Below are 115,343 nucleotides of genomic sequence, written 5' to 3'. Positions count from 1 at the left end.
ATAAGGCCGCCGTCCTGACTGTCGGTCATGACATTGGACAGGTCATTATAACGAATGACATTATTGCGGGTGAACAGAAACGAAGCATGATTTTCCCAAGTTACGTGCATTCCCCATAGCTCCTGCGGCATCCGCTGGAAGCGAAGCCCCTTCATCGATATCCCGTACCGAGGCATGTTAGTTATCCGGTTATGGGCAATCTCGTTATCCCCGCTCTGATAAAGCACAATTCCGCTGCCGTGCCCGACAAGCTCGCCGCCATCCGCGATGATATTGTCAGCTATAAGATGTCCTCTGTTCCGGTAAGCGGCCAAGCAATTCCGAAAAGCCCCTTCTCCCGGCGCATAGCCGGAAGCATAAATGCCGGTATGTCCTACCCGCTCGATTCGGTTGCGAAGCAGCCGTACGCCTTCAACGCTGCGGTCGAGATAGACGCCGCATGTACCCGAGTTCCGGATAACGCAGTCCGAAATCTCGATTCCGTGGGCATTACGCATGTAGATAATGCCGTTCCGATTCTCATCCGGCTCCGCATTGTCCATGCCCGGCTCTTCCCGCATCATTCGGAAATCCTCCGCAAAGTCCGTGCAGGCAAACGTCAGTCCCGAGAACGTGAGCCCGGATACCCGCTCCGCATCGCGATCTCCTTGAATATGCAGAATCCGGCCGATAGCCGGGGCAACCACCCGCTCATGCAGCGGCGATCCGTTTCGCGGCCGGTAATACAGCACGCCTGCCGCCTCATCCAGATGGAACTGGCCCGGCTCTCGCAGAAAGGCGAGCGAGCCCTGCAAGTAATAGCGGGAGCCTTCCCCGATCTCCCAGCAGCTAGGCCGCTTAAACAAAATCTTGCCCTCTTTCTTACCGGCCACCGGAATGGTCTCCGCGAACCAGTTCGCTTCGCCGCCGCCCGGCCATACATAAATCTGCAAGCCCTCCGCACCGCTGCTATGATACGGGAATTCCGGAAAGTCCGCTTCCTTATAGCCAATGCCGGCTCGTCCGTCTTCCTCCAGCGGAAGCGAGCGGTAATAACCGGATGCCGGCATTCTTGCTTTCGGTATGCGGGCCCCATCGGCATACAGCGTATGAAACCGCATCCCCTTCGGCACCTCCGTGGTCCATACTCCGTTCCCTGCATCCTTCCATTCGGACAGGACCCTTCCGCCGATAAGCTCCGCTGTTTGCCCCTCCGCATTCCGGTATGTAACGGGGCAGCGTTCCCCGCCCGCATCACCGATTCCGAAAACGAGAGGCTCATCAAGCATGTAGGTTCCTTCACCCACAATAACGGTTATTCCGCCGGCTGCCCCTTTTTTCAGCCTAGAACGAACGGCCGTCTGTGCCTCCCGAATACACCGGAACGGCTTCTCCTTGGTCCCGTCCCCATGCTCCTTGCCCAGTGCGCTGACATATATTCGAAGCATCCTCCCACCGCCTTTTGCCTGTTCTTTGACTTCACACTGCCATAGCTGCCGCTATACTGTAAACTGCACAAAATGCTAAAAAGCGTACCATATGCGGTTCTCTGCTTTCTAAGGTGATTCCGGCCAAAATAACCCTTGCGCTACGGTTTGGCAGCGTTTACAACTATACATATAGAGACTACATGCCGGATAAAGGGCGGGATACTCATGAAAGCGTACGGCTACTTTACCTCGAAGAAATACTTCAAGCGCGTGTTGTTTTCCATCATGCTGACTATGGCCCTAATTCTTACCGGCCTGTCCGCGGCCAATACGTACCTGCTGGAGCGGTCCGTCAAGCAGGTCCAGGAGGACGCGAACCTCAAGGTACTGACCCAGACCCAATACAACCTCTCTTATATGAACGAAATAATCGTTCACCTGTCTACCTTCGCGTTCCGCGATAACGCCTTGATTCCGCTCATGTTCAGCAACAACCTGCCCAAAATGGACTATATCCGCGGCTATCAGCAAATGTACAACATGCTGGAAAGCTCCTCGTTCCTGCATTCGATGGCTGTCTATAACGCTTCAACCCGGGAGCTGTACGGCTCCTCCAGCGATTTTCTGGTGGATGGCGGCACGACAAAAAGCAGCATCCTCGACTGGCTGCTTCATTCCTCGGAAGGCGCTTTGCCAGCATCCCGGCTAATCCCGTTCAGCTTCCAGCATTCCAACAAGATTGATGCCTTTGCGTTTATCGTCACGGATACGTATGGGCCGTTTACCCCAAGTCAGTCGGCCATTATATTGTTCATTAAACCGGATTGGGTATTCGACAGCCTAAGCAAGCTGAACGGCGTAAGCAGCGGGGGCAGCGGCGAGATTCTGATCCGGACCTCCGACGGTCAAATGTTCGACAGCGGGCGCTCCGGGCAGACTTTGCTTCTTGACCAGACAAGTATCGGCAAGCTGATAGAGGCTCCCGAAGCGGGGACCGGGACGGCGAAGGACTCCGGCTTCGTTATCGGCAATTCCGGCGGGCAAAAGGTGATGATCACGTACCTGCACGGCATCGGCGACTGGACGATCCTGTACATTCAGCCTTACAAGGAGATCATGAAGGCCGTCTCGGATATGCGGACCCGGAATTTCGCGCTGACCGGCGCTTTTATTCTGCTTTCCATCGCAATCTCCGTCTGGCTGAGCTACAAGCTGTACGGTCCGATCGAAGCGATGCTGAAGCGGATTCTTCCGCATATGAGACATATGGCCCCGGATTCAAGCAAACGCAACGAATTGGATGCCATGGGCGATCTGTATGAACAGCTCTCCGGACAGCTGCAGGAGATCAGCTCGGAGCAGATCGTGCGCAAATATTATATCCGCAAGTTTTTGACCGATAACCGAAGCCTCTCGGAGCTGGATATGAGGCAGCTGATCAGGAAGCATGAGCTGCAGGTTGCGCCAAGCGGTCCGTATATGGCCTGCACGCTCCGGTTCGACCGGTACGACGAGTACGACCGGAGGACATCGTCGGCCATGAAGAAGCTGCACAGCTTTGCGGTTGTGAACATCGCGAAGGAAGCGCTGTCGCGGACTTTCCGCTGCGAGATGATCGATATGCAGGAGGATCATTTCGCCATCCTGCTGTCCGGCAGGGAAGAGCCGCTGGATCCGGTATCCGTCAAATCCGCGATCGCCGATGTCCAGCAGATTCTGGAGCGCTATTACAACCTTTCCCTCACCTGCGGAATCGGCGAAGCCGTTACCCAGCTCTCCCAGCTGTCCGCATGCTATTACCAATCCTATCAGCTTAGCCAGTACAGTATTCTGATGGGCTACAAAGCGATTATAGAATGGCAGGATATACGTACGAATCTCGAAAACAAGCAGAAATCCCTGCCTGACGACGTGGAGAAAAAGCTGTCCGAGGCCATCAAGAAGGGGAAGCTGACCGAAGCCGGCAGCGAGCTGGAACGGGCTTTCGCCTTGCTGGCCGCGCTGCAGCTGGAGGATATGAGAAGGGCGATCGCCGATATGGCCTGGATGATCAAAAACGCGGCAGCCGAGATTACGAGCAACCGCATTACCCAGCTGTCCGTCGACATCGAGCGTATCCCGCTCCTGCCGCAGGATTACTACACGCTGGATGAGCTTCATCTTGCCTTCCTGTCCCTCTGCACCGCGATATGCGAGGAAGCGAAGCCTTCCAGCATGGAACGCAATGAGATGATTATCGAAACCGTGAAGGAATTGATCTGGCAAAAATACAGCGACTACAACTTGAGCCAGCAGTCCATCGCCTCAACGGTCAAATTAAGCTCCGCTTATGTCGGCAAGCTGTTCAAGGACAGCTGCGGAATTACGATTACGGAGTATCTCAACGATGTCCGCCTGCGCCGGGCGCAGGAGCTTCTGCTCAAGGAGGACAGCACCATTACCGAGATTATGGAGAAGGTCGGTTACGGCAACCAGAGCTATTTTTTCCGCTTATTCAAAAGCAAGTTCGGCACGACGCCGAAGGAATTCCGCATTAAAAAATCGATCTCTTGAAAGCTAAGCCGCCTGCTTCCCTCCAAGGAAGCAGGCGGCTTTCTCATGCCGCAAGCGGTATAAAACAGTAATTCGCAATAAGTACAGCCCGCTTTTACAGTTATTCAAACAATGAACTCTATCCTCCCCTGTTCGGGTCATGGCATGCTGGATTCATCAAAGATTGGAGGAGATGCACTTGCCTAACATCCCGCCTGCCGGTCTGCCAAGCACGGAGGAGCAGCCGGCAGCCCCCGCGCCCGTTAAACGCAAAAGCTGGCTTGCCAAAGAGCTCTGGCATATCCGGCGTAACCGCGAGCTGATCCTGCTTGCCCTCCCAGGCGTCTTATTCAAGTTGGTCATTGCCTATTTGCCTATGGTCGGGCTGATCCTGGCCTTCAAATACTTCCGGTATGACCAAGGCATATTCGGCAGCAAATGGGTCGGCTTCGACAATTTCGAGTTTTTGTTCAAAGCGCAGGATGCCTTCCGCATTATCCGCAATACGCTGCTGTACAACTTTACGTACATCCTTCTCACGATGGCGGTCTCGCTCTTGATGGCCCTTCTTCTGAACGAGCTGACCAGCAAGCTGATCAAGGTGTACCAGACGACCTTGTTCCTTCCTTATTTCATTTCCATGGTGCTGGTCGGCTATATCGGCAACGCCTTTCTCGACTTCCAGAACGGGTATCTGAACACGATCCTTGAATTCTTCGGCATGAAGGGCCATAACTGGTACCTCGAGACAACGCCTTGGATCTTTATCCTTCCGCTTGTCGCCCTTTGGAAGGGAGTCGGCTTCTCGACGCTCGTCTACTTCGCCGGCATTACGGGAATCAGCACCGATTATTATGAAGCCGCCCGGCTGGACGGAGCTTCCCGCGTGCAGATGATGACCCGGATTACGCTGCCGCTTCTGAAGCCGCTCGTTATCATTTTGTTTATTTTAGGTCTCGGCAATATTTTCAGAGGAGATTTCGGACTGCATTACTTTGTTCCGAATAACGTCGGGCCTAATTTCCCTACCACGGACATTATCGATACCTACGTCTACCGCGCCTTGACGAAGCTTGGGGATATCAACTCCGCGGCTGCAGTCGGCTTCCTGCAATCCGTCGTTGGGCTTGTGACCGTCGTAACCGCTAACCTGATCGTCCGCCGCATTGACAAAGACAATGCGCTTTTCTGACCGAGGAGGCCTGTCTGCCCATGAAAATCAAATTCGCCGATATCGTCATTAACCTGTATTTCCTGATTGTTTGTCTGCTTATCGCCATGCCTTTCGTGCTCGTTATCGCGATCTCGTTCAGCTCGGAGAACAGCCTGCACCAGTTCGGCTATCAATTCCTGCCCAAGGAATGGAGCCTTGAGGCTTACCGGATTGTGTTCGAGAAGCCGGAGCCTCTGATCCGAGGCTATGGCGTTACGATTGCGATTACCGTCATCGGCACCGTGCTGTCGCTCTTCATGACCGCCTTAATGGCGTATCCGATCTCGCGCAGCGACTTCCGCTATCAGCGTCCGCTTACGTTCTACGTCTTCTTCACGATGCTGTTCAACGGCGGTTTGATTCCGTTCTACATCCTGATGACGCAATATTTGCATCTGAAAAACACGCTGGCCGCCCTGATCATTCCCGCCGTAATGAGCCCGTTCAACATCATGATTATGAAGGGCTTCCTCGATAAAATCTCGAGGGAAATCATCGAATCCGCCAAGGTGGACGGGGCAAAAGAATACCGGATCTTCTTCACCATCATCCTGCCGCTCTCCACGCCGGCGCTCGCAACTCTAGGCTTGTTCATCGCTTTCGGATACTGGAATGAATGGTTCAACGCCTTGCTCTTCATTGACAACGACAAATACGTCCCGCTCCAGCTGCTGCTCGTCCGGATCTTGTCGCAAGCGGAGTTCCTGGCGAACTCGCCGATGGCCGAGGTGGCGGATAAGCTGAAATTCGCGCAGTTCCCGACATTAACCGTACGGATGGCAATGGCGATCGTGGCCAGCGGACCGATGCTGGTGATCTTCCCCTTTTTCCAGAAGTATTTCGTCAAAGGGCTAACGGTTGGTTCTTTGAAGGGTTAAGCGCGGAGATTGTTAAGCTATAGCCTGCTTATTCTTTTTGGGAGGTGATCCGCACTCTTTTGCGCGGCTTAGCAGGTCTGCTTCACGAAGTGTAGTAATACTAAAACAGGAACGATAATTGGAGGGTTTTCGGTGAACAACAACAAAAAAAGATTGTTCGCAACGCTGCTGTCCGTCATCTTATTGTTTGGCATTCTCGCAGCCTGTTCCAGCAACAATAACGGCAATAATAACGCAACTTCAACGCCTTCGGCGGAGCCTTCAACCGCGGCCAGCGATACGCCATCCGAGTCGACGGAGCCGGCTCTGGACCCGGTTAAGCTTACCTTCCTTTACCCGGTTGCTGCCGACCCCGGCCCGGACCAAAAGCTTGTAAACGACGAGATCAACAAATACCTGAAGGAAAAGATCAACGCCACCGTCGACCTGAAGCCGCTCACCTTCGACGAATACGAGCCTAAGCTGAACGCGATGCTCGCGGCGAACGAGAATTTCGACATTGCCTGGAGCTCCAAGGGCTGGCTCGGCAACTATCAGCCTTATATCGACCGCGGCGCTTATCATGAGATTACGGACGAGATGATTGCCAAATATGCTCCCGAAGCCCGCGCGAATATCCCGGATAAATTCTGGCCCGATATGCTTGCCGCCGACGGCAAGGTTTACGGCTTCCCGATCTATCAAGTGGCGGCGAAGCAGAAGAGCTTGATTATCCAGAAACGTTTTATCGACAAATACAACCTTGACGTCTCCAGCATCCATACCTACAGCGATATCGAGCCGTTCCTGCAAACCTTGAAAGAAAACGAGCCTGACGTCGTGCCGCTTGGTCTGGCGCAGAACTCCAGAGGCATGTATATCGACCCAACGGTTGCGGGCACGGATGGTTCCCCTGTTTACTATAAAAAAGATGATCCTGCTTACACGCTGTCGACATTCCTGAATACGGCCAATGACCGTCTTCCTTACTTCCAAAAGCTGCATGAATGGTACGAGAAGGGCTATATCAACCAGGATGCCCCCGTCCTCCAGAACATTAACGATCTGAAGGCGAAAGGGCACGTTGCGGTATCGATCGAGTTCACTTCGAAGCCGGGCGGCGAGATTGGCGAGAAAGCGATCAACGGCGGCAACGATGTCGTTTATGTACCGATCTCCGACAGCTATTTCACGGGGATCGCAAGCGCGATGCACGTCATCAACAAAAACTCGAAAAACCCGGAACGCGCCCTTATGCTCATCAACTTGCTGAATACGGATAAATACCTGTATAACCTCATTTGCAACGGAATTGAAGGCAAGCATTACAAAAAGGTCGACGACCAGTATATCGAGCCAATCGAAGGCTCCGGTTATGCACCTAACGGCGACTGGGTATTCGGCAACCAGTTTAATGCTTACCTGAAGCCGGGCATGGCGGCCGATACATGGCAGAAGACGATCGAGCTGAACGACAACGCCGTCGTTCTGGCGAGCAGCGGCTTCACGGTGAATGAGGAGAATTTCAAAGCGGAGGTTGCCAACATCAACGCGGTGAAGAACGAATACGAAACCGCGCTGGAGACCGGCGCCGTTGATCCAAACAAAGTGCTGCCGGAATATATCTCGAAGCTGAAGGCTTCCGGCGCAGAGAAGGTAGACGCGGAAGTGCAGAAGCAGTGGGATGCCTTCCTTGCGCAAAAAGGCTTGAAATAAGCGAAAAGCAGTCCCTCGGCGAATGCCGGGGGGCTGCTTTTTAAGGTCAGGCGGGCTGCCCGGTGCTGCATTGCAAGGTAGAACTCATTTAGCTGCGAAAGTGCACTTAACAGCTACGCTGAAGCGCCATGCTTCCGAAGAAGGCTCGCCACGTTCTCGTGCCCCTGCTGAACCGCAAGCGACAATGGCGTATCCCCGCCATCCGCTGAAGCATTCGCATCCGCACCATGCTCCATTAACAGGCGGATCATCTCCAGATTGTCGTCATGGAAAGCCGCGGAGTGCAGGCAGGTATGGCCGTTGCTGTCCAGGATCGTGGTGTCTGCGCCTTTTGCGAGGAGCAGCTTAATGACTTCCAGGCTCCGTTCCCCGGCAATCGCCGCATGCAGGGCCGTATTGGAAGGGATAAACGAAATGCGGGAATGGGAGACGGCATTTACGTCCGCGCCTAGCTCCAGCAATACCCGCACAACCTCCGCGCTGCCAAAATGCGCGGCATAACCAAGCGGCGTAAGGCCGTCCTCATTCTCGGCATTGGCCAGCTGCGGATGCGCTTCGACGAGTTCTTTCGCTTTGGTTGCGTCGCCGCTTTGAGCCGCTTGGAACAAATCCTTTATGTAAGATTGCAACTCCATTCGTATAACCTCCAATCGGAAGATAGCAAGCTTGTTTGATCTTCTCGTTAGGACCTTCCATTTCCTGCCTTGCAATTAAAAAAGCCGGCCACCTAAGTGACCGGCTTTTTTCAAGCCTTAGGCATACCGGGCAATTGCCTGCTGGTAGACGTCCTTCGGACGGAGCCCGATATATTTATCGACCGGCTCGCCGTTATGGAAAACGATGACGGTTGGCATCGACATCACGCCAAACTCGGAAGCAATTTCCGGCGATTCGTCACAGTCCACTTGAAGGATGGAGACGCGCTCCCCTTCCTCCTGCTGAAGCTCATCCAGGATCGGCAGCAGCACCTTGCACGGCGGGCACCATGCTGCCCCGAACTCCACCAACGTCGCTCCGCTTGCGCGAACAGCCTCATGAAACGACTGCCCGTCTATTTTTCTAACGCTCATCTTCATTCCTCCGTTTCCTTCTGATCTTCCAGAATCGACGCTATGCGGTCTTCCAGATTGCGTTTAATGCTGCTCAGGAGCTGAATCTGCGTCTCGATCTCCTCCAGCTTCTCGCGGTAGATCGGGAGCACCTCCTTGCAGAACGCCTCCTTGTTCTTCAAGACGCAGTGCAGGAAACCGGCGATTTGCTCCGTCGATAAGCCAAGCTGAAGATACAGCTGAATCGTCCGCACCTGCTCCTCGGCAAGCGGCGAATATTCCCGGTATCCGTTCTCCAGCCGAATGGGAGTAAGCAGTCCCTGCTCCTCATAATAACGAAGCGACCGCAGACTAACTCCCGTACGGGTCGCAAGCTCTCCGATTTTCATCCCTAACGCCTCCTGCATCGTCGATTCGAACCCATTATATACCCTCACATTAATGTGAAGGTCAAGGTAAAACGGCTAAAACCCTTCCTTGACCGGAAGGGTTAAATTTCTATTATTGCTGGCGGTACACCTGCGGGGTAACGCCGGTCATTTTCAGGAAAGCGCGGTGAAATTGGCTCGTGCTCGAGAAGCCGAGATCCGCGCTGATCCGTCCGATCGTGGCGCCCGAACGGCGCAGTCTGTTCATGGCCTCCGTAATGCGCAGCCTTAGCAAATATTGATAAGGCGTTGTACCGGTTGCTTCACGGAAGGATCGGATGAAATGATACCGGCTTTGAAGCGCGATTCCGGCAAGCTCCTCGATATTAATCGTATGGTCGTAGCAGTCATGGAGATAGGTCAAGGCCCGCCTAATATGCGGATCGTTAATGCCCGGCGGCAGCAGCTCCTTCTGGCCAAGCTTCAGCATGCCGCCCAGATAGGCGACCACATCCTGCTCCACCTCCTGCACCCCAATCGGATCGGCCAAGGCCTGCCCTTCAATCAGCGCCATCATCCATTGACGGAACCGGCCTATCATGTCTCCGGTATGAAATTCCTGCCGGATGTCCTGTCCCGCTCCCGCCATAAAATGCGGCTGAAGGGACTCCATCCCGCCGTTTCCGCGTTCGCGAACTTTTATAATAATGACGGAAGATTGCTCGCCCAGATAAAAATGATGCTCGGTCCCCGGCGGCTGGAGCAGCCCGTTGCCTTGCTTCAGGCCATAGCTCCGCTCTTCCTGCGTAAAATGAACCGTGCCTTTGATCGGAAGCGTGACCTGCATCCAGTCCTCATGCTTATGGGGAACATTCTTGAAGTTATGGCTTCCTTGCCACAGCTCAATCCAGTTGGTCTCTACTTTCGTCTCCATGTCTCTTCACCTGCCACCATTATAGCAAAAGTTGCTCCATTTGCAGCACTTTTCGCAACGACCGTTTTCCGCCTTCCCCGCTATACTGAAAAAAATGAAAAGGGGGAACCGTTCCATGAATACGACCGCTGCTTTACAGGCGCAGCGCAACCCGGCGATCTGGATGCTGTTTGGCGTCAGCTTCGCCCATTTGCTGAATGATGCAATGCAGACCGCCGTGCCTTCAGCCTTTCCGCTGTTTCAATCCGAGATGCATCTGAGCTTCACCAAAATCGGCTGGGTAGCCTTTATGCTCAACATTACCGCATCCCTGCTCCAGCCGTTTATCGGCTATGTGTCCGACCGCAGGCCCATGCCGTTCCTGCTGCCGCTTGGCATGCTCTTCTCGCTCGCCGGCGTAATTGGCTTCGCTTATGCGGACAGCTTCTGGATGCTGCTTGTCTCTTCCGCCCTCATCGGGGTGGGCTCGTCCGTCCTGCACCCGGAATCTTCCCGGGTAGCCCGGATGGCTGCCTCCGGCGGGAAAGGGATGGCGCAATCGGTATTCCAGGTAGGCGGCAATACCGGCCAGGCGCTGGCGCCGCTGCTTGTTGCCTTTTTGTTAATGCCGCATGGCCAAAAAGGCTTCTTGTGGTTTACGATTTTTGCCGCTATAGGCATCGTTATTCAACAGATTATCAGCCGCTGGTATGCCGGTCAGCTAACCGCTGCCGCATCGATCAAAAAGGCGGCTAGCCGGATGCTGGATCGGCAATCGCCGCATTCCACCATGTTCGTGGCTGGCACGATGGCGCTCCTCATTATCCTGCTGTTCTCCAAGTTTGTTTATATAGCGGGCATGACCGGCTATTATTCGTTCTATTTCATCGATCATTACGGGTTGTCGTTCTCTCGCGCGCAAATCTGCTTGTTCGCTCTGCAATTCGCGGGTATGGTAGGCACGCTGCTAGGCGGACCGCTTGCCGACAAGTTCGGCCGCAAGACGATGATCTGGATCTCCATCGCCGGAACGGCGCCGTTCTCGCTGCTGCTCCCTTATGCAAGCCCGGCTGTCGCTCTCGTCCTGTGCTGCGCGATTGGCCTGATTCTGATGTCCGGCTTCTCCGTCATTATCGTCTATGCGCAGGAGCTGATGCCTCGGCATATCGGCACCGTATCCGGCTTGTTCTTCGGGCTCGCGTTTGGCATGGGCGGACTGGGCTCCGTTCTGCTCGGCTGGCTGACCGATGTGAAGGACGTCGCTTTTACCATCGAGCTGTGCTCCTTCCTCCCGCTGCTTGGACTTTGCGCGTTCCTGCTGCCGAAGGACTCGAAGCTGATGGGCAAGGCGTAGGCGGGGGGTTACGCCAAGTTGATAGTTCCTTGACGAATAAGACCCTGGCGGGTCTTATTTGGTCTATTACCACTCAACTTAGATGCTTTAAGACCCCTACAGGGTCTTAAAGCATGCTTTTGCACACCACTGACGCCACTTTTCGTGCACTGTACAATAAAATAAGACCCTGTCGGGGTCTTATTCGCTGCATATTCACTCTACTTAAGCCCGATAAGACCCCAGCAGGGTCTTATCGCACTGCTCTATGTTCAGTCCTCCAGGGTTCCACCGCGTTAAGGTCCCTTAGGGACCTTAACCACACAAATTGGCGCACCACTCACCACTTTAAGGTCCCTCAAGGACCTTAAAAACTGGAAATAGCCCTTAGTTTGCCGCCTTTCGCCATGCTTTTGCAGCTTTAAGGTCCCTTAGGGACCTTAACCCGACAAATCGCAGCTGCGTTCTGAATGTTAAGGCCCCTGAGGGGCCTTAATCTCCTTTATCCAACTCCAAAATCACTTATGTATCGTAACCTTTGTCCCCGTAGGCACCTCATTATATAACCACTCTACATCGTCGTTCAGCATGCGGATGCAGCCCGCGCTGGCGTTAGTGCCGATTGACGAAGGAGCATTGGTCCCGTGTATGCCGTACTTCGTTCCTTGCGTATTCGGGACGCTTAATCCCAGCCATCGGCTGCCCAGCGGGTTCTTCGGATCGCCGCCGGGAATTCCTTTGGCGGAGTACCAAGGGTTCTCGATTTTCGTTAGAATCTCGAAGGTTCCCGTCGGCGTCAAACCCGCTTTTTTCCCGCTGGCGATATCGAAGGTCTTCTTGACCGTCCCGCCTGACTTGACGTACAGCTTGTTCTTAGTAATATCGATATCTATGGACAGCTTGGCCGAAGCGGCCGCAGCAGCCGTGCTGCCGGACTTTGCCGCCGCCATATAATACGGATTTGGGATCGCAGCTCTTGGCCCGCTTGAATCAGACTTGCGGACGTGTCTACTCCGTTCGTCTGGGCAACCGCCTTTTGATAGTCCTGCGATTCGAAATATTTCACAGACAGGCTGTACAGGGTATCGCCTTTTACAACATGATGCCTGCCTTCTCCCGACGGCAGCGGAATGCGAAGCGTCATCCCGATTTGCAGCTCGGTGTTGGGATCGGTGATCCCGTTGTACGTCATTAACGTATCCATATAATAGCCGCGGTTAAAATAGCTTTTGGCAATGGCGAATAAAGTATCTCCCGGCTGTACCTCGTAGTAGTCGAGGACAAGAGGGCTTTTCAGCTTGATCACTGTACCGGCTTTCAGCGAGGCTTTTGAATTCAAACCGTTTACTTTCGCTACTTGCTCGTAATCGCCTGTAAGATAATATTTTTTCGAGATGCCAAACCACGTATCCCCCGGCTTAACGGTGTAAGGCACGGTAATTCCTGAAGCCTTTTCCGCTTCCGCCCCCATATTACCGGGATAGCTGACCAATGCCATCATAACCATAATCATACAAAGGACCCACTTCAACAACCTGCTCAACGATGATCACACCTTCTGAAGAAATAATTGCGGCTCATCTGATTCGCTGTCATTCGGCGGGATTCCTTTTTATTCGGCACCCTTCGGCAAGAATTGGTTCGCACGTAGCAAACAAACGCAAGAAAAAACCGCTCCAGCGGGTTCTTCCAGAACTATCTTTTCCCTATGTACCTAATACACGAAAGGATTCAAGCACTAGTCTTTATTTCATCCCCCAGCCAACTATGCCCAGCATGACGGTTCGAATCGGCTCCATTCCCATGTTGATAAGCGCTACCGTTGTCCCGACGGCTACACTCCGCCAATTGAGCACATAGCCCACCGCGATAACGGTGCTCCAGGTCAGCAGAACCAGGTATACGGCAAAATCCTTGTACCATTTCTTGCGGATAAGCGGCTTTCCACCTGCAACCAACGACACGATGTACGCCAGTACGATCACAATTGCGACGTATAACATAACTTACTTCTCCTTCTTATTCGTCAAGTAATCAAAAGATTTGTTGCTTAATCCCATCCGAGCCATGCGGAACTTGACCTTCGGCTCCAGCGGAGCCTGCTTAAACACCTCGTCCCAATTCTTGCTCCATGCCTTCCACTGCTTCGGATATTTGCGGTGGGTTTTCTCCGCCGCTCCGAATATGTCCGTATTTAACTGCTGGCCCTTCTTCCACGCCTCTTGCAGCAGAGAGCTAACCTGCGCTTGCCCTCCCTGTTCCAGCGACTGGATGATGCCGGGTTTGTATAAGTCTTGTGCGCAAGTGGATTCCATTAGCGATCCGGTAACGTCGACCTCCGCCGTAAACGTGAGCTGATTGTTCTTCAGCTTCGGAATAACCTTCGTGGAAGACTTCAAAATTTGAATGGTGTCATAGCCTTTCTTCCCCTTATCGTCTTCGCAAGGAACAACCACATAGGATTGCTTCACGCTGTCCCGCAAATAGGATGCGCCTAGCGATTCCTTCCGGCTCATCCAGCCGATCATTTTGTCATCCTTCATCACGGCGAGACGCCCAAGCTTAAGCTTGGAAGGAATAGAGGTGCTTCCGAACGACTCCAAGGAAGACGTATCCTTCGTTCCGGATACGAAAATCTCGGGAACAACGGCGCTCTTCGCATCCCCGGTCACTTCCATGGCCAGCTGATAGACCGGAATATTCGGCAATATGGAGGTGTTTTTCATCTCGGATAAAATAATCTCCTTCATACCCGCCCCCGAGATCGCCTGCAGCTGCATGAACTGCTCCAGAATCCGGCGCGCCGTGCCCGGGGTTGCAAGCACGCTTACGGTCTCCCTCGTGCCCGAATTGCGGAAATACACGTCGATCAGCTCGTTTATGCCGTGCTGCAGCGCTTTTTCCCCAATTACGACAACGCGGTTATGCGCGAAAAACAGCTTGCGCGGGCTTTCCGAATAGCTGTGCATAATCGCATCCCGGATGGTTTTGCCTTTCGTCGAATAGACAATGATTGGCGACTTTGGACCGCTGCCTCCCGATCCCCCCATAACCGACGAGATTGCGGCAGGAATAACGACCTGGTAAGAAACAATCCAGCTGCTTCCGTCCCAATCGATGCCCGTTGCCGATGTGATGGCCACTTCGTTCAGCTCGATCCGGTTCCAGCAGCCGGTTGTCATAGTCGCAAACAGAAGAAGCAACACAGCACAGCAGATAGACTTAATCCGTAGTCTCATGGCTTCTGCATACCTCCTTGCCGCTTTCGTCTCCCACTCGTTACGAGAAGTCCCAACGCAATGAGAATAGGCAATACAATATTCATAATGAGCAGCACCGGCATATTGACCATGGTTGCCATAAAGCTGCTTTCCATATTTTGCGGCCACTCGCCTGCCGACGTTACTATGGCAAGAACGCTGAGCCCGATCACCGCATGGCGCTCGCTGCGCAAACGAAGAGAATGAAAGATGCAATGAACGGAGGCAAACAGGAACATCGCTAGTTTGACATACATAGTGAGGAACCAGACCGACACGGTAAAAACCTCGATACGCTCCAGAAATTCACCAACCTCGACGATGGCCATTACGTTAACGAAAGCGTAGGACATCAGCGGGACAAGCTGCTGCCCGAAAATGGTCAAGGCCAGCAATATGATAATCACAAGCTGCGCGGAACCAAGGAGAGTACCGATTACGCTTGCCTTCATGCCGGATGCCGGATTTTTCATATACGGGCTTATGAGGAGCAGAATGGCAACCTCGGACATAAGACCAACGGGCGGAAAAGAAGCGATTGCCATTCTTATCATGCTTGTATCAAACACCGGAATTAACCTTTCGAAGCCAATATCGGTATAAAGAACGAAGACAGAGACAGGAATGACAATCAGAATCATAATAAGCACTATAAAAGCCGAACGCGCAATTGCCTCGATTCCCTGCAGGACAATAAAAGCCGTAACGATCACCATCATGATCGTCAGCATAAACAGCGGGGTGGAATCAAGCACGATATCGGATACAAAATCGGCAAACGCCCGGACAATGACGCAAAAGGTGTTGAAATAATAAATACCGATCAGCAAGCCGACAGCCATGCCAATCGGTCTTCCGAAGCTGCTCTCCATCCATTCCACAAACAGCTGTCCTTTATTGGCTTTGCAGATCATCGCGATTCCCAGAGCCATGATCATGCCGGCTATAGCCGCTATGATGCCTGAAATCCAAGCATCATGGTGAGCAATCGAGACCATTACGCTCGGTATGGCCAATACCAGCGTAGGCGTAATGGCACTTTGAATTAAGGCAACGGTCTGCAGGGTCGATATAGCCGGTTTCATGATTCTAGGCTCCTTCCTGATCAGGGCGGGGCTTCTGCCCCGCGCCTTCCCTTATTGTGTTGCTATCATCAGCGATATTAACAGGGCGTTTGCGCATCGCCCACCATGGCACGCGAATCAGAACATCCTTCAAATTAGACGGAACAAAAGGCGAAAAAGGCATCATATACGGCTTGCCGAATGAGCGCAGCCCGCATAAATGAGCAAGCAGAATCATAAGCCCCGACATAATGCCGAACAACCCGAAGGTCCCCGCCAGAATCATGAGAACAAAACGAATCAGCCTGGCGGCAATGCCCATGTTGACGGCCGGAATAACAAAGCTCGCAATAGCCGTAAAGGATACGACGATAACCATGGCAGCCGATATAATCCCCGCCTGCACGGCTGCCTGACCAAGCACGAGTGCTCCAACAATCGAGATGGCGGGTCCGATAACCCGGGGCATCCGGACGCCCGCTTCCCTTAAAATCTCGAAGGTAATCTCCATCAGGAACGCTTCGAGCAAGGCCGGGAACGGTATTCCTTCACGCTGGGCCGCCAGACTGATCAGCAGCGAGGTCGGCAGCATTTCCTGGTGGAAGGTCGTGATGGCAATGTAGAGCGACGGCAGCAGCATCGAGATAAAGAAGGAGCCCATCCGTATGATACGCAGAAAGGTCGCAATATCGTAACGCTGGTAGTAATCCTCGCTCGATTGAAAGAACTTGGCAAAGGTGACCGGCGCAATCAGGACAAACGGCGTTCCGGACACCATAATTAATACCTGGCCCTCCAGCAAAGCGGCGCTTGCGGCATCCGGACGCTCGGTATTCTGAAGCATCGGGAAAGGCGTAAACGCCCGATCCTGAATGAATTCCTCGACATAGCCGCTTTCCAGCACGCCGTCGATATCGATCTTATCTAACCGGCGGTGAACCTCCTTAACGATTTCCTCCTCCGCGAGTCCCTCCATATAGACAACCGCGACATTGGTTCTCGTCTGACGCCCGATCATTTTGTATTCAAACCGGATGTCGGGGGACTTGATAATTCTTCGGATCAGCGAAGTGTTGGTCCGAAGGTTTTCGGTAAAGCCTTCCTTCGGCCCCCGAATAACCGTCTGGGTGCTTGGCTCCTCTACCGCGCGGGTTTTGCCTCCGGTTGTATCCATGACAATCGCCCGCAGGCTGCCGTCCACCACAAGAATCGTACTTCCCTCAAGTATGCTGTAGCCTGCTTGTTCAATCGTGCTGACTTCGCTAAGCTTGCCAATTGCGATGGACCGCTCGGTCAAATGATGATAAAGGCTGGACTCCTTGCCTCCCTCCTGGTCCGTATGCGGATTATTGGCATCATCCAGTAGACTTAGCAGCAGCGTATTAATCGTTGTCCCTTCCACAATGCCGTCAATATAGAGAATCGCATACCGTGTATTGTCGAAAGATCGATGCTGAAACGTACGGCATACGACATCCTCTCCCCCGCCCAGGAAACGGTGCAGACGCTCAATATTGATATCCATATCCGGAAGCAGCACTTGCTCCAGCTGCTTGTCTTGCCCGGACGAAGAGGTCTGCTTGCCTGACTTAGATGAAGTCTTATCAATTAGCATGGTTGCTGTCCTCGCTAGATGGCTGGTTTTGACGCTTGCTGCGCGAGCGGACTCCGGATCGGAGAAGCATCACGATCAGCAGCAGGAGCGGAATGTACATTTGAAAGATGGGAAAATGATATTTGATATTTTGCTCGAAGCCGACGTTAACCTGGTGCATGTAGCTCTTAAACCAGAACGAGCCGAAAAATATGCCAATCCCGACCGGAATGGCCGCAATTCGAAGCGAAATGCGAAGCAAGTAGGCTAGGGCAAGCGATGCGCCAAGATAATAAGCCGTCAGCTTCACATATACCGCGGTGAAGAACAAAAGCGCGACAAACGGATCAAACCGCTCAAATACATCCCCGATCGTAACAAAGGTTGTGGCTTGCAGAAGCGGTACCGTACTCCATCCGGCTAACGAGCCTAGGCTCGCGATAATGATTACATTCATGACCGTAATAAACGCTCCGGCGAACAAATAACTCTTCATGGTTACCCGCATTACCTGGCCGAAGCTGCTTTTGTCGATATAGCGCCAGAACATGAGAAATAGCACCATTTCGCCAAAAGGAAAGGAGATAATCTCCGGAATAGCGGCGTCCCAGACCGGTTTGAAGCCCTTTTCCAGCATCGGAAGAAGTCTAGCCAGATCAATAGTTCCTGTCATGATCAGCAGAAGATAGATTAAGATGTAAATCAAAATCAAAATCGGGAGCAGCACTTCTGCCATCCGAAAGAAAACTCCGGGCCCGCCCATGACGGCATAACCGCCGATGATGCAAATGATGAGCATGATGACGGACAGCGGCGTATCCGAAAGCAAAAACATAATCGACAGATCCGCGAATTCGCGGACGTTGCGGGTGCATTTGTAACAGAAGTAAACGACATAGATGAGTCCAAAAACAAAGCCGATCACTTTGCCGAAATACAGCTTGAATATTTCGATCAGGTTTCGGTCAGGCTCAAGCCTTTGAATCTGCAGCGTCACAAGGCTGATAACGACGAAGCCTGCCAGCACGCCAACGGCAACCGACATCCACGCATCCCGCTCCGCCGTGCCGCCAAGCAGAAATAAAGAGGAGCTTCCGATTAAAAACAGAATGACCATTGTAGCCAGCTGTCTTAACGTCACCATGACGAATCCCCTCCCTTTAGCGATGTGCCCAAATTTGCATTTCTTATCATGCCCGGCGGAATGGAAAATAATTCAGAATGAGGTAGTTGAGACCGATGTGAGAAATAGAAAAAGCTGTCCGGGGTGGACAGCTTTTTTGAATGTACGGCATGTCAAAAAATGAGCTACAGCTTTGCAATGGCACGCGCGAGTATCTTTTCTTTTTTCCTTCTTGTCAGCTCCAGGGGGTTGAATCGCAAGGCGAAGGGGTTAACCTTTGCCTCCTTACCCGTACCGGCAATTGCATGAACTACGTTCTGGAGACTAGCAAACGCGCTCCCTGATTCCCGCAGCAGCAATGTTTGAAGATCGCTCAACAGCTCCTGTTGGTTCACATCCTTAAACTGCAGCCGCCCATTCGTTCTCAGAATCTGCGATTCGTAATAATCATAATGGTCAATGATTTCCCATCCTAACCAAATTTTCCGCAGTCTTTCAAGCAAGTTAGGAACATCATCAGCATGCCAAAGCTCCAGCCTTTTCCCTGGAATATCAATATGGTAGCCAGCGGAGGGAAAATGGTCGGACCATTCGCTAAATTGCAGATGTTCATATCCAACGTCTTTATTAATGGAATTGATAAGATCCGGTCCAATGAATAGAGGCTCCGTCTGTCCGTAAACCGGAAATATAAGCATCTCGTCTTGAGAGAAGGTTACGCTCACTAAAGTATCCGCCCAGCTTTTCTCTTCAAGAGGTTCAGAAAGCCTGCTATCCGTTTTGCCATCCATTCCGTTAACCGGTGTGCTGCTGACTATCTTTTCCTTCGGATACCCTACATAAGCAGCAAGATCCATGATGCCGTTAAAAGCCCATTGGATCTCCCAGCCGTCCCAAACCTTCTCCATCAGTTTTAAAAAAAGACGCCGAAGAGGTATGCCGTAACGCAAATCCTCTCCGCCGTAAAAAACAAGCTTTTTCTGCTTCTTATCGAAAACTACCCCACCCTCGGCCCATACCTCGTCGAGCCACTCGGAATTATCCACTGCGACCTGCTTTTTTATAAATTTGCGTGCATGACGCGCTCCCCAGAACAAGTCCTCAGGCATTGTTATTGCATTCCAGTGGCTGTAATACAATTCATAAGAATCGCCTTTAACAATAAGGAGATTGGCCCTATGTCCCAACGATACCCACTCCGATCTAGCGAATTTCTACTTCCGCTCGACAACCTCCGCAAGCGGATCCTTCGGCGGTATGCGGTTATGCTTGCGGAAAGCGTAGACCCGGATCGCGATAATCTTGATTATCGCGTAGACGGGAACGACGATAATCATGCCGAAAGCGCCGATAATGGAGCTTGCGCCAATTACGAGCAGCATAACGGTGAACGGATGAACGTTCATTTGCTTGCCGATGATCCGCGGTCCGATCAGGTTCGCTTCGATCTGGTTGGAAACGATAAGCACAACGCCAACCAGAAGCACCGTCATCGGAGATACGGTAAGCGCTACAACAGCCGTCGGAATAAAAGCGATCAACGGTCCGATATAAGGAATGAAATTCGTAATGGCGGCGATTAAGCCAAGCAATAACGGATAAGGCATATCGATCAGCAGGTAACCGACAAAGGTCAATACGCCGATAAGGAGCGACGTAAGCACCTTGCTCAGGATAAACGAACCGATCGACGCATCGATCTCCTTAAGCGCCCCGCTTGCTTCCTTGTGAAAACGTTCCGGCAGCATCCGCAGGATATGGCCGGGCAGCTTGTCTCCCTCGCTGAGCAAGTAATAGATCATAAACGGAACGAGACCAAGCAGGAAGAAGAAGTTCATAATCACGTTAAAAATGCCGCGTACGCTGCCGATGACGGAATTAAGCAATTCATCCAGCGATCCGGTCAGCTTGTTCGTCAGATTTTCCGTGGAAAGAGCATCCTTTTGTCCGATTTCCTTCAGCCATTCATGCTGCTGCATGGACTCCAGCCATGTCTGAACGGAAGCGACGATCTGCGGAAAGTTGTTCACCAAATTAATGGACTGGTCCCGGATTGGAGGCCAGATCATCCAGAAGAACAAATAGCAGATGCCGATTGCGCCTATGTAAACGATCAGAATAGAGAGCACCTTCGGAAGCTTCATAGAGAGCAGCCTTACAAACGGCCGGAACAAATAATAGAACATGCCTGAGATCAAGAGCGGTACGAACAGCGCGGCCAGCACCTTCCCGATCGGATCAAAAACGAAATCGACTTTGGACGCCAGAAAGGCGATCAACAACACGACGATAATGCCATACCCTATGCGAAACCACTTGCCTTGCGGCATACGGACAAAACTCCTTTTAACGATATTTTTTGCCTATTCCTAGAATTAACGCAAAACTAGCGAAAATAAACATAGGGACATCATTATTTCTCCCAAATTCGCCGAATGCTAGGTTTATCCCACGACGGGAAGGTTAGCAGAAAAACATCCGGATTGGACATAACCTCCCATTCGTCGAATCCGATCCTGCTGTCAAAATGCTTGAGCAGCAGGGAAATTAAATTGCCATGCGAGACGATAACGATGTTTTTCTTGCCGCTGCCCAGAGCTTCCGTAACGACGCTTACCGCTCGGCTCATTGCCGCGTTGCTGGACTCCCCGCCCTCGTAAAGTAAATCCATATCCTCGTAGGCTAATCGCAGCATCTCCCGCCAATCCGCATGATTGGTGCCGGACAGGACTCTTTCCGTTAACCGAACATCCGTAACGATATCTGCGGCGAGTCTATCAGCCAATGGGGTAATGCTGCGATAAGCCCTTTCAAACGGACTTGATAGAATGACATCCACTTCCTTACCGGCGAAAAAATCCGCCAGCTCCTCGGCCTGCTGCAAGCCTATCTCCGTTAAAGGAGCATCCGGCTCCTGCCCGGCAGCTTTGCAATGACGCACGATATAGATCCTTGTCACTCGTTTACCTCCCATACGCCGTGCCGTTAAACATTCGCTAGGATGTGTTGCTAAAATTATACAATAAAGATCCAATATGAATATAGTAGGCTAACCCGAAGCTATTATTTCAGCCAGCATATACTGGGCGAACTCAATAAGCTGTTCACCATCCCGTTCCGGCGAATTTCCCTGCTGCCCGATGTATTCATCCAGGCAGGCTCTTAGCAAGGGACGGTATTTGCTCGGCAATACCCGCAGTCCCCATTCCCCGCCCTCTAGCTTGGAGGACACCTTGCCTTCCCGCAAATAGAACAAAACCCGGCATAAATTTAAGGAATAATACACCGGTAAATCGGTAATCTCTTTGGAAGCTTCGCTTATATCGCCAAGAATAGTCTGAATGTAATAAATGCTCTCAACCGGCTTGAACAGCTCCGGGATCGGTACGCCCCATAAGGTCTTGCCCCTGTAATAAATAACGGTAAAATGCGCCGCTATATCCGGGTCTTCGAATCCTCCGCATAGATAACCGGGCTCTGACCGATACCGCTCCCGATGATACTGCGAGTAATGGTATTCAAATGGCGTGGGGTACGCAAACTCCCTTGCATAAGACTCCAATATTATGCTCAGCTCTATCCCATTGCCGCCGGGCAAGCCCTGATCCAGAAGCAAAACGTGCCTCGTTATCTGCTTCAGCTCTTCCTTGGACAACTTATCCTTCACGACAACGATGAGATCGATATCGCTTTTCTCCGGGTTATAACAGCCCATGGCTAACGAACCGTGCAAATAGATACCTGCTAAATTGTCCGATAATACCGACCTGAAGGTGCTCACCGCTTGTTGCAAAAAAGCACCGGTATTCGTCATGTCCCCCTTCAAATTTACGCCCTCCCCCGTTTTCCATTTTCTCTCCCCATTATTAGCCAAAATAAAATTCTATGTCTACGGCCGAATGAGCAAACTACAATATTCGGACATACTTCCTTCAAGATTAAGACAGTCCATCAGCCTTTTATTTTTATTCAGCTAAACTTATAAAAACCCGTTGGATAATGGATTATTTGTGATATAATCTCCATAGTTTTTTACCAATAAAGCTTTTACACTAACACAGAAATCGGTGATCACATGTTTCAATTCAAGTGGCTTTGGCACAATCTGAAGGGTGATCGGGCAAGGTACATTATCGCCCTATGCCTGTCAGTCATTGGCTCATCGCTCACGATCATTAACCCGTACATTGGTCAACGCATTGTCGACACCTTCATCGCAAGCGACAATGCCGTAAAAAATCTGACCGATGAACGATCCCTGCTGATCGGCTTATGCTTTGGGATGATCGGCTTCTCCCTGCTGCGCACGGGGCTTGCTTACTTCACTACCCTGCTCTACGAACGCGCATCGCAGAACATGCTGTTCCGCGTAAGGATTTACTTGTACAACAAAATTCAAGGTCAAGACATGCAATACTATGACCGCAACCGTACCGGGGATTTGATGACCAAGATGACGGGCGATCTCGAGATGGTGCGCCACTCGCTCGCATGGATTATCAAGACGATTATCGAGTCTCTTACGATCTTTTTGGCAGCGGTCGCCTACTTCTTCTTTATCGACGTCTCGCTTACGTTATGGCTGCTTATCCTGTCGCCGCCAATTCTAATCGTCGCTTTTATCTTCGCCAGACGCGTACGCCCGATGTATGTGGATCTCCGGGAGCGCCTGTCGCAGCTGAATACAACAACCCAGGAAAATATCGCGGGCAACCGGGTCGTCAAGGCCTTCGCGCGCGAGGAGTTCGAGATTCGGAAGTTTACCGAGAAGAACGTCAATTACTCGACGGCCAACAAGAAGGCCGCGTTGGTCTGGCTTGATTATTTCCCTTATCTGGAGACCTTGTCCCAGGCCTTTAACGTCATTCTTATGATTGCGGGCGGTCTGCTCGTGATGGACGGACGGATTACCTTTGGCGAGTTTTCCGCGTTCTCCGCGCTTATCTGGGGTCTATCCAACCCGATGCGCAACATCGGCATTATTATTAACGATATCCAGCGGTTTTTCGCCAGCCTTAGCAAAATCATCGATGTGTACTATGCACAGCCTCAAATCGTCAATGAGCACAAGCCGGTTGTGAAGCACCGCTATAAGGGCAGCATCGAATTCGACAACGTCAGCTTCAAATACGACAGTGCTACGGTACTCGAAAATATCAGCTTTAAAATTGAGCCGGGTGAAACCGTTGCCATCATGGGCGCCACGGGCTCCGGCAAAACAACGCTGATCAACATGATTCCGCGTTTCTATGATGTCACGAAGGGCCGCGTTCTCGTGGACGGCAAGGATGTCCGCAAGCTGGAGCTTGACGAGCTCCGCGGCAATATCGGGGTAGCGACGCAGGACGTCCTGCTCTTCTCCGACACGATTGACGGCAATATCGCTTACGGCAATCCGGATATGCCGGAGGAGGACGTGGCGAAGTTCGCCAAGCTTGCCGCTGCCCATGACTTTATCCGCAAAATGCCGGAAGGCTACGATACGGTCGTAGGCGAACGCGGGGTGGGTCTGTCGGGCGGTCAAAAGCAGCGGATCGCTTTGGCCCGCGCGATGGCCGTGCAGCCTCCGATTCTGATTCTGGACGATACGACCTCGGCCGTCGACAACGAGACGGAGGAGCATATTCAGCGGAGTCTGAAGGAGCTTGAATTCTCCTGCACCAAAATCATTATCGCGCAGCGCGTATCGACAACGGCGCAAGCCGACCGGATCCTCATTCTGGAGAACGGCCGGGTTATCGAAGAAGGCACTCACGCCGAGCTTCTCGCAAGGCGCGGGTATTATTACGGAGTATTTATGCTGCAGAACGAAGGCATCGAGAGAGAGGTGACGGCTCATGGCAAGGAATAAATTCGACATCGACGAGAATCTGGAGTCGCCCTTTAATATCAAGCACTTCAAGCGTGCTCTCGTCTACATCAAGCGCCAGAAGAAACCGATGATTATCGCTTTCGTGCTGAGCGCCCTGTCGGCGGGTATCGCACTCTCCGCGCCTCTGATCATGCAGCACGTGGTTGACGTGACCATTCCCGCCAAGGATAAAGGCGGGCTTGTCTGGCTGTCGTTGTTAATGCTCGGGACCATTGTGGTCAGCGTTATTCTGGCAACGATCCGCTCCCGCATTATGACACGCGTCGGGCAGGATATTATCTTCGATATCCGCTCCGATCTGTTCAAGCACCTGCAGGAGCTGCCGTTCCAATATTACGACGACCGCCCGCAAGGCAAAATTCTGATCCGCGTTGTCAACTACGTCAACTCGGTATCCGATGTTTTATCCAACGGTATCATCAACTTGATTCTGGAGATTCTCAACCTGATCTTTATCGCGGCGTTCATGTTCGCGGTTGACGCCAGATTGTCTCTTCTTATTATAGGCGGTCTGCCGATCTTCATCGGCATCATGCTGCTGATCAAGACGAAGCAGCGCCGGGCATGGCAAGCGGTATCCAATAAGAGCTCCAATATGAACGCTTATCTTCAGGAGAGCATTAGCGGCATTCGCGTTACGCAAATCTTCACCCGGGAAAAACATAACGAGGGCACGTTCACCCGCTTATCGGAAAACTATCGCAGCGTGTGGATGAGAGCGATGTACTTCAACTTCCTTGTGCCGTTCTCAGTCGATAACCTGACGACGCTCGTAACGACGTCCATTTATTTCGTGGGTCTCTTGGCGCTAAGCCCGGCCGAAGTCACCTTTGGCGTTATTCTGGCGATGAGCAGCTACGCGGCGCGTTTCTGGCAGCCGATACTTAATATTTCCAACCTGTACAACAGCTTTATCAACGCCGTTGCTTATCTGGAACGGATCTTCGAGACGCTTGACGAACCGGTAACGGTCAGCGATGTGCCTAACGCGCGCGAGCTGCCGGCTATCAAAGGCCGGGTCACCTTCGACGATGTGACCTTCGCTTACGACCCGGGCGTCAACGTGCTTCAGAACCTGAAGTTTGATGTGAAGGCCGGCGAGAGCATCGCGCTTGTAGGCCCTACAGGCGCCGGTAAAACAACCGTCGTTAACCTGATCTCTCGTTTCTACAATGTTACCGAGGGCCGGATTCTAATCGACGGTCACGACATTGCGGAAGTGACGCTGAAGTCGCTGCGCAGCCAGATGGGCATTATGCTTCAGGACAGCTTTATCTTCTCCGGCACGATTATGGACAATATCCGCTACGGCAAGCTGGACGCGACGGAAGAAGAGATTATTGCCGCAGCCAAGACCGTATGCGCCGACGATTTCATCCGCGAGTTCGAGCATGGCTATATGACCGAGGTAAACGAACGAGGCTCGAAGCTATCCCAAGGCCAACGCCAGCTGATCTCGTTCGCCCGCACGCTGCTCGCGAATCCGCGCATCCTGATTCTCGACGAAGCTACTTCGTCGATTGATGCCCAGACCGAGCGCCTGCTGCAGAAGGGTCTGAACGAATTGCTGAAGGGACGGACCTCGTTTATTATCGCGCACCGTCTGTCCACGGTGAAGAACTGCGACCGGATTATGTACGTAGCCGACAAAGGCATCGCCGAAGCCGGCTCGCATGGCGAGCTGATGGCCCAGCGCGGCCGTTACTACAAGCTGTACACGGCTCAGAAGATGGAAGCCATGTAACCAAACGCAAGCAAGGCCCCCGATCGATGGATCGGGGGCCTTTTCTATTAAGCTTATCGCGAAAGCTTGACGACAAGCTTTTTCGCCGATTCGGTTTCGACCGTAATTTTGTAACGTTCCTTGATTGCCTTATATTCAATGCTGCCGTTCTCCGGGGAGGTTACGGTTTTCTCCCATACGGTCTCGTTATCATGGCTGACCTTGAGGATAAACGTCCCCTCCTCCGAAGACGCCTCATACGGGATATTTACCGGACCCGCATCCGCAACGGAGAAATCGTCCACCGTGTAAGTGCCCTTCAGCGAGCCGATCTTCAAGCTCAGCTTGCCGTTGATCTCGGTTTTTACGGTTGAGACGGCAAAGCTGGTTTGATCGGCATATTTGGACACGACATTAATGACAACAACCGTGACAATGAACAAGGCTAAAAAGATCAGAAATCTGAATCTGAGTTTGGACTTACCGATTCTCAAAAACATAACCCCCCGGAATTATTGTCCATCGGACAATAATTCGCCAGGGGGCTTTCAATCCCTCTTCTTGCCGTTATTTTGCCGATACCGTCCCATCCTTGTTGACCTTCACGTTGAATGAAATCTTACTCAGCTTCGAATACGTCGTTTCGTTATAAGCCTGATCCCGCAGAATCGGTCTTGTATTTTCGATTTTTACCGGCGTAATTTTACTGCTCACCTTGTCCCCGTCGAACGTCAGAGTAGCAATCATGGAGTCGTACGCTTTGTTTGAACGCTGCGTTGGGGTAAAGACAAAGTTGCCGAGGGAATAGTAGATCGGCTTGCCCTTGTACGTTTCAATCCCCTGCAGGCAATGACTATGGCTGCCGATTACGGCATCTACCCCCGCGTCGATAAAGGCTTTCGCATACGTTCTCGCATAATCCTCTGGGTAATCCTGGTATTCATTATTCCAGTGAATATAGATAACCGTTATGTCCGAATATTTAACCGCGTTCTTAACGTAACGCATCATCGTGTCAAAATCGTAACCCGAGGCGATCCCCGCCTTGTTATCCCCTGCGTACCAGCTTGGACCCGAGAGCACCCGGCTTATGCCAACGATCGCTACCTTCTTCCCGTTGACCTTCTTGGAGTAGGCGGTAAACGCCTCGTCGATATTGCTTCCAGCCCCGGTGTGGCCAAGCTTGTATTCGTCCAGGTAGTCCAGCGTATCGCTCAGAGCTTCCACCCCGTAGTCGAGCGTATGGTTATTCGCAACGGAAACTCCGTCTATTCCGGAGTTAACGATCGCTTGCAGCGTTTTGGGCGCGGAACGGAAGGTGTACGTTTTGATCGCCTTTTGCCCGCGCGTCGAGATCGGAGTCTCCAGATTGGCGAAGCTGATGTCGGAGCCGGATAACAGGCTGCGTACCTTCTCAAACGGATAATTCACGCCATACTTATCCATGTTCGCCGCAACCTTCCCGTCCAGTAGAATATCCCCCGCAAAGCTGATCTCAATCGGCTTGTCCTCTTTGGCAGCAGGCTTTGCCGGAGCTGAAGCAGCAGAAGAGGCTATTGCCGTCACACGGCCCGCCGCCTCCAGATTAAAGCCCAGAAAAAGAAGCAAAGCCATTACGTATTTAAGCACCGTCATTCGCATCGTACCTCCATGGAATCTATGTATCTTCCAGCCAAGACTACTAATGTGTATGCCGTAAGGAAGAAATAGATTACTAGATGAGAAGGCTTTTCTTTCTTTCAATCTTTTGATACAGTAAGAAAAATAACGTTGTATGCGACTGGCGAAAACAGTGGAATGGACCACGAGGGAGCATACAGCTTGAACGTTCCGTTCGCCTGGGAAAAGTATCTGAGGATAGAGACTCGCGTTTTTTCGCGAGCCTTCCGCGGGTGCTTTTTTTCGTTCACGAACAAAAAGGCATGGAGGGATTGGAATGACGAAGCTTTTGAAAGCGAAGGAAGCGGCAGATCAGGTATACGAAGAAATCCGAACGAAGGTCAAGGAGTGGGAGCAGCTTGGGGTCCAGCCTCATATGGCAACCATTTTGGTTGAAGGAGACCCCGCATCGGCCTATTATGCCGGGGCTAAGCAAAGAATTGCCGAGAAGCTTGGCGTCGCTTTTACGCTGCACTCCTTCACGGCAGAGGTTGCGGAAGAAGAGATCCTTCAGCTTGTTAATCGGCTGAACCATGATCCATCCGTACATGGCATTATGCTGGAGCTCCCCCTGCCCCGGCATCTGTCGGCAAGCGCGATCGAGAAGGCGATCTCCCCGTTGAAAGACGTGGATGGGGTTACGCCCGACAATAAGCTTGCAACGGTAACGGGGCATACCGGTCTCTATCCGGCGACTCCGCAATCCTGCATTCGGCTTCTGAAACATCACGGTTATACGCTTGAAGGCAAGAATGTAACGCTCGTGGGACGCGGTCAGACCGTTGGACTCCCGCTGTTCCATATGCTTCAACGCGAGAACGCCACCGTCACCGTCTGCCATTCGCGTACACCGGACGTCGCTTCTCATCTGGGCCATGCCGAGATCGCCTTTGTTGCCGTTGGCCGTCCAAATGTCGTTACGCAAGATATGGTTCATCCCGATCTGGTTATTATCGATGCGGGAATTAATGAAACGCCGGAGGGTAAAATAGTCGGCGATGCAGCAGCCGGCGTCCAAGCAAGCGCAGCGGCGGTATCCCCTGTACCGGGCGGAGTCGGAACATTAACAACGGCTATCCTGTACGAGAATCTGATGAAGGCGATTGACCTTCAGCTTGGGGAGGTAAAGTAGATGACAACAACGATTACATGGGATGATTCCATCCGTTCTTTTCTGCGACAAGCCGGCAGCTCCAATCCTACCCCGGGCGGAGGAAGCGTAGCCGCACTAATTGCCGCGCTTGGAGCTTCAATGACTTCCATGGTCGGAAACCTGACTCAAGGCGAGAAATTCGCCGATATTCAATCCACCATTAGTGAAGTCATAGAGAAGATGCGCCGTTTAACGGCAGAATGCGAAGAGCTGCTGCAGGCGGATATCGCTTCTTTTAATGGATACATGGATGCGCTAAAGCTCCCTAAGAGCTCCGACGAAGAGAAACGGATACGTACAAATGCGCTTCACGAAGCTGCCATTCAGGCGATTGATGTTCCTCTTCGTCTCATGCAGGTGTGCCGGGAAGGTCTTGTGTTCACCCATCGCATTGCGGAGTCTTCTAACAAAAACGTCATCTCTGATCTGGGGATCGGCGCGATCCTGTTCGAAGCCGCCGCGCAATCCGCATTACTGACAATCGAGATCAATCTAGCCTCCTTAAAGGACGCGGAACGGAAACAGCATTATTCGGACACGCTGACGTCGCTAATGAGCGAGATCCAGGATCTTAAAAACAAGTCCCTGCAAGTAACCCGCAACCGCATCCTAAATTAATTTGCAGTACGTTGGATTCTCTCCAATACAATCTGGCTAAAATAGAGGCTCCGGGTGCCACGAATCGTTCTACTTCGCTGTGCACAAAGAACAACAGTGTAGCCAACAATAGCGAGGTTAAAAGCGGATCCCCTTTCAGCGACACCTTGTTAGGCTCCGCAAATTGCGAATAACGAATGTAAGTTGTCCCGGATGCCGATTGCCGGCTGGGATCGGGTTTATCTGCGGGCCGTCATCGAAGGGGAGGCGTTGCGCTTTTATGACTCCCCCGGACGGCGAGGAATGGACGTAGGCCGGTCCTGTATTAGATGCCAGCAAATGCTCGGACGAACATTCCAAATTCGGCCACTTCAACGGTGCCTTCGTTGGCGTCTGCTGCCAGGATTCCTGCCGAAAACGGAAATACGCGGATTTTGATTATTTCGAGTAAAGAAAACCGGATACGGAGTAGAGAGTTTAGAGATAAAGAAGAAGACGCGCAGGAGGTCCTGGCGTCTTCTTCTATTTTTTAATTAGACGGCTTGCCCTTTTTCCCGCTAGACTTTAAGACTACGTCGTAATCGTAAGGCACGCTGCTCACGCTGCCTTCGGGCGCGGCATACGTCGTCATCATAATGATACGGTCGTATTTGGAGCTATGAAGCATATCGGCAAGCTCGACGCGGCTCGACTCCGACATGTTGATCAGATCCGGCACCCGGATGACTTTCACCTGGTTGCCTCGTTCTTTATCCTTCTGCTTGTCGTAGTTCTTCATGAGGCCGATAAACTCTACCTGATAATTCACGTATTGGCCGATCGTCTGCTCCAAGCTCTTGAAGCCGGAGGTGTCGGACATCGGATCGATCACCGCTCCGTTCAAACGAAGATTGGATAAGTACCAGCCCGCTTCATTAAAGCCCCAGTCCGTCAGGTACCGGAACCCAAGCAGCACCTTCTTCCCGGCATAAGCGGACAAATCAAAGGTCTCCGTCTTCCAGCCTTCCGAGCTGCCCGTGAAGCCGGGCAGATTCGCTGCCGTCTTCGGATAACCTCCTTCGACCAGATCGCTGCGCGTATCCTCGTTCGAGAGCGACGTCCAGCTCTTTCCTCCATCCTCGGATACTTGCACAACGCCGAAATCCCATTGCTCTTCGATATTATAGCTCGTATCAAAGCTGAGTTCAGGCTTGGACTGGCCTGTCAAATCCAGCTCCTTGATCAGGAAGTTGTCTGCCTGATCGCCTTGATTGCTCCAAAGGACCGTTCCTTTGTCTGGATCCTGAACAGGCGTCCAGTTCGTGCGCAGGAAGTCAAGTCCCTGGAAGTACAGGTGATCAATTTTCGAATCGGGCTTGAGGACCTTAAAGTCTGTTCCCCATGCAGGCGTAATATTATCCGTCTTAACCGAGGTTGCAAAATCGGGAGCCAGATCAATGGAATTAAACTTGTAGGTGGAAGAGTCCCCTTTATAACCGCTGTCTAGCACAACGGCCGTCATGTAGTCGGCATATAAGTCTGCGAACGACTTATTAATCCCCGCCTCGGCCAGCGCGGCTTCAACACCGCTAATGCCGGCGTTAGGGTTATGGAACAGGGTTCGAATAAAGGACTCCCCGTAATGATCGTAGAGATACAGCTGGAACAGATAAGCGTTACCGTAATCTGCAAGAATCTGGAGATCGGTCTGGTCGCCCCATAAGGTAAGGGAGTTGCGGAGATTGGACAAAAACTCGCTCACATGGTCCGTGGAATGACCGTAGCCCACCATGTATTGGGCAAAGTCGGACAAGCCTTCATTAATGAAGCTTTCTTCCGCCGGATCGGTATCCCGGTGCAGCAAATGCTGAAACTCATGAGCGAACACGCCTTCATACAGATAAGGCTTAGCCGCGGTAGGCCCTGTCCTGTTCAGCCAATCCAGGCTGTCAATCGTCATTACGTTGCGATCGGCAAAATCGCTGATCGTAGGAGAAAAGTAACCCGCGATATAGCTCGGATAATTCGGATCATAGTAGCTTTGATCCTTGATATTATCGATTAGAATAACAACGCGGCCGCTGTCATCCTTGTACAAGCCGTTATACCCGTCTTCCCCTTTGCGTTCAGCCGGCGGTGCAAAGTATTCGATTTCTTTCGGATAAATACGCGTTTCGAATTCGTTCAGCAAGTATTGTACCTGCTCGTCCGTAATTTGAACGGAGCCGTTTCGCGGATCGCCATCCGGGAATCGGAGGTTGTTCGCTACCCACACCTCGCCGCTTTTCCCGACGGCCCGAAGAGTAAAGTTCGTTAAATAATATTGACCGTTCACATCGTTGTTCGTCAGCCATGGTTTGACGGTACCCACATCCGCTTCCGTCAAGCCGGCCGCCTCTGACGACAAGCCCGCATCCTCCGAAGCCGCACTTCCCGTCAAATCCAGCCGTCCCTCGGCTTCGACGCTTTCCAGCGTGTCTGCCCTAAGCTTGGCGCCTACGTCCAGCACGCTGGGATTTGCGTTGTAGCTTGTCTGCTTCGTTGGCGCCGCCGTTGCCGCTGACGGCGTCAGAAGGCCTCCGACCAAAATTAATGACGATATCAGACCAAAAAAATTGCGTTTCGCCACATCCATTCCTCCTTAAAAGAATGATCACACAAATAGCCCGGATTAGCCTGATTGTGAGGATTCTTTAGTCGTAAGCATGAGCTTACCGATAGTGCCAGCCGCATGAAGGCTATGTCAACTATCATAACAAGGAGGAAAATAAACGAAAGTGCCGCTGCTACCATACGTGTCCATGTCAGGAAGACTTGTGCCGCATAACTATCGCCCTAGCTCTTGTCAAATTCGGTCGGTTCCTATCCCATTAATGTTTCATAGAGCCAGCTATAAGATATTCTTCCGCTAATCTCATGCTTTCCGGGGTGGATATCCCAGCCCAGCCGCTCTGCCGCTTCCCATTCGTTATAGATCTCCCGCAATGCCTCGATGGCGTTCCTCGTATATTTTACCGGAAAGATCGGATCATGCTCTCCCGATTCCACGAACAAGGCTCTTGGCGCAAGCAGCCCGGCCAGCTCCGGCTGCTCTGCCTCAAGCAATAGGCCCGGCATGTAATTGTCTATGCAATGGTGCATGGACAGAATGCTGCCCTGAAACGTATTAACCCAGCCGCATAATACCGTCGCTCTCACCCGCTCGTCCAATGCCGAGGTATACGCGCCGATCAAGCTGCCACCCGAAAATCCGAACACGCCAAGCCTTTCATTGTCTACATCCTCGCGTGTCTGCAAATAATCAAGCGCCCGGATCGCTTCGTATACTCTCATGCCGGCCAGCGTTCTTCCATACATAAGCAGCTGTGAGGACAAATCGACGCAGGAGCTGCCTGAAGGGTTGGCTTGCGAATCCCGTGCCAGCCGCCGGGCGCCAAAGCCCATGATTTCGGGAATCGCTACGATCATTCCCCGGAGTGCCAGTTGAACCGCAAAGCGGTTATAAATACCCGGATCGTCCAGCGCGCGGCCTTGCTCATCCAGCCCAACCGCATCCCTCATGCCATTGCCATGGCCATGACAGGCAAGCACGGCGGGCATTGGGCCTGCCGTGTCCTTCGGAATAAGCACCCAGACCGGCACCTGGACCGATTGCATCGTAGAGTAAGCAACCCTCTCCAGGAAATAATCGCCATAGTCGGTTCGGTCTATCAATCTGGCGTTAAGAGGATAGTTGCGATCCGGGAATTCGCCCAGCGCCTGCTTCAGCTTGCTCAGCAGGTTATGGCGTCTCTCCGCCAACGGAGCTTCGATTTCCTTCATGCGTCTTTCCCTTTCCGCTTGCTCGTACAGCTGCTGCAGCATGGCATCCACTGTCCAATCCATTACCTCAACCGCTCCTCCCATTATAAAGAAAACCTCTGGGTTTATTATAAAGGAACAACATTAGTCGAGAAACTCCAATCCCGTATTTCTCAAATCGATGCGGAACGTATAGCTGATCTCCGCATGCTTGAACATTTCCGGCCATTTCTCGTACTCCGACGGCTGAAGGCGGCTGCGGAAACGATTGCCAAAGCCAAAAATATCGGCTCCTAACCGCTGCGTTTTTTCAAACATCGATTTGGCAAGAGTGTTCAGATCCGTTTCCAGCTCGGCAACAACTTCGGTTGAATTCTGCTTCCGGGAACGGGAGCTGTCGATGAGCGTTGTGACAAGCGAGCAGTCAATTCGAATAATCGGCTTCCCATCCTTCAGGTCTGTCCTTACGCGGGTATGGTTATGTACAATTCGGACATCCGATTTGCTCATCAGTTCAACCTCGGAATCGTGAAACCGATGTGTGAAAATTTCATACAAAAGCGATTCATCCTTGTTTAATTCCCCAACGATCTTGTCTTTGACAAAAATCGCATTGCCTGCAAGGACGAACGAATTCTGCTTCCCTTCGGTTAATAAAGGGATCAGATTAGCATGAAAGGGATTGTATAATTTAGAGTAAACATCCCACAGCATCACTTTGTTTTTTCTCGGAATGCCTCCCGCGTAAGTCTCGAAAAACAGCTTGGTGTAGATGCCTGAGAGCTCTCCCGTCGGATTGGTGTTCGTAAAGATACGCTCCATATCGCCTCTTATAATAGCGACTACGGCATCCAGGGGAACGGACCGCTCTCTTATCGCAAACTCCAAGTAAGGCACAAGTCCCGTTTGGGCTAACGATTCGTGCACCAAAATCGCGCGTGTTGAGGAAGGATCAAGCGCCTTGGGCAGCTTGTATTTAACTCTGTTCATCGCATCCGATACGGTCTCCCCGTGCTGGCTTAGCGTAAAAAAATCCTTTTTGTTCGTTTCCTGCATTCCTTTGGGCAGCGGAAAACGAAACCATACCTTTAAGGAGGCATCCGTAGATTTCTGCAGACCTATTACGCCGACCATTAGCCGGTTATCCACGTCTTTGGAGTCCCAGCACCCGCAAGTTACGAGCATAAGCAGACAGAGCGTAATAACAAGCGGCCATCGATGCCTTCTTCTCATACTCCTTCTTCCTTTCCAACTCTCCGGCCGTAGGCTACGGCCAGCATCCCAAGCAAAGGAAAAACAAACATAACGTAGAGTCTGATTCCGATTGTCAGTACGGTAATGCTCTCGATCTCCCTCCAAGAGGTTACAAGCGTTGCAGTCGCATAAACGGCCAATAACGCCACTGCGTATATGACAGGTCTATTTGCCCGGGGCCATAGCGTGCTAAACATTTCTCCAATGGCATGCATCTTTAGGGCCATGATAACCAAGATGTAGAGCATCGTGATGGAGACATAAAAAGCGGTTAAATTTTCGAACACAATCCAATAATGCGATACGGAATCCATCTTGGAGATGAAGGGCATTGTCAGACGTTCACTTAATTCTCTTCCGAATGTTAGTACCGGCAAATAAATATAGCTGGAGATCAAAGGAAGAGTACACAAAATTGCAACGAAATAACTGCTCCACGCCTTTCTTGCCGACTGCCTCGTATAGGGCCCAATAAACGATGTGATGACAAACCCCATCCACATAAACGATCCGGCATAGAAGCGTTTATCCATGAAGAAATCGCCGTTTGTTCGGATCCACGGGGCGCCAAGCGTCCAATGCACATCGCTTAGACCAATAATTATCAATATTAAAGTAAACAGCAAAGTCAGCAGAAAAAACACTCTGGCTGTCCGTAAAATCGGCATCATCCCCGCCAGCGCAAGTGCGGCAGGGGCAAGAAGCATACCGTTCAAAAACGATATTGGAGTGGTGGGAAGCATGGTCATCGTAACGATCTCTGAATAAGCCCTCAGCATAATAACAATCGCAGTAAAAAAGAACAGAAGAATGGGCAGGCAAATGATGCATGTCCAGACTACGCCTATGGAACCGCGAATGCGGCGCAACAGCTTTTCTCCGTTTAATTGAGTGAGCAGCCGGCTGTAAATCCATGAGCTGACGATGGCACCCGCTGCCCAGATCGTTATGGGGACCCAATAGGCTCCGTCTGTGCTGCGGATGATAAAGCTCGGATAAATAAATCCAGCCGCGGCACCGGAGTATAACATTTGAATAGCAAACAGTTCATACCCGCCAATACTCGATAGACGCTTCATAGAACACTCCTTTGATGCAATTGGACGATGGATTGGGCTAGGTTGTCTTTTTCCTTTTAGACCATAAGGAAGTAAGATAAGGGGATCCAAATGTTTCCAGGCAGCTGAGATAAAATACAAGACAAGCAAAGCAGAAGACGATACCCAGAATTCCGGCGATCGATGCCCCCACTACAATGAAATACTTCAAAATCCGCTGAACCAATCCCATTTGGTAATCTATAACAATAAAATTCGTAATAGCCGTAGCCGCCACAACGATAATGAGCAGGTTGCTGACGATATTCGCCTGGATAATCGCTTGTCCAAGCACGACGCCCCCTACCATCGTAACGGTCGAGCTTATCGTCTTGGGCAGCCGCAAGCCGGCTTCGGCAATAAAATCAATCATGACCAGCATAAGAAGCGTTTCTACAAATACGGGATAGGGTACGCCTTCCCGGCTTGCAGCAGCTGCCAGACTAATCTCTAGACGGTTGACGTCCACGTTTATCGAGGTCAACGCCACATACAAAGCCGGGAGAAACAAATTGATGAACATCGCCAGAAAACGCAGGATAAGCAGAAATTGGGTTACAAATGGATTTACATATTTATCTTCAGGCGAGTGCCAAAAGTCGGTATAAACGGAAGGCACGCTTAACGCGAACGGGGATCCGTCAACCATAATAACAGCCTTGCCTTGTAGCAGGTCCATCGAGACTCGATCGGGTCTTTCGGTGGAAACTGCCAAAGGAAATAAATGCATTCGCTTGCGGGACATAAGCAGACGCAGAAATTGAACGCAGTCATGAATAGCATCCGTCTTAATGCTGGAAATCCTCTCTTTAAGCTGCGATAACAGATCAACGTCAATGGCATCCGCATAATAAAACAGCCCGACACGGGTATAGCTCTCGGTTCCGACCACAGTCTCCCACATTTTCAGCTTGGAAGAATGAATTTGTTGCCGAATCAAAGCCGTATTCACGTCGAGACTTTCGATAAAAGCATTCATTGGACCTTGAAGAACATTCTCGGTTATTGGAGAACCGATGCCCCTTTGTTGATTCTCTGATAATTGCAGAATCAGGCCCTTCGAAGATTTCCGCTTGCATAGAATGGCATATCCGTTGCAGATCGCCGCTTCACAGCGCTCGAATTCCCCTTCGGTCATTCCGGTACCGCTATAACGGGCTAGACGCGCGGTTAAATGCCCATTGTCCTCTCCTAGCAGAAAATCCAGCTTTTGCGAAGAGCATAACGATTGGAGGTAACATAAAATCATTTCGTCTTTATCCAAGGAGCCAATTAACACCACTCGGAAATCCATGGAATCCGCAAACGCCTTTTCTAGCAGCTCGAGCAAAGGCTCCGAACAAGGCTGCTCGTTCAAACCGTATACGGTAGCAAGAATATCGGGCATGACGAAGGCCTCCTTGTTTGCCACGAATTAGGAATCGTTATTTTATTCTTTCCAAAAAAGTTCAAGGCATGTAAAGAAGCATCCGCAGTTCAACGCCTTCTTCAAGGGCTCTTCTGCCGGTGCTTTATTTTCTCCGAAAAAGGAAAAGCGGGCTTCTTATCTGGAACCCGATTCCAGATAAGAAGCCCGCTTCAATTGTTCGTCACTTACATGCCGATGAACATGTTCATGCTGTAAGGTCCCCAATTCTCGCCGTTGAATCCGGCTGCCCCCTCCGTATTTACGAAGCAAGGAAGAACAATATACAGCGTGCGGGGAGGAATGTTGCTTCTAAACGTGATGAGAAAATGCATGCCTGAATTATCGGCCGGCGTAATCATCGCCATATCCGGCCGGAGGGCGTTCGAAGCCGAAAGGGCATTCCCCATGTTTACGCTTGCCGCACTATTTGTGCCGGCATTGCTGCGAATCCAATAATTAGATAAACGAACAGCCGAGTTGAGGTCTGCCCGCCGGTCATACGTTAACAGAATTTGGTTTGCGGCCGTCTGCCTGGCACTGGTCAACACGGGGTGATCGTCCTGACGTTCGAATGGAAAGATGTACATGCCGCAGCCTCCTTTCAGAGAGTCATTCGCCTACGCCAGTATATGTGCCGGCTTCTTAAGCGTGAAGGAATTTTCTGTCCGCCAATCATCCTCTCTATTAAAAAAGCTTCCTTCCGCATTTCGGAAGGAAGCTTCTGTTACATGCTTCGTTTCATCCAAACAACCGATTCCACGTGGCTCGTCCATGGAAACATATTTACGATAGATTTAATCTGTTAGTATACGCAGTAGCCTTGATTTGACGGACTTTTCGAAAATGTTATTTGCTATAAATGACTTCATTCAGCAATGCACTCTCTCGGGTAGAGTTGTTTCACTATCCAAACGCAAAGTCTCCAGTATTCGAATACGAGTTTCATGAACAGCAGCATTCTCAAGAACCATTCATCATAACCGGAAACTAAAATTGTATTAACATTTGGGCATACTTGCTGTTTATATCTGGCGTCTGCAAGTTAGCTCATTGTGCTTCGCACTCTCCTGCGCGCTACGCCGGAGGTATAAGCGGCTTGAATGACTGCCTCTTTCACCCGTTCTGCAACATGCGGATTGAAAACGCCCGGAATGATGTAATGCTCGCTTAATTCCTCTTCGCTCACGACGTCTGCGATTGCCTGGGCCGCAGCCAGCTTCATCGCTTCCGTAACGTGGGAAGCCCGGCAATCCAGCACGCCCCGGAATAAACCCGGGAAGCACAGCACGTTGTTAATCTGGTTCGGATAATCCGAACGCCCGGTTGCCATAACGCGGACAAGACCCTCGGCTTCTTCCGGCAAAATCTCCGGAGTCGGATTGGCCATCGCGAACACGATTGGATCGGCAGCCATCCGCTCAATATCCGCGCGCTTCAGTGCGCCCGGGCCCGAAACACCGATAAAAATATCCGCGCCTTCGATAACATCGGACAACGCCCCGCTCTCCATCTCCGGATTCGTGTGCTCCGCATACCAGCGCCATGCTTCGTGCGGGTAGCTGTTACCGCGAACGAGCGCGCCTTCCCGGTCAACGCCTACAATCCGCGTCACTCCCGCTGCCTGCAATATTTTCGTGCATGCAATACCTGCCGCGCCGATACCGCACAGAACGATCTTGCAATCCGAGAGCTGCTTACCGACCAGCTTCACGGCATTATACAGACCAGCCAGAAGCACAACGGCCGTTCCGTGCTGATCGTCATGAAATACCGGAATATCCAGCTCCTCAATGAGTCGTTGTTCGATCTCGAAGCAGCGCGGGGACGAGATATCCTCGAGATTGATGCCTCCAAATGCCGGGGCGATCCGTTTGATCGTAGCAATGATTTCTTCCGTATCCTGCGTATCCAAACAGATCGGGAAAGCATCAACGCCAGCCAGCTGCTTGAACAGCATCGCCTTTCCTTCCATGACCGGCATGGCAGCGAGCGGGCCGATGTTGCCAAGGCCTAGAACGGCACTTCCGTCCGAAACGACCGCAACCGTATTGCGTTTAATGGTCAGCTTGTGGGCACTGTTCGGATTGTCGTGAATGGCCATGCAGATGTTCGCGACGCCGGGGGTATAGACACGGGAAAGATCATCCCTTGTTTTGATGGTCATTTTGGGCGTCACCTCGATCTTACCGCCCAGATGCATCAGGAAGGTCTGATCGGACACTTGCAGCACCGTAACGCCTGGCAGATGGTTCAGCATACGGACGATGACATCCTTGCTTGCCGCATCCACGATATTAATCGTCAAATCCCGAACGGTCGTCGTTCGGCCGTTGCCGCTTACGTCGATGGCGACAACATCGCCGCCCGCTTTGCCTATTGCCGTAGCAATCAAGCCAAAGGTTGCCGCCTCCTTGTCCATCTCCAGCCGGATGACGATGTTACTGCTCCCTGTTTTCGGCATAGTCATTCTTCTCAGCTTCCCTTCCAGTTCAACTTTGGTATCCATTAGCGGGTCAGCTTAACCTGGAGGCCGTGCTTTTCAAATAACTCGACCATGACCGCCTTCGCCTCCGCCTCGTCAGGACCGTGAATTTCCAGCTCATATTGCGAATCGTGCAGCAGGGAGAGACTGAGTCCGAGAATGCTCTTCACATCGATCACGCGGTTGTCTACCTTCATCACAACGCTCGATTGAAACGTGTTAGCCGTTTGATTGATTTCGACAATCGTTCTAGTCCCTAAGCCATCCATAAGAGCGCCTCCATTTCTTTTCTAGGATTGCACATCCTGCCTTACCACCGCGTGCTGTTTGCGCCGCAGCAGCTTGCCGGCTGTCACGACGGCAACGGCAAGCAGCACGGGGAGCAAGCTGTGAACGAAAGGAGGCATGGTATCCATGACATGCGCGACCCTCTCGTCACCGATGATCATTTCACCAGCCGTGTATCCAAGCAAGGCGACGCCCAGCAAGACAATGATCGGAAAATTGTGCATTAATCGCATTAATAATGTACTTCCCCAAATAATCAATGGAATGCTTATCGCGAGGGCCAGTCCGATAAGCGCGTAGTTGCCACCCGCCGCGCCGGCAACGGCTAGCACATTATCCAGACTCATAACCAGGTCGGCAATTAGAATCGTTTTAATAGCAGCGCCAAGTTCGCTGCTGGATGCGAGCTCCCCCTCTTCGTCCTCTCCCTTCATCAGCTTCAAAGCAATCCATACGAGCAGCAACCCTCCGGCTAGCTGGACGAAAGGGATATGCAGCAGCCACACAGCGGCAAACGTTAGCACGATTCGCAGAACAATAGCGCCAAAGCTTCCGAAGAAGATCGCTTTCTTCTGCTGCTCCTCGGGTAAATTGCGGCAGGCCAGGGCAATAACGACCGCATTATCGCCGCTGAGCACGATATTGATCAGTATAATTTTGAGCAGGCCAAGCACAAGCCACTGCAGATCCACCTAAAAAACCTCCAATCCGTTTAGCCTTCTTCGTTAATAATCACCTTCTTGCCGCGCAGCTTCAGTAGAAGCGGAATACTAATCCACAACACGCCGATAATGAGGAATGCGAGAGATACCGGCTTTTGCAGGAAGATCATGAAATCGCCGTTCGAAATGGTCAAGGCCCGCCGCATATTGTTCTCCATCATCGGACCAAGAATAAGGCCAAGAACAAGCGGAGCGAGCGGAAAATCATTCTTGGACAATACATAGCCGATGACCCCGCATGCCATAATGAGCAGCAAATCGAAGGTTGAATACTGCACCGCGTATACCCCGAATACAGAAAAAACTATAATTAGCGGAATTAAATATTTAGCCGGCGTCTCAATGACCTTGGCGAACAGCTTGACAAGCGGCATATTGAGAATAAGGAGCATCAGGTTGCCGACGAACATGCTGGCGATAACGCCCCACGCGAGCTGCGGGTGATCCTGGAATAGCAATGGACCCGGCTGAACGTTGTACATAATAAACGCGCCCATAAGAATGGCCGTCGTACCCGACGAAGGAATACCCATTGTAAGCAGCGGAATCATTGCGCCGCCGGAAGCCGCGTTGTTCGCCGATTCCGGTGCGGCTACGCCTGCGATAGCGCCCTTGCCGAACTTCTCCGGATTTTTGCTTAGCTTCTTCTCCATCACATAGGAGAAGAAGGAGGCTAGAATCGCGCCGGCGCCGGGAAGCAGGCCGATGAAGAAGCCAAGCACGGAGCCGCGGGCGATTGGCCCTGCGCTTTCTTTCATATCCTGCTTGGTCGGGAGGATACGATTGATCTTGGCAATCTCGGCATCGCTACTCTCACGCTCCAGAATCGTTTTGAACACTTCGCCGACCGCGAACATGCCAACTGCGATGGTCAAAAACTCAAGACCTTGATAAAGCTCCGGCATGCCGAAAGTAAAACGCTCGACGCCCGATACGCTGTCGATGCCTATCGTCGCCAGCAGCAGGCCAAACGCCGTCATCATCAGCGCCTTCACCATCGATTTGCCCGCCAGGCCGCTGATGGCCAACAAGCCGAGCACCATCAGGGAGAAATATTCGGCAGGGCCGAATTTGATTGCGACAGCCGACAGCGGCTGCGCAAGAAAAATTAAGCCGATGAGCGAAATAATGCCTGCAGCGAACGAGCCGATCGCCGAAATCGCCAGTGCCGCGCCCGCCCTGCCTTGCTTCGCCATTTGATAACCGTCGAGCGTAGTGACGACCGATGAGGACTCGCCTGGCGTATTTAGCAGAATTGAGGTGGTAGAGCCGCCGTACATTGCCCCGTAATAAACCCCCGCAAGCAAAATGATCGAACTTGTGGCTGCCTCCTCGGGTCCGAGTCCTCCGGTCAAGGTTGCTGTAATGGGAATAAGGAGCGCAACACCGCTCATCGGGCCGATACCCGGCAGCACGCCGACGACCGTGCCGATCAACACGCCCAGGAAGACGAATACAACGTTATGCCACTGCATGGCCGTAGCCAGCCCATGCGCCAAATAATCAATTGTGCTCATCGAGTAAACCCCCTAGGAGATGCCAAGCCAAGCTGGGAAACCAGGCAAAGAGCCGTCCAGCACGTTGACAAAAAGAAAATAAACGCCATACGAGAAGCAAGCGGCAATGATAACCGAACTCCATACTTTTCCTCTTTCCATCGTCTGAAAGCCGATCATGAGGAACAGAAACGTCGAGATAACAAAGCCAATGTCCTCCAGGAAGAAGGCATATAAGACGGCTGCGGTAAAAATAATGCCGAACCGTTTGTAGTCAAGGTTGGATTTGCGTTTTTGCTGCTGCTGTTTGCGGAATGTCTCGTAGATCAGCCTTGCGCTCATCAAGGACAGAAAGCCGCCCAGAAACATAGGGAAAATGTTCGCCCCAACATTGCTGCCGTAGGAGCTTGCCGTAATCGATTTGCTGCCGATCATAAAGGCGATTCCGATCGCACAGAAAACGATGCCAGCATAGCGGTCGAAAGAAAGGTTCACCTCGGTCACTCTCCTCTGAGAGCATTAGGGGAGAAGATTCTTCTCCCCTAATGCTGCATGGTTTCTCTATTTTTGCATGCCAAGCGCCGTCAGCATTTCGTTAAGCTGCGCTTCCTGCTGTCCCAGGAATGCTTTGAAATCGTCCGCGTTTTTGTAATCGCTCTGCCAGTTGTTGGCCGTCATTTCGGATTTCCATTGCTCGGACTCAACCATCGCCTTCAGCTTTGCATCCCAGAAGGACTTCGCATCCGCACTCATCTCCTTTGGACCGAAAATACCGCGCCAGATGAGAAACTCTGCGTCAATACCCTGCTCCTTCAGCGTTGGCACATTCGCCAGACTGCCGCCGGTCAAGCGCTCCGGAGACTCAACCGCGAGAACCTTAATCTTGCCGGCCTTTACGTACTGGTCGAGCGAGGACGCATCCGTGCCCAGCACATCGGCGTTGCCGCCAAGCAGGGCGGTAATCGCTTCGCCGCCGCCGTCGTAGGAGACATACTTGACGCTCTTCGGATCAATCCCGTATTTGAATGCAGGCAGGATCGAGACCAGATGATCCATCGAGCCTGGCGCGGACCCGCCGGCTACCGTAAACTTCGACGGTTCTGCCTTCATGTCGTCCAAGAGCGATTTCAGATCGTTGTATTTCGAATCCGCAGCAACGGCGATAGCGCCGTAATCCTTCGTCAATTGCGCCAGAGGCGTCGTATCGTTGTAGCCGTAAGGCGAGTTTCCTTCCTTCTTCAAATGGTTGATCAGAATCGGAGGAGAGCTGACGAACAGCTTATGGTTGTCCTTGACGTCTTTCGTAGCATACTCGGCCATAAATACAGCGCCGCCGCCGCCCGGCTTGTTCTCGACGGTGATGGCTTTGTCGGTCGCTTTCGTTTCCGTCAGCACCTTCGTAATGGTGCGCGCTGTCATGTCCCAGCCGCCGCCTGCGCCCGATGGCGCTACGATCGTGAGCGATTTGCTCGGATAATCCGAAGAGCCGGAACCCGATTTGTTCGCTGCGCTGCCGCATGCAGCAAGGCTGATGGCGAGTACGGCGATTGGAGCGGCTTTCCAGGATTTTATAAGCCATTTTTTCATGTATGAAGACCTCCCGCATGAATTTGTTTTTGTATGCGCTTTCTTTGAAGCGCTTTCAGAATAACATCCGACTTATCAAATGAAAATGTTAAGGACATAAACGATAATAAAGCGATTGTGGTCATTTTGTTCATTTTGTTCACGGCCCGTTATTTAAGATAGCGGTTACAAGTTATGCTACAATAGGAGGAAAAATCGGAGGCGACCTGCATGCGGCTGCAAACAAAGCTTATCCTTATCATTTGTTCCCTGCTCGCTTTCGTCATTATTAGCTTGGGCGGTATTTTCTACGTTGTTATCACTACCCTGCTGGAAAAGCAAATCGGAGAGCAGGCTCTCAAGGTTGCGGAGACCCTTGCCGTCATGCCCGAAATCCGGGGCGCCTTCGACGACCAGAATCCTGCGCTCGTCATCCAGCCTCTGGCCGAATCGGTTCGGCTCGAAACCGGCGCGCAATACATCGTCGTCGGGAATCGAGAAGGCGTACGGTACTCCCATCCGCTTCCGGAACGAATTGGCGGGCAAATGGTCGGCGGCGACAATGGTCCCGTGCTTGAAGGAAAACCCATTATTTCTAAGGCTACCGGCTCAATGGGCCCTTCCCTGCGCGGCAAAGCTCCGATCTTTGACAAAAGCGGCCGCGTAATCGGCATCGTTTCCGTCGGATTTTTGACCGTCGATGTCAATTCCATCACTAATGCATATCAAATTGAAGTGATGCTCGTTTCCTTCGTTGTCCTTGTGGTAGGCACGATTGGCTCCATCCTCATTGCCCGCAGCGTAAGGCGGTCCATCCACGGCCTAGAGCCGAAGGAGATAGGCGAGCTTTATATGGAGAAACAGGCTATTCTGGAATCGATCCGCGAAGGCCTCATCGCGATTAACCGGTCCGGACGCATAACACTGGCCAACCGCTATGCGCACCAGCTTCTCGCCATACCCGAGCATGAGAGCATTATCGGCAAGCAGGTGGAGGAGATTATTCCGAATACGGGTCTGATGGATGTTGTTCGCTCCGGACTTGCCCAATCGGATCGGGAGATGCTGATCGGCGAGGAAGAGGTCGTTGTGAATCGCGTGCCGATCAAAGATTTTCAGAATCGGGTAAGCGGCGCCGTATCCAGCTTCCGCAGCAAATCCGAGCTGTACCGGCTTGCCGAGGAGCTGTCGCAGGTCAAGCGGTTCGCCGATTCGCTTCGCGCCCAGACCCATGAGTTTTCCAACAAGCTGTATGTTATCTCGGGACTTATCCAGCTTGAGTCTTATCAGGAAGCGATCGACCTTATTTCAAGAGAAGCGAGCGTTCATCAAAATCTCGTCCAATTCATCATGCGCGAAGTTCCCGACCCGGTAATCGCCGGGCTGCTCATTGGCAAATACAATCACGCGAAGGAGCTGAAGATCACCTTCCGTCTTGACGAGGAAAGCTCCTTCCGCGACATACCGCCTCATATGGACCGAAGTCTGCTCGTCACCATTATCGGCAATCTGGTAGATAATGCGATGGAAGCGGTGCTTGCCCGCAGTGAGCTGGACGAGGACAACAAGCTTACCTCCTTGTTTCTGACCGATCTAGGCGATGATTTAATTATCGAATGCGAGGATAACGGAGTTGGCATACCTGAGGAATTCAGCAAGGCCATATTCAAGCAGGGCTTCTCCACCAAGCAAGGCGAACATCGCGGCATTGGGCTATCGCTAGTAGAGCATGCCATTCATAAACTGAACGGCTACTTGACCTTCAGTCGTAGCCCGCAGGGAGGTACGATTTTTACGGTAGCTATACCAAAGCATGCTGATTTAAGCCAGAAGGAGCAATCGAAATGATGACGGAGACGCCAACTATAGAAGTGCTGATTGTGGAGGACGATGTCAAAATCGCTGAAATTAACAGACGCTTTGTGGAACAAATCGAAGGTTTTCATGTCGTCGGCATTGCTACTGACGAAACACAAGCCCGGACACAACTGGAAGTGTTAAATCCCCATCTCGTGCTGCTCGACATCTACTTTCCCGATACGAACGGATTAAGCATGCTGCACTACATCCGTCAGCATTATCGGGATACGGACGTCATTATGATTACCGCCGCAAGAGAAAGCGAGGCGGTGCGTGAAGCGATCCGTGGCGGCGCATTCGATTATATTATGAAACCGCTCGTCTTTAACCGACTTCGCGAAACGCTCCTTCGCTATATTGCATTTCAGGCAGAGCTGCACCGTTTAGCGCATTCGCAAACCGTGAACCAGAACGATATCGACCGCGTGCTTGCCGGTTCAAGCAAGTCCGAAGTTGCGGCCGAATCCACGCTGCTGCCTAAGGGAATCGATAGGCTCACGTTGGAGAAGGTCGTGCAAGCGCTCGCCTCCGAGAGCAAGGGCCTGTCGGCTGAGCAGGTTGCGAACCTGATCGGCACGAGTCGCTCGACGAGCAGACGGTATTTGGAGCACCTTGTCGGACTAGGCAGCGTCTATGCCGATCTTTCCTACGGGGTCGTCGGCCGGCCGGAGCGTGTCTACCGAACGAAGAAATAGAATCGCATCCGGTACTGCACAATAAAATAAAGAAGACGCACAGGTTTTTCCTGGCGTCTTCCGTTTATATAGGCATTTGTATGATTAATTTTTACATCAAATTCACATCAAGAGCTTTCCAGTACTAATATCCTAGACAAGCTCACAATGCAATAAAATAAAGGGTTTCACCGTATTTCTCAATCTCTTACCATCCACACAACGCACTCCACATGGCTCGTCCACGGGAACATATCAACCGGCGTAACCTCAACCGTCTTGTAACCGCCGTCTTCCAGCGTGCGCAGGTCGCGCGCGAGCGTGGAAGGGTTGCAGCTGACGTACACGACCCGCTCCGGCTGCATCTTCAGAATCGTGTCCAGCAGCTCCGGGTCGCAGCCCTTGCGCGGGGGGTCAACGACGATGACGTCGGGGATGATTCCCTCTTCGCGCCAGCGCGGGATGACAACTTCCGCCGGGCCTGCCTCAAACGAGGCGTTGCCAATGCCGTTCAGCTCCGCGTTACGCTTCGCATCCTCGATCGCCTCCGGCACAATCTCTACGCCGTAGACGCGGCCAGCCTTCCGTGCGAGGAACAGAGAGATCGTCCCGATGCCGCAATAAGCGTCGATCACGGACTCCTTGCCTGTCAGCTGCGCATAATCGACGGCAGTCCGGTAGAGCTCCACCGTCTGCGCCGGGTTCACCTGATAGAACGAACGGGCCGAGATCGCAAACCGGATACCGTCAAGCTCGTCATAGATAACCTCGCTGCCCCACAGCACCTTCGTCTCATCGCCAAAGATGACGTTCGTATCGCGCGTGTTTACGTTCTGCACGATGCTTTTTACCTCTGGCAGTGCCGCGCGGATCCGTTCCACCCATTGCTGGGCTTGCGGAAGCTTGCGTCCGTTCGTCACGAGCACAACCATAATCTCGCCGCTCACAAAGCCTGTCCGCGTCATCACGTGGCGGAGCAGCCCTTGTCCGGTTTCTTCGTTATAGGCCGTAACCCCAAGCTCGCGGCCGATCGCCTTCACGACGCGGACCACCTCATCGTTGCGGTCATGCTGAATGTGGCATTCGTCCGTATCGATAATGCGATGGCTGCCCTTGGCGTAAAAGCCTGCAACCAGCTCGCCATCGCCTGCGGATGCCCCAACCGGCACCTGCGCCTTATTGCGGTATCGCCACGGATCGTTCATGCCTACCGTCGGATGAACGATAATCCCGGACGCCGCTTCTCCTTCGCCCGCAATCCGCAGCTTCCCGATCCGCTCCAGCGCATCCACGACATGCTGCCGCTTCCAGCTGAGCTGCGCGGCATAGTCCATATGCTGCAGCTGGCAGCCGCCGCATTTATCGTAAATGCCGCAGACCGGTACAACGCGGTCGGCGCTTGATTCCAGCAGCTCTTGAAGACGCGCGTAGCCGTATGCTTTCTTCACCTTCATTACTTTCGCCCGTACGCGCTCGCCCGGCAATGCCCCCTGAATAAACAAGGTATAGCCATCCGCCCGGCCAACCCCTTCCCCGTCATGGGTCAGACCGATGATGTCGACAACAACCTCTTCGTTTTTTTGCACCGGCGCGTCCACGGCAGCCTGCGAGGAAGCTCTTCCCGCTCCCCCGCCCTTCCGGCCGCCTGCCGAATGGCCTTTTCTATTTGAACCCGCATTACGCGTATGATTTCTATTCATCATTGCTCTCCGCTTCCTCATGCTATTATCCCTATAGTGTAATGCATCTGCATAAAGAAATAAACCTCCGGCGCAAGCGTAACGCTCACTGCCGGAGGTTTATTCCAAGTGCCATTAACGATGGCGATAAGAGGCTTCGCCAAGCTCGTCGGCAAAAATCTGCAGATGCGACGGCAGTACCGAGAACGTAAACGGCAGCGTACCGCCGTATTCGCCATCCAGGTTAATCTGCACGTAACTTGGCGAAGTGACCTTCATCTTATTCGTACGGAAATGAATCACATGCGAATCGTTCAGATGCTCGCCCCGGAGCGCCAGCGTAGCGATCCGGATAAATTCGGCCAGGTTGCATCTTCGGAGCAGCACGACGTCGAACAGCCCGTCATCGGGCTTTGCTTCCGGCGCCAGCTTCTCGAATCCGCCAACCGAATTGCTGTTGCAGATCAGGAAGAGCATAAATTCCTCATGGAATTTGCCTACTCCTTCCGCTTCAATAATAAGCTCCGTTGGGCTTAAGCGGGTCATCTTCTCTAAGCCCTTCAAATAATATGCCAGCTGCCCGATCATCGTCTTCAGCTTTATCGGCACATCGTAGGTCAGCTCGGTCAGCGAGCCGCCTCCCGCAATATTAATGAAATAACGCTCGTTGGCTTGACCGACGTCAATCGGCCGCGTGTAATTCTGGATAATCAGATCGCACGCATATTCCCAATGCTTCGGGATACCCATCGCGCGGGCAAAATCATTCGTCGTCCCCAGCGGTAAAATGCCAAGAGGAGGCCGGTTCGGCTTATTCGCCATCCCGTTAATAACCTCGTAAATGGTGCCGTCGCCGCCTGCCGCGATAATCAGATCGTAATCCCGCTGCGCCGCATCCGCTGCGGCTAGCGTTGCATCTCCCGCTCCAATCGTCGCGTGGCAGCTGGTCTCGATACCCGCCTGATCCAGCTTCTGCAGAATATCCGGGAGACGACGCTTCATCTCTTCCCTTCCCGATGTCGGGTTGTAAATCAATCTTGCACGCTTCATCGATTAACCCACCATTTCTTTCAAAAAACGGTCACTTACCTCTCCTGAAGCCAAGCCGTCATACGCCGCTCCAGCCACCGCTCAATAGCCGGATGGGGCAGCATAGCCTGCCCGTTGTACCGGTAAGCCAGACCCTGCAACCGCGATGGAATGACCGTATTCGTAAAATAACCCTTGCTCAAAAATAAAGGAACGACGATTACCGCTTCATTAGGTCTCTCTTCCTGCAAAGCTCTCAAATGATCCGCCGCCTGATCGGGCAGCAGCATCGCAGTCCTAGAGCTGGCGAAACCGCCCAGCTTCCGCAGCCGTTCCGCGAGCAGGTTCAGACCGTGCTGCCAGCGTTCATGGAAAACCTTTTCCCGGCTTCCATGCGCAACGAGCATAACCGTCTCAACTTCAGGGTGGACAGACAGCGGCTTAATGTTCGACAGCAGCAGCTCCGCGATGTCGGGATCGTCGTCGATCGGCATGCCGTAGTGAACCCTGGCGTTAACCCGGAAGGTGCCAAGATTGCCTTCAAGCTCGGCCACCGGCGGCAGGCCAAATGCCTGCCCGATCTCATCGACATGCGTGCTGCCGGACGAAATAAACAAAGGAAGCACGAATAAGTCCGTCACTCCCTGCTCTTCTAACGCATCTATGCCATCCTGAATTAAACGGCCTTCAACAATTTCGAGAAAAGAAGAATAGACCGGCACGCCTTGCACGTGCGGAGAGGCTGCCGCGGCGGCGACCGCCTCGTCAACCAGCCGAACCCATTCTGCTTCCCTCGAACCATGACTGATCACGAGAATGCCCGGCTTCATGGCACTATCTGCCTAAACGCTCTAAAGTCATTTTATACCCATCGTTGCCATAATTCAAACAGCGCTTAACCCGGGAAATCGTTGCCGTGCTTGCCCCTGTCTCCGCCTCGATTTGGTTGTACGTGCTGCCCTTGCCCAGCATGCGAGCGACCTCAAGACGCTGCGACAACGACTGAATTTCATTGACCGTGCACAGGTCGTCAAAAAAGATATAACATTCCTCAACGGATTTAAGGGTAAGAATCGCTTCGAATAATTGATCAATTGCTTTATCGTTGAGCTTCTTAAGCTGCATTATCATCCACTCCTCAGGGGCGTGATTACACGCGCATTTCAGGCATTGTCATTAATGTCTAATGCTCACATTGTAGCTTTTTTAGGGGGTTTTTTCAAGCATTACCGTATTCACGCTTTACAGGACGGAAGAGTGTCCCGTAGGTAAATATCCGTATTATTTATATAAAAAAAGGGCATTCGTCCAATCGTCATGTTTGCCTATGCCATAGACTAATACCAAGAATACTTCCCTATACGGCATACGGGACCGGACCTGTGCGCAGGCTAATCCCCCATGCGGAAGCGGACGGAGTAGGGAAGCCATTGTTCCATAAACTTTGAAAAAAGGTTGTGATCCGCGTGAATTACCGGAACTACCCTGGCGGGGGCGGGCATTCGAACCCTCACCAGTATCCGCCGCACTCGCCGCACAGCGGCCATCACCGGCGCGGCTATGTCCGTAACCAGACCAGTCAGGGATTAAACAGCTTCCAGAATCCTCTTGGCTTCAGTACGGATGGTGCTCCGATTCCACCTGCGCCTCCTGTCTTTTCGACGGAAGAGACTATCATACAACACGAGGATAACCTGCCTGTCGTCGTGCCGACTACGGCGGCAGAATTGGTGGAGACGACGGCACCGGCCAAAGCCGGCGGCTTCAGCATGCCGAGCTTGACCGAGATTAAAGGCTTTGTCGACCGGATTGGCGGCTTGGATGGCATTCTGACCACCGTTGGCAAGGTTCAAAAGGTCGTATCCAGTGTGTCGCAAATGGCTCCTCTCGTCAAGGTTATTCTGGGCTCCTTCAAAAAGGACTCCGGCAGCGACGCGGTGGACGATAGTATCGAGTATGTACCGAAGAAACGCAAACGGCGCAAGAAACCCACTAACTCCGCCGGCAGACGCCGCAAGCGGAAGCGGCAGCGTTAACCGGCAACGCCTGATCAACCACCCCGATTGCAGCTTCAAGCTGCAGACGGGGTGTTTTTTTGTTTGCCCTTTTGTCGGTTTATGCCAGAGACGGCCCATGCTCCTCCGTGACCTTGGAACTAGCCGCAATGTCGAAAAAGCCGCTTCTGACATTGCCTGTCAAATTTATTGCCCGATTATGCGCGGACAGAGCTACATTTTGAATATAAATTTCATAATTTTGGAATTTTACCCCAAAAGACTCATGAGGAATTTCTCAGCTTCAACTACAATCATTATAACCTTATAACTTTTAATACAACTTATCCGACCCAATCGCTGCAGCCATCGTACCTGACCCTTGTTTGCCCGATATAAGCTCCCCCGAGTTTATATAAACAAATTATTAGGAGGTATGAATAATGACTGTATTACGACTGTCGCGGCCAACTCCATTCAAGATCATGACGATTTGCGCTCTCCTCGTGCTTGCCGCCGTCTCCATGCTGTTCACGACGGCAAAAGCGTACTCGCATGGTTACGTGGAAGGACCGGCCAGCCGGGCAGCGCTGTGCAAAAGCGGAGCCAACACCGATTGCGGAGCAATCGTATACGAGCCGCAAAGCCTGGAAGCTCCTAAAGGCTTCCCGGCAGCAGGACCTGCCGACGGCAAAATCGCAAGCGCAAACGGTGCTTTTCCCAAGCTCGATGAGCAATCCGCAACCCGCTGGGCCAAAGTGAATATCTCTTCCGGCACGAATACCTTCACCTGGAAGCTGACTGCCAACCATTCCACGGCTAGCTGGAAATATTACATGACCAAGCCAACCTGGAATCCCAATGCCCCTCTTACCCGCGACTCATTCGATCTGACACCGTTCTGCTCCGTTGCTTATAACGGGGCCCAGCCGCCATTCTCCTACTCGAATACCTGCAACGTTCCCGAGCGAAGCGGCTATCATGTCATCCTTGCGGTGTGGGAGGTTGCCGATACGGCCAATGCTTTCTATAACGTCATCGACGTTAACTTTACCGGTTCGAATCCCGTCGACACAACGGCTCCTTCGGCCCCTGCTTCTCTTGCGGCAACCGCTACGGCGGCAACCAGCGTTTCCTTGTCCTGGAACGCTTCGACCGATAACGTTGGCGTAACCGGCTACAAGATTTATAGAGGCGCTACGCTGGCCGGAACAGCCTCGGGCACCAGCTATACCGTTACCGGCCTCACGGCAAGCACGGCCTACACGTTTACCGTTAAGGCGGTTGATGCCGCCGGCAACGAATCCGCTGCCAGCAACAGCCTGAACATTACGACAGCGGCACCTCCGTCCGTTGATACATCGGCACCTACCGCACCGGGAGGACTTCATATCATGGGTACTCCAACCTCCTCCAGCATGATGCTGATGTGGAGCCCGTCTACCGATAACGTAGGAGTTACCGGCTACAAAATCTATAACGGCTCCACGCTAGTCACAACGGCCTCCGGCACCGCGACATCCTATACCGTTACCGGCCTTGCGGCAAGCACTGCCTACAGCTTCTCCGTTTATGCGATCGATGCGGCCGGTAACCAATCGTCCGCAAGCACGGTCAGCGGCACAACGGCAGCTTCGACGGGCGCGCCTGCCTGGGCGCCAAATACGGCTTATGCCGTAGGAACCCTCGTTACGTATAACGGAGCTGCTTATAAATGCCTCCAGGCTCATACCTCCCTCACCGGATGGGAGCCTTCCAACGTGCCTGCTCTATGGCAGCTGCAGTGAGTTTTGGGAACAAAATACAAAAAAAGTGCCGGGAACCATTCCCGGCACTTTTTGCTGTCTTCTTACATAAACACCGTATCAATGACCCAATACACGCCTGCTGCAAAAAGCGCCGTGATCGGAATTGTAATAAACCATGCGATAACGATCTTCCCGGCAAGCGACCAGCGTACGCTGGAGAAGCGTTTGGCGGAGCCTACGCCGAGAATCGAGGAGGTGATAACATGCGTTGTGCTGACAGGCAGCTCGAGCATCGTTGCCGACAAGATAACGCCCGCCGAGCCAACGTCTGCGGCAAAGCCGTTGATCGGCTCGATCTTGAAGATCTTCGTACCCATCGTCTTAATGATCTTCCATCCGCCAATGGATGTACCAAGAGCCATTGCAAGCGCGGCGGACATCTTCACCCACAGCGGAACCTCGAAGTGATCCTGGATACCGCCCGCTACGAGCGCAAACGTAATGATACCCATCGCTTTCTGGGCGTCATTTGTACCGTGGGAGAACGACTGGAATGCCGCAGTCAGAATCTGCCCGAACCGGAAGCCCTTGTTCACTTGATGCGGGCTTGTCCTCGCAAAGATTAGCTTCAAGATCCACATGATAATGAAACCGGCCGAAAAAGCAATCAACGGCGAGAAAATAAGCGCCTTAACGATATCGACAAAACCATGCGCGTTAATGGCGTCAAATCCCGCTCCCGATGCTACCGCGCCGGCAAGCGAACCGATCAAAGCATGCGAGGAAGACGATGGAATGCCGAACCACCAGGTAAGCAGGTTCCAGGCAATCGCCGAGATAAGGGCCGCAATAACGATCTCTACCCCATTGGACAGATCCGCAGGATTGGCAACGCCGCTGCCGATCTTTTTAGCAACGCCCGTAAACGTGATCGCGCCGATGAAGTTCATGCAGGCCGCCATAATAATGGCAACCCTTGGTTTAAGGGCACGGGTCGATACCGTCGTAGCGATCGCGTTTGCCGTATCGTGGAAACCGTTAATAAAGTCGAAACCGAGCGCAAGTATGACAACCATCCATAATGTGATTGAATCCATTTGAATTGACTCCTACTCTCCGTGTAAGCTTAGCTGTTGCGCATAATGATCGATTCCAGCGTGTTCGCTACGTCTTCGCAGTAGTCGGTCGTTTGCTCCAACATTTCGTAAATTTCTTTCCGCTTCATCAGTTCAATCGGATCAGTCACATTCGTGAACAGGCTCTTGATACAAACGCGCAGCAGGTCATCCGCCTGGTTCTCCAGCTCGTTGAGCGCAATATTAGGCTCGCGGATCGCCAGCAGTTTTTTATCGGTAAGGAGATAGATCGCTTTCTTGATTTGGTTCGCGGAACGAAGCAGGATATCGCCAAACAGCGTTATGTACTCGTCTTTTTCCTGGATATTGTACATTTCAAAGCGCGATGCGCAAGCTTCGATCCCGTCAAGCACATCGTCGAGCGAACTTGTTAAAGCCATTATATCTTCCCGCTCAATGGGGGTAATGAACGTTTTGTTCAGTTCTTTCAGAATGGTATGAACGTACTGGTCGCCTCTGCTCTCATGCTCTTTCATGATTTTGGCGAACTGGGCGACATCCGACAGGTCTGAAACACCGTTTGCGAAATATTCGATTGCGTCAACCAGCGTATCCGCCATTTCCTCAAACGTCTTAAAGAAAATATCCTTTTTCTTAAACATCGTAATCCCCTTTACCCGACTGGATGGTTAGGCATCATTTTCGAAATGAGCCCACAATATCTTAACACAGTTTACTTTATATTTGTTAAGGGAATGTAAAGGATTTATGAAAAGTTTTCGTTTTTGCAAAAAAAATATAAAAAGATGCGCTCCGCGAAGGAACGCACCGCTTTATCTCTTTTTGCGGGCACCCTCTACACCTAGTTAGAGTGTGTCCGACTTGTCTTTTTTTTACCCATAAATCACATGCTCGGCGAAAGTTGGCGCATTCGGCACGACTTGGAAGAACGTTTTCCCCGGTACAAAAGGAAGCTCGGCTCCATCCTTCATCAGCCTGACCATATTGTCGCTTGCGCGAACCCATTCGCATTCGACGGCCTTTCCCTTCTGGAACAATAACGCCGAGCCGCCCGCATGCAGATCAACCGACAGCCGCCCGACATCGTCCAGCGTCTTGTGATTGGCGCCAAGCACAACCACGTTGGCAGCAGTCAGCTGTTCGCCGTTATTCAGATCGGTATGCGGCTCATCATTGACGAGTCGTTTATATAACCCGCTTGCCGCATCGTACTCATAGGAGACCTTATAGTCCTTGAGCAGAAACTTGATCTGAATCGAGGACGCTGCCGCACCCGCAGCGGTTGCTCCTTCTTCAGTAAAGGTATAGGACGGAACCGTTACATCGCTGCGGTATCCCTTCTTCTCGACACCTGCCCGAAGCTTATCCAGCTCGGAGTACAGATTATGGGGCGCCTTGCGGTCCTTGCTCCGCCAGAAGTACGGGCCCGCGTTCGAGATTTCGTCCAGATAAGGCTTGTCCTGGTGCTGCAAAATATCATAAGCGTCATTGCTGGCCCCAGAATGAGCCAGAATAGCACCGTAGCTTTCCCCGATATCGATCAGATACGGACGAATGCTGCGGATCGGTCCGACCGCATCGGTCCCCTTGTCCGTGCTTTGGAAGATCGCCACCAGCCGCGTTATGCCGCCCTCCGCGAGCACCTCCCATACCACATCGGCATTGGTCAGCCCGGATTGCGGACGCGCCGGTTTCAAGTTGTTAACCATAACCGCAACGGGCCGCGCTATTGCTTCCGTCTCGCGCTTCAGCCCCGTGAGAGGAGCCGTGAAGGCCAGCTCCGGCGTTGGCTCAGCCGATGGCGTAGCCTCCGGCTCTTCGGATCCCGCTGGAGAAGGTGTTGCTCCTTCCGTATTCTTGCCTGAGCCGCTGCTGCAAGCGGATACGAGAACAATAAGAATAGCCAAGCTGATCAACCATGCCATGCGAAAACGACTGCCCATAAGCTCCCCGCCTTTTAGTAGAAAATGATAGCGTTCGAAAAACGATTACTACCATTTAAACATAAAAAGCGGGACATGTCTTCCTAAATACTCCAGTTATGCCATTCCTGCTGCTTCTTATCCAGCCCTTCCAGCCAATCGGAGGTGACGCGAATCGCTTCCTCCTGGTGATGGCGGCTGGAGTAAGTATGGTTGGCCTGGAAAATTATCTCCTTGTCGCATAGCCCGTCGCTGCGCGTCCAGAATACCTTCTGGTACAGGAAGCTGTAATCGACCGGAATCAGATCGTCGCTTGTGCCGTGAACAAGCAGCACTTCTCCGCCAAAGCGCGTCGCAGCCTGGAACGGCTGATGCTGAAGCAGCGATTCGAAGAATACCGGCTGAAGCGTAAAGCCGGCGTAGTCCGTACTTCCCTTTTGCACCGCTTCGTCATAACCTGCGCGCCCGACGATCCGCACAATGTCATTAAACGGATAGGCTACGGGGGACCACATCACCAGACGCTTCACTCGCTTGTCCCTTACCGCCGTCATAAGCGCCACCGCACCGCCAAGGCTGTGTCCAAGCAGAACGATTCGTCTTGGATCCACGCAATCCATGCCTGCAATATAATCGATAACCGTACGGGTCTGATCAATCATGCTTTCAAAGCCGAGGGCCCCATAATCCCCGTTGCTCTCGCCGCAGCCGCCGTAATCAAACCGGATCACGTAAGAGCCTTGCGCCGCAAGCGCCCTTGCCGTCTTCACGAATAACCGGTCAACTCCAACGCGGCTTCCGATAAAGCCGTGGCATATAATAATAGCCTGCTTTTTGGCATTGTCCTTCTGGTGATCGCTCGGATAATGAAGCGTCGCGGTCAGCTCGAGCTCTTCATGACGAAGCAATAATTGTTTCTCCATAACGATTAGTCCTCCTGCGGTTCGATACTTATTATCTATAATTCCTACCTGATTACTATGAATTGTATTGGGTTCATATTATCATCCTTCTAAGCACGGTGTCAATACCGTTATTCTGCCCCAATGACGAGGGTTCACCAATAAAATATACGCTGCGGAGGAATAGTTGCGCCGCTCCTTGCCCAATCTATAATAATCCGCACACTAATGTCCAACCAAGGAGATGATTCCTATGCCGATGTGGATATCCTGGCTGACCGACCATTGGCTGACGGTTTTATTGCTCGCCGGCATCGTGGTTGCCGTAGTCTATATCATCCTTGAACGCAGTCTGTTGTTTCACAAGGAGTAGTCTCTATTTATTCGCTCCCAAACGAAAAAAAGCGGTCATTCAGGCAAATGCCTGATGACCGCTTTCTTTTGTTTGTCCGGCCAAGGCGAAACGGCTATCGCCGTCCTTAGGCGGTGGCGTGCGTTTCACTCCGGAAACTCCAAGCCAGGTTTATAAGAAAAAAATTATAGACGTTCGAATTGAATTGAGCTTAGCCCTTCAGCGCCTTTGCTGCAATATCGGTACGGCTGTGCATGCCGTCGAAATGAATAACGCTAACCGCTTCGTAAGCGCGGGCGCGCGCTTCCGCAATGTCGCGGCCGCGGCCTACGACGCCCAGGACGCGTCCGCCGCTCGTTACGATCTTGCCGTCTTTCTCCGCCGTTCCCGCATGGAATACGAGAGCGCCTTGCGCTTCAGCCGCATCAAGGCCGGTAATCTCGCGGCCTTTCGGATACGAAGCCGGATAACCTTCCGATGCCACGATAACGCATACCGCTGCTTCGTCGCTCCATTCCAGCTCCAGCTGGTCAAGGCGCCCGTTCAAGGAAGCGAGAACAACGTCAACCAGCTCGGTCTTCAAGCGCGGCAGAACGACTTGGGTTTCCGGGTCGCCCATGCGCGCGTTGAATTCGATTGTTTTGGGACCGTCCTTCGTAATCATCAGACCTGCGAACAATACGCCGCGGAACGGACGTCCTTCGCTCACCATCGCTTTTGCGGTTGGCTTAATGATGTTCTCGATCGATTCTTCGATAATAGCCTGGTCGATATGCGGCAGCGGCGTGTAAGTTCCCATGCCGCCCGTGTTCGGGCCTTTGTCGTTGTCGAATACCGGCTTATGATCTTGCGCCGGCACCATCGCTTTTACCGTCTCTCCGTCAACGAAAGCAAGGATCGACATCTCTTGGCCTTCCAGGAATTCCTCGATAACGATTTGGTTGCCGGCTTCGCCAAACACCTTGTCGACCATCGCTTCCTTCAGCGCTTTCTCCGCTTCCTCCATGGAGTAAGCAACGGTTACGCCTTTACCTGCCGCAAGCCCGTCCGCCTTGATGACGATCGGAACGGATTGCTCGCGCAAGTAAGTCAGGGCCGACTCATAGTCCGTGAAGGTCTCATACTTCGCTGTAGGAATATTGTACTTGCGGAGCAAATCCTTCATGAAGATCTTGCTGCCTTCGATTTCGGCCGCCGCTTTGTTCGGGCCGTACACCGGAATGTTGTGCGCTTCGAACGCATCCACGATGCCTGCCGCAAGCGGATCGTCCGGACCGATAAAGACGAGGTCAATCGCCGCGTCCTTCGCAAATTTCACAAGCTCGTCGAATTGGTCAACCGCGATCGCAACGCAATCGGCGATTTGCGCGATGCCTGCGTTACCAGGCGCACAAAATACCTCTTTGACCTTCTCGCTTTTCTTCAGCGCCCAGACAATCGCATGCTCGCGTCCGCCGCCGCCAACAACTAAAATTCTCATCGCTCTTATTTACCCCCTGGTTAATGGATCAAATGATGGCCAAAAGCGAAGCGATCCTGCCGCCCCGGAAGAGACGCGGCAAGATGCTCCGCTGTTATTAATCTTAGTGTTTGAAGTGGCGAACGCCTGTCATGACCATCGCAATGTTATGCGCATTTGCCGCAGCGATCGACTCTTCGTCCTTGATTGAACCGCCTGTTTGGATAATCGCGGTGATGCCGTGTTTTGCGGCCAGCTCAACCGTGTCGCCCATCGGGAAGAATGCATCGGAAGCAAGCACCGCTCCTGCGGCTTGCTCGCCCGCTTGCTCGATGGCAATGCGAGCTGCGCCAACGCGGTTCATTTGGCCGGCGCCTACGCCGATGGTCATGTTGTTTTTCGCCAGCAAAATCGCGTTCGATTTCACATGCTTCACAACTTTCCATCCGAAGAGCAGCTGCTTCAGTTCTTCTTCCGTTGGCTTGCGGTTCGTTACGAACTGCAGGTCGCTTTCAGTCAAGCTGCGAACGTCGCTTTCTTGAACAAGCAAGCCGCCGTCAACCGTTGTCGACAGCCAGTCGGATTTGCGTTCAGCCGCGGAACCCGCCAGCTCGCCCAGCTTCAGAAGACGGATATTTTTCTTCTTCGTCAGCACTTCCAGCGCTTCGGGCGTGAAGTCAGGAGCAATAATGATTTCGAGGAAGATTTGGCTCAACAGTTCAGCTGTCTCTACGCCGATTGTACGGTTCGCCGCAACGATGCCGCCAAAGATCGAAGTAGGATCGGCCGCGTATGCCTTTTGATAGGCTTCGTGAATGTCAGCGCCGATGCCAACGCCGCATGGATTCATATGCTTCACGGCTACGCAGGCCGGCTCGTCGAATTCCTTAACGATCGCAAGCGCCGCGTTCGCGTCGTTAATGTTGTTGTAGGACAATTCTTTGCCGTGCAGCTGCTCAGCCGTTGTGATGTTGCCGACAGGAGCAAGCGGTTTGCTGTAGAACGCCGCTTTCTGATGCGGATTCTCGCCGTAACGCAGATCCTGCACTTTCTCGTAAGTAACCGTGTAAGACTCAGGCAGCTCTTCGCCAACTTGCTTGGTCAGGTAGTCCGCGATCAGCGCATCGTAGGCAGCCGTGTGGCGGAATACTTTTGCCGTCAGGCGTTTGCGCGTTTCAAGCGTGGTGTCGCCGCCGGTTTTGATCTCTTCGATAACGCCCGCATAGTCGTTAGCATCTACTACAACGGTAACGAACGCATGGTTTTTCGCAGCCGAACGGAGCATGGTAGGACCGCCGATATCGATGTTCTCGATCGCGTCCTCATATTCCACGTTAGGGTTGGCGATCGTTTGCTTGAACGGATACAGGTTTACAACCACGAGGTCGATGTAATCCAGGCCAAGCTCCTGCATAACCTTTTGATGCTCTTCATTGTCGCGAATCGCCAGAAGTCCGCTATGAACCGCAGGGTGAAGCGTTTTAACGCGGCCGTCGAGGATTTCAGGGAAGCCCGTTACGTCGGAAATGCCGATAACCGGAATGCCTTCCTTCTCAAGCAGGTTAAACGTACCGCCCGTCGAGATGATTTGCACGCCTTGAGCTGCCAGCTCACGAGAAAATTCCACAATGCCAGTCTTGTCCGATACACTAATTAACGCTCTACGAATTGCCACGCCAAATTGCCTCCTCAAAATAGGTCCTTATAATAAAAAGCTAAGCTTTCACCGTTACGATGCGCTCTTCAAGAGCCACGCGGCCTTCTGCTATCCACTGCACGACCTGCGGCAGCAGCTGCTGCTCGGCTTCATGAATCCGCTGGCCAAGCGTGTCCACCGTGTCGCCGTCTTGCACTTCAACCGCGCTTTGCGCAATAATCGGTCCGCTGTCCATGCCCCCGTCCACGTAATGAACGGTAACGCCCGTCACCTTCACGCCGTATTCCAGCGCTTGCCCGATCCCGTTTACGCCTGGGAATGAAGGCAGCAAAGCCGGATGGATATTAATCATACGTCCGTAATAAGGCTCGACGAGCACGGAAGTAATAATGCGCATATAACCCGCAAGCACAACCAGCCCGATGCCGCGGCGCTGAAGCTCCGCGAGAATTTCCGTCTCGTAAGCCTGGCGGGACGGATACTCCTTGGGAACGAACACAAAGGTATCAATCCCGGCCTTGCGAGCCCGCTCCACAACTGGAGCAGCAGGCTTATCACAAACAAGAAGCTCGATGGTTGCATCGAGCCTTCCTTGCCGCACCGCATCGGCCAGAGCTTGGAAGTTCGTTCCTTGCCCTGACGCGAAGACGGCTATTCGGAGTGTTCCCATTAAACGTCCGCTCCCGTGAACGTAACTACGCGGCTGCCTTCCGTTACGGTTCCGATTCGGTATGCTTTTTCGCCAAGCTCGGTCGCCACTTGAAGGGCCTTCTCCGCTTGATCGGCTGGAACGACTACGACTAACCCGATGCCCATATTAAAGGTTGTGAACATATCGCGGTTCGTGATTGCGCCTTTTTCCTGCATAAGCTGGAAGACAGGCAGAATCGGCCAAGAACCGTATTCGATATTCACGTTTACGCCTTCCGGCAGAACGCGCGGGATATTCTCGATAAAGCCGCCGCCCGTAATGTGCGCCATGCCTTTTACGTTTACTTGCTCGATAAGTTTGAGTGCCGATTTCACGTAGATGCGGGTTGGCTCGATCAATACGTCGCCAAGAACCTCATCGTTCAGCTCAGGCAGGCGCTGGTCCAGCGCGTAACCGCACTCTTCAAGAAGAAGACGGCGTACCAGTGAGTAGCCGTTGCTGTGGATGCCGCTCGAAGCGAATCCGAGAACAACGTCGCCGGGAGCGATAGTCGTGCCGTCGATAATTTTCTTTTTATCCACTACGCCAACCGTAAAGCCGGCAATATCGTACTCGTCGCCTTGGTACATGCCGGGCATTTCGGCTGTTTCGCCGCCGATTAAGGCGCAGCCTGCTTGCACGCAGCCGTCGGAGATGCCTTTAACGACCGCTTCGATTTTTTCCGGAACGACTTTACCGCATGCCAGATAATCGAGGAAGAAGAGAGGCTCGGCGCCTTGCACGATAATATCGTTTACGCACATGGCAACCGCGTCAACGCCAATCGTATCATGCTTATCCATCATGAACGCCAGCTTCAGCTTCGTGCCAACGCCGTCCGTTCCCGATACGAGCACGGGCTCCTCGTATTTGTCCTTGTTAAGGCCGAACAGGCCGCCAAAGCCGCCGAGATCCGTCAGCACCTCCGGGCGGAACGTTTTCTTCACATGCTTCTTCATCCGTTCGACTGCTTCATTGCCGGCCGCAATATCGACACCGGCTTTTTTGTACGCTTCTGACACACCAGTCAACCCCTTTTTATACTTTTAACAGCTGCAGCTCTTATCCGACTCTTCGTTTACCGGCGTTGGATAATCGTTATCGAAGCAAGCGAGGCACATGCCGCGGTTGTACGCGCCGTCATTGCCGCCTACCGAATCGATAAAGCCTTCTTGACTAAGGAAAGATAAAGAGTCCGCATTGATCATTTCGCACATTTCCTGCACCGTTCTCGAAGAAGCGACCAGCTCCTTGCGGTCCGGCGTATCGATGCCGTAGTAGCAAGGGTTCTTGAATGGCGGCGATGTAATCCGCACATGCACTTCCGTTGCGCCCGCTTCGCGAAGCATGTTCACGATCCGGCGGGATGTCGTTCCGCGTACGATCGAGTCGTCAATCATCACGACGCGTTTGCCTTCCACGACCTTGCGCACGGCGGACAGCTTCATCTTAACGCCTTGCTCGCGGAGCTCCTGAGAAGGCTGAATGAAGGTACGGCCCGTGTATTTGTTCTTGATCAGTCCAAGCTCGTATGGAATACCCGTTTGCTCGGCATAACCGATTGCGGCGGAAATACTCGAATCCGGCACGCCGGTTACGATATCGGCATCCACGAAGGACTCCATCGCAAGCTGTTTACCCATCCGCTTGCGCGCGGAATGGATGTTGATCGTATTAATATCGCTGTCCGGACGGGCAAAATAGATGTACTCCATTGCGCATGTCGCCCGGCGTTCCACTTCCGCGTAACGGTCCTCGCGCATGCCGTCCGCATCAAGGTACAGCAGCTCGCCCGGTTGAACGTCGCGTACATATTCTGCGCCAATCGATTCGAAAGCGCAGGACTCGGAAGAGAAGACATAACCGTCGCCGATGCGGCCCATCACGAGCGGACGGAGCCCGTTCGGATCAGAAGCCACAAGCAACTTGTCGTTGGTCATGATCAGGAATGCAAAGCCGCCGATAATGCGCTGCAAGGCATCCTTCGCCGCTTCCTCGAAGCTCTTCGGCGAGCGCGCGATCAAATGCGCAATGACTTCCGTATCGCTCGACGTCTGGAAGATTGAGCCCTGGCTCTCCAGCTCCTTGCGGATCTCCGGCGCGTTTACGATGTTGCCGTTTGTTGCGACGGCCAGATCGCCGTCCCGGTAACGGAAAATAAGCGGCTGCGCATTCGCCAGCTTGCTCTCGCCCGCGGTCGAATAACGAACGTGGCCGATGGCGCGGTTGCCGGGAAGCGACTCAATCCGCTCTTTATCGAATACTTCCTTCACAAGCCCCATGCCGCGGTGGTAGGCGAAACGGCTGCCGTTCTCCGTATCCACAGCGCAGATCCCCGCGCTCTCTTCGCCGCGGTGCTGCAGGGCGTGAAGGCCGTAATAGCTGAGGGAGGACGCGTTCGGGACGTTAAAGACCCCGAACACGCCGCACTCCTCGCGCAATTTATCAAACATATCGTCACGGCCAATGCCTTCGTTGTAATGATTTCCCGTCCACAGCTTCAGCTGTTTTATTTCATCAGACATGGAATCGCATCCTTCCAGACCTTCTCCAGTTGTTGTACCGGTGCGTTTACGCCGGATTTGCCGTTTACGTTGATGGTCAGGCTGCTGCCTTTGACAGTGCCGATTGCCGCATTTGCTACGCCTTGCTCGTTCAGATGCGCTTGCAATGCCGCTGCTTTCTCAGGCGTTGCCGAGAGCAGGATACGCGATTGCGATTCGCTGAAGAGCAGGTGATCCGGACGAAGATCCGTTGCCACGTTAACTTCCGCGCCAACGCCGCCGCTGATTGCGGATTCCGCCAAAGCTACGGCGAGTCCACCCTCGGACAAGTCATGCGCGGAAGCAACAAGGCCGCCTTGAATCGCCGTCAGAATAGCGTTCAGCGTCTTCTTCTCCGTTGCCAGATCGATTTGCGGCGGACGTCCCGCTGCCGAGCCGTTCAGAGCGTAAAGCAGCTCGCTGCCGCCAAGCTCCGCTTTCGTCTCGCCCACGAGGATAATCACGTCGCCTTCTTTCTTGAAGCCTTGCGTTGTGATGTGGTCCACATCATGCACGAGACCAACCATGCCGATGACCGGCGTCGGGTAGATCGCGCCTTTTGCGTTCTCGTTGTACAAGCTGACGTTACCGCCGATGACCGGCGTATCAAGCACGCGGCAAGCCTCGGACATGCCGTCTGCCGCTTTCTCGATTTGCCAGAATACTTCCGGCTTCTCCGGGCTGCCGAAGTTCAGGTTATCCGTAATCGCAAGCGGTTCTGCGCCGGAGCACACGATGTTGCGGGCAGCTTCCGCTACCGCGATTTGGCCGCCAACTTCAGGATCGAGATATACGTAACGTCCGTTGCAGTCCGTCGTCATCGCAAGACCCTTGCGTGTGCCGCGAATCGTAACAACTGCCGCGTCGGAGCCCGGTTGAACGGCTGTCGACGTACGAACCATGTAGTCATATTGGTTATATACCCACTCTTTGCTTGCCACAGTCGGCGAAGCGAGTACTTTTTCAAGAGCACCTGTAAGGTCCGTAATTTCTTCGAAAGCAGCTGCATCAACGCTCGCGTTTTCACGGTAGTAAGCAGGCTCGGAAGATGGCTTGTTGTATACCGGGCACTCGTCAACGAGCGCTTTAACCGGCATGTCGGCCACTTGCTCGCCTTTGTGGAACAGGCGGAGACGGCCGTCGTCCGTTACTTTACCAACCTTTTTACAGATAACGCCCCAACGGTCGAAAATTTCCTGCGCTTGCGCTTCATGCTGAGGCTCAACTACGAAGAGCATACGCTCCTGCGATTCGGACAGCATCATTTCGTAAGGCGTCATGCCAGTTTCGCGCTGCGGAACTTCATCCAGGTACAGCTCCAGGCCGTTGCCGGCTTTGGAGGCCATCTCCGCGCTCGAGCAAGTGAGGCCCGCTGCGCCCATATCTTGAATACCGAGTACGATGCCGGAGTTAATCAGCTCAAGCGTCGACTCCATCACGAGCTTCTCCATGAACGGATCGCCGACTTGCACCGCGGTGCGTTTTTCTTCGGATTCCTCGGACAGCTCAACGGAAGCGAAAGTCGCGCCGTGGATACCGTCGCGGCCCGTTGCCGGACCCACGTAGAATACCGGGTTGCCAACGCCTTTTGCCACGCCGCGCTGGATTTTGTCATGATCGATAAGGCCTACGCACATCGCGTTAACGAGCGGGTTACCCTCGTAGCTCTCGTCGAACATGACTTCGCCCGCAACGGTAGGAATACCGATACAGTTGCCGTAGCCGGCGATGCCGCTTACGACGTTCTCGAACAGGTATTTCACGCGGTCATTTTCCAGCTTGCCGAAACGAAGCGAGTTCAGCAGAGCTACCGGACGAGCGCCCATGGAGAAAATGTCGCGGATAATGCCGCCTACGCCCGTTGCAGCGCCTTGGTAAGGCTCAACCGCGGACGGATGGTTATGCGATTCGATTTTGAATACAACCGCTTGGTTGTCGCCGATATCCACGATGCCGGCGCCTTCGCCCGGTCCCATCAGGACGCGAGGGCCGGTGATCGGGAATTTCTTCAGGATTGGCTTGGAGTTCTTGTACGCGCAATGCTCGGACCACATAACGCTGAATACGCCGATTTCCGTATAGTTGGGTGTACGGCCGAGAAAACCGCAGATAAGCTCAAATTCGTAATCCGATACACCGAATTGTTGATAGATCTTTTGCTCGACGATTTGTTCAGGCGTCGGTTCCTTAGCCGTTAATTGCTGCGCCATGTTGTTCCCTCCATGCATTCAAAATCGATGTAAACATCCGTTTGCCGTCTTCCGAGCCGAGGATTTGGTCAACCGCGCGCTCCGGGTGAGGCATCATGCCCACGACATTGCCCTTCTTGTTGCTGATGCCCGCAATGTTCTCTACCGAACCGTTCGGATTCGTGTCGCCCGCGTAACGGAATACGATCTGATTGTTCGCTTTCAGCTCAGCCAGCGTCGCGTCGTCGCAATAGTAATTGCCTTCGCCGTGCGCAATCGGAATATCGATAATCTCGCCTTGCGAGTATTGGTTCGTAAATGCCGTGCCGTTGTTCACCACTTCAAGAAGCTGCTGCTGACAACGGAATTTAAGGCCCGTGTTGCGGATTAATGCGCCTGGCAGAAGGTTCGCTTCGGTCAGGATCTGGAAGCCGTTGCAGATGCCAAGGATGAATTTGCCTTGCTCCGCGGCTTTTACGACTTCATTCATTACCGGAGCAAAGCTGGCCATTGCGCCGCAGCGCAGGTAGTCGCCGTAGGAGAAGCCGCCCGGTACAAGAATCGCGTCATAACCGGAAAGGTCAGTCGCCGTATGCCATACGTAATCAACCTCTTGGCCGATTGTATCTTCTACCGCTTTGAAGCAGTCAATGTCACAGTTGGAGCCGGGGAATACGAGAACCGCAAACTTCATCGATTATCCCTCCAATTCAAAACGGAAATCTTCGACTACCGTGTTTGCCAGCAGCTTTTCGCACATGACTTTCACGCGTGCTTCCGCTTCCGCGCGGTCGCTTGTGTCGAGCTGAAGCTCCAGGTATTTGCCGATGCGGACTTTATCAACTTCCGCGAAGCCCATCGTGTGCAGCGAGCCTTGAACGGCTTGACCTTGCGGGTCGAGTACATTTTCTTTGATCGTGACGTAGACTTTTGCTTTCATAGTAGGGCCTCCTGAAAATGGTTTTTCCGGTCTTGGTGGTGTGAAAACCTCTAGGTCGGCAGCTCGGGGTCGTTCGGTCGCAAGGGTGTCTGTCTACGTCGCTGTTGAAATCCGGAAAATTTGATCAGAACCGCTTAGCGGTTATTTTCCCGATTTCAAAGGCGAGCGCTGTCGCTCTGCGACAGACACCCTTGCTCCCTCACTCCCGGCTGCCGGTTTTTCGCAACACCCTCCCGGGTAGTCGTGTGTGCCGTAGCTGGGGCGTTAGCGCACTAACCGTGCTCAACGCCAAACCTAAAAAAGATCTAAGAACAAAAGATAAAATTAAAACCTATATAATTGCGATCTATACGAGCGAGCGGCCGGTAAGACGGCTATAAATGTCGAGGTAACGATTTGTTGTTTCGGTTACGACCGATTCGGGGAGAGGAGCCGGTTTGCTGTCCCGATCCCAGTCGGAACCAAGAAGGTAAGTACGGACCGGTTCTTTGTCCATGCTGTCGATCTCGATATCGTAAGCATAATTGCTCTCCGCCCAGAAACGCGAGGAATCCGGGGTGAAGATCTCGTCGATCAGAATGACTTTGCCGTCGATCAGTCCGAATTCGAATTTGCAATCCGCAAGGATAATGCCACGCTTCGCGCAATAGTCGTGAGCGAATTCGTACAGCTTGATGCTGCGCTCGCGAAGCTCTTCCGCAAGCTTGGCGCCAACCATCTCCTGCATCCGTTCGAACGGAATGTCCTCGTCGTGGCCAACGTCGTTTTTCGCTGCCGGCGTAAAGATCGGCTGAGGGAAGCGTTCGTTCTTGCGCATGCCTTCCGGCAGCTGGATGCCGTTGATCGCGGTCGTTTGCTGGTATTGTCTCCAGCCGCCGCCGGTGATATAGCCGCGAACGACGCATTCAATGTCGATACGCTCCGCTTTTTTCGTTACCATGATCCGGTCCTTCAAAAGCTCGGGCGCCGTAACGATATCCCCAAGCTTCAGGACGTCCGTGTGTACGACATGGTTCGTCTGAATTTCGGCGGTTTGCTCGAACCAGAAAGCCGACAGGCGATTCAGTACGTTGCCCTTTTGCGGGACAGCCGGATCCAGCACATAATCGAATGCCGAGATGCGGTCCGTCACGACGATCAGGTAATGCTCCCCAAGATCGTAAAGCTCGCGAACCTTGCCTTTATACAGCAGCGGAGCTTTGATGTAGTCCGCCGCCGTGGATAAAGCTTGCGATTGTGCAGTCATTCTTCCTCGAATCCCCTTTGCCCTTTAGTTCAAGCCAAGACGCGTAAAGATGGTATTCACATGCTTCAAGTGCCAAGCCGGATTGAAAGCATCCTCGATCTCTTCCGCCGACAGCAGGCTTGTAATTTCCGGTGTCGATTCGATAATGTCGCGGAATTGGCGCTGCTCTTCCCACGCCTGCATCGCGCGCGGCTGAACCGTGTCGTAAGCTTGCTCGCGGCTGAGGCCTTTGTCGATCAGCTTTGTCATGACGCGGCCGGAGAATGGAACGCCAAACGTGCGCTGCATGTTTTTCTTCATGTTTTCAGGGAACACGGTCAGGTTCTGAATGATGTTGCCCAAACGGTTCAGCATGTAGTTCAGAAGCATCGTTGCATCCGGCAAAATAACGCGTTCCGCCGACGAGTGGCTGATATCGCGCTCATGCCACAGCGGTACGTTCTCGTAAGCTGTCAGCATGTGGCCGCGGATGACGCGGGAAAGACCGGAGATGTTCTCGCAGCCAATCGGATTGCGTTTGTGCGGCATTGCGGACGAGCCTTTTTGGCCTTTCGCGAAGGCTTCTTCCACTTCGCGGAATTCGCTCTTCTGCAAAGCGCGGATTTCCGTAGCGAATTTATCAAGCGATGTCGCAACAAGAGCAAGCGTCGCCATGTATTCTGCGTGACGGTCACGCTGCAGCGTTTGCGTCGAGATCGGAGCCGGGCTGATGCCGAGCTTTTTGCAAACAAACTCTTCCACGAATGGATCGATGTTCGCGTAAGTACCGACGGCACCGGAGATTTTACCGAATTGAACGCCGTTAGCAGCATGCTCGAAGCGCTCCAGGTTGCGTTTCATTTCCTCATGCCACAGCGCCATTTTCAGACCAAACGTGGTTGGCTCGGCGTGAACGCCATGCGTACGGCCCATCATAGGCGTATCTTTGTATTGGATCGCTTTCTCGCGAAGGATCGAGATAAAGCGTTCGATGTCTTTTTTCAGAATGGCGTTGGCTTGAAGAAGCAGGTAGCCGTTCGCCGTATCGACTACGTCGGTCGAAGTCAAGCCGTAGTGAACCCATTTGCGCTCCGGACCAACCGTCTCGGATACCGCGCGCGTGAACGCGATTACGTCATGGCGGGTTTCCTGCTCGATTTCGTAGATACGGTCGATATTGAAAGTAGCCGCTTTGCGAAGCGCTTCTACGTCCTCTCTCGGAATAACGCCAAGCTCAACCCAAGCCTCGCAGGAGCAAAGCTCAACCTCGAGCCATGCCTGGAATTTGTTCTGCTCCGTCCAAATCGCTCTCATTTCCGGTCTGCTGTAACGCTCTAACATGTACCGTTCACACCTTCCAAATAGTTGTCTCTTCTATCCAATCAAGCGCCTGCTGCACATGGCCGGCAAGCACGTTTACATGACCCATTTTCCGTTTGAATACGGAGTCCTTCTTGCCATACAGATGAACCTTCGGAGCAACGTTTAATCTTGCTGCCGCTTCATCATGCTTCGCCATCCGCGCAAGCAGCGGCTCTACATGCTGACCGAGGACATTCACCATAACCACAGGCGTCAGGAGCTCCGTATCGCCCAGCGGCAGATTGCACACCGCGCGCACATGCTGTTCGAACTGCGAAGTCCGGCAGGCTTCCATCGTATAGTGGCCGCTGTTATGCGGGCGCGGCGCCAGCTCGTTAACGAACAGCTCGCCGTCCGCCGTCAGGAACAGCTCTACGGCAATCAAGCCAACTACGCCAAGCCCTTCCGCGATCTTGACGGCCAGCTCCTCCGCTTCCTTCTGAACGCTTTCCGCAATGCGGGCCGGAACGATCGACAGATGCAAAATATTCTCGACATGAATATTTTCCGCAGCGGGGAACGCTTTTATCTCGCCTTGAGGACTTCTTGCCGCAATAACGGATAATTCCTTGTCAAACTTGATGAATTGCTCCAGCACAAGCTCTACGCCGGCACGGCTTAATGTCTCGTAAGCTTCTTCAATCTCGTCGAAGCTCCGAATCACCCATTGCCCTTTGCCGTCATAACCGCCCATCGCCGTCTTCAGCACGCATGGAAGACCAAACTTTTCGGCCGCCGCGCGAAGCTCTTCGCTGCTCCGGACTTCGCTGTACGGGGCAACCCGTACGCCCGCCGCTTCAATCGCACGCTTCTCGCGAAGCCGGTGCTGCGTCGTATAGAGCAGCTCGCTTCCTTGCGGCACGTACGATTCGGACATTAGCATCGCCGCCACATCGGCATCGACATTCTCGAACTCGTACGTAATGACATCCGACCGGCGGGCCAGCTCGCGAGCCGCTTCGCGGTCGTTGTATGCAGCGACGATCTGATCCGCAACTTGTCCACAAGGAGCATCGGGGGTCGGGTCTAGCGCAACAAAGCGATAACCCATTGCGCTGCCTGCGAGCGCCATCATCCGGCCAAGCTGTCCGCCGCCCAGCACGCCGATGGTGCTGCCCGGCAAGAGCGTCCGGTGCTGTTTGTCTTCAATCATCATAGTGTTTCACTGCTTTCCAGCACTTCCTGCTTGATCCGTTCGCGGCGCGCATTCACGCGTGCCTGTACTTCAGGATCAAAAGCACCCAGCATTTGAGCGGCGAGGAGTCCGGCGTTTGTACCGCCGGCATTGCCGATCGCAACTGTCGCAACCGGAATGCCGCCAGGCATTTGCACGATCGACAGGAGCGAATCAAGGCCGCTCAGATTCGAGGATTTGACTGGCACGCCGATTACCGGCAGAATCGTCTTCGCAGCAACCATGCCCGGCAAATGCGCGGCACCGCCGGCACCCGCGATGATGACTTTAAGACCGCGTTCTGCAGCCGTCTCCGCGTATTCGAACATTAAATCCGGAGTCCGGTGAGCGGAAACAACTTTTTTCTCGTAAGGAATTTGCAGCTCTTCTAACACGTCGCAGGCAAGCTTCATTGTATCCCAATCCGACTTGCTGCCCATGATGACGCCTACTTTCGCAGACATGCGTTCAAACCTTCCTTCATCTATAAAATGTGTATATCCCGTTAAACGTAAAAATCCCGCGCCGCAACCATACTTTCTATGGATGCTGCCGGGACCCGAGCAGATGGCAACAATTGTCTTTGCGTTCAACTCCTTAAGAATTTCCAAGTAATGCAAAGACAACATAAGGCTGCCCTATCTCAAGGGCAACCTGTCTATTTGTTCCATCACGCTCGTAGTCCGAAAATAAAGGTTTTCGGGTAGAAACTTTCGGGCCTTTTTCCCGAGGATATACGAGATCTTTCAACCTATTTAGGGAGCATTCGACGAATGTTCCGCCTTAACCTATTTCAGTTTATCCAATCCCCCTATGTCTGTCAATGAAAAGCGTATAAAATACGAACATTAAAATAAAAGAATTCAAATAAAGTTCGTTTTTGTCTTAAATTGATAGGATTTCCCTTTCCTATTCCTGCCTTTATCAATTATTTTGACATGGTTTTAAGTTGGGGGAGCTGCCGAATAGAATAGTAGAGGATGAATCCGAATCATTAAAGGAGGCGAGAGGCGATGCTGATCTATACGGTCAAAGTGCGAGACACCGTGCAGCATGTGGCGCAGCTGTACAGCCTGTCCCCGGAAACTATCCTTGCCGCCAATGACTTGCAGGCAGCCGAGCCTCTCGCAGCCGGACAATCGCTCATTATCCCCATTGAGGCTGACAGCCATCAGGTCGTTCCGGGAGAAACCTTATGGACGATCGCGCAAAAATACGGCATTACCCTGCAGGAGCTGGCCAGAGTTAACCATGTCATTAATCCCGCCCTTATTCTTCCCGGCATGCGGCTCCGCATTCCGAATCCGCGGAAGATGACGATCGAAGCGAACGGCTACGCCGAGCCCTCCGTCTCCGCTGCCGGCATCACCGCCAGCGCGTCCGCCGCAGCCAGACATCTGACCTTCCTCAGTCCCTTCAGTTATCAGGTCAGGCCGGACGGTTCGCTAAGCGTCTTAAATGATTTGCCTGCTATTCAGGAGGCCTACCGCGGACGGGCCGCACCCATGATGGTGATTACGAATTTTGACGGCTATACGTTCAGCCCAAGCCTGGTCCATTTTATTCTAACGAACGAAGCTTCGAAAGAGCGGCTAATCCAGGGGATCCTCTACGTCATGAGGAAGAACAAGTATTGGGCTCTTAACGTGGATTTTTCGTTTGTTCCCGCTGCCGACCGCAAGCTGTATCATCTGTTCCTGGAGCGGCTTGCCGTTTCTCTTCATGCTATGGGATGCCTAGTTTCCTCCACCCTGCCGCCGATTAGCTCAGTCGATCAGGAAGGACAGCTCTTCGAAGGACAGGATTACGCTGAGCAAGGGCGGATTCTGGATTTCGTCATCCTCATGACTTACGAATGGGGATGGGCCGGCGGACCGCCCATGGCGGTTGCTCCTAGGAACGAAGTATCCAAAGTGCTGAACTACGCGGTATCGCTGATTCCGTCCAGCAAGATCATGCTCGGGATGCCGCTTTACGGCTATGACTGGACGCTCCCCTATATCCCGGGTCAGGATTGGGCGATATCCGTCAGCTCGGTCAATGCGGTGCGAAGGGCTGCCAGGTACGGCGCGTTTATCCACTACGATCCAATCGCCGAATCGCCATATTACGGGTATAGGGATGAGTATGGCCGCGACCATCAGGTCTGGTTCGAGGATGCGAGGAGCGTGCAGGCGAAGCTTGATCTGGTCAAATGCTATCATCTGCGGGGGGTGAGCACCTGGGTGCTGGATGTCCCGTTTCCGGCTTTCTGGCCGGTGCTGGCGCATAACTTTCATGTTTATAAGCCGGTGAAATAAGAGGAGGTAAGGTTAAACACGCAAACCGCGCATTAAATGTTCTTCCGATCGCCATTGCTCGAGGATTCCTTGAATCAAGAAATCAAGATGGAATCCTCGAAAAAAGCGAACACTCGGTTTCTCCAGAATCATTTAAATGCTCCGTTTGGGTTTAACCAAGGCGATTCATCAAAAAAAGCCGTGCAGATATCCCTGCACGGCTTTTACTTCTTATTTCGATTGCGTGGCGGCAAGCTGAGCTTTCGCTTGGCCTTCGGAAGAGGCGCTTACTACGGTAGCCGGTTCTTCATGCGGTTTTACTTTTCGGATGAAGAAGGCAAGCAGGAGTGCCGCAACGGCGAACCAAGTTGCTACAACGAACGAGTGGTTGATACCTGTAATCGTCGCTTCTTGAATCACATGGGCCATTGCCGCTTTATCGTTAGGATCAATGCCTTGCGTTGCGACCACATGCTTCGTTTCGGAAGCCGCTTTGTTCGTCATCAGCGTCACGAGGAACGCCGTACCCAAAGCGCCGGCTACGTTACGCAGCGTTTGCGACATGGCCGAGCCGTGAGCGTTCAGACGCTGCGGTAGCTGGTTCATGCCCGCCGTTTGGATCGGCATCATCAGCATGGACATACCGAACATACGCAAGGTGTACATCGTAATCAGGTAACCGTAAGTCGTATGATCCGTCAGCTGACTGAATTCGTAAGACGAATAGACGGTAATAACAAGACCGGTAACCGCAAGCCAGCGGGCGCCGACCTTATCGAAGATCATACCGGTGATTGGCGACATAATCCCCATCAGAATCGCGCCTGGCAACAGGAGCAAACCGGATTTAAGCGGCGTAAAGCCCATAATATTTTGCAGATAAATCGGAAGCAGGATCATACCCGAGAACATGGCCATCGTAATAATAACGTTGATGACGGTAGTCAGGGAATACATGCCGAACTTGAAAACGCGCATTTCAAGGATCGGTTTCTTAACGGCAAGCTGATACCATACAAAGCCAATCAGGGCAACAACGCCGATGATCAAGCTTGTGTAAACCGTTGCGTTGTTCCAGCCGTCCGTACCCGCATCGCTAAAGCCGTACAGCAGGCCGCCAAAGCCCAGAGTGGACAGAATAACGGCGAAAATATCCAGCTTGGATTTTGCGGTCTGCGTAACGTTCTTCATCGAAATCGCGCCGTAAATCAAGCCAAACAGCGACAGCGGCAATACAATGTAGAACAGAACGCGCCAGTCGTAATGCTCAACAACCCAACCGGACAGCGTTGGACCAACGGCCGGTGCGAAGATCATCGCGATCCCCATCATCCCCATGGCCTTGCCGCGTTGTTCAATCGGGAAAATCGTCAGGAAGATGATGGACATCAACGGCATCAGAATACCTGCGCCCGCCGCCTGAATAATACGGCCTGTAAGCAGGGTTTCGAAGTTCGGCGCCAAGGCGCTGACGATGGTGCCTGCCGTAAATAAACTTGTTGCGACTACGAATAATGACCTTGTCGAAAACCGGCTGATCAAATAAGCACTAATTGGAATAAGGACGCCATTGACTAGCAAATAACCGGTGGACAACCATTGTACCGTATTCGCGCTGACCTTCAGGTCCGTCATGATACTCGGAAGCGCAACGTTAAGGAGCGTCTGGCTCAAAAGCGCCACGAAGGCCGCGATTAGCACCGATGCGACGATCGGGCCTCTTTTTAATGCTGCTACAGCATTACTCATAGGGTACTTCTCTCCTTTTTCTATGTTTGTGGATTCAAGCTGAAATGCTACTTATTATCCATATTCGCAAGCAGCTGGGCGAAAATTCTCCTCAGGTGCTGAATATCTTCTTCCGGCAATACATTGAAAAAGGAGGAAAACGTTTCTTTCTGCGATTCGAGAATGTCGTCAACCATATCCCTGCCCTTAGCCGTTAATTCAATGTATACGACCCTGCGGTCGTCGTTTGCCCTTTCGCGGCTGATTAAGTCTTCCGCCACCAGCTTATCGGCAATTCCCGTAATGGCACCGGAGGTTAATCCGAGAATGTCGGCAAGTTCGGAAACCTTGAGGGAGCCCGATGTATGGAGGGTAAACAACAGCTTGAACTGGGTGTAGTTCATGCCCGTCATTGTTTTCCGGCTCCACTCGTTGTTTACGTTTTTCAGGAACGTCTTGAACTGTCCCATGAAGCCAATCAGCTCTTCATTGGCATTCGTCATTGCCTCTTCCCCTTTCCCGCCGATTGCCTGAACCGATAATTCATTAGCATTTAATATTTTAATACTAAATAAATTATTAACAAAGCATTTACTACTATATATCTTTTTTGTGAATCAGTCAATCTGTCGATGCAAAAATTATTTTTCCGGCGTGGCTTCATCCATATTGGCCGTTAGCTTCGAGAAAATTCTTCTCAAATGCTGAAGATCTTCTTCCGGAAGGCCATTGAAAAAGGAAGAAAATATTTCTTCGTGACATTCCATCACTTGGGTGACGAGCTTGTCGCCCTCCGAAGTTAAAGCGATGATCACCACTCTCCGGTCATCCGTTGTTCGTTCGCGGCTGATCAGACCTTCCGCCAGCAGCTTGTCGGCAATGCCCGTAATGGCGCCGGACGTCAATCCAAGCAGATCGGCAAGCTCCGATACTTTCAAGGGACCGGATGAATGAAGCGTGTATAACAGCTTGAACTGCGTTGGGTTCATGCCGGCCATCGTCTTCCTGCTCCACTCGTTTGTGACATTCTTCAGAAATAACCGGAACTGGCCGATAAGATTAATCAACTCCTCGCTGGCATTTGCCATTCCTTCACTCCTTTCCGGCCACATTTATTTTGCAAAGCTAATTTATCAACTCTAAATATTTTAACACTAAATTAATTATAAATAAAGTATTTGCAGCTGAAAAAATTGGCCCCTTATATCTGCCATTATTTTTCCCGTTGGACAACAAAAAAGCGCCCTTGCGGGCGCCTTGTTTTGTCTATAAGCCGGAAATCAGGATTCAAGCCAGGTAGTTTTTTCCGATGCCGGCGTACGCTTTGGTTCCGGCGGAGTCATATCCGGATAACCCATGTAAACGAGCGCTACGATCTGCTCGTTCTCAGCCAGACCAAACGTATCGTTCATAAGCGGATGGTACATCGGGTCGCCGGAACGCCAGATTGCACCCAGCCCGTTCGCGTGTGCGGCAAGCAGCAAATTCTGCACCGCCGTATGCGAAGCGGCAATTTCCTCCACCAGCGTTGCCCGCGGATCAGCCGACGGTGAGCATACGACCGCAATAACAACCGGCGAGCGGTATGCTTTGACGCGCTCCTTGCGGAGACGCTCTTCCAGCTCGGGGCTTTCCCCTGCCCCAAGCGTTGCAAGCGCGACGCGCGCATAACCTTCGCCAAGCTTGGCGCGGCCGTCGCCCGTCATTACGATAAATCTCCAAGGCTGCGTGTTATGGTGGCTTGGCGCCCAGGTTGCGGCGTCGAGCACCTTCTCAATTAAATTACGATCAACCGGATCTTGCTTGACGCGCCCAATGGAACGTCTCGTTCGGATCGCTTCTTCCATATTCATGGTTTCTCCCCCAATCGTTTATTCAAGTGAAAACGGCTGCGCCGTCCTTAGAAGGAGCAGCTTACGTTTCGCGGATGAAATATAAGCATAGTATAGAGTAAACTTATACTTCCTTATATTTTGAAGTAGTTGACGTATTCGCCGTACCCTTCCTTCTCCAGATCGGCTACCGGAATAAATCGGAGCGAAGCGGAGTTAATGCAGTAGCGGAGTCCGTTGGGTCCCGGACCGTCGTCAAATACATGGCCCAGATGGGAATCGCCTTCTTTGCTGCGCACCTCGGTACGAACCATGAAGTGGCTGGTATCAAGCACTTCGGTAATGGCTGCTTCCTTCACCGGCTTCGTAAAGCTAGGCCAGCCGCATCCGGAATCGTATTTCTCGCGGGAGGTAAAGAGCGGTTCGCCCGAGACGATATCGACATACAGGCCCTCTTCCTTGTGATCCCAGAATTCGCCCGTAAAAGGACGCTCCGTCGCATTATTCTGCGTGACTTCGTACTGGAGCGGAGTAAGAAGGGAACGAAGCTCGCCTTCGTCCTTCTTAACCGTCCAGTGCTTATTAATGAAAGCATCGCGGCCGGAGCCTTTGCGGTACATTTTGTAACGGAGCGGGTTCGTCCGGTGATACCCTTGATGATAGTCCTCCGCCGGGTAGAACTCCTTCGCGGGCTCGATGGCTGTAACAATCGGCTTGTCGAATCTGCCGCTTGCCGCCAAAGCCGCCTTTGAAGCCTCCGCTTTCTGGCGCTGCTCTTCATTATAATAGAAGATAGCCGTCCGGTAGGATTCCCCGCGGTCATGGAATTGGCCGCCCGCGTCGGTCGGATCAATCTGATGCCAGAACACGTCAAGCAGCTTCTCATAGGAATAAATCGACGGATCAAACGTAATATGAACAACTTCCGCATGCCCGGTTGTTTCGGAGCATACTTCTTCGTACGTTGGATTTGCTTTATGGCCTCCGGAATAACCCGATACAACGGACAAAATACCCGGTGTTTCTTCAAACGGCGATACCATGCACCAGAAGCATCCTCCGGCGAACATGGCTTGCTCTACAGCTGTGGTCATGTTTCGATTACCTCCTAAAAAGAATTGCGAAGCAATTCTTGCTTCGTAAGCATACGCTTAATGAATTTTCACCCAAACTGCAAATTTTTTAAAGCCAATTGTGATCATTCATGCTTCGAAAGCGTGAACTAAGCGTAATTGTTATTATTATACCTTATCCTTCAATTCCCACAAAATGATTGACTCTTTCCCTAGAAATCTTTGTTACAATGTAGTGACAGCCTTAACCTTGGGCATCGTTCGTGCGTCTAACATGATAGACTAGCTTAAATGCTGTTTTTTGCAGTCCGTTCACTTCCATATTAACGGAAAACGAGGTGAACGCTCATGAGCAATACCGCTTTAGAAACAAATGCTTCTTATGAAACGAAAACGCGCAAGGCTACCAAGCAGCGTGCTTTTGTCATCTTTGTATGTGTATGGGTTATTCTGATTGCCGCCGGCATTACCGGTGCGAAGCTGTACAGCGAGCATGTCCAGAAGCAGATTGCTGCCGACGTGGAGCGCCAGACAGCCGCGCAAATGGCCGAGATGCAAAAGCAATACGATGACCGGATTGCCAAGCTGGAAACCGGCTATAAAGAAGAGCTGTCGCAATTGGAATCCAAGGTAGAGGCTCTCAACGAGCTGCTCACCTTCACGAAGGATAATGCTGATGTCAAAACCGATAACAGCAATAAGCTTTACACGCAATTAAACGAAGTGAAAAAGAAGCTGAACGAACTGCAAAAAAATCTGGATGTGCTCAAATGACGTTATCCATCCGAGCGCTGAACCGAACGATGCTGCTGGCCTGCACACCGTTTGTCGCGATGTTGTTATGGCTTATGGTCACGAATATTACCATTGTCCTTCCGGACAACCTTTACCCGGAGGCTAGTACTCAGCAAGAAGCTGCCGCAGACCATGCAAAATCAGTCGCCAGCGGGCTCGATCAGGCCCGTCAGACCGCTGCTGCGACAAGCGCCTCCATCAAAAGGCAGCTAAAGCTGTATAACCAGACAAACGCCGATATGAAACAGATCGTCAATACGGCAACTGCCCAGGCTAACCGACCGTTAGCGATTTACGACAGGATCATTACCGGACGGCTTGGATCTCCTTCGGGGACGATCAGCTCGGACAAGCTGACCGCGCAATTATTCTACATAAAGGCCGACAACTTCCAAAGCTATGCCATGAAGATCAAGCTTAAGTCCGGCGACGCGATGAAAATGGTACTCGGCAACGATAAGGTAGGCGGTGCCGAAACAACGCTGGCTGCCGCGCAGCGTTACGGCGCCATAGCCGGGGTTAACGCCGGCGGCTTTGCCGATGGCGGGGGCAAGAGGTACCCGCTAAGCACAACCATTCTGAACGGCGACTATGTAGAAGGCTTTGAACCAACCAGGGCCGACCTGTTCTTTGTTGGTCTTAACGCCAGCAATAAGCTGGTTGGCGGTAAATTCACAAGCAAAGAGCAGCTTGATAAACTAAACGTCAAGTTTGGAGCGTCGTTTGTACCCGTGCTTCTAAAGAACGGAAGTCCAACGACGATACCAAGCAAGTGGCAGAGCAGTCCAACGCGGGCGCCCCGCACCGTTATTGCCAACTACAAGGACGGACAGCTGCTCATCATCGTAGCGGACGGCCGCAACGAAGGCGGCAGCTCCGGCGCAACGCTGGCCGAGATGCAGATTCTGCTGCAGCGGTTCGGCGCCGTTGACGGCTACAACCTGGACGGCGGCGGTTCCTCGTCGCTGATCTGGAACGGACGCGTTATTAACAAGCCTTCCGACGGGCAGCTACGAAAGCTTCCCACGCACTTTTTATTTTTTAAATAATTGTCTGTCTCAAAAGGCCTCTCGTTGAAGCGTTGCAGGGATTAATCCCTGCAACGCTATTTTTTGTTTTGACAGCCGACTGTTAACAAAGTCAGGCAACAAAAAAAGCAGCGCCGGTCCAGCGCTGCTTTTTGTTTCTTCTATTATAATGCTACTCCGTTCCCATGATCACATAGCGGCCAACGATAAGAATCGCCAGGATCCACATGAGCCAATGAACTTTGTATTTGCCTTTGTTCGATACGTTTGCGACTGTCGCCAGAACCACATACGATACGATACCAAACGAGATACCGTTAGCGATGCTGTAAGTGAACGGCATAAGCGCCAGCGTCAGGAACGAAGGAATCGCGTATACCATATCGGAGAAGTCGATTTCCTTCACCGATTGAAGCATCAATACGCCAACGATGATCAGTGCTGCGTTCGTTGCAGCCGCAGGAACAAGCGCCACAACCGGCGAGAGGAAGATGGCAAGCAGGAAGCAAACGCCTGTCGTGATCGAAGTCAGACCCGTACGTCCGCCTTGCGCAACGCCGGCCGAGCTCTCCACGAAAGCCGTTACCGTGCTTGTACCAAGCAGCGCGCCGCCGCTTACGGCCACGGCGTCAACGAACATCGCCTTGCCTACGCGTTTCTTGCCTTCAACCGGATCTTTCATAAAGCCTGCGCGGTTCGCTGTACCAACCAGCGTGCCGAAAGTATCAAACAATTCAACGAACGTAAACGTCAGGACGACCGTTACGATACCGACTTCAAATACGCCAGGGAAATCGAAGTGACCGATGTTCATGGTAGAGAAATCAGGTACCCAGGTTTGATTCGTAAAGGTCTTCTTGAAATCAACTTGACCAAGGATGATCGAAAGCACGGTCGTGCCGAGGATACCCCACAGGATTGCGCCAGGTACGCGCAGAACCATAAGGATCCCGATAATGAACAGGGCAACCACGGTCATGATGACCGTTTCGTTTGCGAAGCTGCCGATATGGATAACCGTTTCCGAACCGGAAACATCCGTATAAGCATTTGCTTTAATATCGCCAAAGGCTGTTACGGCAACCGTCATCAGGCCGCTGCCTTTCAAGCCTACAATTGTAATAAACAAACCGATACCAACCGTAATCGCATGCTTCAAGCTATCCGGTACGGCCGTAATGAGCATTTGACGAATTTGCGTCAGCGTCAGGATGATAAAGATAATACCCGAGATAAATACCGCTGTCAGACCCATAGCAACCGAGATCGGCTTGTCGGTAGCCTGCGAAGCGATAACGGTTGAAGCGAAGTAAGCGTTAAGGCCCATACCAGGCGCCAAAGCGACCGGGAAGTTAACGAACAAGCCCATTGCAATCGTGAAAATACCTGCCGCAATTGCCGTTGCCAGGAATACTGCCGTCCAGTCGAGACCCGTTGGCGTCAGGATAATCGGATTGACTGCCAGGATGTAAGCCATCGTCATGAAGGTAGTCAGACCAGCCATAATTTCCGTTCTGAAGTTTGTACCATGTTCCTTGAACTTAAAGAACCGTTCCATTTTCCCATTAACCCCCCAAAAATGTGTACAAGCAACAAAGCCTAGGAAAAGATGCGCTAATACGCATTTATCTCCTAGGCTTTGCAAAAAGGGGAAAAGTATACCGCGGACCGAGTCAATGTCATTCCGTTTTTAAATCATAAAGGAATGACATGCGCGGCACTTTTCCACTCTCTTCGTAGCCTGATCATTTACGGTGATCGAGTAGAGACTCTCAAGCCAATTCTTGAGATTATACGAAAAGTTATTATTAAATTCGTTGTTATCCGTAAATTAATATAATAAGGAACCTGCAGCTTGTCAATGAATTTTTACGAACGTTCGTCTCAATTTAAAAAGCTAACATTCGGCTTTTACCGAAATACTGGTAGTCCATTCGTCCCGATTCTGGCATAAAGTTACATCCATGAGCGATTGATGGGGTGCGATGGACGGCTGCGATAAACAAAAAAAGCCGCAGGAATGCGGCTTTGGGATAAGTTTAGGCTTCGAAAAAGTTCGGTAAGTACTTCTTGTTCGCTTCCAGCATTTCGCCAAGCAGGGCCTTGGCGACGGAGACGCTTGGCACCAGGGGATGATGCACCATGGCTTGAAGCGCAACCCCGCGGTCCCCCGTCACCGCGGCTGCGATTGTAAGAGATTCGTAGGTTTTTACCGCATGCAGAAGCCCCTTGATCTGCTCCGGAATCCGCCGCAGGGGCAATGGCACAGGACCTTGCGCGGTCACCACGCAGTTCACCTCAATGCTTGCATCCTCCGGCAGAAAATCGATGATTCCGCCATTGCGGACGTTCAACGTCTGGATGTCTCTGCGGTCCGTGTAGAGGGAGTGCATCAAATTTACGGCCGCTTCGGAATAATAGGCTCCGCCCCGCTTTTCCAGCTGCTTGGGCTTTTCCTTCAGGTTCACATCCTTGTACAGCTCGAACAGCTCTTCCTCCACCCGACTGACCACGTCGGCACGGGTGCCGTCTTTCTCCAGCGCCTCCTTCATCTCGGCGTACATCGTATCGGTCATGTAGAAGTACCGCAGATAATAGGTCGGAAGCGCGCCAAGCGAGCGGAGGAACTCCGGATCCCAGTCGAAGGCGGTAACGTTAGTGGCGGAGTAGTCTTTTCCTCCTCCAATCATCTCCTGCAGCTTGTCTTCGCCGTTCACGTAAGCGGACGTAATCCAGTGCAGATGGTTGATGCCCGCAAACTCCGGCAGCACTTCACGCTCCGAGACGCCGTATTGCTTGGCGAGATACTTCTGGAAATTGATCGGCGAGTTGCATAGCCCGACCGTCTTCACCTTGCTGTGCTTCAGCACCGCTTCCGTCACAATGCCGGCCGGATTCGTAAAGTTCAGCATCCAGGCATGAGGCGCAAGCTCCTCGATATCCCGGCAAATATCCAATATTACCGGAACCGTCCGAAGCGCTTTGAACATGCCTCCCGGTCCTGTCGTCTCCTGGCCAATAACGCCATGCTTGATCGGAATATGCTCATCCCGGCGTCTTGCCTCAAGCAGCCCTACCCGCATTTGCGTTGTAACAAAGTCGGCCCCGGCAATCGCTTCGCGGCGGTTCAGGGTCAGATGCACATCGATAGGCACACCTGCTTGCTCAACCATCCGCTGCGCCAGCTTTCCGACAATCTCCAGCTTATGCCGTCCCTCTTCAATATCGACAAGCCACAGCTCGCGGATCGGCATCTCCTCGTGGCGTTTAATCAATCCTTCAACCAGCTCCGGCGTATAAGAAGAGCCGCCGCCAATTACGGCGACCTTTAAACCTTGTTTTTTCATTAGAATGGCGCCTCCCAAAAAGAATTCTTAAGCATGGGCTCTAAAACGCAATCCGGCGCAATGCCGCGTCCGTCTCCGCTGAAATCGCGATGCCGCTGCTGTCCATCGCGCTCATTAACGCGCCAATGACCGGATCGATGGTGAGCTTAACGATATGGGCATGCGGTGCCGCGGCGGCAACCGATGCTTTGATCGCATCAACCATATGCTCGGTGCTGCCCTTGGCGAGTACGCTTCCCGTTAACACAACGTCGAAGCTTTCCCGCTCCATGCGAAGCCGCCGAATCAAAGCATTAACGGCATTCCCATGCTCATGTCCGGCCTCTTCGAGTATCCGGATGGCAACCTTATCCCCTAGCGAAGCCGCTTCAAACATCGTTTGCGACAGCGATTTGGCCGGACGAACTCCGTTATCAAGCGCGTCCTCGTACATCTCCCTGACGGAGGAATAACCCATCTGCCGGGGGACCAGCTCCGTCAGAATGGACGGGAGCTCCCTCCCCTCCCAGCTTCTTATCGCCGAGCGAAAAGCATGAATCGCCAGATCCGTGCCGGACCCTTGACCGTCTCCGAACAAATAACCGAAGCCGCCGTACTGCAGCTCTTCCCCTTGGGCATTGCGCGCCGCCGCGTTAAAGCCAGTGCCGCTTATAATCACCGCGCCATACGATCGACGCGTGCCCGCGCGCATGCCGATCATCGTATCGCAAGCCATGTCGTGGCGAGGGAACTTCAGCGATGCGATCATCGGACGGAGAATCGCGTAATCCGGTTCGCGGTCCGCTCCGGCAAGGCCGAAGTAGGCAAAATCGACTTCGTCTTTCGCTGCTCCAGCCTGCCGCAAAGCCTCCGAGCAGGCGCGGTCAATCTCTGTGCCTGCCGCTTCGAAGGCCGTCTGATGATTGCCGTTCCCGCCGCTCCCCCTGCCCAGCACGCGGCCGTTCTCATCCGCAAGCAAAGCATGCGTCTTGCTTCCTCCGGCGTCTACTCCAAGAAACAACATCCTAGCCACGCTCCCGACCGCTTTTTATAAAAGATATATATAGAGAATAAAAGAAAAGAACACCGCTCCTCTACTGATAAAGAACGATGTTCTGATACTATCTTACTGTTTTTTTGAATGTTGCCGGGCTCTAAGCTCGGAGGGCTGCTTTCCGATATGCTGTTTAAACAGCCTATTAAAGTTGGATAAATTGCGAAACCCGGCAGTCTCAGCGATTTCGATCATTTTCTTGTCCGTGGATTCGAGAAGGCTGACGGCAGCCGATAAACGCAGTTGGATTAAATAATCCATCGGCGACGTGCCAACCGTTTGAACGAACAAGGCGCTGAAGCGCGAAGGACTTAAATGAGCCGAAGCCGCCAGCTCCTTTAACGACCACGGACGGGCAATATCGGCTTCCATGGCGTTTACTGCCTGGCGGATCGTCTCCATTCCCCGGATTTGGGCGGCATGGAGCTCCTGCTCCTTCGCGAAATAACGGTTAACGAAAGCCAAAAATTGTACAAGCTGCGAACGCACAACCGCCTCGAAATGCGGCTCCCGGCGGGCGAATTCGCTCCGCATCTCCTCGATGGCGGCACCCAGCCGCGGAAGCATCGGATGCCCCCGGTCGAGCAGGTTATCGAACCGCATGCCTATCTCTCGGAACGGGATCAGGAGCTCCGGGTCGTAACGCTGCTCCAGCGCAAAATACGCCGGATCAAACATGATTACCGTCATGAGCAGCTGTTCGTTCTCGAAAGCGCGGTGCAGATCATTCGAGTTGATAAGGAGGATGTCTCCTTCCCGGAAATCATGGCGCGTACCGTTAATCAGATAGTAGCCGCTTCCCCGGCTGATATAGTTGATCTCCAGAGCCCTGTGCCAATGCAGCCGCTGAAACAGCGGGCTGACGCCTTCCGACTGCGAGATGACAATCGGAAAACCCGGCGGCAGCTCAATCAAATCGCGAGAGACGGTAGGGACTGGCTTCATGGCAGGCCTCCTGGGAGAGTAGTTACTAGTAGTATATTTTACATTCAACTAACATAACAACTCCATCGCCTAATACCCCCTTGATGATAAGCTTGTACACTTGATCATGCCCCTGCTTCATCTTGGGCAATTTGCAGACTGGTGGTGTAATAACGTTTTGAAATTTAATAAGCATGCTCGAATCGTATTCCCTATGGTTCTCTCGGCAAGTATCCTGTCTACCGGCCTTGCAGTCCCCGTTTCTAAAGCTGCGGCTGCTGATACAATCGCCGCGCAAGAGCAGGGTCAATGGTTAACCGGCGAGTTCCATGCCCATACGATTGAATCCGACGATGCCCAAAGCTCGCTCGAATCGGTGCTTGATCACGGCCTGACAACTTACGGCCTTGATTTTATGATGCTGGCGGATCATTTGCGCTCCTCCAAACGGGACGATACGGGCGCCGACATTCCCGGCGGTCCTATTCCGTTATCGAAAGGACTGCTCGAATACCAGGTTCCCAAAATAAAGGCATTGCAGGAAGCTGGCAAATACGCCGGCAAGACAATATTCTCCGGCTTCGAATGGGATATCCCGTCGCACGAGCATGGTTCCGTTGGCATTCTTACGGATGAACCCGGCTCCGAAGCAGCGCTGAAAGCCGCGAACCAATTCGAATACCTGTTCACCAACCGCGACGCAAGCTGGTTTAATCCGGCTGATGTTCTGCAGTGGGAAGCTGCGGACGACCGGGCGTACAGCACGCATGCGGACAGCCTGGCCGCGATTAATTGGCTCAAACGCAATTACCCGGAAACCAGCTACATGATCGTCAACCACCCTTCCCGGGGCGTAGGCAAATACAAGATTTCGGACTTCCGCGACTTTAACAATACCGCACCGGACATCGCGTTTGGCTTCGAGGGTATGCTCGGCAACCAAATGGAGCCGGACCGCGGCGGGTACAACTCCGCGTACGATCCCGCTAATCCAACGGCTAACGACAACTACAAGAACCGTTCCTACGGCGGCGTCGATTACATGGTAGCGAAGGTTGGCGGCGTCTGGGACTCCCTGCTTGGCGAAGGTCGCAAGTTCTGGAATTACGCGAATTCGGATTACCATTTCAAAACCATCGATACCAATTCGAGCGGCTACTGGCCGGGCGAATACGCTAAAAACTATATTTGGAGCGAAGGAAAGTCCACGCAGGATATTCTGAACGGCATGCGCTCGGGCAAATCGTTCTCCGTTTTTGGCGACCTGATCAACGCCTTGGACTTCCGCCTTGCGGACGGCGGCGCCGACGCCGAAATGGGCGGAACGCTGCAGGCCGCCGAAGGGGACAAGCTTACGCTTACGATCAAGTTCAAGAGCCCTGAGGCCAATAACTACGAGAATCCGATCAACAGCGGACAATCCGGCGGCATGAAGCCGGCGGTTGATCATATCGACCTGATCGCAGGCGACGTTACCGGCCCGGCGGAGAAGGGAACTCCTGCCTACGACAAGGATACGAATGATTCGACCCGCGTCGTTGCCACTTTCAACAGCGAGGACTGGACAACGGACGCAAACGGCTACAACGTCATCACTTACGACCTGCCGAAAGCAAGCAAGGATCAGTATTTCCGCCTTAGAGGCACGAATCTCGGCATGAACGTTCCGGGCGAGACGCTGGACGGCAATCCGCTTATCGATCCAAAAACAACAACCGCCGATGCCGCGGCCCGGTTCAACGAGATTAACAACCGCAATTATCAGGACCTGTGGTTCTACTCGAATCCAATCTTCTTGGATACGGCTGCATACACGGATGAGCAAGCCGTGCAAGCAACGCTCGACAAGCTGACGCTTGGTCATACGGATGCGGTTACGGAGAATATCACCCTCCCTTCCGAAGGAGAGCATGGTGCGGCAATTGACTGGGAAGAATCAACCGACCCGGCAAACGCGGTCACCATCGAGAATGGCATCGCCAAGGTGATCCGCCCTGCAGCGGGACAGCCTGACGCGCCGGTTACGCTTAAAGCAACCGCTTCGCGGGGCGATTCGTCGGGTTCCAAAACCTTTGCCGTTACGATTAAAGCAATGCCGTCAACTTCGACTCCGGGCGGCGGCGGAAACACAAGTTCACCGGGCAACCCGCCGGCAACATCCGTTTCCGTTACCATTGATCCGGCAAAAGGAGCGGAAGGCAGCTTGAAAGACGTGATCGCCTTCAAGATACCGGCAGGGGCAGTGCCGGCAAGCGGAACCATCGGCGCGCGGGTTCTCCCTTCGGGACAACAGCCTCCGCTTGGCAATCTGCAGCCGCTGAGCCCAATCGTAGAGATGACAAGCAGCGCCGGTACAACGTTCGGCAAGCCGGTTGAATTAACCTTTAACTACGCGATGAATTCGGCGGCACCAAACGGCCAGCCTGCCGTGTACTACTATAACGAAAAGCTGAAGAAATGGATTTTCCTCGGCGGCCAAGCAAATGGAACAACCATTACCGTCGACGTAAAGCATTTCACGAAATTCGGCGTGTTCGGCTACGCGCCTCAAGCCTTCCCGGATCTTAACGCATCGTGGGCCAAACCTTACGCCGACCGCTTGATCGGCATGGATGTGATTTCCGGTTACGAAGACGGAACGTTCCGTCCGGACCAGCCGGTCACTCGCGCAGAATGGGTAAAGCTGCTGGCAGACTCGCTTAGTCTGCCTGCCGCATCCGGTGCAACCCGCTTCGCCGATGACAGCCTGATTCCGTCCTGGGCCAAAGCGCAAGTGAAAGCAGCTACAGAAGCCGGCTATGTAACCGGCTTCGAGACGAAAGACGGCTCCGTCTTTAAATCAGCGCAGCGGATTACGCGCGCGGAAATCGCGGTAATCGCCGCGCGCGTTCTGAAGGCTGGCGGCAGCGCTCCGTCCGGTGCCGGCAAGACCTTCAACGATGCAGCGGTTATCCCGGCGTGGGCACTCGATGCCGTTAGTCAAACGACAGCCGCGGGTATCGTGAGCGGTTATCCGGATGGAAGCTTCCGCCCGGATGATACCCTGACGCGCGCCGAAGCGGTGAAAGTCGCTTACGCCTTGCTCGATGCCCTAAATATGTAATCAAAAAAACTCCCTTTCGGCTGCTATCTCGCAGCTTGAAGGGAGTTTTTTTACTGTTATGATCGCTGCCTGCCGTATTTCCGCGTACGGTCGTCTTCGATGACGCCTTGCCAGTTCATGCCGAAGCCGAAATCATACGCATGGCGCTCGGCATCGACGTGGCATACCATGTCATGAGGCACATCCTCGAACTGTTCTTCAACCGTTCTCATATTCGCCGGCAGCTGCAGCGGCAGCAGGCCGGATGGCTCCGCTTGACCGGACAGCAGCTCCAGCATCGCCTTGTCGCTGGAACCGAAGTGAACGAGAATCGCATCGACGGAAAATTCGAACTCTTCCATAACCGTCGGATTGACGAGAAACAGCGTGACGATAACCGGCTTTTCTCCCATCCTGCGCTTCGTATCCAGCACCAGATCCAGATCGGACTCGTTATGCGTCGTTACGGTTTTGCCTTTGTACGAACGGTTTAACACATCCCGCTCTCTGGCATCCCCTGCTAGACTTGTCTCGCGAGCATGTTCCGCCGTATAAGGCCTGTATTGCAGGCTGATCGGCACATAGCCGTTGCCTCCGCCAGCCGCATCCTCCCGGCTGTAGCCCAATCCCGCTTTCGCTCCGCGAATCGCCACGATGGCAAAATCCGCATCGCCCGGATCCTCAACGATATCGAAAAACTGTTCGGCGAGTCCAAGATCGATTGGAGATTCATCGCGCTCCGGGATCGTAAATCCGATAAAATGCTTCTCCGGCGCCGTATAGCGGCTTGGAATATACACGCGGCTGCGTGGCTTAAGCGGCAGCACCCGATTTTTATTTTTCACCATGACCACCGATTTGAGCTGCGCTTCGTGGCCTGCGCTCACGAAAGGCTCGCTTGCGACAAGCCTCTCGCTTTGCTCCGCGTCGAGGTAAGGATTCTCGAACAAGCCAACGCGGAAAATGTTCTTCAGCAAGCGGACCGCCGACTTCTCGAAACGTTCTCGCATATAGGCCTCTCCGTGTTCGCGGACGCCCATCCGATACGCTTCCAGCACGGGCAGCGAATCGTTGTTGCCGCCGAACTGGTCAACGCCGGCCATAAGCAGCTTGTAATGGCGTTCGGCGACGGAAAGTCCTTCCACGCCCCATGATTTCCCGCCAAACATGGATTCAATGGCTGTTCCCTCGTCGGCCGTAATGTTCCAGTCCGTGCAAACAACGCCGTCATAGCCGTATTTCTCGCGAAGCAGGCCGGTAATCAGATACTTATTGTACGAATTGCCTACGTTCTCGCCATATACGTCATCCCGTCCGTGCGAAATCGTATAATAAGGCATCACGGCGGATGCTTCGCCGGTCTTGCCCTCCAGCTTGAAAGCACCGCTCACGAACGGCTCGAGATGCTCCTCGAAGTTATTGCCTGGATAGACGGCGTATTTGCCGAATCCGAAATGCGCGTCCCTTCCGCCTTCTCCCGAACCGCCGCCCGGCCAATGCTTCACCATCGCGTTGACGCTGCCCGCTCCCCAACCGTCCGCCGACCCGGCATCCGAGGTCTGGAACCCATCCACGTACGCTCTAGCCATATCCGTCGACAGAAGAGGATCCTCGCCAAACGTGCCGCTGAACCGGAACCAGCGCGGATCCGTCGCGATATCGATTTGCGGCGATAAGGCCGTCGCGATGCCAAGCGCGCGATATTCGCGGGAAGCGACTTCCCCGAACTGCCGGACGATGCCAGGGTCGAAGGTTGCGGCAAGTCCAAGCGTCTCCGGCCACTTCGAGATGCGGCTCCCGGCTCCGCCGGTAAATTCCGCGCCGATATCGATGCCATGGCGGGGATCCGAGCTGATGTTTACCGGGATGCCCAAACTTTCGGCTTCCGCAAAAGCTTGCATCTGGTTGCTCCAAAGCGCGCCGTCCCTATTGCCGCTAATCGCCATGACGAGAACATGCCGTACGTAATCCCGCGCGAGAAAGGCTGCCTGCTGGTCGCTAAGCGTCCATGCCTTTACTCCGGCTTCCTCGAATGGCTTGCCGCCATAGGTTCCCGTAAAAAATCCGACGCTTGGGGAGGGCACGTTCTGATGGCTGCTGTACAGCATAAGTCCGGCAATCTGCTCAATCGTCATCCGGGAGGCGAGATCCCGCGCCCGTTCGTCCGCCGTCAGCCTCCAATCCTCGTAGGGATGCAATTGTCCGTCCTTGCTTAAATCCTTAAATTTAAGACCGTCCTGTTCGAGAATGCGAACGCCGGAAGCCGGGCAATACCCCAGCGTTGGACCGCCTTCGTTGGACACATATTGAATAGTTGCCGGTTCAAGCGTTGCAGCGATCGGATTCTTCATTCAAGGGACCTCCTAAAAAGAATTGTCACACAAGCGGCCCAATTATTGCCACTCATGATAATTCTTGCTTCGAAAGCATTAACTAATTACCGTTTGATGCAGCCCATGCATCCAGCTGCTTTTGCTTTTCCGCGATGATTTTATCGATACCCGCCGCTTTCAACTGGTCAATAAACTTCGGCAGCTGGGTCTCCGGGTCAACCGTACCCGTTTCAAGAGCGACCTTATATTGATTCGTAACGTTCGTTACGGCCGCAATTTCCGATTTCACGGCATCGGCATTAAAGATAAAGCCCATCGCTTTCGATTTCGTGGCGTTCTTGTTGAACTCCATCAGATCGTTCCACAGATTCGGACTATCTCCATTCCAGATGTAGGAGAGCGACTGATTGCCAAACATCCAGCCCAGTTGAAGGTTATAGCCGGAGTTGGTAGCATCGACGCCTTGAGGGAAATCGATCACGTTGTCCGATACTTTCGTGTAGTGCTTGCCTTCAATACCGTAGTCAAAAAGATTAATGAGGTCCTTGTCCGTATACAGCAGATTAAGCAGCATCATAGCCCGCGAAGGATCCGCGGAGTTTCTTGCTACGCTCCACATAATGGAGGTGATATCGCTCGTCGTTGAAATAGCCGGTTTGAAGTGAACCGATACCATCTCTCTAGCCGTATTTCTCGACTCCTGCGTTTCAATTCCCGGCTTCATATGGGAAATCCACGAGAACGCTTTGCCCGCTTTCACCATGTTGTATTGCGTTTCCGTGCTTGTCGCCGCATCCTTCGCAATGTAGCCGGCTAAATACCATCTTCTTACCGTATTCAGCATTTCTTTATATTCCGGCGCCTCATACATGTCAACGAGCTTCAAGTTATTATCATTGCCGGGAAGGACGCCGAACCCGTCGCTTAAAGTATCAAACGCGCTTCGCACGTAAATGTCGATAATCGATTGGCCATACTTCACGGTCGGAACGATGTCCGGCTCATTCTCCTTAATCGTTTTGAAGATCGCATCCAAATCGTCAAGCGATTTGATCGAGGTTATGTCGATGTTATATTTGTCTACCAGATCCTTGCGCATCGTAATGCCGAAGTCCGCCGCCAAATCCCTGATGCTCGGAACGGCGTAAATTTTGCCGTCGATCTTCGTTGCGTTCAGGAAGCCGGGGTCCAGGTTGTCCAGCGCTTGCTTAATGCCGTTGCCTTCCTTCTCCAAATAATCGTTAAGCTCCAGAAACTGGCCTTTCGCTACATCCTGGCTGTACGTTCCGAGGCCGCTCAGAATCAAGTCCACCTGCTCTTTGCCCGACATCATTAGCGTCCTTTGCTGCGTCCAGGCTCCCCACCCGATCGGAACAAGCTTAACCGTGGCGTTGATTTTCTCTTTCGTAATCTTGTTGATCTCGTCGGAGACAAGCTGCATATCCTTGGGCTCTCCCGCAGCCGGAAAGACCATAACCAGCTTCACCGGCTTCAACGTTTGGCTTCCGCCCCCATTCGAGCTGCTTGCTTCCGTGCCTGAACCGTTGCTTGCCGTGCCGCCATTTCCGCCACCCGAACCGTTGTTTCCTCCGCCGCTGCACGCGCCGAGTGCCGTAACGGACAAGGACAGCGCTAAAGCCAAACTTACGGAACGCATCTTTTTCATCCCAATGACCTCCCAAAAATATTGATCTGTAAGCGATTGCATAGATTAGGATAACGGAAAGCGGTAAACCGGGCTTTCACAATTCCGTCCGGCTGCTTTTCATTTTCCGACAGGCCGTTATCCCTTTACGGCTCCGACCGTCAGGCCTTTCGCAAAATATTTCTGGAAGAACGGATACGCAAGGAGCAGCGGAATAACTCCGATCACCGCCATCGCCATCCGCATCGAAGCGAGCGGTATTCTGGCTGCGAGGTCGCTCGTCTGGCTGCCTGCTTGGGTGGAAGATTGAAGGTATTGAATATCCAGCAAGATCCGGTTAAGCAGATTTTGCAAGCTGTAATACTTACTGTCCGTTAAATAAATGAGGCCGTTAAACCAGTCATTCCAGTACAGAATGACATAGAAGAGGCCTACCGTAGCCAGCACCGGAGTCGAGAGCGGCAGCACGATCCGGTAGAAGATTTTCCATTCCTTCGCCCCGTCGATATAGGCGGATTCAATAATCGCCGTCGGGATGGAGGTCGCAAAGAAGGTGCGCATCAGAATAATGAAAAATCCGTTCATCAGCAAACCCGGGATTATGAGGGCGAGAAGCGTATTTTTGAAATCGAAGTAATTCGTGTACAGCAGATACGAAGGCACAAGCCCCCCGTTAAACAGCATCGTGAAAAAGACGTAGAAAGCGAGCGAATTGCGGAAAGGCATCTCGATGCGCGAGAGCGGGTACGCCACCATGGCGGTAACCGACAAGCCGGCTGCCGTGCCAATGACCGTCGTAAGGATCGTAATGCCGTAGGCTCTGGCAATCTCGGAAGACGTATTCCATAAATATTGATAGGCCGAGAAGCTGATTTTATCCGGAAAAAAAGCATAACCGCTGCGGACAAGCTCCATATCGTCGGTCAAGGAGGAAGAAAACAGCAGCCAAATCGGCATCAAGCAGAACAGCGTAAATACGAGCATGACGAGGTTGATGAGCCATTGATAAACTCTAGCGGATGATTGCATATAACCTTCCCCTTTCTAGAACAAAGCGTTGTCCTTGTTGAATTTGCGCACGACCGCATTCGAAACGATGACGAGGATAAAGCCGACCAGAGCCTGATAGAGACCGGCTGCCGAGGACATTCCGATATCCCCCAGATTAATCAAAGCGCGGTAGACGTACGTATCAATCGTATTGGTTACCGGCATAAGCGAGCCCGTATTGAGCGGTACCTGGTAGAACAAGCCGAAGTCGGAGTAGAAGATCCGGCCGATGGCCAGCAGCGTCATGATCGTGATGACCGGCAGGACGAGAGGGAAAGTAATTCTAACCACCTGCTGCCACCGATTCGCTCCGTCGATCGTAGCCGCTTCGTAATACTCCTGGTCGATGCCGATGATTGCCGCCAAGTAGATAATGCACAAATTGCCGACGCCTTTCCATACGTTAACGATCGTCAGAATCCAAGGCCAATACTTCGTTTCGGAGTACCACGAGATCGGCTCCATGCCAAGCATGGGAAGCAGCGTTTTGTTCATAAAGCCATTCTCGACATCCAGGAAGCCAAGCACCAGGTAGCCGACGATAACCATGGAGATCAGATACGGCAGCAAGATAAGCGTCTGATACGTTCTGGATAGAAAACGCTTGCGAATCTCGTTAAGCATAATGGCGAGGGCAAACGCGATCGTTGTGTTCAGCACGATAAACACGATGTTGTACAGCAGCGTATTCCTAGTGATGACATAAGCATCTCTCGTCTTGAAGAGATATTCGAAATTTTTAAAGCCGATCCAATCGCTTCCCATGATTCCTTTCGCAAAGTTAATGTCTTTGAAAGCGATCACGATGCCAAACATCGGCAAATAGTTGTTAATGAAAAGATACAGCAGACCCGGCAGCGCCATTAGAATGAGAGCCCGGTATTTCATAATCCTCTTCAGCTTCACGGCAAAGGCCGAACGCTTCTTCGTCCGCATTGAGACCTGCTCCACGGCAGCAATTCGAGTATTGGCATTCACGGACTTGACCACCTCTTTTTAGGATGATTGTTCTTCATAGCTTCATAGTAGCTTAAGGAATGCTGCCCGGGCTTCCAAGAATCCGTCATCCTGTTTTCGAGTTTCCGACATGGGGCAAGTCTACTTGCAGAGCTTCATCGCCGGCTGATTTTCCCTCCGATACTCCTGGGGCGTCATCGCTACTTCCTTCTTGAACAGCGTGGAGAAATACGAGAAATTGCAGAATCCTACCGCCAGGGCAACGTTGCTGACCGTTGTATCCGTTTTGGCCAGCAGCTCTTTGGCAAGCTTGATCCGCTCGGTCAAAATATAATCGGATACGGACAAGCCCGTCTCTTTCTTGAACAGCTTCACGATATAGTCCGGACTAAGCCCGACGTAATCGGCAATATATTGCCTCGACAGCTCCTGATCGAGATTAAGAGCAATATACCGCTTGATCTTCTCGATAATCGTCTCGCGCGAGTCGACCTTGTTGATATGCTCAAGGGCAGCCTCAAGCATCCCTTTCACCCAGCTCTGCAGATCATTTACGCTGCGGATAGCGGCCAAAGACCGCGCTGGCGTCAAATGATCCGAGAAGATTTCGTCCGCGCGCATGCCATGCTGCTGCAGCGCATAAAACATCATCTGCAGAAAATTTTGATAGAAGCGCTGCAGCCCCTTTACCCCTAGGTTGTCGATCCGCTTCAAATTATCGAGATAATGCTGCGCCTCATCGATGACCTTCTTCATATTCCCCTGCTTGATCAGCTCCGACCAAACGGGGATCGGAGGCAGAGGAATCTGATGGCATTCGCATTCGTCTTTCAATTTCCCGTTATAGAAAATAACGCGGTCCACAATATTGACCTGATTTTTCTTGAAGGCCATTAACTGCTCGGCCATATTCCGAACTTCATGCATCGGAACGGGCTTACCGAAATAACAGGACAAATGGCACCCCAAATATTGATTGCAGCCTTTAATAAAATCGATGCAGCGGCCGTGAATTTCCTTCCGGAAGCGATCATGGTCCTCCGCCCTCTCACGCGGGAATACAATCATGAAATACTCCGGACTGATCCGGACGATTTGGGCATGGGGAGAGCGCAGCACGACAATCTCGTCCATGGCGTTGCGAAGCGCGTATTCCATCAGCTGCGCATCGCGGACGGATAACGGCTTCTCCCAATGCGAGATCGGAATCAAGACAGGCAGAAATTCCATCGAGCCGGTGTAAGACAGCTTCTGCTTCCGGATAACCTCCATCATTTTATCCCTGCTTGAAGGAATCGCCTGATTGAGCACATCCTGCCAGAACCGCTCCGCCTCTCTGCCGGCTGCTTCCCGTTCATCCCTGATTTTGTTAATGAGCCTTGTCATGACATGCATCAGCTCATCCGGAGGGACGGGCTTCAGCAAATATTCAAAGCTGCCAAGCTGCAGCGCTTTTTTGGCATACTGGAAATCGGCATGACAGGTGATAAAGATACATTCAACTTGCGGATAATGCTCCTTCACCCATTCGTAAAGCTCAAGCCCGCTGCCCTGCGGCATCTCGATATCGCAAATCATCATATCAAACGGCTGCTCCATGAATTTCTCCTTGGCCTGCCTGGCATTGCTTGCTATCGTTACGGAGGTAACCCTGACGCAATTCCAATTCACGCTCGCTTTAATGCCGTTCGCAATGATCGCTTCATCATCCACAATCAATAACCGGTACATAGCGCTTACCCCGTTTCCTTGTACAGTGGCAAAATCATATCGATAACGGCTCCCTGATCATTGGAGAACGTGATTTCCGCCTCCGAACGATACAACAGACGCAGTCTGCGCCGAACATTCCAGATGCCGATATGCTCTCCGCCCTCATTCGTCAGATTCATTCCTTCGCTCAGCTTCCTTAAGACGTCCTCGGAAAAGCCGTTACCCGAGTCCCGGAACCGGATATGCAGCTTTCCTGCCTCCGGCTTTTTCCCGATCGCGATTTCAATATGGGTCGGCGTATCGGTGTTAACCGCATGCTTGATGGTATTCTCGGCAAAGCTCTGAATAATCAAAGGCGGGATCACGCAGTCCAGCAAGCCTTCCTCGGCTGTAACGGTGTACGACAAGCTGCCGGGGAACCGGAAGCCTTGGATTTTCAGATAATGCTCGGTCAGGCTAAGCTCGTCCTGCAGCAAGGCGTAATCGGTCTGGCTGCGGAACATGAACCGGAAATAACGAATGAGCGACAAGGAAAGCTCCTGAATCAGGTCGTATTTTTTTTCCTGGGCCATATAGTAGACGACGTTCAGGCTGTTCAAGAAGAAATGCGGGTTGATTTGCAGCTGAAGCTGTTTAAGCTCCGCGCGCTGACTGTTTAATTGCTCCTCGTAAACATCGATCTTTAATTGCTGTAGCTCGCCCACCATGCTGTTGAAGGTTGCATTCATAAGCTCGAATTCATTGGAGGTTGGCCGGTCGGGTATTCTTGCCTCCAGATAGCCTTCCTTGATCTTGCGCATTGCGGTAATAATCCGGCGGATGGGCAGCAGGACCACTCTGCGAAGGAAGTAGATCGACGCAAGCAAGATGAGAACGGAGCCCGTGGCCATTAACCAAATAACGCGCTGCAAGTAAGGCAGCCGCTCCAGGATCGTATCATCCGGAACTACAGCCGCCAGGCCAAAGTCCCCCAGGCTTGAACTTTTCCCGATGACGAGATATTGCTGCTTATTGCCGGTAAGACGGTAGTCGTCCGACTGAAAGGCCAGATCGATCCCATGCCCGTTAATGAAAGCCTTGTCCTGAACGGCGGCATGGTCTCCATCCACAAGCAGCGCCCTTCCCTCGTCTCCCAGGTCGAGAAGATCAAGAGGGCCCATGACCTCGGAAGCGTTCACTCCGGCCCCGATGTACAAACCGCCGATTTTTTGAATGCGGAGAAGATAATCCTGCTGCTGCATGGGAAGCACTGCCCATCGGTCGTAAGAAAAGCCGGCGTTCTTCGAAGCCTGGGTTTCGCGCATTAATCCGATGATCGCCTTTTGAATCGGTTCGTTACCCGAATCGGCAGACCCCGCAACCTTCGGAGCAAACAGCAAATCATCGTTCACCGGCGAATACACGAAAAAGTAGTCGAGCCCTTTGTAATAAATCGTGTTGTCTCTCAATTTGCTGAACAGCCAGATCCGCTCCAAATTGTAACCGTCGGCATCCGCTTTGGAGGAGCTCTCGAGAAGAATCAGTCCCGATTCCTCGGCGGCGAATTTTAACAGGTACTGGTCGATATCGTTCAGCTTGTTGTCGATGATGCCCATGTACAGATTGAGCAAATTGCTGTTTGACTGCGCAACCTGATTGCGGACAACATCCATCGAATAGAAATTGTTATAAATCAGAAAGGAAACCATCGGGGCAATAATAAGGAAGATTCCGGCTATCAGCTTAATGTGCAGCGAATTAAACACGGTCCGGTTGAACGGTTTCAAGCGGTATTCATCCCCCTTACGCCTCTGGAGTGTAAGCATAAACAAGTCTAGTAAAAAACAAAGGAACCTTCCCGTATAATGGAAGGTTCCAGGAACGGGAGGTTGATTAGAACTCTACGACTTTTCCTGTTTCAGCCGATTTATAAATCGCTTCTAAGATTTGCGTCACCACGTAAGCCTGTTCAGGCTTCACAAGCGGCTCCGTGTCATTCAGAATACACTCCAGCCATTGTCTCGCTTCCTTCACGCCGTCCTCTTCGGCTCCGGGACCGAAATAGGCAATGCCTCCGCTGACGGACGGCTTCGTTTCCACCAGCTGCCCATGCTTCACGCTGTTGAAGATCACATCCGACTTGCCCATGACGGAGCTTGCTCTCATCTCCGCTCCGCCCTCCGTGCCGCAAAGCGTTGTCATCGCTTCTCTCGAATCCATTGTATTTAACGCCCAGGCCGACTCCAGAAAGATGGTGGCGCCGTTTTCCATTTTAATAAAACCAAAAGCGGAGTCCTCGACCTTATAGCTTTCCGGGTCCCAAGGGCCAAGCATATTGCCTTCGTATTTATCCGCCATCTTATGGAACACGGAGCCGGATACGGATACGGGCTTATAGTTGTCCATGAACCATAACGCCAAATCCAGCGCATGGGTGCCCAAATCGATCAATGGCCCGCCGCCTTGCTGCTCCTTGTCGAGAAATACGCCCCATGTCGGAACCCCGCGTCTGCGGACGGCATGCGCTTTGGCCACATAGATATCGCCAAGCTCGCCTTCGCGGCAAGCTTTATAAAGGGCCTGTGAATCGTTGCGGAACCGGTTCTGATAGCCGATTGTCAGCTTCTTGCCCGTCCGCTCCGCGGCATCGACCATTTTCTTCGCTTCTGCGGAGTTAATCGCCATCGGCTTCTCGCACATGACATGCTTGCCCGCTTCCAGCGCATCCACGCTAATATAGGAGTGCTGCAGGTTAGGCGTGAGTACATGTACAACATCGATAGAGCTATCCTTCAGCAGCTCCTTGTAGTCGGTATAAACCTTGGCGTTCTCCCCGCCAAAGTCCTTGGCCGCCTTTTGCGCGCGCTCCTCCACGATATCGCAGAACGCGACCATTTCTCCCAAATGCGGCAGCTTGGCCAGCGACGGCATATGCTTTTGGACGGCGATACCACCGCAGCCGATGATGCCGATTCTTAATTTTTGGTTTGTCATTTACATTCCACCTCCTATATATACTTTCTGATAATCTCTAAATCTTGGCGGATGCTGGCGAATTTATCCGCGGATTCTCCCTCGTTCTCCACCAAGGCGTAACGCACATGTCCCATTGCACGGATCTGTTCATAAACACCTGCAAAATCGAATCGGCCGGTGCCAAGATCAACAAAATCCTGAGGACCCACGTATTTCTGATAAGCCTCGAACGGACTTTGCATATTGTCGCCTTCCCGCTCTGCCGCCTCCAATATATTTAGCTGGCCCTTAAGCTCGTGAGCCAAATCCTTCTGGTGAACGATATCGCAGCGCTCTCCAAGCTTCCGGAGGACGGCAGCGGGATCGAGTCCCGCGCGCATCACCCATGCCATATCGACCTCGAATTTCAAATAGGAAGGATCGGTATTTTCCAGCAGAACATCAAACAGCGTTTCGTCGCCGACGGATTTGAATTCATGGGCATGGTTGTGCAGATAGAACTGGAAGCCGTTATCCTTCATTTTTTTGCCAATCCGGTTCATTTGTTCCGCGGCTCTAAGCGTATCCTCCCGATTGGAGATCCAGACGGAAGGCAGCACAATACGTTCGCAGCCGATACCGCCGTAATAGCTCATCAGGCCATCCCAATCATTCGCCAGCAGATCTGCCCCCGGTTGTGCGCCTTCGTGAACCGCTATGGCGGTAAGGCCAAGCTCCCGGCATTTGTCCCGCAGCGACTCCATCGGAATCTCGTCGATATAACGCGTGAAGGCCTTCATATTGAAGCCGATCAGCTCGATATTCTCATACCCTGCTTCCGCAACCTTTCGCAAAGTGCCAAAGTAATCCTCGCCAAGCTCCCTGTACACCGAAAAAATATTAATGCCCGCTTTGATCGTCATTTCCTAGCCGGCCTCCTCAGAAGAATTTATCGTTCATCTGTATCATAACGAACTAGTGGCGATCTCTCTTTCGCGTAACCGACATCATTCTTTTGAATTTCCGCACATTGGGATTATTAGAGTTGGTTAAGCTGTGCCAGGAGTCCATCCAGCATCTCGTCGGTAAAAGCGCCTTGGCTGAAAGAGACCATAGCCCGCAGCGGCATGTATTTCATCATCTCGGCAAACATCTCGCCCATGCCTTCGCCCAGCGCGTCGCTGTCCATCGAAGCGCCCATGCCGGACTGGAAGCTCTGAATAAGCCCTTGCACAACCGGCGCCCGATCGGGATCGTTCATCAGGTCGGCGAGCAGCGTGCTGCGTTCGACTTTCATTTTTACTTTAACGGTAGACTCGACGATAAGCGTATCGCTCAGTACAATATCCTCGGAGGAACGCCCGATCAGGATTTCATATTGGCCAGATTCGACATGCCAGTCTTTAAGCAGCACGTTGTAATAGGCGAAGGAGCGTTTGTCCAGCGTCAACGTTACCGTTGTTGCCTCGCCTGGCTGCAAGTCGACCTTTGCGAATCCTTTCAGCTCTTTCGTTGGACGCATGACGGTGCTCTCCACATCCCGTACATACAGCTGCACGATTTCTTTCCCCGCCCGGGTGCCGGTATTCTGCACGGTTACCTGTACCTCCAGGGTATCCGTGTCCCGCATTTCCTTACGGCTCAGCAAGAGGTTGGAATACGCAAACGACGTATAGCTAAGCCCGTGTCCAAACGGGAACAGCGGCTTTACCTGCTTCGTATCGTAATAGCGGTACCCGACGAAAATCCCCTCCCGGTATTCCACGCGATTGCCTTCGCCGGGGAAGAACAGGAACGAAGGGTTGTCGCTCAGCTTGACCGGGAACGTCTCGGCCAGCTTGCCGCTTGGATTTACAATGCCGAACAAGACATCCGCAATCGCGCCGCCAACGGCTTGGCCGCCCAAATAAGCTTCAAGCACCGCCCCCGCGTGGCCAATCCAAGGCATTTCAACCGGGGAACCGCACAGCAGAACAACCACCACGTTGCTTTGCACGGCGGCAATCGCCTCGATAAGCTGATTTTGATTGGCGGGCATCCGCAGGTGCTTGCGGTCATAGCCTTCGGATTCATAACGGTCCGGCAATCCCGCAAAAATGACGGCGGCATCGGCGGCTTTGGCCGCTTCGATTGCCTGCTCCAGCATACTCTCGTCGGTATCGTCTCTATCAACAGGATAGCCTTGCGCGTACGCAACGGAAGCGGCATCGCCCGCAAGCCTTTGAATTTCCTCTAGCGGCACATCAATCTGTGTCGGTTTAATATGGGAGCTGCCGCCGCCTTGGTATCTTGGCTTTTGCGCGAATGCGCCAATAACGGCCAATTTACGGTTTTGCTGCAGCGGGAGCAGGCTTTGTTCGTTTTTCAGCAGCACCATCGTTTCCCCGGCAACCTTCCGCGCAAGGGCATGATGCTCCGCACGGTCGTAATCGGCCTCCGGCTTCCGGTTATCCACGCTCTTGAAGATAAGGTTCAAAATCCGTTCAACCGCTCGGTCGAGCACCTCTTCGGACAGCTGGCCGCTTTGGACGGCCGCAACGATTTTGCGGTCGTTAACGCCGCCGCTTGACGGCATCTCCAGCTCTTGACCGGCAGCGAGGCCGTCCACGCGGTTATTGTTCGCTCCCCAATCCGTCACGACAAGGCCCTCATGGCCCCATTCATCCTTCAAAATATCCGTAAGCAAGTATGGATTCTCGGAAGCATACGTACCGTTCACCTTGTTATAAGCGCTCATGACGGTCCAAGGCTGAGCCTTGCGTACCGCGCCTTCAAAGCTGGCCAAGTATATTTCGCGCAGCGTACGCTCATCCACAACCGCATCCACGCCCATCCGGCGGTGCTCCTGGTTGTTAACGGCGAAATGCTTCAGCGAAGTGCCGACCCCTTGGCTTTGCACGCCGTTAATATGGCTGGCCGCCATCTCTGAGGACAAATAAGGATCCTCGGAAAAATATTCGAAGTTGCGTCCGCATAGCGGCGAGCGTTTAATATTGGCTCCGGGTCCAAGCAGAACGGCGACATTCTCCGCCTGGCATTCCTCGCCAAGCGCCTCGCCGACTTTTCCGATCAGCTCGCGGTCCCAAGAACTTGCCATCCCGGCGGCAGACGGGAAGCAGGTCGCCGGCACGCTCTCGAAAATGCCAAGATGATCCGTTCCGCCTTGCTGCTTGCGTAGTCCATGCGGTCCGTCCGTAACCATAATGCTTGGAATGCCTAAACGCTCCACGCCTTTAAGCCGCCAAAAATCGAGACCCGAGCACATGCCCGCTTTCTCTTCCAGTGTCATCTCGGCAAGTAGTGCCTGAATATCGCGCTTCATCTAAAATCCCCCTTAAAAGAATCTTCACCGTTCTCGCCTTCATTTTCGCATGAATGCGCTTACTTTTATGGTATAATAGTCAGAAAAATTGTACCGTTCTGAGGTGGGTATAACGTGGAGCAGACCATTTATTCACGCAATCTTTCTCAACTATGCAAGCTGATTCAGGAGAGCTGCTGCCTTCCCGTTTTTTACGCCCAGAACAAGCAGCCTTCCATAGACGCAGCTGCCGCAGCAGGCATTCCGTTAAGCCCCCTATTCCCCGATCTCGAAGGGCTGGCTCAATCGCTTCTCACGCCGGAGGCGGAATATCCTTCGATCCGAACAACCAACTTTTGGGAGCAGTTCATCATTATCCCCGTTAAGCATGAAGCCGAAAGCAAGGCTTTTATTATCGTTGGCCCCTCCATCGAGAAGCTCCCCCCGGAAGAGCATAGGGCCAAGCAGCTGAACGATTATCGGATCCCATACCGGGACAAGCCCAACTGGACCGCTTATTGGGAAAGCTTGCCCACGGTCAATAGGATGCGTCTGCTTCATACCTGCGTGCTCACCAACCTGCTCGTGAATCAAGAGACGCTGGAAATTACCGACGTGCTTGAATACAGCTTCAAGTACGCGCAGCCGCAAGCTTTCAAAAGGGATGTCGAACGGAACATATCCGCCCGCCGGGAGTCGCTTATCTTTCACCAAAGCATGATGGAGGAACGGAAGTTTTTTAATTTCATTCGGGTTGGAGACCCGGCAGGGCTGATCATCAAACTAGCCGAATTTTCTTATGAGGAAGCCGGCGTCTTATCCAAACGCAGTCATATCCGCAGTCTCAAAAACCTGGCGATTTGCGGTATCGCGCTAGGGATGCGGGCAGCTATTGAAGGAGGCTTATACGAGGAACAAGCTTACATGCTGAGCGATTTGTACATTCAGCAAATTGAGGAGCTTCATGACATCCAGACGGTGAAGGCTGCCATGGAGGGCGCGCTGCTGGATTTTGCGGAAAGGGTCAAACACAGCCGGAACCCTATTCTGTCTAGGCCCGTCAAGGCTTGCCGGGAATACATCTACACCCATCTCTACGAAGAGATCACGGTAGACAAGCTGGCGGCCGTATCGGGGCTGAATAGCGGCTACTTAATGCATCTGTTCAAAAAAGAAACCGGCCAAACCATCGCTTGCTATGTTCAAAAAGAAAGAATCGAAGAGGCCAAAAAGCTGCTCCAAATGACCGGAGATACCATCTCCTCGATTGGGTCCCGCCTTGGCTTCTACGATCAGGCGCATTTCATCAAAGTGTTCAAGAAGCACGCGGGAATGACGCCGAAGCATTACCGGGCTACTCTGTAGAAAGGATAGGGGTGTCACCTCAGCCATCGGCTTTGGGACACCCCTTTCATTTATACATGCAAAAAAAAAATTTAACAAAAACCGATCTTTGGGAAGGAGTAAAACCCGCCGATCCCCCCTCCGATCTCGTTATTACCGCAAGTTTCGAAAAAATCTCCCAGCGGGAATCGGCAAGCCGCTTCCTCATCTCTTTGCCTGTCCGAAACACTGCGATAACACAGGGCGAGTAACATGGACAAAAACAGGCTTTATCCAACCCAATACGAGAAAAACTACTCAACGTGTTACGGAAGGATTTGATTGAGATGCGAAATAAAAAATGGTTGAAACAAATGCTTTATTCCCATTTGGCCATCCTGTGCAGCTTTGGAGCTGCGATTATCTGCATCACATACGCCGTCACATACAGCGATCTGATTCGGGATACTAGGAAGTCAAACAGCGAGTATGCCAGCCATGTGGTCGACAGTATGACGACGTCCTTAAAGAATTTAGAACGGTCATTAGCCGGGCAGATAGTCAAAAACCAAGCAATCAACGATTTTTTTAACAATGACGGAGGCGACGGTGCAGCAAAACTGATCAACTATAACGCTTCCAACGAGATAGACAACATTCGCAACAACCCCTTGATTCATTCCGTGTATTTCTTCCGAAGCAAGGACCAGGAAGTGCTGACGGGTGGTTACATCACGAGCCTTTCCCGGTTTAATGACAATCGTTTCATCCTAGAATTGCAAAACAATCCCCCTGCCTCCCGGTGGTCGTCCCTCCGGACTTATAGCGAATTTCCTTTAATCGATCCTCCCGAGCGAATTATATCCATGACCCAAAAAATAGGATCCGAGGGTTGGATCATCTTGAATGTAAAGGCCGACCTGCTGCTGGCTGCTGCCGACAATCTCAGAACCCATTCCCGCAGCTTCATGAACATTTCGGATGACCAGGGGCTGCCCATTTATTCAACCGGGCCTGACAACGGCTCTACCAAGCTGTCGACCCGGATCTACTCCAATTATACGGGTTGGACTTTTTCGAGCGGGATATCCGGCGAGCACTTACTCGGACAAGCAGCCTTGTTGTCCTTGTATCCCTTGACCATCATTGTATTAACCCTGGCTGCCATCGTAGCGGTGATTCTGTATGTTACCCGAAGAAGTTATCGGCCCATCGAGCATATGATGACGAGGGTTTCTTCCTACCGCCAGGAGCTTAAAACCTCCGGCGACGATGAGTTTGCCATTCTGGAGCAGGCTTTCGACGATATGCTGATCCGGATGAATCAAATTGATCTTCAGGAAGCCGAGAACTTGCAGTACAGACGAAGGCAATTTTTCATCGAGCTGCAGGATTACGAGAACGTCGTCCCGGCCGAGGAATGGCAAAACTATTTTTCCTTGTTTGATCTTCCGAACAATGGCAGCCTGGTCATCGCCATTTTGGAAATCGATAAATACGTCCCTTTGATGCGCAAGAATCGTCAGAACATGCTCGATTCCAAGCAGCGGCTGGAAAAGCTGGCAGCGAAGTGGCCGAATTTACAGGCCCGAACCGTCGCTTATCATTGGATTTCAGCCGACAGGCTGACCCTGCTGATTGACGTTTCCCCGGATCCGGAGCACGGACCTGAAGGGCTTGATGAGCCGCTGCAAACCGTGGTTCATGCCCTCGAGCTGCTCCGGATCCGTTCCGAAAGCGAACTAGTGTTTACTACCACTATGGGTGTCGGCTCCCCGGTACCGGAGCTGCCGCAAATTAAAGAGTCTTTTGGCGAAGCCCTGACCGCCCTGCAATATAAAATGACCGCAGGCAGCAATCGGATTCTCGTATATCCGGACATAAGGGACCGGGAGGAATCCGTTAACCCGCTTTATTTCAAGCGGGTAGAGGATTTAGTTCACCATTTCCGGATTCAGCAGCTGGAATGGAAAAACGATTTTTCCCGGATCTTCGATCTTCTGGAGGACCAATTGCTGAAGAACGAAGAAATGCAGCTCCTCTTCAATTATCTGACGCACCGCTTCGCACGGGAGATGGAGGATACCTCGCCAACGGTCAATGAATATTGGCATATGGTTATTTATCCCCGGATGAGCGAAGCGCTCAAAGAAATGGAGGAAACCCCTGAAATCCGGATGTTGTTCAGCGGGCTGCTTGATCAGCTTTACGAGCAATACAACGTTATGCTGGAGTCCAGAAGCAAAGATCACCTGATATACGAGGTCAGACAATATATTGAAGACCATTTCAACGACTTTGATCTGTCCCTGAAATCCATAAGCGACCGCTTCGGCATTAACGGGAAATACGCCAGCCAATTGTTCAAGGAAAAATTCGGGGTTAAGTTCGTCGATTTTCTAATTGGGCTGCGGGTAGATCAAGCGCAAAAACTGCTGCGGGAAACCAACGATTCGATAAACGAAATTTCGCGGCTGGTTGGCTATGAGCACGTCATTTCTTTTGGAAGAATATTCAAGAAAATGGTTGGCTTGTCTCCCGGCGATTACCGCAAGCTGATGCGGAACGCGGAGAGTCAGGCTGGCCCCATAAATAAGCCAAATGCCCTTCAGTCCGGCCGCGTATAGCTTTTTGCATGCTGTCTGAATAAGGTTTATTTGCTCCAATGGCGCCTCGCGGGCGCCATTTCTGCTCTTTTGTATAGGCCGCGGAAACTTGTAAATTGTCTCGCTTCACCCACTCAGGCTATAACGGAATTGCAACTCCAAATTTTATGGCGAGGTGAAAAAAGGTTTATGAGAAAAAGAGCGTTGAGCTACGCGTTGTTGGCCGCCATGGCTATCGGCTTTTTGGGCGGATGTTCGTCCGGAAGCGGAAACGAAGCTGATGGCGCGGCGTCCGCGGATGCGGGCAAGGCAGATACGGGTAAGCAGGTAACCTTAAAGGTCGGCATTTTCGACCGCGGGAATGCTCCCGCGGGGTACACAGCTACGGATAACTATTGGACGGACTACGTTCAAAAAAATTTCGGCGATCCCAACCATATTAAAGTGGAGTTTGTTCCGATTCCGCGCAACGATGCCTCCGACAAAGTCAATGTCATGATGACTAGCGGCGACGCGCCGGATATCGTATTCGCCAGCACCAACGTACTGACGCCTTATGGTTACGCCAAGGATGGCGGTCTGCTTCCGCTCGATTCGCTTATCGACCAATATGGTCCGAACCTTAAAACGTATTTGGGGGACGCGCTGGACGTCGGCAAGGTTGACGGGGTGCAATATTCGATTCCCGGACGCCGCGTCAACACGGGCAAATACGAAAACCTGATCCGCAAGGATTGGCTGGACAAGCTTGGCCTGCCGATGCCCCAAACCACGGAGCAGGTGTATGAAACGCTGAAGGCTTTTAAAGAAAAAGATCCGGGACAAACGGGCGGTAAAGTGATTCCTCTCGGCTTGTCTCTGACGCCGGCCTCCCTTGAACCGATCGTCTGGTCATTTATTCAGGACGGCCTTACGGACGAGCAGCGCTACACCCTGTCGGAAAATCTCGGTTATCCGCTGCTGCTGCCTGGACATAAGGACGCCGTGAAGTTTTTGAACAAGCTCTACAATGAAGGCCTCGTCAGTCCCGACTTTGCGCTTGATAAAGATGAAAAACAGGTCTTCCAGGATGTCATGAACGGAAAAGTCGGCATGTACAGCGATAACTTGGGCAATGCCTACGCGGACAATCCCGGCATCGCCAAGGTACTGACGCAAAACGTTCCGGGTGCGAATCTGGTTCCTGTTGACCCTTACACCAACAATGCCGGCAAGCACTTGAAGCCGGAATATGATCCTACAGGCTTCTTCCTGATGGTTCCGGCTTCCAGCAAACGCGGCGTTGAAGCCATCAAATATCTGGACTGGATGGCTCAGCCGGATGTGCTCTTAACGCTGATGAACGGCATCGAAGGCGAAGATTATACGATGGTGGACGGTTTGCCTCAGCGCGTACAATCGGACGAAACCAGCAAGCGGATGTTTAATTCGGCGGATATGGCCATGATTACGCAGGGCGAGGATTTCGGCAGCAACGAGAAAAACTGGGCCGCGGCCGCGGCTGCCGTGCCGGAGCCATTCCGGAAGAGTGTGATCGACGCTTACAAAATGTCGCTGACCGACACGACCCGTTATGCCAACTTCACCACGCCGATCGAAGCGGAAAACAAATATATGCCGGCGCTGAGAGACAAATATGATCAGCTTATCGTGAAAAGCATTATGGCCAAACCTGCAGACTTCGACAAGGTTTACGAAGATCTCCTTAAAGATTATATGGCAAGCGGCGGCGATGCCATTGTCAAAGAACGCACGGAAGCCTACAAAGCAATGGAGAAATGATGGCTGTCTAATCAAACATGTGGAGGCTCGGAATGAAACAACTGTGGCTTTACTTTTTGCGGAATTGGCAATTGTATGTCCTGCTGCTTGGTCCGGTCGCCTATTTTCTAGTCTTTAAATACGGCCCGATGTACGGCATCCTGATTGCTTTTCAAGATTTCAACCTCTTCAAAGGAGTGATGGGCAGTCCCTGGGTCGGGTTCGACGTGTTCCGCGAGGTTTTTGGCATGAGCGCCTTTTACAAGGCGCTCCGGAACACTTTCATGCTGAATCTGACGGACCTGCTTTTTTCGTTCCCTGCCCCTATTCTGCTTGCGCTGCTCCTTAATGAGCTTAGCCGGGCAAGGTTCAAAAAATGGGCACAAACCATCTTGTATCTGCCTCATTTTTTATCCTGGGTCATTATCGGCGGCATCATGCTTCAAGTCTTCGCTACCAATACGGGGATTGTTAATCTGCTGCTGGGACATCTGGGCATTGATCCGATCCCGTTTCTGACCAATAAATACAACTGGCTGATCACCTATCTGGTTGTAGGAGTGTGGCAAAGCGCAGGCTGGGGAACGATCGTTTATCTGGCGGCCATTACAGGCATCAATTCCGAGCTTTATGAGGCTGCGGCCGTGGATGGAGCGGGACGTTTCCGGAAAATGTGGTCCGTTACGCTGCCGGGCATCCGGCCGACCGTTGTGGTGCTGCTTATTCTCAAGATCGGGGAAATCGTGCAAATCAGCTTTGACCGGCCGTATGTTATCGGAAATGTTAGCGTTCTGGATTTCTCGGAAGTAATCAGCACGTTTGTCTATAAGACCGGGGTTCAGACGGCCGACTTCTCCCTCGCAACAGCGGTGGGGCTGTTCCAGGCCGTGGTAGGCATCATCCTGCTGCTTGCGGCAAATCGGATCGCGAAGAAAATAACGGGTAACGGAGTGTTCTGATGAAAGCTATAAACCCTAGACGGACCGTTCCGTCGGCAGCAGGTGTATTCGAACTCATTAATATAGGGATCATCACCGTGCTGGTTATTTTGTGCCTGGCCCCTTTGCTTCATATCGCCTCCATGTCGCTTAGCTCCAACCGGACTATTCTTTCCGGAGAGGTAACGGTGTTCCCGCTCGAAATCAATTTCGAAGCTTATCGGAAAATTTTCCAGGATGCTTCCATGATCCGTTCGCTTCTGCTGTCGTTGGGATTGACGGCGAGTTATACCGCCTTGTCCATGCTGATGACCGTGTTTGCCGCTTATCCGCTCTCCAAGCGGCTGAAGGGCGGAAAGTTCGTCATGTTCCTAATCGTATTCACGATGTTTTTCAGCGGCGGCACCATTCCGGATTATCTGCTGATCCGGGGCCTGCATTTGACCAATCATCTCGGATCGCTGCTGCTGCCTGCGATGATTAATCCGTTTTTCATGATCATTCTTATTACTTTCCTTCGTTCACTGCCCGGCGGGCTGCTTGAAGCCGCCGAAATAGACGGCAGCAGTCATTTCCGTACCCTGACCCGGATTGTCCTGCCGCTTTCGCTGCCGGCACTGGCGACGCTCAGCTTGTTCTACGCTGTGGGCCGCTGGAACGGGTTCATGGACGCCTTGATGTACATTACGGATCCGAAGCTGTACCCCATTCAGCTGAAGCTGTATCAGGTTGTCATGAACAGCATGACCAACGATCCTTTGTCGATGCAGGGCGATCAGGTCGTTTCCGTCTTGCCCGAAAGCATCAAAGCGGCAAGCATTATGTTTGCCACGGTGCCGATTCTGCTTGTTTATCCCTGGCTTCAAAAATATTTTATCTCCGGCGTCATGATCGGGGCCGTAAAGGAGTAGCGCAAAGTGAGGAACAAAGGCGACTTTTCGTTTTCTACTTGCTGGAACATTAAGAAACATCGGGATGGCAAGGCGATGCTGGAAGAAATCATGGAGCTCGGCTTCCAACATGTCGAGTTGAATTATAACGTCACGCGGGAGCATCTGGCCACGATCGAACCGATGATCGAACGCGGCACCATCGGCGTATCCAGCGTTCACCATGCTTTTCCGTTCATTGACGACAAGGATTTCGACACGGATTCGCCCATGCTTGGTTATGAAGAGGAGGACAAACGGAGACGGGCGGTCGATCTGCTTAAGCAATCCGTTGAATATGCCGTCCGCTACGGCGCGAAAGCCGTCGTGGTACATCCCGGCGAGGTCGCGTTTCAAGGCAACATCGACGCCCGGCTTAAAGAGATTTACAAGAACCAGGGCAGAGACTCGGAGGCTTACGCTGCGCTCTGGACAACGATGCTGGAGCAAAGGCAAAACCAGGCTCCGCAGAACCTGGAACGCATTCATCGCAGCCTGGAGGAGATCAGCGATTTCATCGGGCAGAGAGGCTACAAGGTAGCCATCGGCATCGAGACCAGGGCACGCTGCTACCAGATTCCGACGCTGCGCGAGGCCGAGTGGCTGACCAGCCGCCTGAAGGGCAGTCCCGTCGGGCTTTGGTACGACATCGGCCATGCCATGATGATGGACCGCATGGGGTTGTACGAGAACCTGCGCGACCTTCAGGAGCTTGACCTGCCTCTCGCCGGCGTGCACATTCATGAAACGATCGGGCTATCGGATCATTGGTGTCCTTATGTCCACAGCGGGAATGACGATTTCGATGTTTTCCTGGATACGATCCGTAAGGCTCCTGTCCGGGTTTACGAGCTGAAATCCGCTTGTATGCCCGAGGAGATTGAGCAAAGTCACAATCAAATCATTAACAAATTACTTACTTTGGAGGGTCAAGCCTAATGATGAATACGCAGTGGATTTCCAAATACGCGCCTTATATTTATTTTGACGACAACGAGCCTTTCTTCCCTGTCCGCGTCGGCGTTACCGTGCTGGAGGAAGCGGGTCCTTCTCCTTCTACGCGCAGAACCTTTGCTTTCGACGAGCCGGACCTTAAGTATATTATCGAATATGCCATTTATTGGGATTACGATATTCAGCACCTGTACGAGCTGGAGCATGTATGGGTTTATGTGGGGCAGAACGACGAGGTCCTTGATTGCGACGCCAGCTTCCACGGCAGACATTTCAAAGGGCTTCTGCGTGACCGCAGCAACCTGGTTGACGGCACCCATGTCAAGCTGTACTCCCAGCCGGGCAAACATGCCTTCCTGCCTCAGGCGGACATGTTTTATCTGCTGCCGGAGTTAATGACCGCAACGGATGAATATGCGGGAAGACGCGGTCTGCTGATTACCGGTCCGTTCGATGGGGTTTATTCGACGGATGACGAAACGGATCGCAAAGTAGAGCTTTATTTGCAGAGCTTCCGATTCAAGCCTGCCATGGAATTCCGGGAATACCGCATTGATCCGGCGCTGTACGCCACTTGGGAGCAGCTTCATGCCGAGGTCCCCGTCCGAATTAAGGAGAGACTGGCCGAAATTGATGAATTTCTGGGGGGAAATGGGAAATGAACAGACAACTAAAAGTCGGAATCATTGGCTGCGGAGCTATCGCATTTGGCAAGCATTTGCCTAACTTGAGCAAACAAGAGGCCGTTGCCATTACGGCTTTCGCAGATATGGTGACCGGGAAAGCCCGGCAGGCTGCCGAAAAATACGGAACGACGGACGCTAAGGTTTACAGCGATTACCGGGAACTGCTGGCGGACTCCTCCATCGACGTTGTGCATGTTTGTACGGCAAACGATGCCCATGCCGAAATTTCCATCGCTGCACTGGAAGCAGGCAAACACGTGATGTGCGAAAAACCGATGGCCAAAACCGCTGCCGATGCCCGCCGCATGGTGGAGGCCGCCAAACGCACAGGCAAAAAACTGACCATCGGCTTTAACAATCGGTTCCGGCCGGACAGCCAGTTTTTGAAGCAGGTTTGCGACAACGGCGATCTTGGCGACATTTATTTCGCCAAAGCCCACGCGCTGCGCAGACGGGGCGTTCCCACTTGGGGCGTTTTCCTCGACAAGGACAAGCAAGGCGGCGGCCCGCTTATCGACATCGGTACCCATGCGCTGGATTTGACGCTGTGGCTCATGAACAATTACGAACCCAAGGCAGTCTTGGGAACGACTTATCAAAAGCTGGCTAACCGCAAGGGCTCGGCTAACGCGGGCGGAGCTTGGGATCCCGGCAAATTCACGGTAGAGGACTCGGCGTTTGGCATGATCGTCATGAAAAATGGCGCTACGCTGATGCTGGAGTCCAGCTGGGCACTGAATATGCTGGATACGCGCGAAGCGTTATACACGCTTTGCGGCACGGAAGGCGGCGCAGACGTGAAAGAGACGCTTCGAATTAACGGCGAAAAATACGGCCGTCTCTACGCCAATAGCATCCAATTCGACGTCAAAGGCGCGGATTTCTTTGACGGACGCAAGGAAAGCATGCATGAGCGGGAATGCCGGATGTGGATCGAAGCGATCCTGAACGATACGGAACCGGTCGTATTGCCTGAGCAAGCCTGCGTAGTCTCGGAAATTATCGAAGCTATTTATGAATCCAACCGTACCGGCGAGGCCATTTATTTTGATTGATAGAGCTGATAGAGCCCTGCCATAAGGAGGTTTTGAGAGATGATCAACGTAGCTATATTAAGCTTTTGGCATGTCCATGCCAAGGATTACGCCCTCCAGGCCGAGCAGCATCCGGAGATGGTGATCAAAGCGATCTGGGACGAGGACCCGGACCGCGGAGCCATGCAGGCTGAAGCGCGGCAGGTGCCCTTCTATGCGGATTTGGAGGAACTTCTCTCCAATCCGGAGATTGATGCCGTTATTGTCGCGACTCCAACCTCGATGCACCGGGATGTGATTCAGGCGGCGGCTCGTGCCGGCAAACATATTTTCACCGAAAAAGTACTCGCCGCAACCATTCGGGAAGCCCAAGAAATTGCGGACACCGTGCAAAAAGCAGGCGTCAAGCTGACCGTTTCCCTCCCCCGGCTGAATGCCCCCTTTGCCCAAGCCGCTCAGCAAGTGGCCGCCAAAGGACTGCTCGGCAGACTTACGCAGGTCCGGGTAAGAATGGCGCACAAGGGAGCGCTGTCGGAAACGGGATTGCCTCCTTACTTCTACAGCCTGGAGCAATGCGGAGGCGGCGCCATGATTGACCTGGGCTGCCATCCGATGTATTTGACCCGCCTCTTGCTGGGCATGCCGGAGAGTATCGTCTCAAGCTACGGTTATGTGACGGGGAGAGAAGTGGAAGACAACGCCGTCGCCGTATTGAGTTATGCGGACGGAGCCGTGGGCATCGTCGAAACCGGCTTTGTGAATCCGCTGTCCCCGCTAACGCTTGAAGCGCACGGCACGAAAGGAAGCATGGCCTTCAGCCTTGGGAATCGGAAGCTGATCGTGGCCAGCGTGGACAACGGGGACAAGCCGGTGATAGAGTGGCCGCTGCCGGATGCCCTGCCTTCGGATCTCGAGCAATGGGCTTTTCATATTCAGCAGAACACGATAAACACGCAAAATCTGGAGATGGCTCTTGACCTGTCCCGTCTCATGGAAGCCTCCAACCTCTCAGCCAAACTTGGCAAAGCGGTAGAGCTTTCGCAGCTGAAAACAGTGGAAGCTTGAAATGCGCTCGTGGCGCAGTAAGCAAAAAGACGCCGGGATTACTCCCGGCGTCTTTTTGTTTATTTCTCGGAAACTAGGAAGGAATCCGTCTTCCTCAGCCTACTCCCACTCGATTGTTGCTGGCGGCTTGGACGTTACGTCGTAGACGATACGGTTAACGTTGTCCACTTCGTTAACGATACGAACGGAGATTTTCTCGAGCACGTCCCAAGGGATACGCGCCCAGTCGGCTGTCATGCCGTCGATGGACGTTACCGCGCGGATGCCGACGGTGTACGAATACGTACGAGCGTCACCCATAACGCCAACGGACTTCATGCCAGGCAGAGCCGTGAAGTACTGCCAGATCTCGCGGTCTAGGCCCGCTTTTGCGATCTCGTCGCGCAGAATCGCATCCGATTCGCGAACGATGTGCAGCTTCTCTTCCGTTACTTCGCCCAGCACGCGGATCGCAAGACCCGGGCCCGGGAACGGCTGACGCCATACGATTTCGGCAGGCAGACCGCATTCTTCGCCGACTTTACGAACTTCGTCCTTGAACAATGCTTTCAGAGGCTCAACCAGCTTGAACTTGATGTCTTCCGGCAATCCGCCAACGTTGTGGTGGGATTTGATCGTTTGAGCCGTAGCCGTACCGCTCTCTACGATATCCGTATACAGTGTGCCTTGTGCCAGGAATTCGAAATCAGCAAATTTAGAGGATTCTTCTTGGAAAACATAAATGAATTCGTTGCCGATGATTTTGCGTTTTTGCTCAGGGTCGTCGATGCCTTTCAGCTTACCGAGGAAGCGCTCCTTTGCGTCGATCTTGACCACATGCATATCGAACTTGCCAACGAAGGTTTCCATTACGCCTTCCGCTTCGCCCTTACGCAGCAGGCCGTGGTCAATGAACATGCAAGTCAGCTGGTCGCCGATCGCTTTGTGAAGCAGGATCGCGACAACGGAGGAGTCAACACCGCCGGACAAGGCGCACAGCACCTTTTTGTCGCCAACTTGGTCGCGGATTTCCTGAATGGTATCTTCGATAAACGATTCCATCGTCCAGCTGCCTTCGCAGCCGCAGATGTTATACAGGAAGTTACGGATCATTTCGTTGCCATACACGGAGTGACGAACCTCCGGATGGAATTGTACCGCAAAGAATTTACGGTCAGGGTGGCTCATAGCAGCGATTGGAGCATGCTCGGTGCTTGCGTCGACGCGAAAGCCCGCAGGCGGCTCGACTACAAGATCGCTATGGCTCATCCACACCGTTTGACGCGCGTCCAGGCCTTTTGCCAGGTGGCTGCCTTCCGCAAAGTCCACTTCCGCTTTACCGTACTCGCGTTTGCCTGCGCGCTCTACCTTGCCTTCGAGCTGATGCGACATCATTTGCATGCCGTAGCAGATACCGAAGATCGGTACGCCCAGATCGTAAATAGCCGGATCTACCAACGGGGAATTTTGTTCGTATACGCTTGCCGGTCCTCCCGAGAATACGATGCCTTTCGGCTGCAGTTCGCGGATCCGTTCTACCGGCGTGTTAAATGGCAGCAGTTCGCTGTATACGCCCAAGTCGCGGATGCGGCGCGCGATCAGCTGGTTGTACTGTCCCCCGAAGTCGAGTACAATAATAATTTCATTCTTGTTCATTACCGAGCCTCCCTCAATTAATGTAGTAATTATATATATAGCCCTTTGGACGAGTCAAGGTAGGGGAGCATGGCAAAACCCGATTTATGTCGACATTTCGGTGGCATTATTGCAAATGAATGAGATCCGGCACGGTTACGAGCTCCATATTCTTTTCCTTCAATTTGGCAATGACCCGTCCTAACGCTTTAACGGTCCCTGTCAAATCCTCGCCTTCACCACCCGCGGAATGCTGCAAAACGATACTGCCGTTCTTCGTTGCATCCATAATATTGGCATACACTTCGTCGGCGCTTAGCCCTTTCCAATCCAGGGAATCCACGTTCCAATTGATGATTTTTTTCTCCATGCTGGCCAGCCAGTTGATCTGACCCTCCGTCACCCCGCCATAAGGCGGCCTTACCAGTGACGGAAGATGGCCGATGTAGGTCTTGATGAGGCGGTCGGTTTTCTCGATTTCCTCTCTGAATTGTTCATCGGACAGCTTCAAATAGTTGGGATGGCTATAGGAATGATTGCCAATGGCATGTCCTTCGTTTACCATCCGCTGAAAAATATCCGGGTTCGCTTCAATCCGGTTGCCCACGACAAAAAAAGTCGCTTTGACGCCGGCCTTTTTGAGCTCGTCCAGCACCAGCGGCGTAAAGGTCTCGTCCGGACCGTCGTCAAAGGTCAGCGCCACGCGCTTTTCCATGGAGCTGCCCTGCAGCAAAAACGTGCTTTTGTACTTCTCGCGGAGTTCCGCCAGCGTCAGCGGCTCGTCCTTGCGGACGGCATCCTCCGGGCCGCCTACCAGCTCCGGTGTATCGTCTTCATTCTGTATTTGAATCGGCATTTCTTCCTCGGAATACGCATTAGGCTCAGGCAGCGCGTTCCTGCCCTGCTCCTTCTCGCGATGACTGGCGCAGCCCGCTAGCGCAGAAACAAGCAGAATGCTGGTTACGAGAGCCGCAAATAATCGAAGCATTGGAAAATCCCCCTTCTGTACGTAATCATGCTGTAGATTTCCATTTTATTAGCATGGCAACTGGCGAAGAGAGTATACATGCGGGCGGGAAAGCAACTTACACAATCGGCTTAAGGTCCCTGAGGGACTTTAAGCTGCAAAAGTAGCAGCCTCCTTTTAGTGTTAAGGTCCCTAAAGGGCCTTAACTTCTTCAAACTAGTCATTTGGATGCCGAATTTCGCGGTTTCGTGAGCTTTAAGATCCCTGAGGGACCTTAAACTGCAAAAGTAGCGGCTTTCATTTAGTGTTAAGGTCCCTAAAGGGCCTTAACTTCTTCAAACTGGTCTTTTGGCAGCCCAATTTCGCGGTTTCGTGAGTTTTAAGGTC

General features: G+C 52.5%; 96 protein-coding genes, 1 pseudogene and 3 riboswitches (1 of these 100 only partly in view). Of the genes and pseudogenes, 27 read left to right on the top strand and 70 right to left on the bottom strand.

Features of this window, described 5'->3' with window-relative positions; genetic code table 11:
* Positions 1-1,427: the 5' portion of a right-handed parallel beta-helix repeat-containing protein gene (locus FHT67_RS15425; RefSeq protein ID WP_167199562.1), read on the bottom strand. Its footprint begins 649 nt before the window's first position; the window shows 1,427 of its 2,076 coding nt (coding positions 1-1,427); the start codon lies at positions 1,425-1,427; its stop codon lies beyond the left edge, outside the window.
* 207 nt (positions 1,428-1,634) lie between these two features.
* Here FHT67_RS15425 and FHT67_RS15420 point away from each other — a divergent pair, with 207 nt between their 5' ends.
* From FHT67_RS15420 to FHT67_RS30530, 4 genes are all read left to right on the top strand, one after another.
* Positions 1,635-3,962, top strand: coding sequence for a helix-turn-helix domain-containing protein (locus tag FHT67_RS15420; protein WP_167199559.1), 2,328 nt, complete (start codon positions 1,635-1,637; stop codon positions 3,960-3,962).
* Positions 3,963-4,140: 178 nt separating this feature from the next.
* Positions 4,141-5,133 (top strand): ABC transporter permease, encoded by a 993-nt coding sequence (locus FHT67_RS15415; protein WP_167199556.1) that lies wholly within the window; start codon positions 4,141-4,143, stop codon positions 5,131-5,133.
* A gap of 20 nt (positions 5,134-5,153) precedes the next feature.
* On the top strand, positions 5,154-6,032 hold the full coding sequence (locus FHT67_RS15410; protein WP_132310256.1) for a carbohydrate ABC transporter permease: 879 nt from the start codon (positions 5,154-5,156) through the stop codon (positions 6,030-6,032).
* Positions 6,033-6,164: 132 nt separating this feature from the next.
* Positions 6,165-7,727, top strand: a complete 1,563-nt coding sequence (locus FHT67_RS30530) for a DUF3502 domain-containing protein (protein ID WP_167199553.1) — start codon at positions 6,165-6,167, stop codon at positions 7,725-7,727.
* 113 nt (positions 7,728-7,840) lie between these two features.
* Here the strand turns inward: FHT67_RS30530 and FHT67_RS15400 are convergent, their stop codons facing one another.
* The 4 genes from FHT67_RS15400 to FHT67_RS15385 form a co-directional block, all read right to left on the bottom strand.
* Positions 7,841-8,362: an ankyrin repeat domain-containing protein gene (locus FHT67_RS15400; RefSeq protein ID WP_167199550.1), complete on the bottom strand. Its 522-nt coding sequence runs from the start codon at positions 8,360-8,362 to the stop codon at positions 7,841-7,843.
* 117 nt (positions 8,363-8,479) lie between these two features.
* On the bottom strand, positions 8,480-8,797 hold the full coding sequence (locus tag FHT67_RS15395; RefSeq protein ID WP_132310250.1) for a thioredoxin family protein: 318 nt from the start codon (positions 8,795-8,797) through the stop codon (positions 8,480-8,482).
* Positions 8,798-8,799: 2 nt separating this feature from the next.
* Positions 8,800-9,165, bottom strand: coding sequence for a MerR family transcriptional regulator (locus FHT67_RS15390; protein WP_132310248.1), 366 nt, complete (start codon positions 9,163-9,165; stop codon positions 8,800-8,802).
* 112 nt (positions 9,166-9,277) lie between these two features.
* Positions 9,278-10,078 carry an AraC family transcriptional regulator gene (locus FHT67_RS15385; RefSeq protein WP_167199548.1) on the bottom strand — a complete coding sequence of 267 codons (801 nt, stop codon included), beginning with the start codon at positions 10,076-10,078 and terminating at the stop codon, positions 9,278-9,280.
* 115 nt (positions 10,079-10,193) lie between these two features.
* Between FHT67_RS15385 and FHT67_RS15380 the strand changes: the two genes are divergently transcribed.
* Positions 10,194-11,411: an MFS transporter gene (locus FHT67_RS15380; protein WP_132310244.1), complete on the top strand. Its 1,218-nt coding sequence runs from the start codon at positions 10,194-10,196 to the stop codon at positions 11,409-11,411.
* 497 nt (positions 11,412-11,908) lie between these two features.
* Here FHT67_RS15380 and FHT67_RS15375 read toward each other — a convergent pair whose 3' ends face one another.
* The 11 genes from FHT67_RS15375 to FHT67_RS15325 all read right to left on the bottom strand — a co-directional run bounded on the left by FHT67_RS15375 (position 11,909) and on the right by FHT67_RS15325 (position 22,257).
* The gene (locus FHT67_RS15375; protein ID WP_167199545.1) at positions 11,909-12,340 is read right to left on the bottom strand and encodes a L,D-transpeptidase; all 432 of its coding nucleotides are present in this window, start codon (positions 12,338-12,340) and stop codon (positions 11,909-11,911) included.
* Positions 12,280-12,903, bottom strand: coding sequence for a LysM peptidoglycan-binding domain-containing protein (locus tag FHT67_RS15370; RefSeq protein WP_167199542.1), 624 nt, complete (start codon positions 12,901-12,903; stop codon positions 12,280-12,282). The genes FHT67_RS15375 and FHT67_RS15370 overlap by 61 nt, the downstream gene beginning before the upstream one ends.
* 232 nt (positions 12,904-13,135) lie before the next feature.
* The gene (locus FHT67_RS15365) at positions 13,136-13,393 is read right to left on the bottom strand and encodes a hypothetical protein (protein WP_167199539.1); all 258 of its coding nucleotides are present in this window, start codon (positions 13,391-13,393) and stop codon (positions 13,136-13,138) included.
* Positions 13,394-13,396: 3 nt separating this feature from the next.
* Positions 13,397-14,629: a Ger(x)C family spore germination protein gene (locus tag FHT67_RS15360; protein ID WP_167199536.1), complete on the bottom strand. Its 1,233-nt coding sequence runs from the start codon at positions 14,627-14,629 to the stop codon at positions 13,397-13,399.
* Positions 14,626-15,735 (bottom strand): GerAB/ArcD/ProY family transporter, encoded by a 1,110-nt coding sequence (locus tag FHT67_RS15355; protein ID WP_167199534.1) that lies wholly within the window; start codon positions 15,733-15,735, stop codon positions 14,626-14,628. Before FHT67_RS15355 ends, FHT67_RS15360 begins: the two co-directional genes overlap by 4 nt.
* 4 nt (positions 15,736-15,739) lie before the next feature.
* Complete coding sequence (locus FHT67_RS15350) at positions 15,740-17,329, bottom strand: spore germination protein (RefSeq protein WP_167199530.1); 1,590 nt, start codon at positions 17,327-17,329, stop codon at positions 15,740-15,742.
* Complete coding sequence (locus FHT67_RS15345) at positions 17,319-18,452, bottom strand: GerAB/ArcD/ProY family transporter (RefSeq protein WP_132310232.1); 1,134 nt, start codon at positions 18,450-18,452, stop codon at positions 17,319-17,321. Before FHT67_RS15345 ends, FHT67_RS15350 begins: the two co-directional genes overlap by 11 nt.
* 164 nt (positions 18,453-18,616) lie before the next feature.
* On the bottom strand, positions 18,617-19,618 hold the full coding sequence (locus tag FHT67_RS15340) for a hypothetical protein (protein ID WP_167199527.1): 1,002 nt from the start codon (positions 19,616-19,618) through the stop codon (positions 18,617-18,619).
* A gap of 27 nt (positions 19,619-19,645) precedes the next feature.
* Positions 19,646-20,761, bottom strand: a complete 1,116-nt coding sequence (locus FHT67_RS15335) for an AI-2E family transporter (protein WP_132310230.1) — start codon at positions 20,759-20,761, stop codon at positions 19,646-19,648.
* A gap of 83 nt (positions 20,762-20,844) precedes the next feature.
* A complete protein-coding gene (locus tag FHT67_RS15330) occupies positions 20,845-21,390 on the bottom strand; it encodes a histidine phosphatase family protein (protein WP_167199524.1) in 546 nt (181 codons plus the stop codon).
* 90 nt (positions 21,391-21,480) lie between these two features.
* Positions 21,481-22,257 carry an aminoglycoside adenylyltransferase domain-containing protein gene (locus tag FHT67_RS15325; RefSeq protein ID WP_243867173.1) on the bottom strand — a complete coding sequence of 259 codons (777 nt, stop codon included), beginning with the start codon at positions 22,255-22,257 and terminating at the stop codon, positions 21,481-21,483.
* A 249-nt stretch (positions 22,258-22,506) separates the two neighbouring features.
* On the opposite strand from FHT67_RS15325, the gene FHT67_RS15320 reads away from it, so the two are divergent.
* Positions 22,507-24,282 (top strand): ABC transporter ATP-binding protein, encoded by a 1,776-nt coding sequence (locus FHT67_RS15320; RefSeq protein ID WP_132310226.1) that lies wholly within the window; start codon positions 22,507-22,509, stop codon positions 24,280-24,282.
* Positions 24,269-26,047, top strand: a complete 1,779-nt coding sequence (locus tag FHT67_RS15315) for an ABC transporter ATP-binding protein (RefSeq protein WP_132310224.1) — start codon at positions 24,269-24,271, stop codon at positions 26,045-26,047. Before FHT67_RS15320 ends, FHT67_RS15315 begins: the two co-directional genes overlap by 14 nt.
* Before the next feature lie 53 nt (positions 26,048-26,100).
* Here FHT67_RS15315 and FHT67_RS15310 read toward each other — a convergent pair whose 3' ends face one another.
* Both FHT67_RS15310 and FHT67_RS15305 read right to left on the bottom strand, forming a co-directional pair.
* Positions 26,101-26,520 carry a hypothetical protein gene (locus FHT67_RS15310; protein ID WP_132310222.1) on the bottom strand — a complete coding sequence of 140 codons (420 nt, stop codon included), beginning with the start codon at positions 26,518-26,520 and terminating at the stop codon, positions 26,101-26,103.
* A 73-nt stretch (positions 26,521-26,593) separates the two neighbouring features.
* Positions 26,594-27,661, bottom strand: a complete 1,068-nt coding sequence (locus FHT67_RS15305) for a CapA family protein (protein ID WP_243867172.1) — start codon at positions 27,659-27,661, stop codon at positions 26,594-26,596.
* A 131-nt stretch (positions 27,662-27,792) separates the two neighbouring features.
* A riboswitch (ZMP/ZTP riboswitch) is annotated at positions 27,793-27,877 on the top strand.
* 85 nt (positions 27,878-27,962) lie between these two features.
* Between FHT67_RS15305 and FHT67_RS15300 the strand changes: the two genes are divergently transcribed.
* The 3 genes and pseudogenes from FHT67_RS15300 to FHT67_RS30015 form a co-directional block, all read left to right on the top strand.
* Positions 27,963-28,817: a bifunctional 5,10-methylenetetrahydrofolate dehydrogenase/5,10-methenyltetrahydrofolate cyclohydrolase gene (locus FHT67_RS15300; protein WP_167199518.1), complete on the top strand. Its 855-nt coding sequence runs from the start codon at positions 27,963-27,965 to the stop codon at positions 28,815-28,817.
* On the top strand, positions 28,818-29,456 hold the full coding sequence (locus FHT67_RS15295; protein ID WP_167199516.1) for a cyclodeaminase/cyclohydrolase family protein: 639 nt from the start codon (positions 28,818-28,820) through the stop codon (positions 29,454-29,456). It abuts the gene before it with no gap.
* Positions 29,457-29,811: 355 nt separating this feature from the next.
* Positions 29,812-29,886: pseudogene (locus FHT67_RS30015) on the top strand (beta-xylosidase family glycoside hydrolase); the annotation flags it as partial.
* Positions 29,887-29,964: 78 nt separating this feature from the next.
* Here the strand turns inward: FHT67_RS30015 and FHT67_RS30525 are convergent.
* The 12 genes from FHT67_RS30525 to FHT67_RS15230 all read right to left on the bottom strand — a co-directional run bounded on the left by FHT67_RS30525 (position 29,965) and on the right by FHT67_RS15230 (position 43,549).
* Positions 29,965-32,043 (bottom strand): choice-of-anchor J domain-containing protein, encoded by a 2,079-nt coding sequence (locus tag FHT67_RS30525; RefSeq protein WP_165930758.1) that lies wholly within the window; start codon positions 32,041-32,043, stop codon positions 29,965-29,967.
* Positions 32,044-32,276: 233 nt separating this feature from the next.
* The gene (locus FHT67_RS15280) at positions 32,277-33,299 is read right to left on the bottom strand and encodes a dienelactone hydrolase family protein (protein ID WP_165930757.1); all 1,023 of its coding nucleotides are present in this window, start codon (positions 33,297-33,299) and stop codon (positions 32,277-32,279) included.
* Positions 33,300-33,359: 60 nt separating this feature from the next.
* Positions 33,360-34,448 (bottom strand): Ger(x)C family spore germination protein, encoded by a 1,089-nt coding sequence (locus tag FHT67_RS15275; RefSeq protein ID WP_132310210.1) that lies wholly within the window; start codon positions 34,446-34,448, stop codon positions 33,360-33,362.
* Positions 34,445-35,548, bottom strand: a complete 1,104-nt coding sequence (locus FHT67_RS15270) for a GerAB/ArcD/ProY family transporter (protein WP_132310208.1) — start codon at positions 35,546-35,548, stop codon at positions 34,445-34,447. Before FHT67_RS15270 ends, FHT67_RS15275 begins: the two co-directional genes overlap by 4 nt.
* 37 nt (positions 35,549-35,585) lie before the next feature.
* Positions 35,586-36,953, bottom strand: a complete 1,368-nt coding sequence (locus tag FHT67_RS15265) for a spore germination protein (RefSeq protein WP_132310206.1) — start codon at positions 36,951-36,953, stop codon at positions 35,586-35,588.
* A gap of 206 nt (positions 36,954-37,159) precedes the next feature.
* Positions 37,160-37,561: a hypothetical protein gene (locus FHT67_RS15260; RefSeq protein ID WP_167199513.1), complete on the bottom strand. Its 402-nt coding sequence runs from the start codon at positions 37,559-37,561 to the stop codon at positions 37,160-37,162.
* 455 nt (positions 37,562-38,016) lie between these two features.
* The gene (locus tag FHT67_RS15255; RefSeq protein ID WP_167199746.1) at positions 38,017-39,441 is read right to left on the bottom strand and encodes an NAD-dependent malic enzyme; all 1,425 of its coding nucleotides are present in this window, start codon (positions 39,439-39,441) and stop codon (positions 38,017-38,019) included.
* Between the two features lie 38 nt (positions 39,442-39,479).
* Positions 39,480-39,725 carry an HPr family phosphocarrier protein gene (locus tag FHT67_RS15250; RefSeq protein WP_132310200.1) on the bottom strand — a complete coding sequence of 82 codons (246 nt, stop codon included), beginning with the start codon at positions 39,723-39,725 and terminating at the stop codon, positions 39,480-39,482.
* Positions 39,726-39,746: 21 nt separating this feature from the next.
* A complete protein-coding gene (locus tag FHT67_RS15245; protein ID WP_167199743.1) occupies positions 39,747-40,430 on the bottom strand; it encodes a TerC family protein in 684 nt (227 codons plus the stop codon).
* 26 nt (positions 40,431-40,456) lie between these two features.
* Positions 40,457-41,983, bottom strand: a complete 1,527-nt coding sequence (locus tag FHT67_RS15240; protein WP_132310198.1) for a tripartite tricarboxylate transporter permease — start codon at positions 41,981-41,983, stop codon at positions 40,457-40,459.
* 12 nt (positions 41,984-41,995) lie between these two features.
* Positions 41,996-42,457: a tripartite tricarboxylate transporter TctB family protein gene (locus tag FHT67_RS15235; RefSeq protein ID WP_167199510.1), complete on the bottom strand. Its 462-nt coding sequence runs from the start codon at positions 42,455-42,457 to the stop codon at positions 41,996-41,998.
* A 66-nt stretch (positions 42,458-42,523) separates the two neighbouring features.
* Positions 42,524-43,549, bottom strand: coding sequence for a Bug family tripartite tricarboxylate transporter substrate binding protein (locus FHT67_RS15230; protein ID WP_167199507.1), 1,026 nt, complete (start codon positions 43,547-43,549; stop codon positions 42,524-42,526).
* Positions 43,550-43,759: 210 nt separating this feature from the next.
* Between FHT67_RS15230 and FHT67_RS15225 the strand changes: the two genes are divergently transcribed.
* Both FHT67_RS15225 and FHT67_RS15220 read left to right on the top strand, forming a co-directional pair.
* Positions 43,760-45,376, top strand: a complete 1,617-nt coding sequence (locus FHT67_RS15225) for an ATP-binding protein (protein WP_167199504.1) — start codon at positions 43,760-43,762, stop codon at positions 45,374-45,376.
* Positions 45,376-46,083, top strand: coding sequence for a response regulator (locus FHT67_RS15220; RefSeq protein ID WP_167199740.1), 708 nt, complete (start codon positions 45,376-45,378; stop codon positions 46,081-46,083). The genes FHT67_RS15225 and FHT67_RS15220 overlap by 1 nt, the downstream gene beginning before the upstream one ends.
* 179 nt (positions 46,084-46,262) lie before the next feature.
* Here FHT67_RS15220 and rlmD read toward each other — a convergent pair whose 3' ends face one another.
* From rlmD to FHT67_RS15200, 4 genes are all read right to left on the bottom strand, one after another.
* A complete protein-coding gene (rlmD, locus tag FHT67_RS15215; protein ID WP_243867170.1) occupies positions 46,263-47,765 on the bottom strand; it encodes a 23S rRNA (uracil(1939)-C(5))-methyltransferase RlmD in 1,503 nt (500 codons plus the stop codon).
* 111 nt (positions 47,766-47,876) lie between these two features.
* Positions 47,877-48,791, bottom strand: a complete 915-nt coding sequence (locus FHT67_RS15210) for a diacylglycerol kinase (RefSeq protein ID WP_132310190.1) — start codon at positions 48,789-48,791, stop codon at positions 47,877-47,879.
* Between the two features lie 35 nt (positions 48,792-48,826).
* Complete coding sequence (locus FHT67_RS15205; protein WP_167199501.1) at positions 48,827-49,600, bottom strand: sirohydrochlorin chelatase; 774 nt, start codon at positions 49,598-49,600, stop codon at positions 48,827-48,829.
* A 4-nt stretch (positions 49,601-49,604) separates the two neighbouring features.
* Positions 49,605-49,895 (bottom strand): YerC/YecD family TrpR-related protein, encoded by a 291-nt coding sequence (locus tag FHT67_RS15200; protein WP_015842506.1) that lies wholly within the window; start codon positions 49,893-49,895, stop codon positions 49,605-49,607.
* 332 nt (positions 49,896-50,227) lie between these two features.
* Here FHT67_RS15200 and FHT67_RS15195 point away from each other — a divergent pair, with 332 nt between their 5' ends.
* Positions 50,228-50,806, top strand: coding sequence for a hypothetical protein (locus FHT67_RS15195; protein ID WP_208403298.1), 579 nt, complete (start codon positions 50,228-50,230; stop codon positions 50,804-50,806).
* Between the two features lie 401 nt (positions 50,807-51,207).
* Complete coding sequence (locus FHT67_RS15190; protein ID WP_167199498.1) at positions 51,208-52,551, top strand: lytic polysaccharide monooxygenase; 1,344 nt, start codon at positions 51,208-51,210, stop codon at positions 52,549-52,551.
* A gap of 62 nt (positions 52,552-52,613) precedes the next feature.
* On the opposite strand, the gene FHT67_RS15185 is transcribed toward FHT67_RS15190, so the two are convergent.
* The 16 genes from FHT67_RS15185 to purE all read right to left on the bottom strand — a co-directional run bounded on the left by FHT67_RS15185 (position 52,614) and on the right by purE (position 70,489).
* Positions 52,614-53,609: an inorganic phosphate transporter gene (locus FHT67_RS15185; protein ID WP_132310182.1), complete on the bottom strand. Its 996-nt coding sequence runs from the start codon at positions 53,607-53,609 to the stop codon at positions 52,614-52,616.
* A gap of 29 nt (positions 53,610-53,638) precedes the next feature.
* Complete coding sequence (locus FHT67_RS15180; RefSeq protein ID WP_132310180.1) at positions 53,639-54,250, bottom strand: DUF47 domain-containing protein; 612 nt, start codon at positions 54,248-54,250, stop codon at positions 53,639-53,641.
* Positions 54,251-54,481: 231 nt separating this feature from the next.
* The gene (locus FHT67_RS15175) at positions 54,482-55,552 is read right to left on the bottom strand and encodes a DUF3048 domain-containing protein (RefSeq protein WP_167199495.1); all 1,071 of its coding nucleotides are present in this window, start codon (positions 55,550-55,552) and stop codon (positions 54,482-54,484) included.
* An 83-nt stretch (positions 55,553-55,635) separates the two neighbouring features.
* Positions 55,636-56,454, bottom strand: coding sequence for an alpha/beta hydrolase (locus FHT67_RS15170; RefSeq protein WP_132310176.1), 819 nt, complete (start codon positions 56,452-56,454; stop codon positions 55,636-55,638).
* Between the two features lie 542 nt (positions 56,455-56,996).
* A complete protein-coding gene (gene purD, locus FHT67_RS15165; RefSeq protein ID WP_132310174.1) occupies positions 56,997-58,265 on the bottom strand; it encodes a phosphoribosylamine--glycine ligase in 1,269 nt (422 codons plus the stop codon).
* Between the two features lie 103 nt (positions 58,266-58,368).
* Positions 58,369-59,919 (bottom strand): bifunctional phosphoribosylaminoimidazolecarboxamide formyltransferase/IMP cyclohydrolase, encoded by a 1,551-nt coding sequence (gene purH, locus FHT67_RS15160; RefSeq protein ID WP_167199492.1) that lies wholly within the window; start codon positions 59,917-59,919, stop codon positions 58,369-58,371.
* Between the two features lie 40 nt (positions 59,920-59,959).
* Positions 59,960-60,571, bottom strand: a complete 612-nt coding sequence (gene purN / locus FHT67_RS15155; RefSeq protein ID WP_167199489.1) for a phosphoribosylglycinamide formyltransferase — start codon at positions 60,569-60,571, stop codon at positions 59,960-59,962.
* Complete coding sequence (gene purM, locus FHT67_RS15150; protein ID WP_167199486.1) at positions 60,571-61,614, bottom strand: phosphoribosylformylglycinamidine cyclo-ligase; 1,044 nt, start codon at positions 61,612-61,614, stop codon at positions 60,571-60,573. Before purM ends, purN begins: the two co-directional genes overlap by 1 nt.
* Before the next feature lie 24 nt (positions 61,615-61,638).
* Positions 61,639-63,117, bottom strand: coding sequence for an amidophosphoribosyltransferase (gene purF / locus FHT67_RS15145; protein ID WP_167199483.1), 1,479 nt, complete (start codon positions 63,115-63,117; stop codon positions 61,639-61,641).
* A complete protein-coding gene (gene purL, locus FHT67_RS15140) occupies positions 63,102-65,345 on the bottom strand; it encodes a phosphoribosylformylglycinamidine synthase subunit PurL (protein WP_132310164.1) in 2,244 nt (747 codons plus the stop codon). Before purL ends, purF begins: the two co-directional genes overlap by 16 nt.
* The gene (gene purQ, locus FHT67_RS15135) at positions 65,323-66,018 is read right to left on the bottom strand and encodes a phosphoribosylformylglycinamidine synthase subunit PurQ (RefSeq protein WP_116394138.1); all 696 of its coding nucleotides are present in this window, start codon (positions 66,016-66,018) and stop codon (positions 65,323-65,325) included. The genes purL and purQ overlap by 23 nt, the downstream gene beginning before the upstream one ends.
* A 3-nt stretch (positions 66,019-66,021) precedes the next feature.
* Positions 66,022-66,264 carry a phosphoribosylformylglycinamidine synthase subunit PurS gene (gene purS, locus FHT67_RS15130; protein ID WP_132310162.1) on the bottom strand — a complete coding sequence of 81 codons (243 nt, stop codon included), beginning with the start codon at positions 66,262-66,264 and terminating at the stop codon, positions 66,022-66,024.
* A 346-nt stretch (positions 66,265-66,610) separates the two neighbouring features.
* Positions 66,611-67,510 (bottom strand): phosphoribosylaminoimidazolesuccinocarboxamide synthase, encoded by a 900-nt coding sequence (locus FHT67_RS15125; RefSeq protein ID WP_167199480.1) that lies wholly within the window; start codon positions 67,508-67,510, stop codon positions 66,611-66,613.
* Positions 67,511-67,534: 24 nt separating this feature from the next.
* Entirely contained in the window at positions 67,535-68,830 is a 1,296-nt protein-coding gene (purB, locus tag FHT67_RS15120; RefSeq protein ID WP_132310158.1) for an adenylosuccinate lyase, read from the bottom strand.
* A 7-nt stretch (positions 68,831-68,837) separates the two neighbouring features.
* Positions 68,838-70,007 (bottom strand): 5-(carboxyamino)imidazole ribonucleotide synthase, encoded by a 1,170-nt coding sequence (gene purK, locus FHT67_RS15115; RefSeq protein ID WP_167199477.1) that lies wholly within the window; start codon positions 70,005-70,007, stop codon positions 68,838-68,840.
* Positions 70,004-70,489: a 5-(carboxyamino)imidazole ribonucleotide mutase gene (gene purE / locus FHT67_RS15110; protein ID WP_167199474.1), complete on the bottom strand. Its 486-nt coding sequence runs from the start codon at positions 70,487-70,489 to the stop codon at positions 70,004-70,006. Before purE ends, purK begins: the two co-directional genes overlap by 4 nt.
* Positions 70,490-70,684: 195 nt before the next feature.
* Positions 70,685-70,785: riboswitch (purine riboswitch) on the bottom strand.
* A 253-nt stretch (positions 70,786-71,038) separates the two neighbouring features.
* Here purE and FHT67_RS15105 point away from each other — a divergent pair.
* On the top strand, positions 71,039-72,325 hold the full coding sequence (locus FHT67_RS15105) for a LysM peptidoglycan-binding domain-containing protein (protein ID WP_167199471.1): 1,287 nt from the start codon (positions 71,039-71,041) through the stop codon (positions 72,323-72,325).
* A 210-nt stretch (positions 72,326-72,535) separates the two neighbouring features.
* Here FHT67_RS15105 and FHT67_RS15100 read toward each other — a convergent pair whose 3' ends face one another.
* From FHT67_RS15100 to msrB, 5 genes are all read right to left on the bottom strand, one after another.
* Positions 72,536-74,053 carry a DHA2 family efflux MFS transporter permease subunit gene (locus FHT67_RS15100; protein ID WP_132310152.1) on the bottom strand — a complete coding sequence of 506 codons (1,518 nt, stop codon included), beginning with the start codon at positions 74,051-74,053 and terminating at the stop codon, positions 72,536-72,538.
* A 47-nt stretch (positions 74,054-74,100) separates the two neighbouring features.
* Positions 74,101-74,535: a MarR family winged helix-turn-helix transcriptional regulator gene (locus FHT67_RS15095; RefSeq protein WP_132310150.1), complete on the bottom strand. Its 435-nt coding sequence runs from the start codon at positions 74,533-74,535 to the stop codon at positions 74,101-74,103.
* 138 nt (positions 74,536-74,673) lie between these two features.
* Positions 74,674-75,120 carry a MarR family winged helix-turn-helix transcriptional regulator gene (locus FHT67_RS15090; RefSeq protein WP_132310148.1) on the bottom strand — a complete coding sequence of 149 codons (447 nt, stop codon included), beginning with the start codon at positions 75,118-75,120 and terminating at the stop codon, positions 74,674-74,676.
* A 192-nt stretch (positions 75,121-75,312) separates the two neighbouring features.
* A complete protein-coding gene (locus tag FHT67_RS15085; RefSeq protein ID WP_167199468.1) occupies positions 75,313-75,885 on the bottom strand; it encodes a nitroreductase family protein in 573 nt (190 codons plus the stop codon).
* A gap of 113 nt (positions 75,886-75,998) precedes the next feature.
* Positions 75,999-76,958 (bottom strand): peptide-methionine (R)-S-oxide reductase MsrB, encoded by a 960-nt coding sequence (msrB, locus tag FHT67_RS15080; protein ID WP_167199465.1) that lies wholly within the window; start codon positions 76,956-76,958, stop codon positions 75,999-76,001.
* A gap of 327 nt (positions 76,959-77,285) precedes the next feature.
* Between msrB and FHT67_RS15075 the strand changes: the two genes are divergently transcribed.
* A complete protein-coding gene (locus FHT67_RS15075; protein ID WP_132310142.1) occupies positions 77,286-77,711 on the top strand; it encodes a hypothetical protein in 426 nt (141 codons plus the stop codon).
* On the top strand, positions 77,708-78,781 hold the full coding sequence (locus tag FHT67_RS15070) for a phosphodiester glycosidase family protein (protein WP_167199462.1): 1,074 nt from the start codon (positions 77,708-77,710) through the stop codon (positions 78,779-78,781). The genes FHT67_RS15075 and FHT67_RS15070 overlap by 4 nt, the downstream gene beginning before the upstream one ends.
* Positions 78,782-78,932: 151 nt before the next feature.
* Here the strand turns inward: FHT67_RS15070 and FHT67_RS15065 are convergent, their stop codons facing one another.
* From FHT67_RS15065 to FHT67_RS15050, 4 genes are all read right to left on the bottom strand, one after another.
* Positions 78,933-80,318 (bottom strand): NCS2 family permease, encoded by a 1,386-nt coding sequence (locus FHT67_RS15065; protein ID WP_132310138.1) that lies wholly within the window; start codon positions 80,316-80,318, stop codon positions 78,933-78,935.
* A gap of 159 nt (positions 80,319-80,477) precedes the next feature.
* A riboswitch (purine riboswitch) is annotated at positions 80,478-80,578 on the bottom strand.
* A 221-nt stretch (positions 80,579-80,799) separates the two neighbouring features.
* Positions 80,800-82,107, bottom strand: a complete 1,308-nt coding sequence (locus FHT67_RS15060) for a 6-phospho-beta-glucosidase (protein WP_167199459.1) — start codon at positions 82,105-82,107, stop codon at positions 80,800-80,802.
* Between the two features lie 40 nt (positions 82,108-82,147).
* Positions 82,148-83,110: an N-acetylglucosamine kinase gene (locus FHT67_RS15055; RefSeq protein ID WP_167199456.1), complete on the bottom strand. Its 963-nt coding sequence runs from the start codon at positions 83,108-83,110 to the stop codon at positions 82,148-82,150.
* A 102-nt stretch (positions 83,111-83,212) separates the two neighbouring features.
* Positions 83,213-84,085 carry an AraC family transcriptional regulator gene (locus FHT67_RS15050; RefSeq protein ID WP_167199453.1) on the bottom strand — a complete coding sequence of 291 codons (873 nt, stop codon included), beginning with the start codon at positions 84,083-84,085 and terminating at the stop codon, positions 83,213-83,215.
* A 157-nt stretch (positions 84,086-84,242) separates the two neighbouring features.
* Here FHT67_RS15050 and FHT67_RS15045 point away from each other — a divergent pair, with 157 nt between their 5' ends.
* Positions 84,243-87,167 carry an S-layer homology domain-containing protein gene (locus FHT67_RS15045; RefSeq protein WP_243867168.1) on the top strand — a complete coding sequence of 975 codons (2,925 nt, stop codon included), beginning with the start codon at positions 84,243-84,245 and terminating at the stop codon, positions 87,165-87,167.
* Positions 87,168-87,223: 56 nt separating this feature from the next.
* Here the strand turns inward: FHT67_RS15045 and FHT67_RS15040 are convergent, their stop codons facing one another.
* From FHT67_RS15040 to FHT67_RS15000, 9 genes are all read right to left on the bottom strand, one after another.
* Positions 87,224-89,497: a glycoside hydrolase family 3 protein gene (locus tag FHT67_RS15040; RefSeq protein WP_167199450.1), complete on the bottom strand. Its 2,274-nt coding sequence runs from the start codon at positions 89,495-89,497 to the stop codon at positions 87,224-87,226.
* An 82-nt stretch (positions 89,498-89,579) separates the two neighbouring features.
* Positions 89,580-91,145 (bottom strand): ABC transporter substrate-binding protein, encoded by a 1,566-nt coding sequence (locus tag FHT67_RS15035; RefSeq protein WP_167199447.1) that lies wholly within the window; start codon positions 91,143-91,145, stop codon positions 89,580-89,582.
* 117 nt (positions 91,146-91,262) lie between these two features.
* Complete coding sequence (locus FHT67_RS15030; RefSeq protein ID WP_167199444.1) at positions 91,263-92,153, bottom strand: carbohydrate ABC transporter permease; 891 nt, start codon at positions 92,151-92,153, stop codon at positions 91,263-91,265.
* Between the two features lie 15 nt (positions 92,154-92,168).
* The gene (locus tag FHT67_RS15025) at positions 92,169-93,110 is read right to left on the bottom strand and encodes an ABC transporter permease (RefSeq protein WP_132310367.1); all 942 of its coding nucleotides are present in this window, start codon (positions 93,108-93,110) and stop codon (positions 92,169-92,171) included.
* A gap of 162 nt (positions 93,111-93,272) precedes the next feature.
* Positions 93,273-94,862, bottom strand: coding sequence for a response regulator transcription factor (locus FHT67_RS15020; RefSeq protein WP_132310124.1), 1,590 nt, complete (start codon positions 94,860-94,862; stop codon positions 93,273-93,275).
* Between the two features lie 5 nt (positions 94,863-94,867).
* Positions 94,868-96,610, bottom strand: a complete 1,743-nt coding sequence (locus FHT67_RS15015; protein ID WP_208403295.1) for a sensor histidine kinase — start codon at positions 96,608-96,610, stop codon at positions 94,868-94,870.
* A gap of 106 nt (positions 96,611-96,716) precedes the next feature.
* Positions 96,717-97,817, bottom strand: coding sequence for a Gfo/Idh/MocA family protein (locus FHT67_RS15010; RefSeq protein ID WP_167199438.1), 1,101 nt, complete (start codon positions 97,815-97,817; stop codon positions 96,717-96,719).
* A 14-nt stretch (positions 97,818-97,831) separates the two neighbouring features.
* Positions 97,832-98,701 carry a sugar phosphate isomerase/epimerase family protein gene (locus tag FHT67_RS15005; protein WP_167199435.1) on the bottom strand — a complete coding sequence of 290 codons (870 nt, stop codon included), beginning with the start codon at positions 98,699-98,701 and terminating at the stop codon, positions 97,832-97,834.
* Positions 98,702-98,817: 116 nt separating this feature from the next.
* Positions 98,818-101,100, bottom strand: a complete 2,283-nt coding sequence (locus FHT67_RS15000; RefSeq protein WP_167199432.1) for a beta-glucosidase — start codon at positions 101,098-101,100, stop codon at positions 98,818-98,820.
* A 114-nt stretch (positions 101,101-101,214) separates the two neighbouring features.
* Here FHT67_RS15000 and FHT67_RS30520 point away from each other — a divergent pair, with 114 nt between their 5' ends.
* From FHT67_RS30520 to FHT67_RS14955, 9 genes are all read left to right on the top strand, one after another.
* Entirely contained in the window at positions 101,215-102,444 is a 1,230-nt protein-coding gene (locus tag FHT67_RS30520; RefSeq protein ID WP_167199429.1) for a helix-turn-helix domain-containing protein, read from the top strand.
* A 332-nt stretch (positions 102,445-102,776) separates the two neighbouring features.
* Complete coding sequence (locus tag FHT67_RS14990) at positions 102,777-105,029, top strand: helix-turn-helix domain-containing protein (RefSeq protein WP_243867237.1); 2,253 nt, start codon at positions 102,777-102,779, stop codon at positions 105,027-105,029.
* 168 nt (positions 105,030-105,197) lie between these two features.
* Positions 105,198-106,790, top strand: a complete 1,593-nt coding sequence (locus FHT67_RS14985) for an extracellular solute-binding protein (protein WP_167199423.1) — start codon at positions 105,198-105,200, stop codon at positions 106,788-106,790.
* Positions 106,791-106,822: 32 nt separating this feature from the next.
* The gene (locus FHT67_RS14980) at positions 106,823-107,728 is read left to right on the top strand and encodes an ABC transporter permease (RefSeq protein WP_243711729.1); all 906 of its coding nucleotides are present in this window, start codon (positions 106,823-106,825) and stop codon (positions 107,726-107,728) included.
* The gene (locus tag FHT67_RS14975) at positions 107,728-108,618 is read left to right on the top strand and encodes a carbohydrate ABC transporter permease (protein ID WP_167199420.1); all 891 of its coding nucleotides are present in this window, start codon (positions 107,728-107,730) and stop codon (positions 108,616-108,618) included. The genes FHT67_RS14980 and FHT67_RS14975 overlap by 1 nt, the downstream gene beginning before the upstream one ends.
* Positions 108,619-108,624: 6 nt before the next feature.
* Positions 108,625-109,575 carry a sugar phosphate isomerase/epimerase family protein gene (locus FHT67_RS14970; RefSeq protein ID WP_347880097.1) on the top strand — a complete coding sequence of 317 codons (951 nt, stop codon included), beginning with the start codon at positions 108,625-108,627 and terminating at the stop codon, positions 109,573-109,575.
* The gene (locus FHT67_RS14965) at positions 109,575-110,252 is read left to right on the top strand and encodes a hypothetical protein (protein ID WP_208403293.1); all 678 of its coding nucleotides are present in this window, start codon (positions 109,575-109,577) and stop codon (positions 110,250-110,252) included. Before FHT67_RS14970 ends, FHT67_RS14965 begins: the two co-directional genes overlap by 1 nt.
* Positions 110,249-111,331, top strand: coding sequence for a Gfo/Idh/MocA family protein (locus FHT67_RS14960; RefSeq protein WP_167199417.1), 1,083 nt, complete (start codon positions 110,249-110,251; stop codon positions 111,329-111,331). Before FHT67_RS14965 ends, FHT67_RS14960 begins: the two co-directional genes overlap by 4 nt.
* Before the next feature lie 39 nt (positions 111,332-111,370).
* Complete coding sequence (locus FHT67_RS14955) at positions 111,371-112,375, top strand: Gfo/Idh/MocA family protein (RefSeq protein ID WP_167199414.1); 1,005 nt, start codon at positions 111,371-111,373, stop codon at positions 112,373-112,375.
* A 99-nt stretch (positions 112,376-112,474) separates the two neighbouring features.
* Here FHT67_RS14955 and guaA read toward each other — a convergent pair whose 3' ends face one another.
* Positions 112,475-114,010: a glutamine-hydrolyzing GMP synthase gene (gene guaA / locus FHT67_RS14950; protein WP_167199411.1), complete on the bottom strand. Its 1,536-nt coding sequence runs from the start codon at positions 114,008-114,010 to the stop codon at positions 112,475-112,477.
* A gap of 106 nt (positions 114,011-114,116) precedes the next feature.
* Positions 114,117-114,977, bottom strand: coding sequence for a polysaccharide deacetylase family protein (locus tag FHT67_RS14945; RefSeq protein ID WP_167199408.1), 861 nt, complete (start codon positions 114,975-114,977; stop codon positions 114,117-114,119).
* Positions 114,978-115,343: the final 366 nt, after the last annotated feature.

The organism is Paenibacillus sp. BK720 (assembly GCF_011761545.1).
Classification (GTDB): domain Bacteria; phylum Bacillota; class Bacilli; order Paenibacillales; family Paenibacillaceae; genus Pristimantibacillus.
The sequence above is the reverse complement of the archived record's forward strand: the minus strand, read 5'-3'. Positions and strand labels throughout refer to the sequence as shown.

Bases quoted from the DNA above. Each gene is read 5' to 3' on its own strand.
- FHT67_RS15420 (WP_167199559.1), top strand. From the start codon at position 1,635: ATGAAAGCGTACGGCTACTTTACCTCGAAGAAATACTTCAAGCGCGTG.
- FHT67_RS15410 (WP_132310256.1), top strand. From the start codon at position 5,154: ATGAAAATCAAATTCGCCGATATCGTCATTAACCTGTATTTCCTGATT.
- FHT67_RS15400 (WP_167199550.1), bottom strand. From the start codon at position 8,362: ATGGAGTTGCAATCTTACATAAAGGATTTGTTCCAAGCGGCTCAAAGC.
- FHT67_RS15395 (WP_132310250.1), bottom strand. From the start codon at position 8,797: ATGAGCGTTAGAAAAATAGACGGGCAGTCGTTTCATGAGGCTGTTCGC.
- FHT67_RS15390 (WP_132310248.1), bottom strand. From the start codon at position 9,165: ATGAAAATCGGAGAGCTTGCGACCCGTACGGGAGTTAGTCTGCGGTCG.
- FHT67_RS15385 (WP_167199548.1), bottom strand. From the start codon at position 10,078: ATGGAGACGAAAGTAGAGACCAACTGGATTGAGCTGTGGCAAGGAAGC.
- FHT67_RS15380 (WP_132310244.1), top strand. From the start codon at position 10,194: ATGAATACGACCGCTGCTTTACAGGCGCAGCGCAACCCGGCGATCTGG.
- FHT67_RS15375 (WP_167199545.1), bottom strand. From the start codon at position 12,340: ATGGCGGCGGCAAAGTCCGGCAGCACGGCTGCTGCGGCCGCTTCGGCC.
- FHT67_RS15370 (WP_167199542.1), bottom strand. From the start codon at position 12,903: ATGATTATGGTTATGATGGCATTGGTCAGCTATCCCGGTAATATGGGG.
- FHT67_RS15365 (WP_167199539.1), bottom strand. From the start codon at position 13,393: ATGTTATACGTCGCAATTGTGATCGTACTGGCGTACATCGTGTCGTTG.
- FHT67_RS15360 (WP_167199536.1), bottom strand. From the start codon at position 14,629: ATGAGACTACGGATTAAGTCTATCTGCTGTGCTGTGTTGCTTCTTCTG.
- FHT67_RS15355 (WP_167199534.1), bottom strand. From the start codon at position 15,735: ATGAAACCGGCTATATCGACCCTGCAGACCGTTGCCTTAATTCAAAGT.
- FHT67_RS15350 (WP_167199530.1), bottom strand. From the start codon at position 17,329: ATGCTAATTGATAAGACTTCATCTAAGTCAGGCAAGCAGACCTCTTCG.
- FHT67_RS15345 (WP_132310232.1), bottom strand. From the start codon at position 18,452: ATGGTGACGTTAAGACAGCTGGCTACAATGGTCATTCTGTTTTTAATC.
- FHT67_RS15335 (WP_132310230.1), bottom strand. From the start codon at position 20,761: ATGCCGCAAGGCAAGTGGTTTCGCATAGGGTATGGCATTATCGTCGTG.
- FHT67_RS15320 (WP_132310226.1), top strand. From the start codon at position 22,507: ATGTTTCAATTCAAGTGGCTTTGGCACAATCTGAAGGGTGATCGGGCA.
- FHT67_RS15315 (WP_132310224.1), top strand. From the start codon at position 24,269: ATGGCAAGGAATAAATTCGACATCGACGAGAATCTGGAGTCGCCCTTT.
- FHT67_RS15305 (WP_243867172.1), bottom strand. From the start codon at position 27,661: ATGACGGTGCTTAAATACGTAATGGCTTTGCTTCTTTTTCTGGGCTTT.
- FHT67_RS15300 (WP_167199518.1), top strand. From the start codon at position 27,963: ATGACGAAGCTTTTGAAAGCGAAGGAAGCGGCAGATCAGGTATACGAA.
- FHT67_RS15295 (WP_167199516.1), top strand. From the start codon at position 28,818: ATGACAACAACGATTACATGGGATGATTCCATCCGTTCTTTTCTGCGA.
- FHT67_RS15280 (WP_165930757.1), bottom strand. From the start codon at position 33,299: ATGGATTGGACAGTGGATGCCATGCTGCAGCAGCTGTACGAGCAAGCG.
- FHT67_RS15275 (WP_132310210.1), bottom strand. From the start codon at position 34,448: ATGAGAAGAAGGCATCGATGGCCGCTTGTTATTACGCTCTGTCTGCTT.
- FHT67_RS15270 (WP_132310208.1), bottom strand. From the start codon at position 35,548: ATGAAGCGTCTATCGAGTATTGGCGGGTATGAACTGTTTGCTATTCAA.
- FHT67_RS15265 (WP_132310206.1), bottom strand. From the start codon at position 36,953: ATGCCCGATATTCTTGCTACCGTATACGGTTTGAACGAGCAGCCTTGT.
- FHT67_RS15260 (WP_167199513.1), bottom strand. From the start codon at position 37,561: ATGTACATCTTTCCATTCGAACGTCAGGACGATCACCCCGTGTTGACC.
- FHT67_RS15255 (WP_167199746.1), bottom strand. From the start codon at position 39,441: ATGACTATGCCGAAAACAGGGAGCAGTAACATCGTCATCCGGCTGGAG.
- FHT67_RS15250 (WP_132310200.1), bottom strand. From the start codon at position 39,725: ATGGATGGCTTAGGGACTAGAACGATTGTCGAAATCAATCAAACGGCT.
- FHT67_RS15240 (WP_132310198.1), bottom strand. From the start codon at position 41,983: ATGAGCACAATTGATTATTTGGCGCATGGGCTGGCTACGGCCATGCAG.
- FHT67_RS15230 (WP_167199507.1), bottom strand. From the start codon at position 43,549: ATGAAAAAATGGCTTATAAAATCCTGGAAAGCCGCTCCAATCGCCGTA.
- FHT67_RS15225 (WP_167199504.1), top strand. From the start codon at position 43,760: ATGCGGCTGCAAACAAAGCTTATCCTTATCATTTGTTCCCTGCTCGCT.
- FHT67_RS15220 (WP_167199740.1), top strand. From the start codon at position 45,376: ATGACGGAGACGCCAACTATAGAAGTGCTGATTGTGGAGGACGATGTC.
- rlmD (WP_243867170.1), bottom strand. From the start codon at position 47,765: ATGATGAATAGAAATCATACGCGTAATGCGGGTTCAAATAGAAAAGGC.
- FHT67_RS15210 (WP_132310190.1), bottom strand. From the start codon at position 48,791: ATGAAGCGTGCAAGATTGATTTACAACCCGACATCGGGAAGGGAAGAG.
- FHT67_RS15205 (WP_167199501.1), bottom strand. From the start codon at position 49,600: ATGAAGCCGGGCATTCTCGTGATCAGTCATGGTTCGAGGGAAGCAGAA.
- FHT67_RS15200 (WP_015842506.1), bottom strand. From the start codon at position 49,895: ATGCAGCTTAAGAAGCTCAACGATAAAGCAATTGATCAATTATTCGAA.
- FHT67_RS15190 (WP_167199498.1), top strand. From the start codon at position 51,208: ATGACTGTATTACGACTGTCGCGGCCAACTCCATTCAAGATCATGACG.
- FHT67_RS15185 (WP_132310182.1), bottom strand. From the start codon at position 53,609: ATGGATTCAATCACATTATGGATGGTTGTCATACTTGCGCTCGGTTTC.
- FHT67_RS15180 (WP_132310180.1), bottom strand. From the start codon at position 54,250: ATGTTTAAGAAAAAGGATATTTTCTTTAAGACGTTTGAGGAAATGGCG.
- FHT67_RS15175 (WP_167199495.1), bottom strand. From the start codon at position 55,552: ATGGGCAGTCGTTTTCGCATGGCATGGTTGATCAGCTTGGCTATTCTT.
- FHT67_RS15170 (WP_132310176.1), bottom strand. From the start codon at position 56,454: ATGGAGAAACAATTATTGCTTCGTCATGAAGAGCTCGAGCTGACCGCG.
- purD (WP_132310174.1), bottom strand. From the start codon at position 58,265: ATGAGAATTTTAGTTGTTGGCGGCGGCGGACGCGAGCATGCGATTGTC.
- purN (WP_167199489.1), bottom strand. From the start codon at position 60,571: ATGGGAACACTCCGAATAGCCGTCTTCGCGTCAGGGCAAGGAACGAAC.
- purF (WP_167199483.1), bottom strand. From the start codon at position 63,117: ATGTCTGATGAAATAAAACAGCTGAAGCTGTGGACGGGAAATCATTAC.
- purL (WP_132310164.1), bottom strand. From the start codon at position 65,345: ATGGCGCAGCAATTAACGGCTAAGGAACCGACGCCTGAACAAATCGTC.
- purQ (WP_116394138.1), bottom strand. From the start codon at position 66,018: ATGAAGTTTGCGGTTCTCGTATTCCCCGGCTCCAACTGTGACATTGAC.
- purS (WP_132310162.1), bottom strand. From the start codon at position 66,264: ATGAAAGCAAAAGTCTACGTCACGATCAAAGAAAATGTACTCGACCCG.
- FHT67_RS15125 (WP_167199480.1), bottom strand. From the start codon at position 67,510: ATGACTGCACAATCGCAAGCTTTATCCACGGCGGCGGACTACATCAAA.
- purB (WP_132310158.1), bottom strand. From the start codon at position 68,830: ATGTTAGAGCGTTACAGCAGACCGGAAATGAGAGCGATTTGGACGGAG.
- purK (WP_167199477.1), bottom strand. From the start codon at position 70,007: ATGATGATTGAAGACAAACAGCACCGGACGCTCTTGCCGGGCAGCACC.
- purE (WP_167199474.1), bottom strand. From the start codon at position 70,489: ATGTCTGCGAAAGTAGGCGTCATCATGGGCAGCAAGTCGGATTGGGAT.
- FHT67_RS15105 (WP_167199471.1), top strand. From the start codon at position 71,039: ATGCTGATCTATACGGTCAAAGTGCGAGACACCGTGCAGCATGTGGCG.
- FHT67_RS15100 (WP_132310152.1), bottom strand. From the start codon at position 74,053: ATGAGTAATGCTGTAGCAGCATTAAAAAGAGGCCCGATCGTCGCATCG.
- FHT67_RS15095 (WP_132310150.1), bottom strand. From the start codon at position 74,535: ATGACGAATGCCAATGAAGAGCTGATTGGCTTCATGGGACAGTTCAAG.
- FHT67_RS15090 (WP_132310148.1), bottom strand. From the start codon at position 75,120: ATGGCAAATGCCAGCGAGGAGTTGATTAATCTTATCGGCCAGTTCCGG.
- FHT67_RS15085 (WP_167199468.1), bottom strand. From the start codon at position 75,885: ATGAATATGGAAGAAGCGATCCGAACGAGACGTTCCATTGGGCGCGTC.
- msrB (WP_167199465.1), bottom strand. From the start codon at position 76,958: ATGACCACAGCTGTAGAGCAAGCCATGTTCGCCGGAGGATGCTTCTGG.
- FHT67_RS15075 (WP_132310142.1), top strand. From the start codon at position 77,286: ATGAGCAATACCGCTTTAGAAACAAATGCTTCTTATGAAACGAAAACG.
- FHT67_RS15070 (WP_167199462.1), top strand. From the start codon at position 77,708: ATGACGTTATCCATCCGAGCGCTGAACCGAACGATGCTGCTGGCCTGC.
- FHT67_RS15065 (WP_132310138.1), bottom strand. From the start codon at position 80,318: ATGGAACGGTTCTTTAAGTTCAAGGAACATGGTACAAACTTCAGAACG.
- FHT67_RS15060 (WP_167199459.1), bottom strand. From the start codon at position 82,107: ATGAAAAAACAAGGTTTAAAGGTCGCCGTAATTGGCGGCGGCTCTTCT.
- FHT67_RS15055 (WP_167199456.1), bottom strand. From the start codon at position 83,110: ATGTTGTTTCTTGGAGTAGACGCCGGAGGAAGCAAGACGCATGCTTTG.
- FHT67_RS15050 (WP_167199453.1), bottom strand. From the start codon at position 84,085: ATGAAGCCAGTCCCTACCGTCTCTCGCGATTTGATTGAGCTGCCGCCG.
- FHT67_RS15040 (WP_167199450.1), bottom strand. From the start codon at position 89,497: ATGAAGAATCCGATCGCTGCAACGCTTGAACCGGCAACTATTCAATAT.
- FHT67_RS15035 (WP_167199447.1), bottom strand. From the start codon at position 91,145: ATGAAAAAGATGCGTTCCGTAAGTTTGGCTTTAGCGCTGTCCTTGTCC.
- FHT67_RS15030 (WP_167199444.1), bottom strand. From the start codon at position 92,153: ATGCAATCATCCGCTAGAGTTTATCAATGGCTCATCAACCTCGTCATG.
- FHT67_RS15025 (WP_132310367.1), bottom strand. From the start codon at position 93,110: ATGCGGACGAAGAAGCGTTCGGCCTTTGCCGTGAAGCTGAAGAGGATT.
- FHT67_RS15020 (WP_132310124.1), bottom strand. From the start codon at position 94,862: ATGTACCGGTTATTGATTGTGGATGATGAAGCGATCATTGCGAACGGC.
- FHT67_RS15010 (WP_167199438.1), bottom strand. From the start codon at position 97,817: ATGACAAACCAAAAATTAAGAATCGGCATCATCGGCTGCGGTGGTATC.
- FHT67_RS15005 (WP_167199435.1), bottom strand. From the start codon at position 98,701: ATGACGATCAAAGCGGGCATTAATATTTTTTCGGTGTACAGGGAGCTT.
- FHT67_RS15000 (WP_167199432.1), bottom strand. From the start codon at position 101,100: ATGAAGCGCGATATTCAGGCACTACTTGCCGAGATGACACTGGAAGAG.
- FHT67_RS14990 (WP_243867237.1), top strand. From the start codon at position 102,777: ATGCTTTATTCCCATTTGGCCATCCTGTGCAGCTTTGGAGCTGCGATT.
- FHT67_RS14985 (WP_167199423.1), top strand. From the start codon at position 105,198: ATGAGAAAAAGAGCGTTGAGCTACGCGTTGTTGGCCGCCATGGCTATC.
- FHT67_RS14980 (WP_243711729.1), top strand. From the start codon at position 106,823: ATGAAACAACTGTGGCTTTACTTTTTGCGGAATTGGCAATTGTATGTC.
- FHT67_RS14975 (WP_167199420.1), top strand. From the start codon at position 107,728: ATGAAAGCTATAAACCCTAGACGGACCGTTCCGTCGGCAGCAGGTGTA.
- FHT67_RS14965 (WP_208403293.1), top strand. From the start codon at position 109,575: ATGATGAATACGCAGTGGATTTCCAAATACGCGCCTTATATTTATTTT.
- FHT67_RS14960 (WP_167199417.1), top strand. From the start codon at position 110,249: ATGAACAGACAACTAAAAGTCGGAATCATTGGCTGCGGAGCTATCGCA.
- FHT67_RS14955 (WP_167199414.1), top strand. From the start codon at position 111,371: ATGATCAACGTAGCTATATTAAGCTTTTGGCATGTCCATGCCAAGGAT.
- guaA (WP_167199411.1), bottom strand. From the start codon at position 114,010: ATGAACAAGAATGAAATTATTATTGTACTCGACTTCGGGGGACAGTAC.
- FHT67_RS14945 (WP_167199408.1), bottom strand. From the start codon at position 114,977: ATGCTTCGATTATTTGCGGCTCTCGTAACCAGCATTCTGCTTGTTTCT.